121 protein-coding genes, 1 tRNA gene and 1 pseudogene (2 of these 123 cut by a window edge) are annotated in these 110,447 nt (G+C 65.4%); 87 read left to right on the forward strand and 36 right to left on the reverse strand.

What is annotated here, in order from left to right; genetic code table 11:
* A protein-coding gene (locus AAIO73_RS03815) for a TonB-dependent siderophore receptor (RefSeq protein WP_345876417.1) crosses the window boundary here: on the reverse strand, positions 1-171 show its beginning. Its footprint begins 1,989 nt before the window's first position; only the first 171 of its 2,160 coding nucleotides appear in the window; it begins with the start codon at positions 169-171; its stop codon lies beyond the left edge, outside the window.
* Positions 172-421: 250 nt separating this feature from the next.
* Between AAIO73_RS03815 and AAIO73_RS03820 the strand changes: the two genes are divergently transcribed.
* Positions 422-1,348, forward strand: coding sequence for a TonB-dependent receptor domain-containing protein (locus AAIO73_RS03820; RefSeq protein WP_345876418.1), 927 nt, complete (start codon positions 422-424; stop codon positions 1,346-1,348).
* 96 nt (positions 1,349-1,444) lie between these two features.
* Here the strand turns inward: AAIO73_RS03820 and AAIO73_RS03825 are convergent, their stop codons facing one another.
* Complete coding sequence (locus AAIO73_RS03825; protein ID WP_345876911.1) at positions 1,445-1,594, reverse strand: hypothetical protein; 150 nt, start codon at positions 1,592-1,594, stop codon at positions 1,445-1,447.
* Positions 1,595-1,622: 28 nt separating this feature from the next.
* Here AAIO73_RS03825 and AAIO73_RS03830 point away from each other — a divergent pair.
* Positions 1,623-2,090 (forward strand): annotated as a pseudogene (locus AAIO73_RS03830) (esterase-like activity of phytase family protein); the annotation flags it as partial.
* Positions 2,091-2,130: 40 nt separating this feature from the next.
* Here AAIO73_RS03830 and AAIO73_RS03835 read toward each other — a convergent pair.
* The 6 genes from AAIO73_RS03835 to AAIO73_RS03860 all read right to left on the reverse strand — a co-directional run bounded on the left by AAIO73_RS03835 (position 2,131) and on the right by AAIO73_RS03860 (position 9,290).
* Positions 2,131-2,766 carry a carbonic anhydrase gene (locus AAIO73_RS03835; protein ID WP_345876421.1) on the reverse strand — a complete coding sequence of 212 codons (636 nt, stop codon included), beginning with the start codon at positions 2,764-2,766 and terminating at the stop codon, positions 2,131-2,133.
* Positions 2,763-4,352, reverse strand: coding sequence for a SulP family inorganic anion transporter (locus AAIO73_RS03840; RefSeq protein ID WP_345876422.1), 1,590 nt, complete (start codon positions 4,350-4,352; stop codon positions 2,763-2,765). The genes AAIO73_RS03835 and AAIO73_RS03840 overlap by 4 nt, the downstream gene beginning before the upstream one ends.
* A gap of 126 nt (positions 4,353-4,478) precedes the next feature.
* The gene (locus tag AAIO73_RS03845; RefSeq protein ID WP_242115957.1) at positions 4,479-5,174 is read right to left on the reverse strand and encodes a carbonic anhydrase; all 696 of its coding nucleotides are present in this window, start codon (positions 5,172-5,174) and stop codon (positions 4,479-4,481) included.
* Between the two features lie 100 nt (positions 5,175-5,274).
* On the reverse strand, positions 5,275-6,618 hold the full coding sequence (locus AAIO73_RS03850) for an ATP-binding protein (RefSeq protein WP_345876425.1): 1,344 nt from the start codon (positions 6,616-6,618) through the stop codon (positions 5,275-5,277).
* Positions 6,619-6,622: 4 nt separating this feature from the next.
* On the reverse strand, positions 6,623-7,333 hold the full coding sequence (locus AAIO73_RS03855) for a response regulator (protein WP_345876427.1): 711 nt from the start codon (positions 7,331-7,333) through the stop codon (positions 6,623-6,625).
* Positions 7,334-7,517: 184 nt separating this feature from the next.
* Positions 7,518-9,290: a M14 family metallopeptidase gene (locus AAIO73_RS03860; protein WP_345876430.1), complete on the reverse strand. Its 1,773-nt coding sequence runs from the start codon at positions 9,288-9,290 to the stop codon at positions 7,518-7,520.
* 252 nt (positions 9,291-9,542) lie between these two features.
* On the opposite strand from AAIO73_RS03860, the gene AAIO73_RS03865 reads away from it, so the two are divergent.
* The 4 genes from AAIO73_RS03865 to AAIO73_RS03880 are packed head-to-tail and all read left to right on the forward strand — an operon-like array spanning position 9,543 to position 14,108.
* The gene (locus AAIO73_RS03865; protein ID WP_345876432.1) at positions 9,543-11,093 is read left to right on the forward strand and encodes an MFS transporter; all 1,551 of its coding nucleotides are present in this window, start codon (positions 9,543-9,545) and stop codon (positions 11,091-11,093) included.
* Positions 11,090-12,238 carry an HlyD family secretion protein gene (locus AAIO73_RS03870; protein WP_345876433.1) on the forward strand — a complete coding sequence of 383 codons (1,149 nt, stop codon included), beginning with the start codon at positions 11,090-11,092 and terminating at the stop codon, positions 12,236-12,238. The genes AAIO73_RS03865 and AAIO73_RS03870 overlap by 4 nt, the downstream gene beginning before the upstream one ends.
* Positions 12,235-13,602 carry an efflux transporter outer membrane subunit gene (locus AAIO73_RS03875; RefSeq protein WP_345876434.1) on the forward strand — a complete coding sequence of 456 codons (1,368 nt, stop codon included), beginning with the start codon at positions 12,235-12,237 and terminating at the stop codon, positions 13,600-13,602. Before AAIO73_RS03870 ends, AAIO73_RS03875 begins: the two co-directional genes overlap by 4 nt.
* Positions 13,599-14,108 carry a GNAT family N-acetyltransferase gene (locus tag AAIO73_RS03880; protein WP_345876435.1) on the forward strand — a complete coding sequence of 170 codons (510 nt, stop codon included), beginning with the start codon at positions 13,599-13,601 and terminating at the stop codon, positions 14,106-14,108. The genes AAIO73_RS03875 and AAIO73_RS03880 overlap by 4 nt, the downstream gene beginning before the upstream one ends.
* 77 nt (positions 14,109-14,185) lie before the next feature.
* On the opposite strand, the gene AAIO73_RS03885 is transcribed toward AAIO73_RS03880, so the two are convergent.
* Positions 14,186-14,857, reverse strand: coding sequence for a TetR/AcrR family transcriptional regulator (locus tag AAIO73_RS03885; RefSeq protein ID WP_345876436.1), 672 nt, complete (start codon positions 14,855-14,857; stop codon positions 14,186-14,188).
* Between the two features lie 106 nt (positions 14,858-14,963).
* Here AAIO73_RS03885 and AAIO73_RS03890 point away from each other — a divergent pair, with 106 nt between their 5' ends.
* The 5 genes from AAIO73_RS03890 to AAIO73_RS03910 all read left to right on the forward strand — a co-directional run bounded on the left by AAIO73_RS03890 (position 14,964) and on the right by AAIO73_RS03910 (position 21,496).
* Positions 14,964-16,166 carry an efflux RND transporter periplasmic adaptor subunit gene (locus AAIO73_RS03890; protein WP_345876437.1) on the forward strand — a complete coding sequence of 401 codons (1,203 nt, stop codon included), beginning with the start codon at positions 14,964-14,966 and terminating at the stop codon, positions 16,164-16,166.
* Positions 16,167-16,172: 6 nt separating this feature from the next.
* A complete protein-coding gene (locus AAIO73_RS03895; protein WP_345876438.1) occupies positions 16,173-19,382 on the forward strand; it encodes an efflux RND transporter permease subunit in 3,210 nt (1,069 codons plus the stop codon).
* 2 nt (positions 19,383-19,384) lie between these two features.
* Positions 19,385-20,848 (forward strand): efflux transporter outer membrane subunit, encoded by a 1,464-nt coding sequence (locus AAIO73_RS03900; protein ID WP_345876440.1) that lies wholly within the window; start codon positions 19,385-19,387, stop codon positions 20,846-20,848.
* Between the two features lie 62 nt (positions 20,849-20,910).
* The gene (locus AAIO73_RS03905; protein WP_242115969.1) at positions 20,911-21,174 is read left to right on the forward strand and encodes a hypothetical protein; all 264 of its coding nucleotides are present in this window, start codon (positions 20,911-20,913) and stop codon (positions 21,172-21,174) included.
* Between the two features lie 160 nt (positions 21,175-21,334).
* Positions 21,335-21,496, forward strand: a complete 162-nt coding sequence (locus AAIO73_RS03910) for a hypothetical protein (RefSeq protein WP_242115970.1) — start codon at positions 21,335-21,337, stop codon at positions 21,494-21,496.
* 280 nt (positions 21,497-21,776) lie between these two features.
* On the opposite strand, the gene AAIO73_RS03915 is transcribed toward AAIO73_RS03910, so the two are convergent.
* The 9 genes from AAIO73_RS03915 to cyoA all read right to left on the reverse strand — a co-directional run bounded on the left by AAIO73_RS03915 (position 21,777) and on the right by cyoA (position 30,485).
* Positions 21,777-22,142: a hypothetical protein gene (locus tag AAIO73_RS03915; RefSeq protein WP_345876443.1), complete on the reverse strand. Its 366-nt coding sequence runs from the start codon at positions 22,140-22,142 to the stop codon at positions 21,777-21,779.
* A gap of 10 nt (positions 22,143-22,152) precedes the next feature.
* A complete protein-coding gene (locus tag AAIO73_RS03920) occupies positions 22,153-23,652 on the reverse strand; it encodes a L,D-transpeptidase family protein (RefSeq protein WP_345876445.1) in 1,500 nt (499 codons plus the stop codon).
* Between the two features lie 118 nt (positions 23,653-23,770).
* On the reverse strand, positions 23,771-24,301 hold the full coding sequence (locus AAIO73_RS03925) for a response regulator transcription factor (RefSeq protein WP_345876446.1): 531 nt from the start codon (positions 24,299-24,301) through the stop codon (positions 23,771-23,773).
* Entirely contained in the window at positions 24,298-25,593 is a 1,296-nt protein-coding gene (locus tag AAIO73_RS03930) for an ATP-binding protein (protein WP_345876448.1), read from the reverse strand. Before AAIO73_RS03930 ends, AAIO73_RS03925 begins: the two co-directional genes overlap by 4 nt.
* 10 nt (positions 25,594-25,603) lie before the next feature.
* Positions 25,604-26,302 (reverse strand): SURF1 family protein, encoded by a 699-nt coding sequence (locus AAIO73_RS03935; RefSeq protein ID WP_345876449.1) that lies wholly within the window; start codon positions 26,300-26,302, stop codon positions 25,604-25,606.
* Entirely contained in the window at positions 26,299-26,688 is a 390-nt protein-coding gene (gene cyoD / locus AAIO73_RS03940) for a cytochrome o ubiquinol oxidase subunit IV (protein WP_345876450.1), read from the reverse strand. The genes AAIO73_RS03935 and cyoD overlap by 4 nt, the downstream gene beginning before the upstream one ends.
* On the reverse strand, positions 26,688-27,317 hold the full coding sequence (cyoC, locus tag AAIO73_RS03945; protein ID WP_345876452.1) for a cytochrome o ubiquinol oxidase subunit III: 630 nt from the start codon (positions 27,315-27,317) through the stop codon (positions 26,688-26,690). Before cyoC ends, cyoD begins: the two co-directional genes overlap by 1 nt.
* Positions 27,318-27,322: 5 nt before the next feature.
* A complete protein-coding gene (gene cyoB, locus AAIO73_RS03950; RefSeq protein WP_345876456.1) occupies positions 27,323-29,323 on the reverse strand; it encodes a cytochrome o ubiquinol oxidase subunit I in 2,001 nt (666 codons plus the stop codon).
* 10 nt (positions 29,324-29,333) lie between these two features.
* The gene (gene cyoA / locus AAIO73_RS03955; protein WP_345876457.1) at positions 29,334-30,485 is read right to left on the reverse strand and encodes a ubiquinol oxidase subunit II; all 1,152 of its coding nucleotides are present in this window, start codon (positions 30,483-30,485) and stop codon (positions 29,334-29,336) included.
* 132 nt (positions 30,486-30,617) lie between these two features.
* Here cyoA and AAIO73_RS03960 point away from each other — a divergent pair, with 132 nt between their 5' ends.
* The 4 genes from AAIO73_RS03960 to AAIO73_RS03975 are packed head-to-tail and all read left to right on the forward strand — an operon-like array spanning position 30,618 to position 34,676.
* Positions 30,618-31,958 (forward strand): MFS transporter, encoded by a 1,341-nt coding sequence (locus AAIO73_RS03960; RefSeq protein WP_345876458.1) that lies wholly within the window; start codon positions 30,618-30,620, stop codon positions 31,956-31,958.
* A gap of 5 nt (positions 31,959-31,963) precedes the next feature.
* Positions 31,964-33,190, forward strand: a complete 1,227-nt coding sequence (locus AAIO73_RS03965; RefSeq protein WP_345876460.1) for a chymotrypsin family serine protease — start codon at positions 31,964-31,966, stop codon at positions 33,188-33,190.
* A gap of 38 nt (positions 33,191-33,228) precedes the next feature.
* Entirely contained in the window at positions 33,229-33,942 is a 714-nt protein-coding gene (locus AAIO73_RS03970; protein ID WP_345876462.1) for an NUDIX hydrolase, read from the forward strand.
* Complete coding sequence (locus AAIO73_RS03975) at positions 33,939-34,676, forward strand: extensin-like domain-containing protein (protein ID WP_345876463.1); 738 nt, start codon at positions 33,939-33,941, stop codon at positions 34,674-34,676. The genes AAIO73_RS03970 and AAIO73_RS03975 overlap by 4 nt, the downstream gene beginning before the upstream one ends.
* Before the next feature lie 13 nt (positions 34,677-34,689).
* On the opposite strand, the gene AAIO73_RS03980 is transcribed toward AAIO73_RS03975, so the two are convergent.
* Positions 34,690-35,241 (reverse strand): hypothetical protein, encoded by a 552-nt coding sequence (locus tag AAIO73_RS03980; protein WP_242115984.1) that lies wholly within the window; start codon positions 35,239-35,241, stop codon positions 34,690-34,692.
* Positions 35,242-35,589: 348 nt separating this feature from the next.
* Between AAIO73_RS03980 and AAIO73_RS03985 the strand changes: the two genes are divergently transcribed.
* Positions 35,590-36,165 carry a CHAP domain-containing protein gene (locus AAIO73_RS03985; protein WP_526023760.1) on the forward strand — a complete coding sequence of 192 codons (576 nt, stop codon included), beginning with the start codon at positions 35,590-35,592 and terminating at the stop codon, positions 36,163-36,165.
* 14 nt (positions 36,166-36,179) lie between these two features.
* Here the strand turns inward: AAIO73_RS03985 and msrB are convergent, their stop codons facing one another.
* The gene (msrB, locus tag AAIO73_RS03990) at positions 36,180-36,665 is read right to left on the reverse strand and encodes a peptide-methionine (R)-S-oxide reductase MsrB (protein WP_345876467.1); all 486 of its coding nucleotides are present in this window, start codon (positions 36,663-36,665) and stop codon (positions 36,180-36,182) included.
* Between the two features lie 178 nt (positions 36,666-36,843).
* Between msrB and AAIO73_RS03995 the strand changes: the two genes are divergently transcribed.
* From AAIO73_RS03995 to AAIO73_RS04015, 5 genes are all read left to right on the forward strand, one after another.
* Complete coding sequence (locus tag AAIO73_RS03995; RefSeq protein ID WP_345876469.1) at positions 36,844-38,520, forward strand: DEAD/DEAH box helicase; 1,677 nt, start codon at positions 36,844-36,846, stop codon at positions 38,518-38,520.
* 507 nt (positions 38,521-39,027) lie between these two features.
* Complete coding sequence (gene rpsA / locus AAIO73_RS04000; protein ID WP_242115987.1) at positions 39,028-40,731, forward strand: 30S ribosomal protein S1; 1,704 nt, start codon at positions 39,028-39,030, stop codon at positions 40,729-40,731.
* A 165-nt stretch (positions 40,732-40,896) separates the two neighbouring features.
* On the forward strand, positions 40,897-41,175 hold the full coding sequence (locus AAIO73_RS04005) for an integration host factor subunit beta (RefSeq protein ID WP_242115988.1): 279 nt from the start codon (positions 40,897-40,899) through the stop codon (positions 41,173-41,175).
* 100 nt (positions 41,176-41,275) lie between these two features.
* Complete coding sequence (locus AAIO73_RS04010) at positions 41,276-42,214, forward strand: right-handed parallel beta-helix repeat-containing protein (RefSeq protein WP_345876473.1); 939 nt, start codon at positions 41,276-41,278, stop codon at positions 42,212-42,214.
* 50 nt (positions 42,215-42,264) lie between these two features.
* On the forward strand, positions 42,265-42,651 hold the full coding sequence (locus tag AAIO73_RS04015; protein ID WP_345876474.1) for a DUF6766 family protein: 387 nt from the start codon (positions 42,265-42,267) through the stop codon (positions 42,649-42,651).
* 12 nt (positions 42,652-42,663) lie between these two features.
* Here AAIO73_RS04015 and AAIO73_RS04020 read toward each other — a convergent pair whose 3' ends face one another.
* Complete coding sequence (locus AAIO73_RS04020) at positions 42,664-44,328, reverse strand: alkaline phosphatase family protein (protein WP_345876476.1); 1,665 nt, start codon at positions 44,326-44,328, stop codon at positions 42,664-42,666.
* Positions 44,329-44,380: 52 nt separating this feature from the next.
* Between AAIO73_RS04020 and AAIO73_RS04025 the strand changes: the two genes are divergently transcribed.
* The 4 genes from AAIO73_RS04025 (at position 44,381) to AAIO73_RS04040 (ending at position 49,684) form a co-directional block, all read left to right on the forward strand.
* Positions 44,381-46,399, forward strand: a complete 2,019-nt coding sequence (locus AAIO73_RS04025) for a protein-disulfide reductase DsbD family protein (RefSeq protein ID WP_526023761.1) — start codon at positions 44,381-44,383, stop codon at positions 46,397-46,399.
* Positions 46,400-46,477: 78 nt separating this feature from the next.
* Positions 46,478-47,959, forward strand: coding sequence for a circularly permuted type 2 ATP-grasp protein (locus AAIO73_RS04030; RefSeq protein WP_345876480.1), 1,482 nt, complete (start codon positions 46,478-46,480; stop codon positions 47,957-47,959).
* A 7-nt stretch (positions 47,960-47,966) separates the two neighbouring features.
* Positions 47,967-48,899: an alpha-E domain-containing protein gene (locus AAIO73_RS04035; protein ID WP_242116440.1), complete on the forward strand. Its 933-nt coding sequence runs from the start codon at positions 47,967-47,969 to the stop codon at positions 48,897-48,899.
* Entirely contained in the window at positions 48,899-49,684 is a 786-nt protein-coding gene (locus tag AAIO73_RS04040; RefSeq protein WP_345876482.1) for a transglutaminase family protein, read from the forward strand. The genes AAIO73_RS04035 and AAIO73_RS04040 overlap by 1 nt, the downstream gene beginning before the upstream one ends.
* A gap of 139 nt (positions 49,685-49,823) precedes the next feature.
* On the opposite strand, the gene pyk is transcribed toward AAIO73_RS04040, so the two are convergent.
* Entirely contained in the window at positions 49,824-51,290 is a 1,467-nt protein-coding gene (pyk, locus tag AAIO73_RS04045) for a pyruvate kinase (protein WP_345876484.1), read from the reverse strand.
* Between the two features lie 72 nt (positions 51,291-51,362).
* Between pyk and AAIO73_RS04050 the strand changes: the two genes are divergently transcribed.
* The 14 genes from AAIO73_RS04050 (at position 51,363) to pal (ending at position 60,866) form a co-directional block, all read left to right on the forward strand.
* Positions 51,363-51,731, forward strand: coding sequence for a DUF1244 domain-containing protein (locus AAIO73_RS04050; protein ID WP_345876487.1), 369 nt, complete (start codon positions 51,363-51,365; stop codon positions 51,729-51,731).
* A gap of 69 nt (positions 51,732-51,800) precedes the next feature.
* Complete coding sequence (locus AAIO73_RS04055; protein ID WP_110152188.1) at positions 51,801-52,037, forward strand: DUF2312 domain-containing protein; 237 nt, start codon at positions 51,801-51,803, stop codon at positions 52,035-52,037.
* Positions 52,038-52,060: 23 nt separating this feature from the next.
* Positions 52,061-52,594 (forward strand): DUF1003 domain-containing protein, encoded by a 534-nt coding sequence (locus AAIO73_RS04060; RefSeq protein ID WP_345876493.1) that lies wholly within the window; start codon positions 52,061-52,063, stop codon positions 52,592-52,594.
* Between the two features lie 27 nt (positions 52,595-52,621).
* Positions 52,622-53,365: a YebC/PmpR family DNA-binding transcriptional regulator gene (locus tag AAIO73_RS04065; protein WP_055763231.1), complete on the forward strand. Its 744-nt coding sequence runs from the start codon at positions 52,622-52,624 to the stop codon at positions 53,363-53,365.
* A 145-nt stretch (positions 53,366-53,510) separates the two neighbouring features.
* On the forward strand, positions 53,511-54,020 hold the full coding sequence (gene ruvC / locus AAIO73_RS04070; RefSeq protein ID WP_345876504.1) for a crossover junction endodeoxyribonuclease RuvC: 510 nt from the start codon (positions 53,511-53,513) through the stop codon (positions 54,018-54,020).
* 154 nt (positions 54,021-54,174) lie between these two features.
* Positions 54,175-54,777: a Holliday junction branch migration protein RuvA gene (ruvA, locus tag AAIO73_RS04075; RefSeq protein WP_345876505.1), complete on the forward strand. Its 603-nt coding sequence runs from the start codon at positions 54,175-54,177 to the stop codon at positions 54,775-54,777.
* 170 nt (positions 54,778-54,947) lie between these two features.
* On the forward strand, positions 54,948-55,967 hold the full coding sequence (gene ruvB / locus AAIO73_RS04080) for a Holliday junction branch migration DNA helicase RuvB (protein WP_345876508.1): 1,020 nt from the start codon (positions 54,948-54,950) through the stop codon (positions 55,965-55,967).
* Positions 55,968-55,976: 9 nt separating this feature from the next.
* A complete protein-coding gene (locus tag AAIO73_RS04085; protein ID WP_345876511.1) occupies positions 55,977-56,303 on the forward strand; it encodes a hypothetical protein in 327 nt (108 codons plus the stop codon).
* A 59-nt stretch (positions 56,304-56,362) separates the two neighbouring features.
* Positions 56,363-56,821: a tol-pal system-associated acyl-CoA thioesterase gene (gene ybgC, locus AAIO73_RS04090; RefSeq protein WP_345876513.1), complete on the forward strand. Its 459-nt coding sequence runs from the start codon at positions 56,363-56,365 to the stop codon at positions 56,819-56,821.
* Positions 56,821-57,510: a protein TolQ gene (tolQ, locus tag AAIO73_RS04095; RefSeq protein ID WP_431311895.1), complete on the forward strand. Its 690-nt coding sequence runs from the start codon at positions 56,821-56,823 to the stop codon at positions 57,508-57,510. Before ybgC ends, tolQ begins: the two co-directional genes overlap by 1 nt.
* Before the next feature lie 3 nt (positions 57,511-57,513).
* A complete protein-coding gene (tolR, locus tag AAIO73_RS04100) occupies positions 57,514-57,945 on the forward strand; it encodes a protein TolR (protein ID WP_242116003.1) in 432 nt (143 codons plus the stop codon).
* 4 nt (positions 57,946-57,949) lie between these two features.
* Complete coding sequence (gene tolA / locus AAIO73_RS04105) at positions 57,950-58,930, forward strand: cell envelope integrity protein TolA (protein WP_345876515.1); 981 nt, start codon at positions 57,950-57,952, stop codon at positions 58,928-58,930.
* Positions 58,931-58,943: 13 nt separating this feature from the next.
* On the forward strand, positions 58,944-60,266 hold the full coding sequence (gene tolB / locus AAIO73_RS04110) for a Tol-Pal system beta propeller repeat protein TolB (RefSeq protein ID WP_345876517.1): 1,323 nt from the start codon (positions 58,944-58,946) through the stop codon (positions 60,264-60,266).
* 72 nt (positions 60,267-60,338) lie between these two features.
* The gene (pal, locus tag AAIO73_RS04115; protein WP_056456290.1) at positions 60,339-60,866 is read left to right on the forward strand and encodes a peptidoglycan-associated lipoprotein Pal; all 528 of its coding nucleotides are present in this window, start codon (positions 60,339-60,341) and stop codon (positions 60,864-60,866) included.
* Positions 60,867-60,900: 34 nt separating this feature from the next.
* Here pal and AAIO73_RS04120 read toward each other — a convergent pair whose 3' ends face one another.
* Positions 60,901-61,362 (reverse strand): Lrp/AsnC family transcriptional regulator, encoded by a 462-nt coding sequence (locus AAIO73_RS04120; RefSeq protein WP_345876522.1) that lies wholly within the window; start codon positions 61,360-61,362, stop codon positions 60,901-60,903.
* A gap of 111 nt (positions 61,363-61,473) precedes the next feature.
* Between AAIO73_RS04120 and AAIO73_RS04125 the strand changes: the two genes are divergently transcribed.
* Positions 61,474-62,760, forward strand: a complete 1,287-nt coding sequence (locus AAIO73_RS04125; protein WP_345876524.1) for a S41 family peptidase — start codon at positions 61,474-61,476, stop codon at positions 62,758-62,760.
* Positions 62,761-62,823: 63 nt separating this feature from the next.
* On the opposite strand, the gene clpA is transcribed toward AAIO73_RS04125, so the two are convergent.
* Positions 62,824-65,136 (reverse strand): ATP-dependent Clp protease ATP-binding subunit ClpA, encoded by a 2,313-nt coding sequence (gene clpA, locus AAIO73_RS04130; protein WP_345876526.1) that lies wholly within the window; start codon positions 65,134-65,136, stop codon positions 62,824-62,826.
* A 112-nt stretch (positions 65,137-65,248) separates the two neighbouring features.
* On the reverse strand, positions 65,249-65,446 hold the full coding sequence (locus tag AAIO73_RS04135; RefSeq protein ID WP_345876527.1) for a DUF1192 domain-containing protein: 198 nt from the start codon (positions 65,444-65,446) through the stop codon (positions 65,249-65,251).
* Between the two features lie 82 nt (positions 65,447-65,528).
* Here AAIO73_RS04135 and AAIO73_RS04140 point away from each other — a divergent pair, with 82 nt between their 5' ends.
* The 4 genes from AAIO73_RS04140 (at position 65,529) to AAIO73_RS04155 (ending at position 68,968) form a co-directional block, all read left to right on the forward strand.
* The gene (locus tag AAIO73_RS04140) at positions 65,529-66,518 is read left to right on the forward strand and encodes an NAD(P)H-quinone oxidoreductase (RefSeq protein ID WP_526023769.1); all 990 of its coding nucleotides are present in this window, start codon (positions 65,529-65,531) and stop codon (positions 66,516-66,518) included.
* 130 nt (positions 66,519-66,648) lie between these two features.
* A complete protein-coding gene (locus tag AAIO73_RS04145; protein ID WP_345876893.1) occupies positions 66,649-67,311 on the forward strand; it encodes a DUF1013 domain-containing protein in 663 nt (220 codons plus the stop codon).
* A gap of 110 nt (positions 67,312-67,421) precedes the next feature.
* A complete protein-coding gene (locus tag AAIO73_RS04150) occupies positions 67,422-68,300 on the forward strand; it encodes a dienelactone hydrolase family protein (RefSeq protein ID WP_345876528.1) in 879 nt (292 codons plus the stop codon).
* 41 nt (positions 68,301-68,341) lie between these two features.
* Positions 68,342-68,968: a glutathione S-transferase family protein gene (locus AAIO73_RS04155; protein ID WP_345876529.1), complete on the forward strand. Its 627-nt coding sequence runs from the start codon at positions 68,342-68,344 to the stop codon at positions 68,966-68,968.
* A gap of 33 nt (positions 68,969-69,001) precedes the next feature.
* Here the strand turns inward: AAIO73_RS04155 and AAIO73_RS04160 are convergent, their stop codons facing one another.
* Complete coding sequence (locus AAIO73_RS04160; RefSeq protein WP_345876530.1) at positions 69,002-69,649, reverse strand: peptidylprolyl isomerase; 648 nt, start codon at positions 69,647-69,649, stop codon at positions 69,002-69,004.
* A 40-nt stretch (positions 69,650-69,689) separates the two neighbouring features.
* The gene (locus AAIO73_RS04165) at positions 69,690-70,148 is read right to left on the reverse strand and encodes a GFA family protein (RefSeq protein WP_345876531.1); all 459 of its coding nucleotides are present in this window, start codon (positions 70,146-70,148) and stop codon (positions 69,690-69,692) included.
* Positions 70,149-70,232: 84 nt separating this feature from the next.
* On the opposite strand from AAIO73_RS04165, the gene AAIO73_RS04170 reads away from it, so the two are divergent.
* From AAIO73_RS04170 to guaA, 35 genes are all read left to right on the forward strand, one after another.
* Positions 70,233-70,664 carry an MAPEG family protein gene (locus AAIO73_RS04170; RefSeq protein WP_345876532.1) on the forward strand — a complete coding sequence of 144 codons (432 nt, stop codon included), beginning with the start codon at positions 70,233-70,235 and terminating at the stop codon, positions 70,662-70,664.
* 63 nt (positions 70,665-70,727) lie between these two features.
* Entirely contained in the window at positions 70,728-71,000 is a 273-nt protein-coding gene (locus AAIO73_RS04175) for a hypothetical protein (protein ID WP_345876533.1), read from the forward strand.
* A 272-nt stretch (positions 71,001-71,272) separates the two neighbouring features.
* Positions 71,273-71,644: a 30S ribosomal protein S12 gene (gene rpsL / locus AAIO73_RS04180; RefSeq protein ID WP_055757399.1), complete on the forward strand. Its 372-nt coding sequence runs from the start codon at positions 71,273-71,275 to the stop codon at positions 71,642-71,644.
* A 97-nt stretch (positions 71,645-71,741) separates the two neighbouring features.
* A complete protein-coding gene (rpsG, locus tag AAIO73_RS04185; RefSeq protein WP_055763657.1) occupies positions 71,742-72,212 on the forward strand; it encodes a 30S ribosomal protein S7 in 471 nt (156 codons plus the stop codon).
* Between the two features lie 95 nt (positions 72,213-72,307).
* Complete coding sequence (fusA, locus tag AAIO73_RS04190) at positions 72,308-74,401, forward strand: elongation factor G (RefSeq protein WP_345876534.1); 2,094 nt, start codon at positions 72,308-72,310, stop codon at positions 74,399-74,401.
* 201 nt (positions 74,402-74,602) lie between these two features.
* Entirely contained in the window at positions 74,603-75,796 is a 1,194-nt protein-coding gene (gene tuf / locus AAIO73_RS04195; protein ID WP_345876535.1) for an elongation factor Tu, read from the forward strand.
* 153 nt (positions 75,797-75,949) lie between these two features.
* The gene (rpsJ, locus tag AAIO73_RS04200) at positions 75,950-76,258 is read left to right on the forward strand and encodes a 30S ribosomal protein S10 (protein WP_033921125.1); all 309 of its coding nucleotides are present in this window, start codon (positions 75,950-75,952) and stop codon (positions 76,256-76,258) included.
* Positions 76,259-76,582: 324 nt separating this feature from the next.
* Positions 76,583-77,308: a 50S ribosomal protein L3 gene (gene rplC, locus AAIO73_RS04205; RefSeq protein ID WP_345876536.1), complete on the forward strand. Its 726-nt coding sequence runs from the start codon at positions 76,583-76,585 to the stop codon at positions 77,306-77,308.
* A 2-nt stretch (positions 77,309-77,310) separates the two neighbouring features.
* Positions 77,311-77,937, forward strand: a complete 627-nt coding sequence (rplD, locus tag AAIO73_RS04210) for a 50S ribosomal protein L4 (protein ID WP_345876537.1) — start codon at positions 77,311-77,313, stop codon at positions 77,935-77,937.
* On the forward strand, positions 77,930-78,244 hold the full coding sequence (locus AAIO73_RS04215; protein ID WP_242116020.1) for a 50S ribosomal protein L23: 315 nt from the start codon (positions 77,930-77,932) through the stop codon (positions 78,242-78,244). The genes rplD and AAIO73_RS04215 overlap by 8 nt, the downstream gene beginning before the upstream one ends.
* Before the next feature lies 1 nt (position 78,245).
* Positions 78,246-79,094 carry a 50S ribosomal protein L2 gene (gene rplB / locus AAIO73_RS04220; protein ID WP_345876538.1) on the forward strand — a complete coding sequence of 283 codons (849 nt, stop codon included), beginning with the start codon at positions 78,246-78,248 and terminating at the stop codon, positions 79,092-79,094.
* 3 nt (positions 79,095-79,097) lie between these two features.
* The gene (gene rpsS, locus AAIO73_RS04225; protein WP_055996110.1) at positions 79,098-79,376 is read left to right on the forward strand and encodes a 30S ribosomal protein S19; all 279 of its coding nucleotides are present in this window, start codon (positions 79,098-79,100) and stop codon (positions 79,374-79,376) included.
* The gene (gene rplV / locus AAIO73_RS04230) at positions 79,376-79,753 is read left to right on the forward strand and encodes a 50S ribosomal protein L22 (RefSeq protein ID WP_242116022.1); all 378 of its coding nucleotides are present in this window, start codon (positions 79,376-79,378) and stop codon (positions 79,751-79,753) included. The genes rpsS and rplV overlap by 1 nt, the downstream gene beginning before the upstream one ends.
* Positions 79,753-80,463, forward strand: a complete 711-nt coding sequence (gene rpsC, locus AAIO73_RS04235; RefSeq protein ID WP_242192907.1) for a 30S ribosomal protein S3 — start codon at positions 79,753-79,755, stop codon at positions 80,461-80,463. The genes rplV and rpsC overlap by 1 nt, the downstream gene beginning before the upstream one ends.
* A gap of 12 nt (positions 80,464-80,475) precedes the next feature.
* The gene (gene rplP, locus AAIO73_RS04240; protein WP_055790394.1) at positions 80,476-80,907 is read left to right on the forward strand and encodes a 50S ribosomal protein L16; all 432 of its coding nucleotides are present in this window, start codon (positions 80,476-80,478) and stop codon (positions 80,905-80,907) included.
* A gap of 2 nt (positions 80,908-80,909) precedes the next feature.
* The gene (rpmC, locus tag AAIO73_RS04245; RefSeq protein ID WP_056456258.1) at positions 80,910-81,113 is read left to right on the forward strand and encodes a 50S ribosomal protein L29; all 204 of its coding nucleotides are present in this window, start codon (positions 80,910-80,912) and stop codon (positions 81,111-81,113) included.
* An 11-nt stretch (positions 81,114-81,124) separates the two neighbouring features.
* Positions 81,125-81,397, forward strand: a complete 273-nt coding sequence (rpsQ, locus tag AAIO73_RS04250; RefSeq protein WP_055763313.1) for a 30S ribosomal protein S17 — start codon at positions 81,125-81,127, stop codon at positions 81,395-81,397.
* A gap of 215 nt (positions 81,398-81,612) precedes the next feature.
* Positions 81,613-81,981, forward strand: a complete 369-nt coding sequence (gene rplN, locus AAIO73_RS04255; RefSeq protein ID WP_055790388.1) for a 50S ribosomal protein L14 — start codon at positions 81,613-81,615, stop codon at positions 81,979-81,981.
* Positions 81,981-82,295: a 50S ribosomal protein L24 gene (gene rplX, locus AAIO73_RS04260; protein ID WP_345876539.1), complete on the forward strand. Its 315-nt coding sequence runs from the start codon at positions 81,981-81,983 to the stop codon at positions 82,293-82,295. Before rplN ends, rplX begins: the two co-directional genes overlap by 1 nt.
* Positions 82,288-82,872, forward strand: coding sequence for a 50S ribosomal protein L5 (gene rplE / locus AAIO73_RS04265; protein WP_345876540.1), 585 nt, complete (start codon positions 82,288-82,290; stop codon positions 82,870-82,872). Before rplX ends, rplE begins: the two co-directional genes overlap by 8 nt.
* Before the next feature lie 59 nt (positions 82,873-82,931).
* A complete protein-coding gene (gene rpsN / locus AAIO73_RS04270; RefSeq protein ID WP_055756896.1) occupies positions 82,932-83,237 on the forward strand; it encodes a 30S ribosomal protein S14 in 306 nt (101 codons plus the stop codon).
* A gap of 11 nt (positions 83,238-83,248) precedes the next feature.
* Positions 83,249-83,644: a 30S ribosomal protein S8 gene (gene rpsH / locus AAIO73_RS04275; protein WP_033921102.1), complete on the forward strand. Its 396-nt coding sequence runs from the start codon at positions 83,249-83,251 to the stop codon at positions 83,642-83,644.
* Positions 83,644-84,177, forward strand: a complete 534-nt coding sequence (gene rplF / locus AAIO73_RS04280; RefSeq protein WP_345876541.1) for a 50S ribosomal protein L6 — start codon at positions 83,644-83,646, stop codon at positions 84,175-84,177. Before rpsH ends, rplF begins: the two co-directional genes overlap by 1 nt.
* Complete coding sequence (rplR, locus tag AAIO73_RS04285; RefSeq protein ID WP_056456253.1) at positions 84,177-84,533, forward strand: 50S ribosomal protein L18; 357 nt, start codon at positions 84,177-84,179, stop codon at positions 84,531-84,533. The genes rplF and rplR overlap by 1 nt, the downstream gene beginning before the upstream one ends.
* A gap of 3 nt (positions 84,534-84,536) precedes the next feature.
* Positions 84,537-85,250: a 30S ribosomal protein S5 gene (rpsE, locus tag AAIO73_RS04290; RefSeq protein WP_242116026.1), complete on the forward strand. Its 714-nt coding sequence runs from the start codon at positions 84,537-84,539 to the stop codon at positions 85,248-85,250.
* 6 nt (positions 85,251-85,256) lie between these two features.
* A complete protein-coding gene (rpmD, locus tag AAIO73_RS04295) occupies positions 85,257-85,433 on the forward strand; it encodes a 50S ribosomal protein L30 (RefSeq protein WP_055790366.1) in 177 nt (58 codons plus the stop codon).
* 98 nt (positions 85,434-85,531) lie between these two features.
* A complete protein-coding gene (gene rplO / locus AAIO73_RS04300; RefSeq protein WP_345876542.1) occupies positions 85,532-86,062 on the forward strand; it encodes a 50S ribosomal protein L15 in 531 nt (176 codons plus the stop codon).
* 235 nt (positions 86,063-86,297) lie between these two features.
* Entirely contained in the window at positions 86,298-87,665 is a 1,368-nt protein-coding gene (gene secY, locus AAIO73_RS04305) for a preprotein translocase subunit SecY (RefSeq protein ID WP_242116028.1), read from the forward strand.
* A gap of 25 nt (positions 87,666-87,690) precedes the next feature.
* Complete coding sequence (locus AAIO73_RS04310) at positions 87,691-88,335, forward strand: adenylate kinase (RefSeq protein ID WP_345876543.1); 645 nt, start codon at positions 87,691-87,693, stop codon at positions 88,333-88,335.
* A 352-nt stretch (positions 88,336-88,687) separates the two neighbouring features.
* On the forward strand, positions 88,688-89,056 hold the full coding sequence (rpsM, locus tag AAIO73_RS04315; protein ID WP_242116030.1) for a 30S ribosomal protein S13: 369 nt from the start codon (positions 88,688-88,690) through the stop codon (positions 89,054-89,056).
* Positions 89,057-89,167: 111 nt separating this feature from the next.
* Positions 89,168-89,557: a 30S ribosomal protein S11 gene (gene rpsK / locus AAIO73_RS04320; RefSeq protein ID WP_055763349.1), complete on the forward strand. Its 390-nt coding sequence runs from the start codon at positions 89,168-89,170 to the stop codon at positions 89,555-89,557.
* Between the two features lie 93 nt (positions 89,558-89,650).
* Positions 89,651-90,715: a DNA-directed RNA polymerase subunit alpha gene (locus tag AAIO73_RS04325; RefSeq protein WP_242116031.1), complete on the forward strand. Its 1,065-nt coding sequence runs from the start codon at positions 89,651-89,653 to the stop codon at positions 90,713-90,715.
* Between the two features lie 236 nt (positions 90,716-90,951).
* Complete coding sequence (gene rplQ, locus AAIO73_RS04330; protein ID WP_345876544.1) at positions 90,952-91,374, forward strand: 50S ribosomal protein L17; 423 nt, start codon at positions 90,952-90,954, stop codon at positions 91,372-91,374.
* Between the two features lie 167 nt (positions 91,375-91,541).
* Positions 91,542-93,665, forward strand: a complete 2,124-nt coding sequence (locus AAIO73_RS04335; protein WP_345876545.1) for a prolyl oligopeptidase family serine peptidase — start codon at positions 91,542-91,544, stop codon at positions 93,663-93,665.
* 83 nt (positions 93,666-93,748) lie between these two features.
* Positions 93,749-95,305, forward strand: coding sequence for a glutamine-hydrolyzing GMP synthase (gene guaA / locus AAIO73_RS04340; protein WP_345876546.1), 1,557 nt, complete (start codon positions 93,749-93,751; stop codon positions 95,303-95,305).
* Between the two features lie 158 nt (positions 95,306-95,463).
* Here guaA and epsC read toward each other — a convergent pair whose 3' ends face one another.
* The 3 genes from epsC to AAIO73_RS04355 form a co-directional block, all read right to left on the reverse strand.
* Positions 95,464-96,381, reverse strand: a complete 918-nt coding sequence (gene epsC, locus AAIO73_RS04345; RefSeq protein WP_345876547.1) for a serine O-acetyltransferase EpsC — start codon at positions 96,379-96,381, stop codon at positions 95,464-95,466.
* Positions 96,382-96,492: 111 nt separating this feature from the next.
* A complete protein-coding gene (locus AAIO73_RS04350) occupies positions 96,493-96,744 on the reverse strand; it encodes a hypothetical protein (RefSeq protein ID WP_345876548.1) in 252 nt (83 codons plus the stop codon).
* A 203-nt stretch (positions 96,745-96,947) separates the two neighbouring features.
* Positions 96,948-97,023: transfer RNA gene (locus tag AAIO73_RS04355), tRNA-Ala, on the reverse strand.
* A gap of 193 nt (positions 97,024-97,216) precedes the next feature.
* On the opposite strand from AAIO73_RS04355, the gene AAIO73_RS04360 reads away from it, so the two are divergent.
* Positions 97,217-98,524 (forward strand): DUF2171 domain-containing protein, encoded by a 1,308-nt coding sequence (locus AAIO73_RS04360; protein WP_345876549.1) that lies wholly within the window; start codon positions 97,217-97,219, stop codon positions 98,522-98,524.
* Positions 98,525-98,630: 106 nt separating this feature from the next.
* Positions 98,631-99,620, forward strand: a complete 990-nt coding sequence (locus AAIO73_RS04365; RefSeq protein ID WP_345876550.1) for an NADP-dependent oxidoreductase — start codon at positions 98,631-98,633, stop codon at positions 99,618-99,620.
* 112 nt (positions 99,621-99,732) lie between these two features.
* Here the strand turns inward: AAIO73_RS04365 and AAIO73_RS04370 are convergent, their stop codons facing one another.
* From AAIO73_RS04370 to ypfJ, 4 genes are read right to left on the reverse strand one after another with little or no spacing between them, the layout of a single operon-like run.
* Complete coding sequence (locus AAIO73_RS04370; RefSeq protein ID WP_242116039.1) at positions 99,733-99,912, reverse strand: hypothetical protein; 180 nt, start codon at positions 99,910-99,912, stop codon at positions 99,733-99,735.
* Positions 99,913-99,922: 10 nt separating this feature from the next.
* Positions 99,923-100,375 carry a YaiI/YqxD family protein gene (locus tag AAIO73_RS04375; protein WP_526023762.1) on the reverse strand — a complete coding sequence of 151 codons (453 nt, stop codon included), beginning with the start codon at positions 100,373-100,375 and terminating at the stop codon, positions 99,923-99,925.
* The gene (locus AAIO73_RS04380; protein ID WP_345876551.1) at positions 100,372-100,839 is read right to left on the reverse strand and encodes a GreA/GreB family elongation factor; all 468 of its coding nucleotides are present in this window, start codon (positions 100,837-100,839) and stop codon (positions 100,372-100,374) included. The genes AAIO73_RS04375 and AAIO73_RS04380 overlap by 4 nt, the downstream gene beginning before the upstream one ends.
* On the reverse strand, positions 100,839-101,708 hold the full coding sequence (gene ypfJ, locus AAIO73_RS04385) for a KPN_02809 family neutral zinc metallopeptidase (RefSeq protein WP_345876552.1): 870 nt from the start codon (positions 101,706-101,708) through the stop codon (positions 100,839-100,841). The genes AAIO73_RS04380 and ypfJ overlap by 1 nt, the downstream gene beginning before the upstream one ends.
* A 128-nt stretch (positions 101,709-101,836) precedes the next feature.
* Between ypfJ and AAIO73_RS04390 the strand changes: the two genes are divergently transcribed.
* Genes AAIO73_RS04390 through AAIO73_RS04400 form a run of 3 tightly spaced genes read left to right on the forward strand, consistent with a single transcriptional unit; the run spans position 101,837 to position 104,434 of the window.
* On the forward strand, positions 101,837-102,997 hold the full coding sequence (locus AAIO73_RS04390; protein WP_345876553.1) for a patatin-like phospholipase family protein: 1,161 nt from the start codon (positions 101,837-101,839) through the stop codon (positions 102,995-102,997).
* A 2-nt stretch (positions 102,998-102,999) separates the two neighbouring features.
* Entirely contained in the window at positions 103,000-103,785 is a 786-nt protein-coding gene (locus AAIO73_RS04395) for a 3-hydroxybutyrate dehydrogenase (protein WP_345876554.1), read from the forward strand.
* Between the two features lie 7 nt (positions 103,786-103,792).
* On the forward strand, positions 103,793-104,434 hold the full coding sequence (locus AAIO73_RS04400) for a DUF4893 domain-containing protein (protein ID WP_345876555.1): 642 nt from the start codon (positions 103,793-103,795) through the stop codon (positions 104,432-104,434).
* A gap of 170 nt (positions 104,435-104,604) precedes the next feature.
* Here AAIO73_RS04400 and AAIO73_RS04405 read toward each other — a convergent pair whose 3' ends face one another.
* A complete protein-coding gene (locus tag AAIO73_RS04405) occupies positions 104,605-105,069 on the reverse strand; it encodes a hypothetical protein (protein ID WP_345876556.1) in 465 nt (154 codons plus the stop codon).
* Positions 105,070-105,170: 101 nt separating this feature from the next.
* On the opposite strand from AAIO73_RS04405, the gene AAIO73_RS04410 reads away from it, so the two are divergent.
* Positions 105,171-107,312, forward strand: a complete 2,142-nt coding sequence (locus tag AAIO73_RS04410; RefSeq protein WP_345876895.1) for a M3 family metallopeptidase — start codon at positions 105,171-105,173, stop codon at positions 107,310-107,312.
* A gap of 136 nt (positions 107,313-107,448) precedes the next feature.
* Here AAIO73_RS04410 and AAIO73_RS04415 read toward each other — a convergent pair whose 3' ends face one another.
* Positions 107,449-108,009: a PRC-barrel domain containing protein gene (locus tag AAIO73_RS04415; RefSeq protein WP_345876896.1), complete on the reverse strand. Its 561-nt coding sequence runs from the start codon at positions 108,007-108,009 to the stop codon at positions 107,449-107,451.
* Between the two features lie 181 nt (positions 108,010-108,190).
* Here AAIO73_RS04415 and AAIO73_RS04420 point away from each other — a divergent pair, with 181 nt between their 5' ends.
* Positions 108,191-109,483 (forward strand): 3-methyl-2-oxobutanoate dehydrogenase (2-methylpropanoyl-transferring) subunit alpha, encoded by a 1,293-nt coding sequence (locus tag AAIO73_RS04420; protein WP_345876557.1) that lies wholly within the window; start codon positions 108,191-108,193, stop codon positions 109,481-109,483.
* A 10-nt stretch (positions 109,484-109,493) separates the two neighbouring features.
* On the forward strand, positions 109,494-110,447 hold the 5' portion of the coding sequence (locus AAIO73_RS04425; protein ID WP_345876897.1) for an alpha-ketoacid dehydrogenase subunit beta. The gene runs 51 nt beyond the window's last position; only the first 954 of its 1,005 coding nucleotides appear in the window; its start codon is at positions 109,494-109,496; its stop codon lies off the right edge, out of view.

The following is a 110,447-nucleotide window of genomic DNA, read 5'->3' on the forward strand; positions in this document are numbered from 1 at the left end:
CTGCGGCACCTCGATCAGCCGCGTCTTGGTCTTCGTGCCCGACGTCGCCTGGGTCTGTCCCGTCGCGGTCACGACGATATCCGTATCGCGCAGCGCGTCGCCATTGTCCTGCGCCGCCACCGGCGATGCTGCCGAGGACAGCATCAACCCAATACCCCAATATAACTTCATGGGTCTCCCGCCCCCTATGTTCGCCGTCCCCGACGGCGCGTTTCCCGAAAGATTTCGAAGGGCATCTAGTAACCACAGATAATGCGAGTCAATCGCATTTGATAAGTGGCTGGGATGGCTGGAAGTCTGATAAGGTCGCAGCCCTGCCGAATCGCGACGCGGCCGCGATGGCTTGCCAGCTACCTTGCGTCTGCTTCGCACCGGAAGCCGTCCTCCGCCGCCGAGCACACGATGATGGCTTCGGCGCAACATGAACAACTATTGCTACACCATCCCCGGTAGCAGCAACGAAGCCTATTGCACCTCGCAGACCCAGGCTCAGGTCCAGGCCGACAGCCGGACCCGGAGTTTCGCGCCACCCTATTCAGGGCGCATCAAGAAATATCGGGCACTTCTGCCCAATCTAGGCCTGGCGTGGCAGATGACGCTGACGCTCAGCCTGTTCACCAGCTACACCAAGGGGTTTTCCGCGCCGAGCACCGAAGTCTATGCGTATGACGACAAGGTCATTCGTCCGATCGGCGAAGAGGCGAAGCCGGAGCGGACCAACTCCTACGTTCTGGGTCTTCGCTACACCATGGGCATTGCGCAGGCGCAATTGGGCGGCTGGTTCATCCATTACGACAATCGCATCGTCAACGTGACCACCCCGGTCGAGGGCGGCGGGACGATCAGCGCCGCCCGTAACGTCGGCGCAGTCGACAGCAAGGGCATCGACGCTTCATTGTCAGTCAGCCCGGCTCGCTGGCTGTCGCTCTACGGCTTTACGTCCTATATGACCGCCACGCTGAAAGACGATGTGTTGAACGGCGCAACCGGCGCGGTGGCAATTGCGACTAGGGGCAAGTCGCTCGTCGATACACCCAACTGGCAATATGGCGGCCGGGCGCAGGTGAGCCTGCCCTTCGGCGTGATCGGTCTGTCGGCCAAGCATGTCGGCGATCGTTTCGTGACCGACGTCAACGACGTGAAGGTGGCGGGCTACACGCTGGTTGATCTGGACGCGCAGATCGGCATGCGCTGGATCGGGCTGGAGAAGACCTATGTTCAGTTCAACGTCGTGAACCTGTTCGATAAGGCCTATATTCGCAACCTCGGCAGCGCCACCAGCGACGGCGGCTTCTTCAACTTCGGCAATCCGCGTACGGTGACCGGAAGCGTGCATTTCCAGTTCTGACGTAACGGGCTGCGACGGCGGATGCGTCGTCGCAGCCAATCGCGGCATTGTCGGGCGTGGTGTACGAAAATGGCGGACATGCCGGGCTGCCTGTCATCAAATGATGGAGCGGGGCATGAAGCACAGGGCGATCCGGGGAATGGCGGCGATATCGGCGATCGGGTCTGCACCCGGGCCTTCCACGGCCGAACCGACCGCGTCGTCGACGCTGGAACTGATCGGCGCAACGGAAATTCCTTTCGGCACCCACTTTCAAGGGTACCCGATCGGCGGCCTGTCCGGACTCGACCGGCTTCCAGATGGCGATTTTATCGCCATTTTCGACGACAAGGGCGACGGGCGGCCGCCCCGCTTCTATCGGCTGGCGATCACGTTGAATCCCCCGCGGCATCGGGTGCGGGTCCGGATGAAGGGGCAGGTGATCCTGCGCGATGGGCAGGACGTGCCTTTCCCAATCGACCGCCCCGCGGTCGACCCTGAAGCTATTCGGCATGGGGCTGACGGCCATGGCTATTGGTCGTCGGAGGGGACGTGGAACGATGATCCCGCCCGGCGCGTCCAGCCCGCCATTTACGAAAGCGATGCAACGGGCCGCGTTCTGCGCAGCTTCTCGCTACCCGCCGCCTACCTCTATACCGACAACAAGACGCGCGGAGCAGTATCTAATGGCGTGCTGGAGGGGTTGGCGGCAGGACCGAATGGAACAGTGGACGCCATTAACGAGGTTCCCGCCTATGAGGACGGCGTGGCCGATGGGGGGGCGGGGTCGGGCAGGAGGGGTCCTAAACCAGAACCTTCTCCGGTGTCGGAACGGTGCCGAGCGGGGTGCTCGCGTCGATTTCCATCAACGGCTTCAGCAATCCGTCACGCAGGTCGTAGACCCAGCCGTGTAGTTCGAGCGGCTGGCCCGCGGCGAAGGCGCGCTGGACAATGTCGGTGCGGGCCAGCGCGACCAGCTGGTCGCGGACGTTGAGTTCGACCAGCCGATTGGCGCGCTGCTCGGCGGGGAGGGCGTCGAGTTCGTCGCGGTGGCTATCGATCACGTCGCGGGCGATCGCCAGCCAGTCGTGGACATGCCCCTGCACGCCGCCTTCCAACGCCGCCTGGATGCCGCCGCAGCCATAATGGCCGCACACGATGATGTGCCCGACCTTCAGCACCTCGACCGCGAACTGGACCACCGACATCAGATTCTGGTCGCCGGGATCGATCAGGTTGGCAATGTTGCGATGCATGAACATGCCACCCGGCTCGGTATTGGTGAGCTGGTCGGGGGCGACGCGGCTGTCCGAACAGCCGATCCACAGGAATTCGGGCTGCTGTCCGGCGATCTGCCGCGCGAAATAGTCGGGATTTTCCTCGAGCCGCTCGGCGGCCCATGCCTTGTTGGCAAGGAGCAGATGCTTGTATTCCCTCATGCGTAGGCGACCTCCTTGCGCGGCGCCTTGATCTGGGGCGCGGTCTTTTCGCCGATATCGCCGCGCACCAGCACGTTGATCCCGCGATACTGCGCATTCTTGATGAAGCCGTTGATGATGTCGATATTGTCGAGATCGACATAGTTGGTCGCCGACAGGTCGATCACCACCGTGCAATTGTCCGGCACCTTCTCCAGTTCCCTGGTCAGTTCGACCTTGTGGATGAAGTACAGGTTGCGCTTGGCGCGAACCATGCAGCTGGCGCCGGGGCCTTCGCCGTCCTGCACGAACGTCACCGCCGGGCGGAAATTGCGCGCGATCACAAATATGAAGCCGACGACCAGCCCGATCACGATACCCTTCAGAAGGTCGGTGAACAGGATGGCGAGGATCGTGACGACGAACGGCACGAACTGGGTCATGCCTTGTTTCCAGCGTTTGGTAAAAAGTTCTGGCTTGGTCAATTTATAGCCCGTCTGGATCAGCACCGCGGCGAGGGCCGATAGCGGGATCATGTTGAGCAGCATCGGCACCAGCAGGACGCTGAGCAGCAGCCACGTACCGTGCAGGATCGTCGACATTTTCGACGCGGCGTTCGCGTCCACATTCGCCGAGGACCGCACGATGACCGAGGTCACCGGCAGGCCGCCGATCAGCCCCGAGATGATGTTGCCGCTGCCCTGTGCCAGCAATTCGTGGTTCTTGTCGGTCACGCGGCGCTTGGGATCGAGTTCGTCGACCGCCTTCACCGACAGCAGCGATTCGAGGCTGGCGACGATCGCCAGCGTCACCGCCACCGTCCACACCGTCGCGTTGCCGATCTGCCCGAAATCGGGAAGGCTGAACAGCTTCACGAACCCGCCCAGACCATCGGCGATCGGCACGCTGACCAGATGGGTCGGCTTCACCTGAATGGCGGGAGCGACGACGCCCAGCAGCGCGTTGATCGCGACCGAGCCGACGACGACGACCAGCGGGCCGGGAACGAAGCGCAGCGGGCCGTCCTTGGGCTTGTTCTTGTCCCACCAGAACAGGAAGGCGATGCTGATCGCGGCGATGATCGTGGCGCCCCACACCACCTGTTCGCGCAGCACGAAGAGGATGGTGTTGAAGGTGTTGAGACCATCGCCTTGATTGAACTGGAAATCGCCCGCCGGATCGCCGTCATAGCCGATCGCGTGCGGCACCTGCTTAAGGATCAGGATCAGGCCGATCGCCGCCAGCATGCCGGTAATGACCGACGACGGCACGAATTCGCCGAGCACGCCCGAGCGCGAGAAGGACAGCAGGATCTGCATGCAGCCGGCAAGGAACACGGCGAGCAGGAATGCCTCGAAGCTCGGCAGCTTGGTGATCGCGTCGAGCACGATCACGGTCAGGCCGGCGGCGGGGCCGCTGACCGACAGCGGCGACTTGCTGAGCGAACCGACGACGATGCCGCCGACGATCCCGGCGATCAGCCCGGAAAAGAGCGGCGCGCCCGATGCCAGCGCGACGCCGAGACAGAGCGGCAGCGCGACGAGCGCGACGACGATCGAAGACGGCACGTCCTGGCGCAGATTGGCGAGTAGGGAGGGTTGCGACATGGCTGCAATGGCCTTGTTCTGAAACGAGGTGCGCCGAGCGTGCTTGGGGGAAGCACGCCCGGCGCGGTGCCCGGGATCGACGGAACGGGGGAGGGAAGGTTCGCCCCGCCGATCTTGCGGGAACGGCTATTCGGCGGCTTCTGCCGTCACGAAATCTGCGGCCAGGCGCTTGGCGGCGGGCAATGCCACCGGCAGCGGGCGATCCGGCTTGATCGGCACGAAGCGGCCAGTCGTGCCGTCGAGCGCGAGGATCGAGCCGGCATGGATGTCGACGAACCAGCCATGCAGCGTCAGATCGCCCTTGGCGATCCGCGACGCGACGGCCGGATGGGTGCGCAGGTGCGAAATCTGGACCACGACGTTTTCGAGGCTGGCGGCGCGGACCGCGGCGGCATCGTCGAGGTCGGGATAGCTGTGCTGGATCACCGAATGGGCGGCATGGCTGTGGCGCAGCCACGCGGCGACGCTGGGCAGTCCTTCGAGCGTCTCCGGCTTCATCAGTGCGCCCATCGCGCCGCAGCCCGAATGGCCCGACACGATGATGTCGGTCACGCCGAGGACCGCGACCGCATATTCGACGGTCGAGGTCGTCCCGCCATTCTGCTGCGTGAACGGCGGGACGATGTTGCCGGCGTTACGGATCACGAACACGTCGCCCGGCTTCGCCTGCAGGATATGTTCGGGGACGACGCGCGAGTCCGAACAGGAGATCATCAGCACCTTCGGGCTTTGACCATCGGTAGCGAGCTTCGAATAGAGGTCGGCATCGCTGCCGAACACGTCCTTTTCGAACCCGAAAACCCGGCCGATCACGTCGTTCACGCAGCGTCTCCCTCAAAACCTGTCGGCCAGTGCAACCCTGCCGCTTGGTGCAATGCTATAGCCGGCGGAATCTTGCTACGTTCGCCTGCGATGTAACGAATTATTGCTGGACCACGAATGGCGCGGGCAGGATGATTGCGGCGCACAGCCCGCCGCTCGCCCGGTTGCGCAGTTCCAGCCGACCCCCTTCGCCCTCCACCGCGCGCTGCACGATCGACAGGCCGAGGCCGAAACCGACCGTGTCCCGCTTGCGCGCGGTGTCGAGCCGGACAAAGGGTTCGAGCACGTCGCCCATCGATTCATCGGGAATGCCGGGGCCGTCATCCTCGACCCGGATCACGGTCGCGCCATCCTCCACGGCCAGCGTCAGGGTGACGCTGCCGCCATAATGGATCGCGTTTTCAACGAGGTTGATGACCGCACGGCGAAAGCCGGAACGACGCACCGCGCGTTCGAAATGGTCGGGGCCGATATAGGTCGCATCATGGCCATGGTCGGCGGCATCGTCGACGATACTAGCGCACAATACCGCCAGATCGACCAGCACGGCGCGTTCGGGTTCGCTCTCGCCGCCCAGAAAGGCGAGCAGCGAGGTGACCATCGCCTCCATTTCGGCGAGGTCGTTCTGCACCGTCTCGCGCACGTCGCGGTCGTAAATGGCGTCGGTGCGCAGCCGCAGCCGGGCAAGCGGCGTGCGCAGGTCGTGGCCGACCGCCGCCAGCGCGCGGGTACGCTCGTCGATCAGCCGGTGAATGCGCGCCTGCAAGCCGTTGAAGGCGACGACGAGGCGGCGGACCTCGCTCGGCCCCGCTTCCTCGACGATCGGCAGCGACGATCCGCCGCCGGGACCGAAGCGGTCGACCGCGTCGGCCAGTTGCCGCATCGGCCGCAGCGTGCGGCGGATCAGCAGCCCGCCGACCACCATCAGCGCGATCGCCGGGATCAGCGCGAGGAGGATGCGGCCGATGGCGAGGTCGAAAGCGCGCAGCGGTTCGAGCGTGCGGAAATAGAGCCAGCTGCCATCGTCGAGCCGCAGCGCGCCGCTGACCACCGATCGCCGCCCCTGTCCGATCAGCGTCAGATGCAGGCCGGTGGGGGCGAGGCTCGGCTCCCATGCCAGCACCTGCTGTTCCATCTCGCGCAGTTCGGTGCCGCTGGCGGGCAGTTCGGGCGCGGTCGCGCGCCACTGGACCGCATAGCGTTCGGTGGTTAGTTCCGCCGCCATGCCCGCCCGCTGGGTCACCGGGCGTTCCTCGACGATCCGCCGCGCGATCACCAAATGTTCGGCCAGCCGGCGGGCTTCGTCGTCACGCACCGAAAACTGGCTGGCGCGTTCGTAGAGCAGCACCGATACGCCGAATTCGATGACGATCGTCAGCAGCAGGATCGCGACGATACGCCCGATCAGGCCGAAGGGAAGGGCGGGGAGCCGCTTCGCCTCCACCGGGTCAGCGCCGCTCGACCGGCACGTTCAGCATATAGCCGACGCCGCGCACGGTAACGATCGGCGGGGTGCCGCCGGCGGTCGACAGCTTGCGGCGCAAACGGCTGATGAGCACGTCGATGCTGCGGTCGGACGAATCGCCCAGCCGGGTGCGCGACAATTCGATCAGCCGTTCGCGGGCGATCACCCGCTGCGCATGGTCGAGCAGCACGACCAGCAGGTCGAATTCGGCACCGGTCAGGTCGACCGCCGCGCCGGTGGGTGAGGTCAGTTCGCGGCGCGGCAGGTTGGCGGTCCAGCCTTCGAAGCTGTAGATGCCTTCCTCGCGTTGCGCCGCCTGTGCGTTCAATTCGCCCCGGCGCAGTACGGCGCGGACGCGGGCGATCAACTCGCGCGTGCCGAATGGTTTGGGCAGATAGTCGTCGGCGCCGAGTTCGAGGCCGATGACGCGGTCGACCTCGCTGCCCTTGGCCGAGACGAAGATGATCGGCACGGCGCTGCTCTGCCGGATCTGGCGGCACAGGTCGATGCCGCTGGTGCCCGGCAGCATGATGTCGAGCAGGATCAGGTCGACCGGCCCCTGTTCCAGCGCCAGCCACATTTCGGGCGCAGCCGAGCAGGTGCGGACATAATAGCCGTTTTCCTGCAGCGCGCGGGCGGTCAGCGTGCGGAGCGCGGGATCGTCCTCGACGACGATGATGGATGGGGCGGTCATGCGGGGTGGCTCGGGTTGGTCATGGCGTATTCGGTCCCGGCGGCAATCGATGAATCCGTTCGTCCGGCGTATCGAAGGACCGTTTGTGGCGGGTGCTTCGATACGGGCCTTCGACTACACTCAGTCCCTACTCAGCACGAACGGCATTTGAGAATACAGACTTAGGGGAAGGCTGCGACGCCGGTCAATTCGTCTCGCGGCCAATGGGATACAGCAGGTACCGTTCGTCATAATAAGGCGTGCGGGCATAGAACCATTGCAATCGCGCAGTGGCGTCCTTCGCGAAATCGGGATCGGCGGCGAGCTTCGCGTCGAATTCCGCCTTCAGCTTCGGGTCGCTTGCCAGCATCTTGTCGGCGAGCGGGGCGATGGCATAGCCTTCGATATATTCGGTGCGGGCCAGCATCGCCGGTGCCATGTTCCATGCCAGCACCCCGTCCTCGCTTTCGGGTTCGAGCAGGAAGGCGGCGAGCAGGCCGAGCGGCTGATCGGCGGGAACGCGGACCGAGCCGGGCGGCAAGGTCTCGCGACGGCGTTCGTGGACGATCTTTGCCTCGAGCGGGACATGGCCTTCGCTGGCCGGCTGCAGCTTCGGTTCGGTCGCGCGCGCCATGTCGAGGTCGAGCGTGCGGGGGGCGTCGATCGGCTCGACCTTGATCCCGTGCAGCTTCAGCAGGTCGATGACGTGCGGCAGGGTGGCGGGTACCCACCATGCTCTTGGCAAGGTGACGGTCTTGTCGGGCAGGCTGCCGAACACCGGCATCTTGAACGTTACCGGCTTGGACAGCCAGCGCAGTTCGTCACGACCCGAGGCGGGCGAGCGATAGCTGTCGTGCGCCAGCCCCAGAAAATCGACGCTGTAGAGCGGGGTCGGGTTCGGCTTCCATGTCATGGTCGCGGTCGCCGGGCGGTCGGCGCGGTCGGCGTCGATCGCCGCGCGCAGTGCCTGTGCCTGTTCGGCGGCGATGCGCAGCGATTCCTCGACGAACACATAAGTGCCGAGCACACGCTGGCGATAGGGTTTGAGCGAATGGGTCTCGACCAGCACGGTCGGGATGTGCGCGATGTCGCCATAGCCGGTCGAGAAACGCGGCGTGTCGACGTCCTGGCTCATGCCCTTTTCCGGCGCGCGATTGTCGAGCGTGCTGACATAATAGCCGGGGGTGTGGCCGCCACGTTTCAGTGCGGCGTCCATGGCCGGGCGCAGCCGCGTGTCGAGAAACCGGCCGATGGCTGCCGAGCGGGCGTAATAGCCCCGCCAACCCGAGAAGGCGTAGGTAACGTCGTAGCGGTGGTCGATGCCGTCGGTCACGTGCAGGTCGAGATACAGTACCGGGTCGAGCCGGCGGATCAGGCCGATCATCGCCTGTGCCTCCGGCGCATCGGCCTTCAGATAATCGCGGTTGAGGTTCAGATTCTGCGCGGTGGTGCGCCAGCCCATATCCTTCGGCCCGCGCTGGTTCGGGCGGTTATACGGGCCGGAGCGTTCGTGGCCGTCGACATTGTAGATGGGGACGAACACCAGATCGACCTTGTCGAGCAGCCTGTCTTTGCCGCGCAACACGATGTCGCGCAGCAGCATCAGCCCTGCGTCCTTGCCCTCGATCTCACCGGCATGGATGCCGGCCTGTACCAGCACGACCGGCTTGCCATCTTCACCCTTATGGGCGCGGACCGCGTAGAGGTCGCGCCCTTGCGGACTTTTGCCGAAGGTTTCGATGGTCAGTAGCGGGGACGCAGCGACCAGCCGGTCGATCCACGCGCGGGTTGCGGCATAGTCGGGGGTGGTGACGAAATCGCTCGCTTCAGCCGGGGTGATCCACGGGTCGTTCGGTTTGGCGATCAGCTTCTCGCTGGCGCCGTGCCACGGGCGGACCGGCGGCAGCGGCGCTTCGAGCGGGGTTTGGGCGGTGGCGGCGGAGGCGGATAGGGCGGCGGCGAGGATCAGGAAACGCATTGCACGATCGTAGCGGATGCGGGCAGGGAAGCCAGTCCTTCTCCTTCCTACCAAAGGGAAGGATGGGCAATCCATTCCCCAGCCGGAACGATCTGTTGCGTAACAAGTTGTTGCTCGGCAATATCCCTGTATGGAGCCACGGCGATCGCCCCGGCCTATGAGTTCAAGCCGCACGAACGGCCGTTCCTGCCCGGTTCGCCCGCCACGCCCGAGCACCCGTTCGCGCGTCGGGTCGGCTATTTCGCGATCGGCATGCTGCTGGGCGTCACCGGCGGGTTCAACAACGGGCTGCTGATTGCCAACCTGCCACAGATTCAGGGATCGCTGGGGCTTACCCCGGTCGAGGGTGGGTGGCTGACCGCGATCTATTCGATGACCAGCGTGTGCATGTCGATGCTGCTCATCAAGTTTCGTCAGCAATTCGGGTTGCAGCGCTTCACGCGCATCTTCCTGCTGGCCTTTCTGGTTCTGAACGTGTTGCAGGTGTTCGTCCACAGCTATGGCGTGCAGTTGATCGTACGCGGGGCGGCGGGCGTGGCGGGCAGCGCGCTGACGACGTTGTGTTTCCTCTACATCATGCAGGCGCTGCCCGCCGCCGCGCGTCTGTCGGGGATGATCATCGGCTTCGGTGCGTCGCAGGTCGCGTTGCCGTTGGCGCGGACGCTGTCGCCGCTGCTGCTGGCCGATGGGCGGATCGAGGCGCTGTTCCTGTTCGAACTGGGGCTGACGCTGATGTGCCTCGGCTCGGTGGCATTGCTGCGGCTGCCGCCGTCGGAGCGGACGCCGGCGTTCGAGCGGATCGACTTCCTGACCTTCGCACTGTTCGCGCCGGGCATCGCGCTGTTGTGCGCGGTGCTGGTGCAGGGGCGCATCCAGTGGTGGTCGACGCCGTGGCTGGGATACGCCACCGCCGCCGCCATCCCGCTGATCGGCGGCGCGCTGCTGATCGAGCATAACCGCGCCAATCCGCTGCTCAACACGCGCTGGATGCTGGGGCGCAACATCGTCCGGTTTGCGATCGTCGCGGCCAGTCTGCGTATCCTGTTGTCCGAACAGACGTTCGGCGCGGTCGGGCTGCTGACCGTGGTCGGGATGGGCAATGATCAGCTGGTAACGCTCAGCCTCGTCATGACGCTGGCGTCGATCGCGGGGCTGGTCGTCTGCCTCAAGACGCTGAACATGCAGGATTTGTACAAGCCGGTGGTGATCGCGGTCGCTATGATCGGCATCGGGGCGTGGATGGATTCAGATTCGACCAATCTTACCCGCCCGTCGAGCCTGTATGTCAGCCAGGCGATCGTCGCCTTTGCCGCGCTCTATTTCCTTGGACCGATGGTGATGATCGGCATCTTCCGCGCGCTGGCGCGGGGGCCGAGCCATATCATCAGCTTCTCCGCGATCTTCAGCATTTCGCAGACGATGGGCGGCCTTGCCGGCACCGCGCTGCTGGGATCCTTCCAGATTGTGCGCGAGAAATATCACGCGTTCGAACTGACCCAGAGCCTGACGGTCACCGATCCGCTGGTCGTGCAGCGTATCCAGCAACTGGGCGGCGCCTATGCCCGCGTGCTCGGCGACGCGACGCTGCGGCAGGCGTCGGGCACGGGGCTGCTGGGGCAACAGGTGACGCGGGAGGCGAACATCCTCGCCTATAACGATGTCTTTCTCGCCGTCGCGATCCTGTCGGCGGCGATGGTGGTGTGGCTCGGCGCGCTGTGGCTGCGCTTCCGCATGAAGGGCGTGAACCCGCTCGCCGCCGATCTGGCCGCCGTGCAACGCATGCGACAGCAGCAAATGTCATGACCTATACGCAACTTACCGAAGACGAGAAACAGCGGCTGACCGACCCGGTCGAGGTGCCGCGTGAACCGGCGCGGGCGCGCGGCTGGGCACCGCCGCGCGGGTCGCTGAAAGCCACGATCGGCTTCGTCGCGCTGCTGCTCGGGGGCATCGCGCTGGCGCTATACGCATGGGGGCTGTGGCCGTTCGGCAGCGCGATCCAGGCGACCGACAATGCCTATGTGCGCGGGCAGACGACGATCATCGCGCCGCAGGTCAATGGCTATGTCACGCAAGTGCTGGTCCGCGATTTCCAGGACGTGAAGGCGGGACAGGTGCTCGCGCGGATCGACGATCGCATCTATCGCCAGCGCGTCGATCAGGCGCGGGCCGGGCTGGCGGCGCAACAGGCGAACCTCGCCAATTCGCAGCAGAGCGAACGCTCGAGCGAAGCGAGTCTTGGCGGGCAGGCGGCGGCAGTCGTCAATGCGCAGGCACAGCTGGTGCGCGCGCAGGCAGATATGGCGCGCGTCAACGATCTGGTGCGCGAAGGATCGGTGTCGCTGCGCGAACGCGACCAGACGCTGGCAGCGCTGCGCGCGGCGCAGGCCGGGGTGTTGCAGGCGCAGGCGCAGCGTAGCGTCGCGCAGGAACAGGTGCGGACGGTAACGGTCGGGCGCGGCGGGCTGAACGCGGCGGTCGAGAATGCACGCGCGGCGGTGCGACTTGCCGAGATCGATTTGGCCAACACGATCATCCGCGCGCCGCAGGATGGACGGCTGGGGGAGGTCGGAGTGCGGCTGGGGCAATATGTCACGGCGGGGACGCAGATGATGTTCCTCGTGCCGCCGACCGTCTGGGTCACCGCCAATTTCAAGGAGGCGCAGACCGCGCGCATGGCGCCGGGGCAGCCGGCGACGATCCGGGTCGATGCGCTCGACCGGGCCGAATTGCGCGGGCGGGTGGAGCGCATTGCGCCTGCCGCCGCCAACGAGTTCGCGGTGATCCGGGCGGATAATGCCACGGGAAACTTCGTGAAGGTGGCGCAGCGTATTCCCGTGCGCATCGCCATCGATGCGCGCGACCCGCTATTCCAGCGACTGCGGCCGGGCATGTCGGTCGAGGCGCGGGTCGATACCCGTAGCGGCGTGTCGCCGGCGGCGCGATGAGGGGGCGGATCGCCTTGGCGGCGCTGGCGATGCTGGCCGCCTGTGCCCCGCCCGAACGGCCGCGCCCGGAAGCGGCGGCGGTCGCGCCGCCCGCGACGTGGCGCACGGCGTTGCCCGGTGTTGCACCGATTACCGCCAATTGGTGGCAGGCGTTCGGCGATCCCGAACTGACCCGGCTGGTCGAGGCGGCGTTGAACAACAACCCCGACATCGCCATCACCGCCGCGCGCGTAGCCGAGGCGCGCGGGCAGGAGCGGGTGGCACGCGCGGCGCGCTTCCCGACGCTCGACGCCGGGGTGGGGCTAATCGAGCAGCGCGCGCTGAACGCGTTCGGGTCGGCGACGACCGGCACGTCGCTGCAACCCGTGTTCCAGTCGGCGTACGAGATCGATTTGTTCGGACGGGTCGGGCAGACGATCGCGGCGGCGCGGCTGACGGGCGATGCCGCCGCCGCCGCCGCCGACAGCGCCCGGCTGGCGGTCGCCGCCGCCACCGCCAGCGGCTATGTGACGCTGCGCGGCCTCGACGCACGGATCGAGACGGTGCGGGCGACGATCGCGTCGCGTGGTGAGGCGTTGCGCATCGCCCGTTCGCGCGCGGAGGCGGGCTATACTTCGCAACTCGAACTGCGACAGGCCGAGGCCGAATATGCCGGCGTGACGCAGACCCTGCCGCAGCTAGAATTGCTGGCGCGGCGGCAGGAAAATGCGTTGGCGTTGCTGACCGGCACTCCGCCGCGGGCGATCGACCGCGGACGGGCATTGGACGCGCTGATGCCGCCACCGATCCCGGCGGGGCTGCCGTCCGACTTGTTGCGGCGACGCCCCGATATCGCCCAGGCCGAGGCGACACTGGCGGCGAGCGACGCGTCGCTCGCGGGGGCACGCGCGCAGTTTCTGCCGTCGCTGCGGCTGACCGGATCGACCGGGGAAGTGCTGTCGAGCGCGCTGCCCAATCCGGTCGGCATCTGGTCGATCGGGGCGAGCGTGCTGGCGCCACTGTTCCGTGGCGGGCAGTTGCGTGGGAATTACGATGCAGCCACCGCGCGAAGGGATCAGGCGGCGTTCGCCTATCAACGCAGCGTGCTGACCGCGTTTCGTGAGGTCGAGGATGCACTGGCGGCGGTCGACCGGCTGGCGGTACAGCGGCGCGCGCTGGAGGCGCAGCGCACCGCGACTGCCGAGGCGCTGCGCCATGCAACCAACCGCTACCGGGCCGGCTACAGCCCCTATCTGGAGCAACTCGATGCGCAGCGCGCATTGTTCAGCGCCGAATTGTCGCTCGAAGAGGTGCGCGCCGATCAGTTGACTGTGCTGGTCGCGCTGTATCAGGCGATGGGCGGCGGCTGGGGGACCGGCGCATGATCCGGGTTGCGACGATGGAGGACGTGCCGGCGCTGCACGCACTGGTCGAGTCGGCGTTTCGCGGCGAGTCGGCGCGGGCCGGGTGGACGCATGAGGCGGACCTGCTCGACGGGCAGCGCACCGACCGTGCGGCACTGGCTGAAGTGATGATCGACCCCGATCGCGCGATCCTGATGACCGACGATACGACCGGATGCGTCCAGGTATCGCACATCGCGCCGGACCAGGCCGCGCTCGGCCTGTTGGCGGTACGGCCGGACGTGCAGGCCGGCGGGCTGGGCCGGCGGCTGGTACTGGCGGCGGAGGATCATGCGGTCCGCGTCCATGGCGCCCGGACGATGGAGATGACGGTCATCGACATGCGTGTCGAACTGATCGCGTGGTATGTCCGGCAGGGCTATGTCGCGACTGGCGAGACCCGGCCGTTTCCGATGGACGATCCGCGCTTCGGCCTGCCGCGCCAGCCCCTGTCGTTCGTGGTGCTGGAACGCAGCTTGCCGCGATGACCCCCCAAACGACAAGCCCCGCCCGGGGGACCGGACGGGGCCTGCAACGGCAGCGCAAGGGAGTGCGCAACTTCGATTTAACCTGCTGCAACAAATCCGCAATGGTTCTTTTGGAGACCTGGGTACGCCGGACTGTCCAACAATTGGTCAACCCAGCGCTCGACCAGGGTCATCAGCCGCGAATAGGCGGTCGCGTCGTCGAAATCTGGGTCCGCAATCCGACGATGCATGATTCCCGCGCCGACCGTCAGGATCATTTCGGCAAGTTCGGCGCGCGACTCGGCCTGATCGGGACGGGGAGCAAGGCCGGTCAGCGACAGAATCAGCGCCTGCTTGACCCGACGGTTGATGTCGTGCGCGATCGCTTTGATCCGGTCGTTGCGCGCGGCCTCCGCGATGATTTCGGGCATCAACTGTCGCGACTCGATATCTCTGCCGCACTGCAAGAACATCCGCAGCCATGCGCGGATCGCATCGACATCGCCGGCCTTCACCGCTTGCGCAATTTCGGCCTCGTGCAGGAAGGTGGCGAGGTCACCCTCCACGATCGCGGCGACGATCGCCTCTTTATCGGCGAAATCGCGATAAATTTGTCCGACCTTGATACCCGAAACCGCCGCAATCTGCGCGACTCCGGTGCCGTGGAAACCATGTTCGGCGAACAATGTCCGCGCCACCGCAACCAGCTTTTCGCGCCGGGCCAACGCCTTGCTCGCCCGGCATGCCACTCCGCACTGCAACAAATTCACGTCCGATTCACCTGTAACCTCTTGCCACTTTCCGCCGGTCGGCGTAGGCGCCGCCAATGTGTGAGTGATCGATCACTCACGTTTAGCACATCCGTCGAGGACGTTCATGAAACATCGCATGGCCCCATTGGCACTGGCGCTCCTCCTTTCGGCCTGTGGCGGCGGCGGCGGCGAACAGCAACCGCAGCCGGGCGCGCCGCAGGGGCCGCCGCAGGTCGGGTTCGTGACCGTTCAGGCGCAGCCGGTGACGCTGACCACCCAGTTGCCCGGCCGCACCGCGCCCTATGAAACGTCGGATGTGCGACCGCAGGTCAACGGGCTGATCCTTGCCCGGCTGTTCCAGGAGGGCGATTACGTCCGGCAGGGCCAGCCGCTCTATCGCATCGACCCGTCGCCCTATCAGGCGGCGGTGGCGAGTGCGCGCGCTGCATTGTCGCGGGCACAGGCGTCGATCGCATCGACCCGCAACCTTGCCCGCCGCTATGGCGAACTGGTCAAGATCAACGCGATCGCGCGCCAGGAATATGAGAATGCGGTAACTGGCGCGCAGCAGGCCGAGGCGGACATCGCCGCGCAGCAGGCCGCGCTGCGGCAGGCGCAGATCGACCTGTCGCGCACGACGATCAAAGCACCGATCTCGGGCCGGATCGGACGGTCGGTCTATACCACCGGCGCGCTGGTGTCGGCGGCGCAGACCGAGGCGTTGACCACCATCCAGCGGCTCGACCCGATCTACGTCGATATCCAGCAGTCGAGCGCCGACCTCCTTAAGCTGCGCCAGCAGATCCTCGACGGCAACCTGTCGCGCGGCTCCGGCGCGGCGCGGGTCCGGCTGAAGCTGGAGGATGGCAGCACCTATCCGATCGAGGGGACGCTGAAGTTCACCGACGTGACCGTGGACCCGGCGACGGGAACGCAGGCGATCCGGGCGGTCTTCGCGAATCCGCGCGGGCTGTTGCTGCCGGGCATGTATGTCCGCGCCGAACTGGTCGAAGGGACCAAGGCGAACGGCATGCTGGTCCCGCAACGCGCGGTGACCCGCGATCCGAAGGGCAGCGCGACGGTGCTGGTCATCGGGGCCGACGGCAAGCTGGCGCCCCGCCCGCTGACGACCGACCGGACGATCGGCGATGCGTGGCTGGTGACCGGCGGCCTCCGGCCCGGCGACAAGGTCGTCGTCGAAGGCGCGCAGATGTTGCAGTCCGGCACCCCGGTGAAGGGTTACCAATGGAATCCGCAGACCGCCGGAGCGGCACCGCAGGGCGCCGCCCCCGGTGCCGCCGGCGGTCCGCAGGCACAGGCGAAGTAACCGCTGATGTCCCGCTATTTCATCGACCGGCCCATCTTCGCATGGGTCATCGCCGTCGTCATGATGCTGGCCGGCGCGATCGCGATCCGCAGCCTGCCGATCGCGCAGTTCCCCGAAATCGCGCCGCCTGCGGTCGCGATCACCGCCACCTATCCGGGGGCGGACGCGGAGACGCTGGAGCGCACGACGACCCAGATCATCGAACAGCAGCTGCGCGGCATCGACAATCTGCGCTATTTCTCGTCCTCCTCCTCCTCGGCGGGGACGGTGACGATCACGCTGACGTTCGAGCAGGGCACCGATCCCGACATCGCGCAGGTGCAGGTCCAGAACAAGCTGCAGGCGGCGACCCCGCTGTTGCCGCAGGAGGTCCAGCGGCAAGGGATTCAGGTCACCAAGTCCGCTGCCAGCTTCCTCGTCGTCGTCGGTCTGGTCTCGACCGACGGGTCGCACAGCAACAACGACCTGTCCGACATGGTCGTGTCGCAGTTTCAGGACCCGATCAGCCGCGTATCCGGCGTCGGCGAATTGCAAGTGTTCGGCGCGCAATATGCCATGCGCATCTGGGTCGATCCGCTGAAGCTCAACAGCTATCAGCTGACCATCGGCGACGTGACGGCGGCGGTCCAGGCGCAGAACGCACAGGTTTCCGCCGGACAGATCGGCGCACAGCCGGCGCCCAAGGAGCAGATGCTGAACGCCACGGTCAGCGTCCAGTCGCGCCTGCAAACGCCCGAGCAATTCGCCAATATCCGGTTGAAGACCAATGCCGACGGTGCGGTCGTCCGGCTGGGCGACGTCGCCCGGGTCGAGATCGGCGCCGAGAATTACGGCTTCGACGTGCAGTATAACGGCCGTCCGGCATCGGGCTTCGGCGTTCGGCTGGCGGCGGGTGCGAACGCGCTCGACACGGTCGAACTGGTCAAGGCGCGCGCGCAGGAAATCGGTCGCGGCCTGCCGGGCGACGTCAAAGTCATCTATCCGTACGACACGACGCCGTTCGTCCGCCTGTCGGTCGAACAGGTCATCCACACGCTGATCGAGGCGGTGGTGCTCGTCTTCCTTGTCATGTTCCTGTTCCTTCAGAACTGGCGGGCGACGATCATCCCGACCATCGCCGTCCCGGTGGTGCTGCTCGGCACCTTTGCCGTGATGGCGGTCGCGGGCTTCACCATCAACACGCTGACGCTGTTCGGCATGGTGCTGGCGATCGGCCTGCTGGTCGACGACGCGATCGTCGTGGTCGAGAACGTCGAACGCCTAATCCAGACCGAAGGGCTGAGCCCGAAGGAAGCCGCGCGCAAGTCGATGGACGAAATCACCGGCGCGCTGGTCGGTATCGGCCTGGTCCTGTCGGCGGTGTTCCTGCCGATGGCGTTCTTCGGCGGGTCGACCGGCGTCATCTATCGCCAGTTCTCGATCACGATCGTGTCGGCGATGGTGTTGTCGGTCGCGGTCGCGCTGATCCTGACGCCCGCATTGTGCGCCACGATCCTGAAACCGCATGATCCGCACAAGCATGAGCAGGGCAATGGCCTGCTCGCGCGCTTCTTCCGCTGGTTCAACGACCGGTTCGAACGCGGCCAGAACAAGTACGAAGGCGGCGTCCGACGCACCACGCGCAACTGGAAACGGTCGATGCTGGTCTATCTGCTGATCGTCGGCGGCATGGTGTTCGTGTTCACGCGTCTGCCCTCGGGCTTCCTGCCCGACGAGGATCAGGGGACGGTGCTGGCGCTGGTACAGGGTCCGGCGGGAGCGACCAGCGGTCGTACCGAAAAGGGCCTGAACCTGGTGCGCGACCATTTCCTGAAGCAGGAATCGGCCAATGTGGCCGGGGTCTTCACGATCAACGGGTTCAGCTTTGCGGGACAGGGGCAGAATGCCGGTCTGGTGTTCGTCAACCTGAAGCCGTGGGACGAACGCAGCGGTGCCGAAAACAAGGCGCAGTCGATCGTCGGTCGGGCGATGGGCGCGTTCGCGGGCTATAAGGACGGGCTGATCTTCGCGCTGGTGCCGCCAGCCGTGCAGGAACTGGGCAATGCGACCGGATTCGACGTGCAACTCGTCGATACCGGCGGCATCGGCCATGACCGGCTGCTCCAGGCACGCAACATGATGCTCGGCATGGCCGCGCAGGATGGGCGTGTCGCACAGGTGCGTCCGCTCAGCCTCGACGATGCGCCGCAGCTGAAGATCAATATCGACGAAGATAAGGCGCGCGCGCTGGGCCTAGACTTAGCCGACGTCAATTCGACGATCTCGACCGCATGGGGCGGCGGCTATATCAACGACTTCATCGACCGGGGGCGCGTGAAGCGCGTCTATATCCAGGCCGATACCCCCTATCGACTGAGCCCCGAAGATGTCGGCGACCTGTATGTGCGCAATGCCACCGGACAGATGGTGCCGTTCACCGCCTTCTCGACGCTCGAATGGGCAAATGCGCCGGTTCAGCTGACCCGATATAACGGGCAGTCGGCGATGCAGCTGCAAGGTTCGCCGGGGGCGGGGCTGAGCACCGGTGCGGCGATGACGGCGATGGAGGAAATCCATGCCAAGCTGCCGCCGGGCACCGCGCTCGAATGGACCGGCCTGTCGTTCGAGGAACGGTTGTCGGGCGGGCAGGCGCCGGCGCTGTACGGGCTGTCGCTGCTGATCGTGTTCCTGTGTCTCGCCGCACTGTATGAAAGCTGGTCGGTGCCGATCTCGGTCCTGCTCGTTGTGCCGCTCGGGATTCTCGGCGCGCTGCTGGCGGCATGGCTGACTGGTCTCAACAACGACATCTATCTGCAGGTCGGCCTGATCACCACGATCGGCGTGTCGGCGAAGAATGCGATCCTGATCGTGGAATTCGCCGAGGAGCGGATGGGGGACGGGATGAACGCGGTCGATGCTGCGGTGGAGGCTGCCCGGCTCCGTCTCCGCCCGATCCTGATGACGTCGCTCGCCTTCGTCTTCGGCGTGTTGCCGCTGGCATTGTCGACCGGTGCGGGTGCCGGCGGGCAGAATGCGATCGGCCGCGCAGTGGTCGGCGGCATGTTGTCGGCGACGATCCTCGCTATCTTCTTCGTGCCGATGTTCTTCGTCGTCGTACTGCGCCTGTTCGGCCATGGCGGCAGCGACAAGAACACCCCGTCCGCCAACCGGGACATCGAACCCGATGGCGGCAACCGGTCCTCCGACGGCGGCGAAGCTGCGCCGCAGGGGGCATGACCATGAGCAACCCGATGACGCTGCGTAGCCTGATCCTCCTCGCCGCCACGACGGCGCTGACGGGGTGCAACCTCGCCCCCAACAATATCCGGCCGGAGGGGGCGATCCCGCTGACGCTGCCGCAGGGTGGCGCCTATCCGCCGCTGGGCGCCGAACAGGCCGACGTGACTGCGATCGCCTATCGCGATTTCTTTACCGATCCGCGGTTGCAGGCGGTCATCGCGACAGCCCTGGAGAATAATCGCGATTACCGGGTGACGGCGGCCAATGTGCTGGTCGCTCGCGCGCAATATCGCGTGACCCGCGCCAGTCAGGTGCCGACCACCGCCGCCAATGGTGGCGTCACCTACACCAACAATCCGTTCGGTGCGCTGGGCGGGGCGGGGGGTGCCGGTGGACAGGCCGGCGGCGCGGGCGGGGTGCCGGCACAGACCGGCAATCTCGAAATCTATCAGGCGTCGGTCGGTTTCTCCGCCTTCGAACTCGACCTGTTCGGCCGCGTCCGCAACCTCAGCCAGGCGGCGCTTCAGGAATATTTCGCGACCGAGGAAGCACAGCGCGCCGCGCGCATCGCGCTGGTCGGCGAAGTAGCGACGGCGTGGCTGACCATGGCCGCCGATCAGGACCAGTTGCGCCTGTCGCGCGAGACGCTGGCGAGTTTCGGCCGCACGCTGGAGCTGACCCGGGCGCAGTTCCTCGTCGGTGTCATCTCCGAGCTAGAGGTGCAGCAGGCGGAAACCAGCTATCAGCAGGCGCGCAACGACATCGCCGCGCTGACCGCGCAGATCGCGCAGGATCAGAATGCGATCAACCTGCTGGCCGGCACGACGGTGCCGATCGAGCAATTGCCGTCCGAGTTGGGCGAGCGTGACGCGGTGCTGACCAACCTGCCGACCGGCGTGTCTTCCGCCGTTCTGTTGCGCCGGCCGGACGTGCTGCAGGCCGAACGCCGACTCTATGCCGCCAATGCCAATATCGGCGCGGCGCGGGCGGCATTGTTCCCGACCATCTCGCTCACCGCGACGCTGGGCACGATCAGCACGGCGCTGGGCGGCCTGTTCGGCGCGGGGACGCAGAACTTCTCGATCGCGCCCGCCGCCACCCTGCCGCTATTCGATGGGGGCCAGCGGCGCGGCAATGTCGAGGTCGCCCGCGCGCAGCAGCTTGCGGCGGTCGCGACCTATGAAGGCACGCTCCAGACCGCGTTCCGCGAGGTCGCCGATGCGCTGGCGACGCGCGGCACGATCGATGAGCAACTGGCCGCGCAGACGGCACGGGCGCAGTCGGCGGCGACCGCCGAGCGACTGTCCGACGCGCGGTATCGCGCCGGGGTGGATTCGTTCCTCAACACGTTGGATGCGCAGCGAACCAGCTATGCCGCGCGGCAGACGCTGGTCCAGACGCGCCTCGCCCGCGCGACGAACCTGGTGACGCTGTACCGGACGCTGGGGGGCGGACTGAACTAGCGGCCCTTGCATCGCATCGCGATCGGCATATGCTCTCCCTTATAACATATAGGAGAGGAACGATGAATCCGATCGAGCCGGGCGACGCAGCGGGCGAGAAGAGCATGGTCATCCTGCAAAGCCTGCTCTGCCTGTTGCGCGAAAAGAACCTGTTGTCGCGCGCCGATATCGAGGAACTGGCCGCTAAAGTTGCCAGCCGCGCCGCGGAGCATGAACGCGACCCGCTGCCCTGCCAGTCCGATGCGGTCGTTGCCGCCGCCAGCGAGATGAACCGGCTCGGCGCCTATATTGGCGGGCGCTATGGCGGGAAGCATCGTCGCATCTGACGCTGCGCCCGGCGGTGTAATCACCGCGTCAGATTTCGAAGCGACAGGCATCTCTCGCGGCCGCCATGCGTTTCACGCGGGTTCGGTTGCACCGGGCGAGTTAGAATGGGCGGCAAACGCCCCATGAGAGGTTGTCGTGTCTTTGATCGGACCGGACGAAATGTCCTATTTTGTACGCCGTGCGGAACAGCAGTTGGAACTGGCCCAGCAGGCCGACCATGAACAGGTCGTCCACGCCCATTACGAACTGGCGAACCTGTATCTCGACAAGGCCTATGCCGATGGCGTGACGGGGCCGGAGGTAGGTGCGGAAGCTGCTTGAAGTTGTACAAGCCGAGCGCCAGCGTTTGAATCCCGGCTTGCTTGAAGCGACGCGCTCGCCAGCTATTCGACGTCGCGCCGGACTTTATCGAAGCTTTTGCGAAAGCCGTTCGATCATCTGAAAACTTCCGGACCCCGGCGTAGGCCGAGGTCCGGTTGGCAGGGCTTGTTCGTACTTGCCGATGCCTCCCCGACCCGGTCCCGGCCTTAGTCGGAGCATGAGCGCGGCTTTTGCAGAGGTCCCGTTCAGACCCGGAACGACGTAGCTCTATACCAAGCGCTTACTGCTCCGCTTCGTTGGCCGGCGCCGCTTCTTCGGGCGCTTCCTCCGCCGCCTTCGCCTCGCCACGTGTCGAGCGCGACGTCATGCCGGTCGCAGAGGCGTCGTCCAACACCTGCTGGTCGGGTTCGATCGGGGGGGGTGGAGGAAGTTCCTCCGCCGGGGCGACCGCGCTTAGATTTTCCGTCACCGGCGGCGCGGCTTCGTAATTCTCCTCGGGCAGGGGCGTAGGCGGCGGTGCCTCCTCGTCGAATGCGCTATTTTCGATCGGGGCATCCTCCGGCTCGGAACCTGAGCATCCCGCCACGCCGGTCGCCAGCAACAGACCGCTGCCTGCCAGCAGCATCGCGCGCCATCCGCTCTTCATCTTCATCCCCTTATCGTGCCGCCAACTGGCTGGCCTCGGCGCGAGCGGCGATCTTGTTCGCCAGCACGCCGTCCCATTTATACGGATCCTCGCGGAAGCTCATCGTGCCGTTGGGCGTCGCGAACGCCGTCCAATAGAGCAGATAGACCTTCACCGGATCGGCGACCTTGGCCCGCACGGTCTTGCCCGAGGCGAGCGTCGCGTCGATCTGTTCCGCCGGCCATTCGGGGGTCGTCCGCAACAGCAGGCGCGCCAGATCCTCGGGCTTTTCGAGGCGAACGCAACCATGGCTGGCCAGCCGGTCGAAATTGGCGAAGCCCGACTGGGCCGGCGTGTCGTGCAGATAGACCGCGAACGGATTGTCGAAATCGAACTTGAACCGGCCGAGCGCGCTGCGCTCCGATGCCTGTTGCAGGCGCCGTCCGCCGCCCTCGGTCTCGATCACGCGGAAGCCGTTGCGCTTGAGATAGCCGGGATTGGCGCGTTCCTTCGGCCACAATTCCTTCTCGGCGATCGACGACGGCACATTCCATGGCGGATTGAGCACGATCGAATGGATCGTCGAGGTCAGCATCGGCGTCTCGTCACCCGGACGCCCGGTCACCGCCTTCATCGACGTCACCGGCTGGTCGCCGTCGAACACGGTCAGCACCGCCGCGGCGATATTCACCTGAATGCGGTTCTTTTCCAGTTCGGTCGGCAGCCAGCGCCACCGTTCCATATTCGCCTTGATCTGCTTGATCCGCTCGCCGACGGGCACGTTGAGCGAGGCGATGGTCTGCGCGCCGACCTGTCCGGCGGGGTTCAGGCCGTAGCGCCGCTGCGCGCGGCGGACCGCGTCGAGCAACGCCGTGTCGAACGTATCGCCGCTCGCCGACAATTCGGGATCCTCAAGCGCCAGCCGCTTGCGCAGCGCCGCGACCTGCGGCCCGCGACCGCCCGGGCGCAGTTCGGACCCGGCGGCGACGGTCGGCCAGCCACCATTCGCGGCAATCTTGCGATAGCGTGCCAGACCGGTGACCAGCGTATCATATCCGGCATAGGGCGGCGGCAGCGACGCGACCCATGCCGCCAGCCGGTCCTTCGCCACGGCGTCGCGGAACGACGGCAGCGGATCATAGGATTGCGGGCGCATCGCCCAATCCTTCTGGAAATCGGCGGTGTCGAGCCGTCCGGCGCGTACCGCATGGGCATGGTCGAGCGCGGCCTGCACCAGCGCCGGTCCGGTCAGCGCGCCCAGCAACGGCTCGCGGTCCTTCAGCCCCTGCGCGACCGCGTCGCGGGCCAGCAGGCGGGCGAGTTCGCTCTCCTGCGCGGCGGTCAGCGCCGGCAGCGGCAGGGGGGCGGGGATCGGCTGCACCATCGGCGTGGTCGACGGCATGGTCGGTACGACCGGCGGCGGCAGCACCTGCGCCGAAGCGGCGTTCGCGAGGGTCAGGCCCGCGCCGGCGAACAGGGCACACCGCAGCGTGCGGACGAAACAGAGACGGTGTTCGGTAATCGCTTTCATCCCAGACTCTTTTGGTACGACAGGCGTCCTATACGGATTCCAACCTGCCGCACGATGAACCGTTCCCCTTTGTCGCTCTGTTACCACAAGGCGCGACCGGTTTCGAACCCCTAAGCGATCAGGAAAGGTGCCGCTTGTCGAGTTTGCGGGCGAGGGTGCGCCGATGCATGCCCAGCCGCCGCGCGGCTTCGGAGATGTTGAAGCCGGTATCGGCCAGCGTCTGGTGGATATGCTCCCATTCCAGCGTTTTGATCGAGGTCGGCGCAGCGGTCAGGTCGGCCTGCGGATTGCCCTCGACCTTGGCGAAGGCGGCTTCGATTTCGTCGGTATTCGCGGGCTTGGTCAGATAGTTGGTGGCGCCGAGCTTGATCGCCTCGACCGCCGTCGCGATGCTGGCGAACCCGGTCAACACGACGATCCGCATCGCCGGATCGATCGCCGACAGCGCCGATACGCAGGCAAGGCCCGATGCGCCGCCCAGCCGCAGGTCGACCACCGCATATTCGGGTTCGAACCGCCGTGCGACATCGTCGAGCCGATCGGGGCCGGTAATAACCTCCACCGCATAGCCGCGCCGTTCGAACGAACGGCACAAGGTGCGGGCAAAGGTCGCATCATCCTCGACGATCAGCAGGCGACGGTCGGTCATTTGGTCTTCTCCAGCGCCAGCGACTCGATCGGCAGGAGCAGCGTCGTTTCCGCGCCGCCGCTGTCGCGGTTCACCGCCTCGATCGTTCCACCCAGCGGCCGCAGGACATTGGTCGCGAGATAGAGGCCGAGCCCGGCACCCTGCCGGTCCTTGCTGGTATTATAGGGTTTGCCAAGGCTGGAGAGAATGCGGTCGGCGAAACCATTGCCGTCGTCGCGCACCGTCAGCCGCAGCATCCCTCCGTCGCGCAGCGCGATCAGCGCGATGTCGCGTCCGCCCGCCTCCACCGCATTGTCGAGCAGGTTGGTCAGCGCCTGGGCCAGCGCGCGGTCGGCGACGATCGGCACGTCGGGTCCGAGGCGATCTTCGAACGCGGCTCGAGCGGGGTCGCTGCCGCGCCAACGGTCGAGCGTATCGGTCAGGAAGGTGCGCAGCGTGGTGCGGGTCGGCGCCTCGCCCTTCACCTCCCCGGCGGCGAACAGGATGCCCGACACGATCTCCTTGCACCGCGCGACTTCGGCCCGCATGTCGTCGACCTCGGCGGCGAAGCGCGGGTCGCGACGGACGGCAGGCTCGTTTTTCCAGTCACCGAGCAGCACCGAGATCGACGAGAGCGGCGTGCCGAGTTCGTGTGCGGCACCGCTGGCGAGCAGACCCATGCGGACGATATGTTCCTCCTCGACCGCGCGCTGATGCAGTTGCGCCACCTTGGTATCGCGGTCGCGTAGATTGGCGGCGATGCGCGTCACGAAGGCGACCAGCAGCGTCGCGGCGAGCACGAAATTGATCCAGTTGCCGAGTAGGAACGCGTCGGACAGGCTGCTGGCATAGAATTGCGGCAGTTGCAGCGGGCGATGGAATGGCCCCAATAAAGCGAAGGCGGCACTCGTGATCGCGACCAGCGCCCAGCTCGACCAGACTTTCAGCAGAATCGCGCCGATCACCACCTGCAACAGATAGAGCGACACGAACGGGTTGCGTGCTCCGCCCGATAGATAGAGTTGTGCGGTCAGCGCCGCCACGTCGAGGACCAGCGCGGCGAACAGCGGCAGGTTGGTGTCGCTCCATCGCGACCGGCGGGCCAGGGTGACGAGGTTGAGCAGCACCAGTGCCGCCAGCACGCTGGCCATCGGTACCAATGGCAGGCGGATGCCGAGCAGTCCATCGACGACGAGGATTGTCGCCAGCTGACCACCGACCGCCAGCCAGCGCAGCTGGACCAGCAACAGCATGTTGCGGCCGACCCCCTCCGCCGGAGGCGCATAGGGGGGCGGGGAGGTGGCAGGCTGCATCGGGCGCATGCTACGCCCGTTTGTTCGGCCGCGCGACAAACCATGTCATGCCGGCCAACAGCGCGGCGAGGCCGAACCAGGTGAGCGCGTAGACCAGGTGGTTGTTGCGGAAGCTGACCACCGTCAGCCCGCCGCGCGGCCATGCCTTGCCGGGCATCGCGGCAGCGTCGATGAAATAGGGGGCGACATCGGACAGGCTACGCTTGACGGCGATCGCAGCGACGTCACGCGAATACCAGCGGTCTTCGGTCGGGTCGTTGCTGCGCAGGAACCCGCCGCCCGGCTCGGACAGACGCAACAGCCCGCGAACGGTGACGGTGCCGGAGGGTGGCGGCACCTTGCCGCGTTGTTCGGGGGGCACGAAGCCGCGATTGACGAGGACGGTGAAGCGTCCGGTATCGAGCGGGGTCAGGACCCAGAAACCACCGCCGAGCGCCGTCGCGGCCTGGGTATAGCTGTCGGCGTCGGGGCGGTACTGGCCGGTGACCGCCACCGGCCGGTAGGCGTCGTTGGTCGTGATCGCGCGCCATGCCGATGGCGGCGGGGCGGGGACAGGGCGGGAGCGCAGCATCGTTTCGGTTCGCTGGATCAGGTCCAGCTTCCACGTCCGACGCTGCAACTGCCAAACCCCCAGCGCGAGGAGGCCGGCGATGACGCATCCGATCAGCGTTCCGATCAGGATGCGTTTCAAGGCCCCCGGCCGGGTCACATCGTGCTCATTTCCCCGGACATCTGCGGCATCATGTTCAGGTTCATATGGTACATGACCCATAGCGACCCCGACAGCACGATGACCACGAGGATGGCGGTGAAGATCAGCGCCATCAGCGTCCAGCCATTCTCCGACTTCGTATTCATGTGGAGGAAGTAGATCATATGCACGACGATCTGCACGATCGCGCAGACCATGACGATGCCGGCGGTGATCCGGCTATCGGCAAAGGCATTGGTCATGACGAGCGCGAAGGGGATCGCGGTCAGCACCACCGACAGCAGGAAGCCGATGACATATTCGCGGCGCGAGCCGTGCGCGGGCGCATCGCCATGGCCGCCATGGCCGTGCGCATGCGCGTCGTGATGTGCGTGGCCGGCCATTACAGCACTCCCAGCAGATAGACGAAGGTGAAGACGCCGATCCAGACGACGTCGAGGAAGTGCCAGAACAGCGACAGGCACATCAGGCGGCGCATGTTCGCAGCACCCAGACCGAACTTGGCGACCTGCACCATCAGCGTCACCAGCCAGACGATGCCGAAGGTGACGTGCAGACCGTGCGTGCCGACCAACGTGAAGAAGCTGGACAGAAACGCGCTACGCTGCGGTCCGGCGCCTTCGTGGATCAGATGGCTGAACTCGTAGAGTTCGATGCCGAGGAAGCACAGGCCGAATACGCCGGTGATGGCAAGCCAGCGCAGCGTCGCGCCCTTCTTGCCCTCTTCGGCGGCGATCATCGCGAAGCCGTAGGTGATCGACGAGAAGAGCAGCATCGCGGTGTTGAGCGCGACGAGCGGCAGGTCGAACAGCTCCTTGGCGTCCGGGCCACCCGCGGTGCTGCCGGAATAGACGCCATAGGAGGCGAAGAGCATGGCGAAGATGAGACAGTCGCTCATCAGATAGAGCCAGAAGCCGAGCATCGTGCTCGACCCGGCTTCATGCTCATGCTCCTCCGCCAGGTGGAAGGCGCGCTCGGACGCGCCTGCGGGGACTTGAACCGACGAACCCATAATCCTTACGCCCCCGCGGCCTGGAGGTCGGCGGTCCGCCGACGCTCCGTCTCGATGACTTCCTCGACCGGAATGTGGAAGTCGCGCTTGTAGTTGAAGGTGTGGAAGATCGCGACGCCGATCACCGCGACGAACGACAGCGCCGCCAGCCACCAGATGTACCAGACCATCGCCAGACCGAAGACGGTCGACACGCCCGCGATCACGATGCCGGCCCAGGTGTTGCTCGGCATATGGATCGGCTGGAAGCCCTCCGTCGGCCGGGCATATTTGTGGCTCTTCATGTCGTACCACGCGTCCATGTCGTGAACCACGGGGGTGAACGCGAAGTTATAGTCCGGCGGCGGCGACGAGGTCGCCCATTCGAGGCTGCGGCCGTCCCACGGATCACCGGTGACGTCGCGCAGCTTGTCGCGATTCAGGACGCTGACGGCGATCTGGATGAGGAAGGCGGCGATGCCGACCGCGATGATCGCGGCACCCACGGCGGCGATGACGAACCAGATCTGCAGGCTCGGATCGTCGAAGTGGCGCAGGCGCCGGGTGATGCCCATCAGGCCCAGCACATAAAGCGGGGTGAAGGCGACCCAGAAGCCGACGAACCAGCACCAGAAGCTGACCAGGCCCCAGGTGCGGTCGAGCTTGAAGCCGAACGCCTTGGGGAACCAGTAGTTGATGCCGGCGAAGGTGCCGAACACCACTGCGCCGATGATGACGTTGTGGAAGTGCGCCACGAGGAACAGCGAGTTGTGCAGCACGAAGTCGGCGGGCGGCACCGCGAGCAGCACGCCGGTCATGCCACCGATGGTGAAGGTCAGCATGAAGGCGATCGCCCACATCATCGGCAGTTCGTAGCGGATCCGGCCGCGATACATGGTGAACAGCCAGTTGAAGATCTTCGCACCCGTCGGGATCGAGATGATCATCGTTGTGATGCCAAAGAACGAGTTGACACTCGCCCCCGACCCCATGGTGAAGAAGTGGTGCAGCCACACCAGGTACGACAGGATGGTGATGACCAGCAGGGCGTAGACCATTGACGTATAGCCGAACAGCCGCTTGCTCGAGAAGGTCGACACGACTTCAGAGAACACGCCGAACACCGGCAGTACCAGGATGTAGACCTCCGGGTGGCCCCAGATCCAGATCATGTTCACATACATCATCGGGTTGCCGCCCAATGTGTTGGTGAAGAAGTTGGTGCCGACATAGCGGTCGAGCGACAGCATGGCGAGCACGGCGGTCAAGACCGGGAAGGCGGCGACGATCAGGATGTTGGTGACCAGCGCCGACCAGGTGAAGATCGGCATCTTCATCAGGCCCATGCCCGGCGCGCGCATCTTCACGATGGTCGCGATCAGGTTGACGCCCGACAACAAAGTACCGACGCCCGCCAGCTGAAGCGCCCAGATATAATAGTCGACGCCCACGTCCGGCGAGTAATCCAGCCCCGACAAGGGCGCGAACGCCAGCCAGCCGGTACGGGCGAATTCGCCGACGAACAGGCTGGCCATTACGATCACGACGCCTGACGCGGTCATCCAGAAGCTGAAATTGTTCAGGAACGGGAACGACACGTCGCGCGCACCGATCTGGAGCGGGACGATATAGTTCATCAGACCGGTGACGAACGGCATCGCCACGAAGAAGATCATGATGACGCCGTGGGCGGTGAACACCTGATCATAGTGATGGGCGTTCAGGAATCCTTCGTTCTGGCCGAAGGCGATCGCCTGCTGGCTGCGCATCATGATCGCATCGGCGAAGCCGCGCAGCAGCATGACGATGCCGAGGATCATATACATGATCCCGATCTTCTTGTGGTCGACCGTGGTGAACCACTCTTTCCAGAGATAGCCCCACAGTTTGAAGTAGGTCAGCGCCGCCAGCAGCGCAGCACCGCCGATGGCGACCGCGATGAAGGTCATGACGATGATCGGTTCGTGGATCGGGAAGCTTTCGATCGTCAGGCGACCGAAGATCAGCTTGGTAAGGGTATCGGACATGATCTGGTTCTCAGCCTAGCGCCGGGGCGCGGCGGCCCGGCAGCGCAGGCGTTGCGTTGCGGGTCATGTTGCGGTTGGCGTCACTTCCGGGATCGGTGGCGCCGGGGGCGGCCGACGATCCCTCCGGTGCGTCGCCGCTGCTGTGCGGGCTGACGCCATATTCGGACGGCGCCTTTTCGAGTGCGCCCTTGGTGCGTTCGCCTTGCTGGGGCAGGCGGCTGTTGACCGCCGAACCATGGCCGCCACCATGCTGCATGCTCTCGGTCATGCACGGCGTACCAGGCTTTACGCACATCTGGACGATGCGCGTGAACAGGCCCTGTTCGATCCCGCCAAAGCCCATCGGCGGCACCTTCTCGCTCGGCTTTTCGAGTTCGCGATAGCGCGCGGTGTCGAGCCGGTTCGGCATCGCCTTCACGCCGGCCACGAACCGGTCGAAGCCGGCGGTGTCGGTGCTGGTGGTCTTGAAGTTCATATAGGAGAAGCCGGCGCCGCTATAATGCGCTGACATGCCCTCGAACGTGCCCGGCTTGTTCAGCACCGCATGCAGCTTCGTCTCCATGCCGGGCATGGTGTAGATCATGCCGGCCATGGCGGGGACGTAGAAGGTGTTCATCACCGACGACGACGAGAGGCGGAAGCTGACCTGGCGATCGACCGGTAGGACCAGCCGATTGACGGTGGCGATGCCCTGTTCGGGATAGATGAAAAGCCATTTCCAGTCGAGCGAGACGACCTGGATCTCCAGCGGCTTTTGATTCTCCGGCACCGGCTTGCCCGACGAAATCTGCCCGATCGGCCGATAGGGGTCGAGCAAATGAGTGCTGATCCACGTCAGCGCGCCCAGCGCGATGACGATCAGCAGCGGGCCCGACCAGATGACCAGTTCGAGTGCGGTCGAATGGTCCCAGTTCGGTTTGTACGTCGCCTTCTCGTTGGACGCGCGGTATTTCCACGCGAACCAGACGGTCAGTGCCATCACCGGGATGATGATGAGCAGCATGAGGCCGACCGAGATCATCAGGACGTCGGCTTGCTGGCGCGCGACGTCGCCAGCGGGATTGAGCACGACCATGTCGCACCCGCCAACAAGCGGCAGGGCCGCGAGGGGCAGGAGCGAACGCAGTGGCCGGTGCCACGGAAGCGAGCGGGGCAGGATCATGCGCGCGACCTATGCCGACCGATGCTGCACTGCGATAGGACATTTTGTCCTATCCCCGCGTTTGGTGCATTGCGATAACGGGCGCACATTCAGTCTACCCGCGCGCCCATCCGCGCAACGTTTGGAGTCCCTATGGCCGAGGCCTTCGTCCATTCCCGCGAGATCGAGGCCGACGCCCGGGCGGTCAACACGTCCCCCAATGGCGAAGCGCAGATCAGCGTCCAGTCGGAAGAGATCGCGATCGGCGTCATCATCGGCCGTACGTCGGAATTCTTCGACTTCTTCGTCTATGCGATCGCGTCGGTGATCGTGTTTCCGCAGCTCGTCTTCCCCTATGTCGACCGGCTGACCGGCACACTTTATTCCTTCGCGCTGTTTCCGCTGGCGTTTTTCGCCCGTCCGCTGGGCACGCTGCTGTTCATGTGGATCGACAGGCGGCACGGGCGCGGGACGAAGCTGACCATCGCCCTGTTCCTGCTCGGCACCGCGACGGTGGCGATGGGCTTCCTGCCCAGCTACGCGCAGGCTGGAGTATGGTCGGCGATTCTGCTGGCGACGCTCCGTATCCTGCAGGGGATCGCGCTGGGCGGCGCGTGGGACGGCCTGGCCTCGTTGCTGGCGCTGAACGTGCCGCAGGACCGTCGCGGCTGGTATGCGATGATCCCCCAGCTCGGTGCGCCGCTCGGCCTGATGGTCGCCAGCGCCCTGTTTGCGTTCTTCACCGCCTATATGAGCTCGGAAGACTTTATCAGCTGGGGCTGGCGCTATCCGTTCTTCGTCGCGTTCGCGCTGAACGTCGTTGCGCTCTTCGCCCGGCTGCGCATCGTCGTAACGCCGGAATATACCGCGCTGTTCGAGAATCGCGAACTGAAGGCGTCACCGGTGCTGCCGACGGTGGCACGCGAATGGAAGACGATCGCGATCGGCGCGCTGGTGCCGCTCGCCAGCTTCGCGCTGTTCCACATGGTCACCGTGTTTCCGCTGTCGTGGATCCTGCTGTTCACCGAACAGGAGATTGCGCGATTCCTGTGGATCGAGACCGCCTGTGCGATCTTCTTCATCTTCGCGATCATCATCTCGGGCGTGCTCGCCGACCATGTCGGTCGCCGGACGCTGCTGGGCATTGGCGCGGTCGCGATTGCGCTGTTCTCTGGCCTTGCGCCGTTGCTGCTGAACGGCGGCGATGCCGGTGAAATTGCGTTCATGATTACCGGCTTCATCCTGCTCGGGCTGTCGTTCGGCCAGTCGTCGGGGACGGTGGCTGCGAACTTCGCCAAGGATTCGCGCTATACGGGTGCAGCACTCACGTCGGACCTCGCCTGGCTGTTCGGTGCGGGCTTCGCGCCGCTGGTCGCACTGGCGCTGGCCGACAAGCTGGGGCTGATCGCGTCGGGTCTGTACCTGTTGTCGGGTGCGGTCGGCACGCTGGCGGCGCTGGCGCTCAACAAGGAACTGGCGCGCCGGCTCGACTGAGCGACATGCTGCGCTGGCTGGTGGCGGCGCTTGCGTTGGTGGTGGGAAATCCCGCCGCGGCGCAGGACGCCGCCACCGTCGTTTCCGCCGAAGCGGCATTGGCGCAGGACGCCGACGAAGTTGCGCGGGTGCGGGGCATCGATCCGGCTGCGGCACTGGTTCTGCTGCGCAAGCAAATCGCCAGCGTTGCGGCGACCGAGTGGATTGAGGGGCGCTATCGCGACCGGCTGGCTGGCATCGCCATCGAGCCGGACGGCGCGGTATCGGTGCTGCTGACCGGCAACCGCCCGGTCGCCGATGCCCAAATCGGCGCAGGCGACCTGACCGTGCCGGTCCGTTTCCGCGTTGGGGCCCGGTCGACGCGGGTCGAGCTGCTCGACGCGCTGAACCGGCATCAGGCGGCCATTCGTGCTATGCTCACCCGCCCGCCGGCGATCGGCATCGATGCGCGACGGGGGGCATTGCTGATTCAGATCGGTGCTGGCGATGCCGGGGGCGACGTCGCTGCCCTGCGGCGGCGACTGGCCGACTTGACCGGCGTGCCGATCCGGCTCGCTACGACCGGGCGGCCCGATCTGGATCTCTCAGGCGAGGTGATCGGCGGATCGCGACTGATCGGACCCGATCCGGCCAATGGTCGGCGCTATTATTGCACGACCGGTTTCGTCGTGACCAATGGCGCACAGACGGGGATCGTCACCGCCGCTCATTGTCCCGATCAGCTTGACCATATCGCCCCCGACCGATCGGTAACGCCGACGACCTTTGTCGGGCAATGGGGCTGGGGGTTTCACGACGTACAGGTGAATGCGACATCCGACGCCATCCGCCCGCTATTCTACGCCGACGCGGCGCGGACGCAGATCCGCGCCGTCGACGGGCAGCGCAGCCGGGCAAGTACGCGCGTCGGCGATATCGTTTGCCATCGCGGCGAGAGTAGCGGCTATAGCTGTGCCGAGGTGATGATGACCGACTTCGCGCCATCGGGCGATCTGTGTGGTGGACCATGTCTGCCGACCTGGGTCGCGGTCTCCGGGCCGGGGTGCCGTGAGGGCGACAGTGGCGGGCCGGTGTTCCTAGGCGATACTGCGATCGGGCTGCTGAAGGGCGGCAGCTATCGACCTGATGGGACGTGCGTCTTCTATTATTACATGTCGCTCGACTTTCTGCCCGATGGCTGGCGGTTGCTGGTCGCGCCGCCGCCTGTTCCACTTTCCGCGTCGACGAACTGACTTCACATCGCGCGCGCCGCTCCCCAAGTCGGCGGGTGATGACCGCTGCTATTCCTGCCGCCACGCTAATCGTCCTGCGCGACCGGCCAAACGGTCCGCCGGAAATTTTGATGGTCGAACGTGCGGCGGCGATGGCGTTTGCCGGCGGAGCACTGGTGTTCCCCGGCGGGCGGATCGACGCCGGGGACTATGCGTTGGCATTGGCGATGGGCGACGATCATCTGGCTCCGCGGCTGGCGGCGATACGCGAGACGATCGAAGAGGCCGGAATCGCGATCGGGATCGACGGTGATGTCGAACCTATGCGGCGCGCACTGGCCGGTGGTGCTGCCCTGTCGGAACTAGGACCGGTCGATCCGACGCCGCTGGTCCCCTATGCCCGGTGGCGACCCGATCATGTGCCGGTGCGGGTATTCGATACGCATTTCTTCTTGGCCCGCCTGCCCGAAGCCGCAGCCGAGGCGCGGGTCGATGCGACCGAGAACAGCCGGGTGTTGTGGACGACGGCCGCGGACGCGCTGGCGGCGGCGGACCGTGGCGAAGCAACGTTGCTGTTCCCAACACGCCGCGTGCTGGAACGACTGGCCGAACACGGCGATAGCGATGCCGCCTTCGCGTCCGCAGCCCGCTGGCCGGTGCGGATGATCACGCCATGGGTCGAAGTGCGTCCTGACGGTGACTGGATCTGCATCCCCGACGATCTCGGCTATCCGCTTACTGCCGAACCGGCGTCGCGCGCGGTGCGCGGGTGAAGGCGCTGTCGGCGGGCATACGCCTTTTCGTCTGGCTTGCCATCCTCGCCGCAATCGCGTTCGCCCTATATGCCTTCGCGCGGAGCCGCCCGCAGGACGTGCCCTGGACCCCGCTCGAGCTGTCGCAGCCGATCGGCATGTTCACGCGCGGCAAGATCGGCGACCTGCGCGGCGATTTCGCTGGATGTCGGGCGCTGCTCGATGCCGCCGGAGTGCGCTATACGGCCCTGCCGCCACGCGAGGGGTCGGCACAATGCGGCTATGACGATGCGGTGCGGATGCGTGGCGGCGGATCGCGCACCATCGCGATTACCCCCGATGTCGGCGTGTCGTGCCGCGTCGCGACCGGCATGGCGCTATGGGAGTGGCAGGTCGTGCAGCCCGCCGCGCAGAAACATTTCGGGACGTCGGTTGCGCGTATCCAGAATTTCGGCAGCTATAATTGCCGTCGCCTTTATGGTCGCGACAGTGGGGCGTTCAGCGAGCATGCGACGGCGAACGCGCTGGATATCGCTGCCTTCGTCCTCGACGATGGTCGCCGGATCAGCGTCGTCGGCGACTGGACGGCGGGGCGGGGGCGTGACGACGCGGCGAAGGCGGCGTTCCTGCGCGAGGTGCGCGACGGGGCGTGCGGCGTGTTCTCGACGGTTTTGTCCCCCGATTACAACGCCGCGCACCGCGACCATTTTCACTTCGATCAGGCGGCGCGGGGTTTCGGCGGGGCATGTCGCTGACCCCGCCGACCGGTCAGTGCATCGGTGCGCCGGCTTCGACCTTTTCGACCCACGCCGGATAGAAGGCCGGTTGCCGCAGCGACCAGCCCGAGGCGGTTGCCGCGGCTTCGCTGAGCGACTGTAGCAGCTTGCGGCGCAATTCCGGGTGCAGATGCGGCAGTGCCGCCGAAGCGCAGAAGGCGGCGGGCAGCCAAGGTCGCGCCTCCGCCCCGACCAACCGTTCGTAGAGGAAGCGATAGGCGCCGAAGGTGGTCAGCCGCCCTTGTCCCAGATCGAAGGCGGTGACCATCAGCAGCGGGGTCATGAACGGCTCGGTCGCGTCGAGACCACTGTCTTCCGGGATGCAGGCGCGGATGTCGGGCAAGCGGTCGTAGATGCGTGCCTGGGCGCGGATGCTGGCGGCTTCCACCACGTCACGCGACCAGCGGCGCATCGCGTCGTCACGATCAAGGCCGATGTCGAGCGAGCGACGGATATAGCGCTGCGTCGCCGCCGAAAACGTCGCAAATTCCTTCATTTCGGCCAGCGTCATCGCTCCTTCGGCTGGTCTGCGTGCAATCGCCATCTTCAACTCCCCGCCCAAATAGCCAACGACCGGATGTTACGCGGAAACGGTTAACAGCTTGCTGAACGAACGTGGCGGAACCCGGTCGACGACACATCCGATCATGTCGGGTGCTGCATTGCAACATCAATGTCATGCGGTTCGTCGCATCGTCCGGGACCGGACGAAGTGCCGTTTCGTTGCCAGGTAGGGGACGCGAACGACCGACGGGAACGGTTCATCCGCCAGTCATCGCCGCGCAAACACGCTTCATCGGAATTGGTTCCCGATCGGCCGGGCATGGGGTTTTCGTGCGCGGAAAACCCTGCTTCATGCCGCCCAAGACATTCGTGGGGCCGTGGGGGTCAGATGAATTTTGGTGCTTTGGCAGCGCGTTTTGTGCTGGTGGTTTCGTGCGCTCTGGCGATGGTGGCTCCGGCACAGGCCCGGTTCTGGCAATGCGCCCCCTATGCCCGCGAAATTTCGGGCGTCGAGATTTTCGGCAATGCACATACCTGGTGGAGCCAGGCCGCCGGCAAGTATGAACGCGGCCATGCACCGAAGGAAGGTGCGGTCCTTTCGTTCGCCGCTACCTCGAAAATGCGTTTCGGCCATGTCGCGATGGTGTCGAAGGTCGTCAGCGACCGCGAAGTGCTGCTGACCCACGCCAACTGGTCGCAGCGCGGCGGGATCGAGCGCGACGTGCGCGCCATCGACGTATCGGCGGCGGGTGACTGGAGCGAGGTGAAGGTGTGGTTCGGTCCGCTGGGCGGGCTGGGCACCTCGGCCTATCCAACCAACGGCTTCATTTATTCGGGCCACGCGCCGGCCCCTGCCGAATTCGCCGCGCCGATGGAGATCGCCAAGGTCGATCCGCCGGCACCGGCCGGCGGCGCCAGCATCCAGCCCGCCCATGCCCGTCAGGTCGTCGCGCTCAACGACTGATCGCGGCTACCGGTTCAGGCGGGGCGGAAGGTCATCGCCACGCCGTTCATGCAATAGCGTTTGCCGGTCGGGCGCGGTCCGTCGTCGAACACATGGCCGAGATGTCCGCCACAACGCGCGCACAGCACTTCGGTCCGCGTCATCATCAGCGAGCGATCGGTCTTCGTGACCACCGCACCGTTCAGCGGCGCATAGAAGCTCGGCCAGCCGGTGCCGCTCTCGAACTTGGTCGTCGAGGAAAATAGAGGGCGGCCACAGCCGGCGCAGGCGAACATGCCCTTGCGCTTCTCGCCGTTGAGCGGGCTGCTATAGGGTCGCTCGGTCCCTTCCTGTCGCAATACATTATATTGCGGCGGGGTCAGCCGTGCCTTCCACTGCGCATCGGTCAGCTTGAACGGGAAATTCGGTGCGGCCTCGCTCGTCTCGGGCGCGCAGCCGATCAGGGCGGCGAGGCCCGACAATCCGGTCAGTTCCAACAGGCGGCGACGATCGATCGACATGGGTAATCCTTTCGTTCGACCGATGTGGGTTTGGGGGCGGCGGGCGACAACGGGCAGGTACGCCAGCCGACCAAGGACCATGAATTCGGTTCAAAACGGCGCGGCGTCGGTGCGGAACGCCAAGATAGGGCGACGCTTGGCCTTGCCGTAGCCGCAATTTGGGGCCATTTGGCGCATTATGCCTTTTTCGACGTTGCCCGAACCGCTATCCGCGGCGCTATCCGCGCGCGGCTATGAAGCCCCGACCGCCGTACAGGCGGCCGTCCTGACCCCCGAAGCCGAGGGGCGTGACCTGCTTGTCTCCGCCCAGACCGGATCGGGCAAGACCGTTGCCTTCGGTCTCGCTATGGCGCGCGACCTGCTCGACGCCGATGACAAGATGCCCCGTGCCGGCACCCCCCTAGCGCTGGCCATCGCTCCGACACGCGAACTGGCGTTGCAGGTCGCTCGTGAACTGTTGTGGCTGTACGGCCCGACCGGCGCGCGCATCGTATCGTGCGTCGGGGGCATGGACGCGGCTCGCGAGCGCCGCAACCTGAGCCACGGCGCGCATATCGTCGTCGGAACGCCGGGCCGTCTGCGCGACCATCTCGAACGCGGCGCGCTCGACCTGTCGGGGCTAAAGGTCGCGATCCTCGACGAAGCCGACGAGATGCTCGACATGGGTTTCCGCGAGGATCTCGAAGGGATTCTCGACGGTACACCGGCCGAGCGCCGCACGTTGTTGTTCTCGGCGACGCTCGCCAAGCCAATCGTGGCGCTCGCCAAGCGTTACCAGAAAGACGCGTATCGCATCGACACGCGCGAGGCCGAGCGGGGCCATGGCGACATCAGCTATCAGGCGATGACCGTCGCGCCGAACGATATCGAGAATGCGGTCGTCAACCTGCTGCGCCTGCACGAGCCGGACACGGCTTTCCTGTTCTGCGCTACGCGCGAGGCCGTCCGCCATCTTCACGCCAATCTGGTCGAGCGCGGGTTCGATGCAGTCGCTCTGTCGGGTGAGCATTCGCAGTCGGAGCGCAACCATGCGCTGCAAGCGTTGCGCGATCGCCGCGCCCGGGTCTGCGTCGCGACCGACGTTGCCGCGCGCGGCATCGATCTGCCGTCGCTGAGCCTTGTCGTCCATGTCGAACTGCCGCGCGATGCCGAGGCGCTGCAGCACCGGTCGGGCCGGACCGGCCGCGCGGGCAAGAAGGGTATCGCCGCGCTGATCGTGCCGTTCCAGCGCCGTCGCCGCGTCGAGGGGCTGCTGCGCGATGCGAAGATCAATGCCGAATGGATTGGCGTGCCGACCCCGGACGAAATTCATGCTGCTGACCGCGAGCGCCTGCTCACCAAGCTGGCCGAACCGGTCGAGTTCGAAGAGGCCGATGTCGAACTGGGCGCGCGCCTGCTCGCCGAAAAGACGCCGGAAGATATCGCCGCGCTGCTGGTCCGCGCCTATCGCGCCAAGCTGCCTGCGCCCGAGGAATTGTCCGCGGGTGGCGTGCCCGAGCGGCGCGAACGCCAGGAAGGGCCGCGTCCGGGCTTCGAGGACACAGTGTGGTTCCGCATGAACGTCGGTCGGCGCCACAATGCCGATCCGCGCTGGCTGCTGCCCTTGCTGTGTCGTCGCGGCCATATCACCAAGGGCGAGATCGGCGCGATCCGCATCGCCAACGACGAATCGGCGTTCGAGATACCGAAGGCGATCGCTGCCAAGTTCATCGCATCGGTCAAGCGGACGGCGACGCCCGACGATGATCTGATGTTCGAACAGATGGCGGGGCCACCGGCAGCACCGCAGCGTCGTACCAACGGCGCACCGCCGCGACACTCCGCCAAGCCGTATCGCGGGGGGCGGCGGGGCTAATCCAGTCGGCGTGAAGAGGATTGCACGCGATGGCGCGAAGGTAGATTCGCGCAAAGACGCGGAGGCGCAGAGAGGTGGCGGATCGGGAAGTCGGCGCTTTCCCGGCGAAGCCTTTCGGAGTCGCTGCAATGAGCAATGATGGCCGCTGGCTCGGCGGGCGATCGCCACAGGCGCCGTTCGTCCGCACCTCCGCGTCTCCCCGCGAAATCTGTCTCTTCCTCACGTCTTCGCACCTTCGCTTGAACCAACACTGCTTCTGCCCCAGGTAACGCGGTGACACCGTTGCGCCATGCGCCCAAAAGGCGTATGGCGCGCCGGTTCAACGAGCACAGACTCGCGTAGGCCGGATGCTCGCGCGTCCTTTCCGCACAGCCGGGGCAAGCCTTTCGTGACGACATGGTCGTGGAATGCCGCGTGTCGTATTCGGCGCGCGCGGCAATGCCGGTCAAAGACCGCCGGAGACAACCGGCCGGCCGGAAACAGATACGTTTAGGAACCAAGATTTATATGGCCAGCATGGCAAATCCCACCCGTGACGATTTCGCGTCGATGCTCGACGACATGTTCGGTGCTTCGGAGAGCTTCGAGGGCCGCGTGGTCATCGGCACCGTCACCGGGATCGAGAACGACCTCGCCGTCATCGACGTCGGTCTGAAGTCGGAAGGCCGCGTGCCGCTGCGCGAATTCGCCGCGCCGGGCCAGAAGGCCGATCTGAAGGTCGGTGACGAAGTCGAAGTCTATGTCGACCGCGTCGAGAATGCGAACGGCGAAGCGATGCTGAGCCGCGACCGCGCCCGTCGCGAAGCCGCGTGGGACAAGCTGGAAACCGAATTCGCCAAGACCGCGCGCGTCGAAGGCGTCATCTTCGGCCGGGTCAAGGGCGGCTTCACCGTCGACCTGTCGGGCGCCGTGGCGTTCCTGCCGGGTTCGCAGGTCGATATCCGTCCGGTGCGTGACGTCACCCCGCTGATGGACATTCCGCAGCCGTTCCAGATTCTGAAGATGGACCGCAAGCGCGGCAATATCGTCGTGTCGCGTCGCGCCGTGCTGGAAGAAACCCGCGCCGAGCAACGTTCGGGTCTGATCCAGTCGCTGGCCGAAGGCCAGGTGATCGACGGCGTCGTCAAGAACATCACCGACTACGGTGCGTTCGTGGATCTCGGCGGCATCGACGGCCTGCTGCACGTCACCGACCTGTCGTACAAGCGCGTCGGTCATCCTTCGGAAGTGCTGAACATCGGCGACACCGTCCGCGTCCAGATCATCCGCATCAACCGCGACACGCAGCGCATCTCGCTCGGCATGAAGCAGCTTGAGAGCGATCCGTGGGATGGTGCCGGTGCCAAGTATCCGGTCGGCGCGAAGCTGTCGGGCCGCGTCACGAACATCACCGAATATGGTGCGTTCGTCGAACTGGAGCCGGGCATCGAAGGTCTGGTCCACGTTTCGGAAATGAGCTGGACCAAGAAGAACGTCCATCCGGGCAAGATCGTCTCAACCAGCCAGGAAGTCGACGTGATCGTCCTCGAAGTCGATCAGGACAAGCGCCGCATCTCGCTGGGCCTCAAGCAGGCACAGGCCAATCCGTGGGAGAAGTTCGCGGAAGATCACCCCGTCGGTTCGACCGTCGAGGGCGAAGTCAAGAACGCGACCGAATTCGGCCTGTTCATCGGCCTGGACGGCGACGTCGACGGCATGGTCCACATGTCGGATATCGCGTGGGGCATTTCGGGCGAAGACGCGCTCAACCTGCACCGCAAGGGCGAGACGGTCCAGGCCGTCGTGCTCGCGATCGAGCCGGACAAGGAGCGTATCTCGCTCGGCATGAAGCAGCTCGAGCGTGGCGGCCCGGTCGCCGCGCAGGCGGGTGATCGCCTGAACAAGAACGCGATCGTGACTGTGACCGTCCTCGAAGTCCGCGATGCGGGCCTCGAAGTGCAGCAGGGCGACGATGGCGCGACCGGCTTCATCAAGCGCACCGATCTTGGCCGCGACCGCGACGAACAGCGTCCGGAGCGTTTCCAGGTCGGCCAGAAGTTCGACGCGATGGTCACCGGCTTCGATCGTTCGAAGAAGCCGACCTTCTCGATCAAGGCGATGCAGATCGCCGAAGAGAAGCAGGCCGTTGCGCAGTACGGTTCGTCGGACTCGGGTGCGTCGCTGGGCGACATCCTCGGCGAAGCGCTGAAGGCTCGCGGCGAGCAGAAGTAAGCTTCTCCTTCCTCTACCGGACGATTGACGGGGTGCTCCAAAGCGGAGCGCCCCGTTTTTCGTTCATTCGAAAGGCGGATTGTCGTTTCAAATAAATTCAGGTTAGGCGTAAGCCGCCAGACCAGACCCGGTTTCGGCCTAGATGCCTGGAATGCCGAGGGAAAGATGATCCGATCCGAACTGGTTCAGAAGATTGCGCAGGAAAACCCCACGCTGCCGCTGCGCGATGTCGAACGGATCGTATCGACGTTCTTCGACACCATTACCGAACGCCTGCGAAATGGCGGCCGGGTGGAACTGCGCGGCTTTGGCGCCTTCTCGACCCGTGCCCGCGATGCGCGCGTCGGACGCAATCCGCGCACCGGCGAAGCGGTCGAGGTCGACGCCAAGCGCGTTCCCTATTTCAAGCCCGGCAAAGAGATGCGGGCGCGGCTGAACGTCTGATCGGACGTATCGCGGCGGGACGGGGGCAGGGTGTACCCGACGCTTCCGTCGGCTGCGATCACGGCGCATAGCGGGGCGATCCCTACCGAGGCCCGCCCCCATGACCTGCCGCCGCTTCCTGCCCATCGTCCTGTTGCTCGGCGCAGCGCCACTGCCAGCGCAGCAGCGTGCCGCGCCGTTCGTCATCGAACAGACCGGCGAGAGCTATCCAACGGTCGACGCAGCGGTGAGCGCGGTGCGCGACGGGACGGCGACGATCCTGATCGCGCCCGGCACCTATCGCGACTGCACCGTTCAGAGCGGCGGCGACATCACCTTCCGCGCGCGGGTGCCCGGCACGGTGATCTTCGCCGGCGGCGCGTGCGAAGGCAAGGCGACCTTCGTCCTGCGCGGTCGCCGCTCGACGGTCGACGGCATCATCTTTCGCGGCATTCGCGTTCCCGACGGTAACGGCGCGGGCATCCGCACCGAGATCGGCGACCTGACCGTCACTAACTCCACCTTCCTCGACAGTCAGGAAGGGATATTGGGCGGCAATCCCGATGGGCAGCAGCGCATCACCATCGACCGCTCGACCTTTGCCGGACTGGGCCAGTGCGAAACGACCGACTGCTCCCATGCGGTCTATCTCAGCAACAATGGCATGATCGTCATCAGGCGCTCGCGCTTCGAACGCGGCACCGGTGGGCATTACGTCAAAATCCGCGCGCCGCGCATCGAGATCACCGATTCGAGCTTTGACGACAGTCGTGGCAATAAAACCAACTATATGATCGACCTGCCCGAAGGCGCGACCGGGGTGATCTCGCGCAATGCCTTCGTCCAGGGCAAGGCGAAGGAGAACTGGACAGGGTTCATCGTCGTCGGAGCGGAGAAGCGGACCTTCCCGGCCAGCGGCCTGCGCGTCGAGGGCAATGACGCGCGACTCGCACCGGGTGTCACAAAGAACCCGGCGTTCGTGGCCGACTATAGCGGCGACGGCGTCGCGGTCGGCCCGAACCGGCTGGGGCCGGGAATCCGGACGTTCGAGAAGCGGTGATCCTTTGCTAAAACCGTTCGTTTTCAGCCGCATGGCGAATGGAGATGGACATGCGCAAATATGCTTATGGCTGGATCACCGTTGCGTTCTTCCTGGTATCGATCATCGGGCACTGGGTGTTCGGTTGGTACGCCTTTGTCGATGCTGCGCGTGAACATGGGCAATCGCCCGACCTAAACGCCTATCTCGTCGAAATGGGACGCGATACGTTCGAGAACTGGCAGTCCGAATTTCTACAATTGCTATGGCAAGTCGTTGGTCTTGCCTATTTCCTCTACGCCGGATCGCCGGCGTCAAAGGAAAATGATGATCGGATGGAAGCGAAGATGGACCTGCTCCTCAAGCTGTCCGGCACCGATCAAGCGACGATCGACGAACTTGATCGCCGTTACTTGCGGGTTGATGGCCATGCGAAGCCGCATGGCCATGACGTCTGATCGGGGACGTGCTTATCGGCACGTCGTCCCATCACCCGGATCGAGGTCGAGGCAACGGCCGTCGATCTCGTTCTTCGGTACCGGGAGGCGGATGGTCGCGGCCAGCGTCGGCAGGATGTCGACCGTCTCGACGCCGAACGGCTCCTCGAACCCGCCCTGACCTTTGCGCCAGAACAGGATCGGCACGCGGCGGTCATAGTCCCAGAAGCTGCCATGCGTCGCGACGGCAGTGCCGGCGACCGGATGGGGCACGGTCAGCACGCGCGGCTTCATCGCCACCAGCAGATCGCCCGAGCGTGGCGGGTAGAAGGAGGCGCGCGCGCGTTCGATCAGCGACCACGTCTCCGGCGGGGTGTTCGGTACGGTCGTCGCGAGAATCTGCGCGCGGGTGAACACCGCCTGCGTCTGCGGATGGGCGGCGAACATCGCGATCGCCTCGCGCTCGACCGCCGCCTTTTGTGCGGCGGTCAGCTTGATGTCGTACCACACATCGCCGTTGACCCCGCCGTACAGCACCGGGCCGGCAATCTTCAGTTTCTCTCCGATCGCCTTGCCGATGCGGTCGACCGTGAATTCGCCGTCGAGCCGGACCGCATCGGGCACGGCATGGGCGGCCAGCCGTTCGCTGGCGTCGCTGCCGCCATGGTCGGCAGTCAGCACGACCTGATAATCGACGCCGGTCGCATCGAGCACGCGGAAAAATTCGCCAAGGCTTTGGTCGAGCGAGGTGAGTTGCAGGCACATCTCGCTGCCTTCGGTGCCATAGCCATGACCGACATAGTCGGTGGCCGATGCGCCGATCGAGATGATGTCGGTCTGCGGTCCCTGACCCAGCTTCATGTCCTGGATCAGCCCGGCGGCGAGCGCGAGGACGGCGGCGTCATATTCGGGCGAGCGGCGGAAATTGGCGACGTCGCCCGCGACGCGCTCGAACCGGCCGGTGCCGACCGTCTTGTCCCCGACCCGCACCGCGCGTGCCAGCGGCTGACAGAAGGTCGGCAGCGTCATTGCGGGCTGCGCGGTCGCGATGCGTTTGGCGACGGCGGCGTTGGCGCGGGCGACCACCGGCGGCATGGTGCGACCGGCATAGCTGACGAAGCCGTTCTTGCCGAACCACCAGAGTTCGTCGACCTTGTGCCCGCCCATCATCACCGCCGCGCGGTCCTTGCCCGCGACCGAGACGACGCGGGTGCGCGGGTCGGCGGCCTTCATCCGCTCGCCCAGCGTCGGCACCATCAGATGGGCGTCGGACACGGTATAGTCGTCGAAGGTCGAGCCGGGAACGCGCTCGTCCTCGGCGCAATAGACCTTGAAGCCGGGGCGGGTGTTGCTGCGCTGGTCGACCCAGTCGTTGGCGATGATGCCGGTGCGTGACGGGCGCGATCCGGTGAGGATCGTGGAATGGCCCGGGCAGGTCTCAGTCGCGGCATGGCTTTGATAGCCGGCCGGGAACACCGCGCCCTGCATCAGGCGTGCGAACCCGTCGGTGAAGCGGCCGCGATATTCGGCGAACAGATCGGCCGAGAATTGATCGACCGAGATCGCGACGATCAGCTTGGGCGGGGTCGCCGGATAGGTCGGCGGCACGGCATCGGCGGCGGGCGCCGGTGTCGCAGTCTGGGCGAAGGCTGGGGTGACGGTCGCCAGCAACAGCGCGGCAAGGGAAACGAGACGCATCGTGTACTCCGCGGACGGTGCATCCGTCCCGAATCTCCGCTACCCCGCGTCCATGACAGCGGCAAGAATAGTGTGGCTTCGAATCGCGTTGTTGTTCGTGCTGCTCGGCGCGGCGCTACCGGCTGCGGCGCAGACGCCCGGGCAGCGCCATGTACAGATGCGGATGATCGCCGAAAGCGATACCCCGGCACCGGGGACGGCCGTCGCGATCGCACTGGTGTCGGTGCCCGATGCCGGCTGGCACGGCTATTGGCGCAATCCCGGTGCGGTCGGAACGCAGCCGCGGCTAGACTGGGCGCTGCCGGTCGGGGCGAGCGTCGGCGAGCTACGCTATCCTGTGCCCGAACGGCTGACCGTCGCCGGGATCATGAACTATGTCTATGAGCGACCATGGACGCTGCTGACCGAGTTGCGCGTCCCGGCGGGGCTGGCTCCAGGCACGAAGTTGCCGGTGAGACTGGCGATCGACTATTTGGTCTGCACCCGCGAGATCTGCGTACCGGAAAAGGCGACGCTGGCCACCGACTTGACGATCGGCGACGGCGCGATCGATCCGGCCCGGCGATCGCAGTTCGACGGTTGGCGCCGTGCGCTGCCCAAGCCGATCGGATCGCCGGCCATCTTCCAGCCGGGCGAGCAATTCCGGTTGCGGGTACCGTTTCCGGCGGATGTCGCGATCGGCAACGCCTATTTCTTTCCGCTGACCGAGAACGCGGTCGATTACGACGCGCCCCAGACGATCCGGCGCGACGGTGATGCGATCGTGGTCGCGTCGAAAGGCAGCGGCAGTCCGGCGGTTCTGGAAGGCGTGTTGGCAACCGGCAGCGGCGAAGGCTTTCTGATCCGCGCCACGCCGGGCACTGTCGCCCCACCTGCCGAGCCGGCGCCGCTGCGCGCCGCGCTGATCGCCTTTGCCGGCGCGCTGCTGGGCGGCTTGCTGCTCAATATCATGCCGTGCGTCTTCCCGATCCTGAGCCTGAAGGCGTTAAGCCTCGCGCGATCGGGCGAGTCGGCCGCGCATGCCCGTGCCGAGGGCGTCGCCTATACCGCAGGCGCAGTGGCGATGTGCCTGTTGCTCGGCGGCGTGTTGCTCGCCATCCGCGCAGCGGGGGTGGCCGCCGGCTGGGCGTTCCAGTTGACCGATCCGCGCGTCGTGCTGTTGTTGCTGGTGCTGACCGGCGCGATCGCGCTGAACCTCGCCGGACTGTTCGAACTGCCAACGCCGCAGGTCGGTACGCGCGGCGGGCGAGGCGGGGCGTTCGCCACCGGCGCGCTGGCGGCGTTCGTCGCGACGCCCTGCACCGGGCCGTTCATGGGCGCGGCGCTGGGATCGGCGCTGGTCCTGCCGCCCGTCGCGGCGATGGCGGTCTTTGCCGGCCTCGGCTTCGGACTGGCGCTGCCCTTCCTGCTGCTCGGCTTCGTGCCCGCGCTGCGCCGCCGGTTGCCGCGACCGGGCGCGTGGATGGATATTTTCCGCAGGATCTTGTCGGTGCCGATGTTCCTGACCGCGTTGGCACTGGCTTGGATTTTAGGGCGGCAGGCGGGCGTCGACGGCATGGCGCTGGGGCTCGCCGCGCTGCTGCTCGCGGCGCTCGGCCTGTGGTGGACCGGACGGCGGCAGCTGCGCGGACGTGACCGGCCATGGTGGCCCGGTCTCGCGGCGCTGGTGCTGGCGATCGGCACGACCGCGCTGGTCGAGCGCGCTGCCCCCGCCGGCACGGCGCCGACCGGTATCGCCGGAGCCGAGCCGTTCAGCGAGGTGCGACTGGAGGCGTTGCGCGCCGAGGGCAAGCCGGTCTTCGCTTACTTCACCGCCGATTGGTGCCTGACCTGCAAGGTCAACGAACGCGCCGCGATCGAGACTCGGGCGGTGGCTGATGCGTTTGGGAGGGGGGGTGTAAAGATACTGGTCGGCGATTGGACCGATGGCGACCCGGTACTGGGCCGCTTTATCGAGGCGCATAATCGCGCCGGGGTGCCGCTGTACCTTTATTATGCCCCCGGCAGTCGCGACGCACGGGTGCTACCGCAAGTACTTACGCCCGCCACGCTGACCGATTTGGTTTCCTGACGTCCGAACCGGCTTGCCAGCGTCGTTTTCGCATCGCAGCATGCGGAGAAATATTCGGGTGGCGGCGTTGGAGGACGGATGGGGCAGGCGTTCGACGAAATCTGGGGACAGGGTGGGCCGGACAATCCGCGCGACGACCTTGCGGCACTGGCACGCTGGATGCGCGAGGTGCCGTCCCATGAGTTGAAACGGCGCCTGCAATCGGCGGAGGCGACCTTTCGCCAGCTGGGCATCACCTTCGCCGTCTATGGCGATAGCGAGGCTGCGGAACGGATCATCCCGTTCGACATCGTACCGCGGGTGTTCAAGGCCGATGAATGGGCGCGCCTGTCGAAGGGGCTGGTGCAGCGGACGCAGGCAATCAACGCGTTCCTCGACGATATCTATGGCGAGCGCCGCATCCTGAAGGCCGGGGTGCTGCCGCCCGACCTGATCTTTGGCAACAGCCAGTTCCGCCCCGAGATCGCCGGCATTCGCCCGCCGCATGGGGTGTGGGCGCATATTTGTGGCATCGATCTGGTGCGGACCGGCCCCGACGAATTCTTCGTGCTGGAGGATAATGCCCGTACCCCGTCGGGCGTGTCGTACATGCTGGAGAACCGCGAGGCGATGATCCGGCTGTGCCCCGAACTGTTCCGCAATTTCCGGGTGGCGGCGGTCGACAGCTATCCCGACCTGCTGCTGGAAACCATGCGGTCGGTCGCGCCGCCGGGAGCGGGGGCGCATCCGAACTGCGTCGTGCTGACGCCCGGCCATTTCAACTCGGCCTATTACGAACACAGCTTCCTTGCCGATTCGATGGGGATCGAACTCGTCGAGCCGGCCGACCTGGTGGTCGATGGCGATGTCGTATGGATGCAGACGATCGCCGGGCGGGTGCGGGTCGATGTGATTTATCGTCGAATCGACGACGACTTCATCGATCCGGTCGTGTTCCGTCCCGATTCACTGCTGGGCGTGCCCGGGCTGATCGCCGCCTATCGCGCGGGCAATGTCGCGCTGGTCAACGCGCCGGGCAACGGCATCGCCGATGACAAGGCGATCTACAGCTACATGCCCGAGATCGTGAAATTCTATTCGGAAAGCGAGCCGCTGCTTCCCAATGTCGAGACATGGCGCTGTCGCGAGCCCGACGCGCTGAAATATGTCCTCGACCATCTGGACGAAGTGGTGGTGAAGCTGGTCGACGGATCGGGCGGCTATGGCATGCTGGTCGGGCCGACCGCATCGAAAGCGGAAATCGAGGATTTCCGCCGCGCGCTGATCGCCGAGCCGCAGCGTTATATCGCGCAGCCGACGCTGGCGCTGTCGACGGTGCCGACGCTGACCGAGACAGGCCTGAGCCCCCGCCATGTCGATTTCCGCCCGTTCGTGCTGACCGGTGCGAACAAGGTGCAGGTGGTGCCGGGCGGTCTGACCCGCGTCGCGTTGAAGGAAGGATCGCTGGTCGTCAATTCCAGCCAGGGCGGCGGAACGAAGGACAGTTTCGTGCTGATGGACGATCGGCCGGCGCAGACGCAGACGATGGGCGGCATGACCCAGTCGCAGGGAGGGCGCTGAGATGGCGATGCTGTCGCGCACCGCCGCCTCGCTCTATTGGTTGGGCCGCTATGTCGAACGTGCCGATTTCCTCGCGCGACTGGTCGAGGCGACGGTGCGGCTTGATGCATTGTCGTCGCGCCCGGCAGGCGATGCGGCGTGGGCCAGCGCGCTGGCGGTCAGCTATACCGAGGACAGTTTCGCCGCGACTGGACAGGCGGTGGGGCAGGGATCGGTGGCGCGCTTCCTGACGTGCGACCGCAGCCATCCCGGATCGATCCTGTGGTGCCTCGACGCCGCGCGCAACAATGCGAAGGCGGTTCGAACCGCGCTGACCCGCGACGCATGGACCGCGATCAACCGCGCGTGGATCGTCTTCAACGCTCCGCGCGGCGAAGAGGGCGAGGATATCCTCAACCTCGTCGAGGCGATCAAAGCCGAAGCCCGCGGCTTCGAAGGCGCGGTGCAGCGCATGATGAAGAATGAGGCGACGTGGTTCGTGCAGCTTGGCGCGGCGATCGAGCGCGCCGACAACACCGCGCGGCTGATCGACGTCAAATATCACCTGTTGCTGCCCGAAGGGGAACGGATTGGCGGCGCGATCGACCGGGATCAATGGACCACCATCCTGCAGACGGTGTCGGCGGTCACCGCCTATCGCTGGTTGTACAGCGACGGGCTGAAGCCGGCGAGCGTCATCGAATTGCTGCTGTCGCGCGGCGAAGTGCCGCGCAGCCTCGCGGCGTGCGTCGACGAAACGGTCGAGATGCTGAACATGCTCGGCAAGCGCACCGGTTTCCAGGGGGAGGCCGACCGCATGGCCCGCGCACGTCTCGCCCGGATGCAGAAGACCCGCGCGCACGAGGTGATCGTCAGCGGGCTGCATGAATATCTGACCGCCTTCATCCGGGAGAATGCGATGCTCGACGCCGCGATCGCCCGCCAGTTCCGCTTCATCTGATGCGGCTGTCGGTCCAACATGAGACGCGGTATCGCTTCACCGAACCGCAGGCGCGTATCGTCCAGTTACTGCGCCTTTTCCCCGGCGACACCAGCCACCAGACGGTGGTCAACTGGCGGATTGATGTCGATTGCGATGCGCGGTTGCGTGAAAGCATCGACGGCTACGGCAATCTGACCCGAATGCTCTATGCCGAGGGGCCGGTGGAGACGCTGTGCCTGACCGTGACCGGCGAAGCGTTGCTGAGCGAGAGCGACGGGCCGATCGAGGCGACGGACGAACCGTTTCCACCCGAGCTGTTCCGGCGGGTGACGCCGCTGACCCGCGCCGACGATGCGATCGCCATGCTGGCGACCGGCAGCGACCTGGCGGCGATGACCGCGCTGGCGGCGGCGATCCATGGCCGCTCGTCACTTGACCGTCGACCGACACCGGCGATCCGCAGTGCGGTCGAGGCGGCAGCCGACGATCGGGTGTCGCCGCGCGACATGGCGCAAATCTTCGTCGCTGCTGCGCGGGCGCACGGCGTGCCGGCGCGCTATGTGTCGGGATACAGCCTGTCGGGCGATGATGAACGCCGGACGCTGGCCCCGCATGCCTGGGCGGAGGCGTATGTCGCGGGCGGCTGGTTCGCTTTCGATCCGGCGGTCGGTGGGCGTTCGGGCCTCGACCATATCCGCGTCGCGGTGGCGCTCGACGCGGCGGGTGCCGCGCCGATCGCCGGTGTGCGCATGGGCGCTGGCGAGGAAGTGCTCGACGTCGACGTCAGGGTAGAAGAGGCTTAATTCCTCCTCGATAAGGGGAGGGGGACCGCTCGCGAAAGCGAGTGGTGGAGGCGGTTGGCCAGCCACCCTGCGCTCGCGACGATCCCCCTCCACCAGCTTCGCTGGTCGCCCCTCCCCGTGGCAGGGAGGATTTCTCAGGTTACGCTTCGAAGCCCTTGTAGTTCTTCAGTTCGTCACCGACGATCTGCACGACATGCAGCACGTTGGTGGATCCCGGCGTCCCGAACGGCACGCCTGCGCAGACCACGACCCGGTCGCCGGCCTTGGCGATATTGTGGCGCAGGATCATGCGCTTCGCCTTGGCGACCATCTCCTCGAACGACGCGACGTCGCGGGTGTGAACCGCGTGGACGCCCCAGAGCAGCCCCAGCCGCCGTGCGGTGTCAATCTGCGGGGTCAGCACCATGATAGGCACCGGCGGCCGTTCGCGCGCGATGCGGCGGGCGGTCGAACCCGATTTGGTGAAGCACAGGATCGCCTTCGCATCGACCGTCGCGGCAATGTTCTTGGCCGCCTCGGCCAGCGCGTCGGCAGTGGTGGGATCGGGACGCAGCACAGTGAAATGGACGCGGTCGCCATGCGCCGGATCGCGTTCGACGGCGTGCGCGATGTCGTTCATCATCGTCACCGATTCGACCGGCCAACTGCCCGCCGCGCTCTCCGCCGACAGCATGATCGCATCGGCACCGTCATAGACGGCGGTCGCGACGTCCGACACCTCGGCGCGAGTCGGCGAGGGCGAGGTGATCATCGATTCGAGCATCTGCGTCGCGACGACCACCGGGCGGCCGAGGCGGCGGGCGGTCTCGACGATGCGCTTCTGCAGCGGCGGCACCGATTGCGGCGGCAGTTCGACGCCCAGGTCGCCACGCGCGACCATCACGCCGTCGCACTGCTCGACGATCTCCTCCAGCCGGGCGACTGCCGACGGCTTTTCGATCTTGGCGAGCAGCGCCGCCTTGCCCTCGATCAGCTTGCGCGCCTCCGCTAGATCCTCGGGGCGCTGCACGAACGACAACGCGATCCAGTCGACGCCCTGTTCGACCGCGAAGTGCAGGTCGGAAATGTCCTTGGGCGTCAGCGCGGCCATCGGCAGCACGACGTCGGGCACGTTCAGCCCCTTCGAATTGGACAGCGCGCCGCCGACCACGACCTCGGTCACGATCTTGTCGTCGTCATGGTCGAGCACCCGCAGCACCAGCTTGCCGTCGTCGAGGAGCAGGCGCGCGTCGCGGGCGATCGCGGCGAAGATTTCGGAATGCGGTAGTTCAACGCGGGTCGCATCGCCAGGCTCGCTCGAGCGGTCGAGCGTGAAGCGCTGTCCGGTCTCCAGCATCACCCGCCCCTCGGCGAAGCGACCGACGCGCAGCTTCGGCCCCTGAAGATCGGCGAGGATCGTGGTCGGGCGGCCATATTGGCGCTCCAGTCCGCGAATCGCCTCGATCACCGCGACCTTCGACTGCTGGTCGCCATGGCTCATATTGACCCGGAACGCGTCGGCGCCGGCCTCGAACAGCTTCGCGATCATTTCCGGCGTGTTGCTGGCGGGACCTAGCGTGGCGAGAACGCGGACCTTGCGCGAACGGGGGCTGATGGCCTTGGTCATAATCACTCTCCGGGCGTTGCGCGCCTGCCTCTAGTGCTTATTCGTAAACGATCAACCTTGGAGGCCGATGTGATGGCAACAATCGATTCAATTTCCGAGCAGGCACAGGCCGCCGCGTTCCGCCGGCTGGTCCGCCATCTGCAGCATCGCACCGATGCGCAGAATGTCGATCTGATGGGGCTGGCGGGTTTTTGTCGCAATTGCCTCGGCGACTGGCTGGGCGAAGCGGCGGGTGTGTCGAAGGACGAAGGGCGCGAGGCGGTGTACGGCATGCCCTATGCGCAGTGGAAGGCGGAGCATCAGCAACCGGCGACCCCCGATCAGATTGCGAAGATGGAGCAGAGCGTCGCGAAGAACCGCAGCGACGATGAGGCGCTGGACGAAGCGCTCGACGACAGTTTCCCGGCCAGCGACCCGCCGGCGATCACCGAACCGCGCTGATCGGTTGAGGCGGGCGCGCGGATCGGCTAGGCGCGCCCGTTCACCAATTTCGTCACATCCGAGGACTGCATGACCGACAATGTTTCGGCGGAACAACTCCGCCTGCTGATCGAGCGTATCGAGCGGCTGGAAGAAGAGAAGAAGGGCATCAGCGACGACATCAAGGACGTCTATGCCGAAGCCAAGTCGACCGGTTTCGACGTGAAGACGATGCGGACGATCATCCGCCTGCGCCGCATGGAAAAGCATCATCGCGACGAAGCCGACATGCTGCTCGAAACCTACAAGCAGGCACTCGGTATCTGACACCGGTCGAAGGAGACAGGGACATGGCCAGCGTCTTCCATATCGCGACGCGCCTGCTGAAAGGGCATGGCGATCCGCATGGCGAGGAAGAAGCGCATGTCCTGTCCGCGATCGAACGCGGCGCGCCGATCTCACGCGACGCGGCCGACGAATCGGACGCACGATCGACCTTCGGCGACCGGCTGGCGGACCGCGTCGCGGCGGTCGGCGGGTCGTGGGGGTTCATCATCGCCTTCACGGCGGTGCTGCTGGGCTGGATGCTGCTCAATTCCGACGTGCTGTCGCATTTCGGGCTGGCGTTCGATCCGTACCCCTACATCTTCCTGAACCTGATGCTGTCGACGCTGGCGGCGATCCAGGCGCCGGTCATTATGATGAGCCAGAACCGGCAATCGGAAAAGGACCGGCTGGCGGCGCGGCTCGACTATGAAACCAATTTGCGCGCGGAGATCGACATCCTCGCGCTGCACGCCAAGCTCGACAGCGATGTGATCGACCGGCTGGCGGCGCTGGAGGCGAAGATCGACGCGCTGGCGCAAAACGTCGCCCGGGCGTAGAGCGGGCGCAACCAATAAGAGGCACCGATGGCAGGCCATAGCAAATTCAAGAACATCATGCACCGCAAGGGTGCGCAGGATAAGAAGCGGTCGGGCATGTTTTCCAAGCTCAGCCGCGAAATCACCGTCGCGGCGAAGATGGGCCTGCCCGATCCCGACATGAACCCGCGCCTGCGCGCGGCGATCAATGCCGCCAAGGCGCAGTCGATGCCCAAGGACAATATCCAGCGCGCGGTCGACAAGGCGTCGAAGGGCGACATGGAGAATTACGAGGAAATTCGCTACGAGGGCTTTGGTCCCGCCGGGGTTTCGCTCATCATCGAGGCGCTGTCCGACAATCGCAACCGCACCGCGACCAACGTGCGCACCGCGGTGTCGAAGAACGGCGGTAATCTCGGTACCGCCGGATCGGTCAGCCATGGCTTCGACCGGGTCGGCCTGATCAACTATCCCGCCAAGGCGGGCGATGCCGAAAAGGTGTTCGAGGCGGCGCTGGAAGCCGGCGCCGAGGATGTGACGTCGAGCGAGGACGGCCACGAAATCTGGACCGCACAGGGCGACCTGCACGAAGTCGCCAAGGCGCTGGAGCCGGTGCTGGGCGAAGCCGAAGGCGCCAAGCTGGCATGGCGTCCGCAGACGATGGTGTCGGTCGGCGAAGACGATGCCGCGACGCTGTTCAAGCTGCTCGACGCGCTCGACGATGACGACGACGTCCAGACCGTGTGGGGCAATTACGAAGTGTCCGACGAGGTCATGGAGAAGCTGGGTTGACGACCCAAATCCTCCCCGCCTGCGGGGAGGGGGACCGCCGCGCAGCGGTGGTGGAGGGGGAGTGCCACGCAGCGCAGCGTTTGTGGACACCCCCCTCCACCAGCTTCGCTGGTCCCCCTCCCCGTGAACGGGGAGGAATTGGAACGTGCTGATCCTCGGTCTCGATCCCGGCCTCGGCACCACCGGCTGGGGCATCATCCGCGCCGACGGCAATCGCCTGTCGCACGTCGCCAACGGACAGATTCGCACCGACCCGTCGATGCAGCTTCCGCGCCGCCTCGCGCTGCTGTTCGGCGCGCTGGGTGAGGTGATCCGCACCGAACGTCCCGATGGCGCGGCGGTCGAGGAGGTGCTGGGCAACAGCAACGCGCAATCGACGCTGAAGCTGGGGCAGGCGCGCGGGGTCGTGTTGCTTTCCGCCTCGACCGCAGGGCTCGCGATTGGCGAGTATCATCCGAGCATCGTCAAGAAGGCGGTGGTCGGCACCGGCGGCGCGGACAAGAAGCAGATCCAGGCGATGGTCGGGCATCTGCTGCCCGGCGTGAAGTTGTCCGGTCCGGATGCGGCCGACGCGCTGGCGGTGGCGATCACCCATGCGCATCACCTTGCCAGCGCGCAGGCGCGGGCCAGACGGTCGACGGGGATCGGGGCGTGATCATGATCGATCGTCCCCCTCTGCGTACCCCGGCGAAGGCCGGGGTCCAGTTGGGTCACGCACGCGATAGTATGAACGGCCCGCAACTGGACCCCGGCCTTCGCCGGGGTACGGCGGGTGCGGGTAACCGTCATTTCCAACAAATGAGCGTTGCATGATCGCCCATCTCAAAGGCACGCTGTCCGTCTCCGGCATCGACCATGCGGTCATCGACGTGAACGGCGTCGGTTATCTGGTCGGCGCATCGTCGCGGACGTTGCAGGCGCTGGGGCCGGTCGGCGGCAGCGTCACCATCCATACCGAGATGCTGGTCGCCGAGGACTTCATCCGACTGGTCGGCTTCGCCACGGCGGACGAGCGCGACTGGTTCCGCCTGCTGACCGGCGTACAGGGCGTCGGTGCCCGCGTGGCGCTCGGCATATTGTCGACCCTGTCGCCCGAGGAAGTCCGCACCGCGATCGCGCGCGGCGACAAGGCCAGCATCGCCCGCGCCAACGGCGTCGGCCCGAAGCTCGCACAGCGTATCGCGATGGAATTGAAGGACAAGGTCGGCGGTATCGCCATCGGTCCGGGCGCGGTTGCCCCGGCAGCGGGCGGCGACGGGATCGAGGGCGATGCGGTGTCGGCGCTGCTCAACCTCGGCTTCCGGCCCGCCGAGGCGGCGACGGCGGTGGGCAAGGCGGCCGAAGAACTGGGTGCGGGAGCGAGTCTTGACGCGCTGGTCAGGCTGGCGCTGCGCAAAGCGTCGCGCACTTAATTCCTCCCCGGCACGGGGAGGGGGACCGCCGCGAAGCGGTGGTGGAGGGGGATCTCCCCGCCACGCAACGGCGCCGTATGCGGACACCCCCCTCCACCAGCTTCGCTGGTCCCCCTCCCCGTGCCGGGGAGGACTTTGACCCGCTCCACGCGAACGTCTAGGGAACAGTCGTGACCGACGACCGTATCACCACCCCGATCCGCCGCCCCGATGACGTCGACGCCGCGCTGCGACCCAAGGCGCTGGATGAGTTCGTCGGGCAGCAGGCAGCGCGCGAGAATCTGCGCGTGTTCATCGATGCCGCGCGCGGACGGGGCGATGTGCTCGACCATGTGCTGTTCTTCGGTCCGCCGGGTCTCGGCAAGACGACGCTGGCGCAGATCGTCGCGCGCGAAATGGGCGTCGGGTTCCGTGCCACCTCCGGCCCGGTCATCGCCAAGTCGGGTGATCTGGCGGCGCTGCTCACCAACCTCGAAGATGGCGATGTCCTGTTCATCGACGAAATCCACCGTCTCAATCCGGCGGTCGAGGAAGTGTTGTATCCGGCGATGGAGGACCGCGCGCTCGACCTGATGATCGGGGAGGGGCCATCGGCGCGCAGCGTCCGCATCGACTTGCCGCGCTTCACTCTGGTCGCCGCGACCACACGACAGGGGCTGTTGACCACGCCGTTGCGCGACCGCTTCGGCATCCCGGTCCGCCTGCAATTCTACACCGTCGACGAACTGACCCGCGTCGTCACCCGCGCCGCGGGCCTGCTGGGTCTGGGTATAGCCAAGGACGGCGCCACCGAAGTCGCCCGGCGCGCGCGCGGCACGCCGCGTATCGCCGGCCGCCTGCTGCGGCGCGTTCGTGACTTCGCCAATGTCGCTGGGGTCGAGGTCGTCGATGCGCGAACCGCCGATGCCGCACTCAACCGGCTGGAGGTGGACGCCAAGGGGCTGGACGCAATGGACCGACGCTACCTGACGATGATCGCCGACGTCTATCGCGGCGGGCCGGTCGGTGTGGAAACGCTTGCGGCGGGGCTCAGCGAACCGCGCGACACGATCGAGGAAGTGATCGAACCCTATCTGATCCAGATCGGCATGATCGCCCGCACCGCGCGGGGGCGCTGCCTGAACGCCGGTGGGTGGAAGCATCTCGGTTTCGAGCCGCCCGCCGGATCGCAGGACGGATTGTTCGACTGAGGAATGGCGATGAAGAAGACTTTGCTGACGTCGGCGGCACTAGGGCTGATGACCGCACCCGTTGCCGCTGCCCGAACGCCCTTGACGATCGGCGTGACGATGACCGGTGATGCCGCTGCGCAGGTGACGATCGAAGGCGCGCAGTTCATGCTACCCGACGAACAGGAGCGGATGTCGACGGCGCTAAAGGCATTGCCCGACAAGAATCGTCCGGTCACGATCGCCGTTCTCGGTCGGGTCGGCGCGCCGTATCGGGTAATCGGCGGAATCATGTACTTGGCCCAATCGGCCGGCTTCACGCAGATCACGGTCCTGAACGAACCGCCTGCCGATTGACGGTACGCAGCGGTCCGTCACCCCTTTCCCCGTCCGACGGCAATGGTTAAAGCGGACAAATGACCGACCCCGACCAGCCGGCCGGCGGCCGCTTTGTCGGCGGCACGCATCGCTTTCCCGTCCGCATCTATTTCGAGGACACCGACCTGTCGGGCGTCGTCTATCATGCGAACTACTTGCGCTATTTCGAACGGGCGCGCAGCGACATGCTGCGGATCGCCGGCATCGACCAGCGCGAAGCGCACGAAGCGGGCGAGGGCGCCTATGCGGTCCGGTCGATGCAGCTCGACTGGCGGGCGCCGGCACGACTGAACGACGCGCTGGTCGTGGTCAGCACCGTCGAGCGCGTCCGCGCGGCGGCGGTCGATATTCATCAGACAGTCATCCGCGACACGCTCTTACTGGCATCGGCTCGGGTCGAGGTCGCGTTCGTGGCCCCGAACGGCCGTCCGCGTCGTCAGCCGGCCGCATGGGTCGACACCTTCCAGAGCCTGGTCGCAACCGAAAAAGAGGCATGATGGACGTACTCGTGAACACCGACGCCGCGACCATGTCGCCGGTCGCGCTCTTCCTCGCCGCCGACTGGGTGGTGAAGGCGGTGATGCTGGGGCTGCTGGCGGCAAGCATCTGGACCTGGGCGATCATCATCGGCTTCCTCGTCCGCGCGAGGAAGGTGCGCCGCGACATCGACCGGTTCGAAACCGATTTCGAACAGGCCGAGGATATCGACGCCTTCCACCGGTTGCAGGGGACGCGCGACACCGCCATCGCCCGTGTCTTTTCGTCCGGCGTGCGCGAATGGCGCCGATCGACCGCGTCGAAACAGATCGACCGCGACGGCACCCGCGAACGCCTCGCCACTGCGATGGCGTCGAGTGTTGCGGACGAAAGCGAGACGCTGGCCGACCGGCTGAACGTGCTGGCGACGGTCGGGTCGGTCGCGCCGTTCGTCGGGCTGTTCGGCACGGTGTGGGGAATCATGCGGTCGTTCACCGCCATCGCTTCCGAACAGAATACGTCGCTCGCCGTCGTCGCGCCGGGCATTGCCGAGGCGTTGTTCGCGACCGCGATCGGCCTGTTCGCTGCCATTCCCGCCGTCATCGCGTATAACCGCTTCAGCCATAGCGTGAACCGGATCGAGGCGCGGCTGAATCGCTTCGCCGACGCCTTCCACGCCACCCTGTCGCGCCAGCTCGAAGGCGTCTGAGCGATGGGCATCAACCTGCCGTCCGCAAAGGGAAAAGGGCGTCGTGCGCCGATGGCGGAAATCAACGTCACGCCGCTGGTCGACGTGATGCTGGTGCTGCTCATCATCTTCATGGTCACCGCGCCGTTGATGACCGCCGGCGTGCCGGTGAACTTGCCCGATAGTCGCGCGAAGGCCGTCGAACAGACGCAGCAGCCGGTGACCCTGTCGATCGACGCCGATGGCCGGACCTATATCGACGATGCCGAGGTGTCGGCCGACAATCTGCCCGGCGAACTCGAAAAGATCGCGGCGGCGGGCGCCGGGGCGACCGAACCGCGCCAGGTGATGCTGCGCGCCGACCGCACGCTCGATTACGGGCGGGTCAACGGCGTGCTGGGCGAATTGAACCGCGCGGGTCTGAACCGGGTGTCGCTCATCAGCGTGGCGCAATAACGCGATGCAGAAGGCGGAGAAGATCGGGCTTGGCGTTGCGGTTGCGGGACATGCCGTCCTGTTCGGCCTGCTGTCGGTCGGCTTCCTCGCCACGCCGAACCCGGTGAAGTTGAAGAACGAGCCGATGGACGTCAGCTTCGCCGAAGACGTCGCCGCCGAACAGTCATCGCCGCAGCAGACCGAGGCACCAGCCGCCAGTCAGGCGCCCGACACCGGCGCGCCGGAAGACGCCGCCCCGCCCGAGGCGGTGGAAGAACCGGCACCCGAGCCGGAACCTGCACCCCCTGCGCCGGCACCGCGTCCGCAACCGGCGCCGCGTCCCGAACCGAAGCCCGCACCGAAGCCGGTCCCGGCACCCAAACCCGTGCCGAAGCCGGTTCCCAAGCCCGCGCCGAAACCGGCCCCCGCGCCCAAGCCACAGCCGAAGCCCGCGCCGGCGAAGCAACCTGCCCGCCCGACGCCAGCACCAGCGCGGCCCGCGCCTGCCGCAAAGGCACCGGCAAAACCGGCTCCGGCCAAGCCCGCGGCGACCAAGGGGCAGGGGACCAACGCGCAGGCGACCGCACCTCGCCCGCGTGGAGGACGGCTAGGCGACAATTTCCTGAAGGGCATCGCCGACACGCCCAAGCCGGGCAAGGCGGAAACGCCACGCGGCACAGCGGTCAGCGCGCAGTCGGTGGCCGGGCTCGCCAGCGCGATCCAGCGGCAGGTCCAGCCCTGCGCCAACAAGATTCCTAATCCCGGCCCCGGCGCGAACCAGATCCGATCGAAAATCCGCCTGCAAATGCGTGCCGACGGTACGCTCGCCGCGCGTCCGCAGTTGCGGGGGCAGACCGGTGTCGATGGCGAGAACGAACGCTATGCGCAGCGCGTGTCCGAACTGGCCATCGCCGCGCTGATCCAGTGTGCCCCTTATGAACTTCCGGCGGACCTGTACGAAGGCGGCTGGAAGGATATCATCATCAACTACAAACTGCCCGGCTGACCGGAGAGGATTTATGCGGAAACTGACTCTGGCTCTTGGTGCGGCGTTCGCAAGCGTGCTGGCCGCACCCGCCGCGTTCGCACAGGTCGAGGTGGATATCGAGGGCGGCATCTCGGAACCGCTGCCGATCGCGGTGCCGGTGATGCCAACGCCGCAAGTCGCCTCTACTCCGGCCGGATCGACCGATGCACTCGGGCGGCAACTGGCGGAGATCGTCGCGGGCGATTTGCGCAATTCGGGCCTGTTCAAGCCCGCCGGTCCGGCAGGGCTGCCCGCCGTCGCCATGGCGCAGGTGCAGGCACCTGATTATGCCGTGTGGAGCGGCGCGCAGGCGCTGGTGCAAGGCTATGTCCGCGCCGAGGCGAACGGGACGCTGACCATCGGCTGCTATCTCTACGATACGTTCGGCCGCACCGAACTGACGCGGCAGGGATTCAACGTGCCGCCCGCCGAATGGCGCCGTGCTGCCCACAAATGCGCCGATGCGGTTTATACCCGGCTGTCGGGCGAAGGGCCGTATTTCGACAGCCGCATCGTCTATGTCAGCGAGACCGGGCCGAAGGGCAAGCGGATCAAACGGCTGGCAATTATGGATCAGGATGGCGCCAACCACCGCTTCCTGACCAACGGCCAGTCGATCGTGCTGACGCCGCGCTTTGCGCCGAATCAGCAGTCGGTCGTGTATGTGAGCTATGTCAACGAACGACCGGCCATCTACATCCTCGACCTTGGCAGCGGGCGGCAGCGGTTGCTGGTGCAGAATGCGTCGCTGACCTTTGCGCCACGCTTCTCGCCCGATGGCCGCTATGTGCTGTTCTCGATGGCGCAGGCAGGTAACACCGACATCTACCGCGTGCCGGCGGCGGGGGGCAGCCCGCAACGGCTGACCAACGCGCCCGGCATCGATACCGGCGGGAGCTATTCGCCCGATGGGTCGAAGATCGTGTTCGAAAGCGACCGGTCGGGCACGCAGCAGCTCTATGTCATGAACGCCGACGGTTCGAACCAGCAGCGGATCAGCTTCGGCGGCGGGCGCTATGCCACGCCGGTATGGAGCCCGCGCGGCGACCTGATCGCTTTCACCCGGCAGGGCGGGGGATCGTTCCGCATCGGCATCATGTCGCCTTCGGGCGGCGGCGAGAAGTTGTTGAGCGATGCTTGGGGGGATGAGGGGCCGAGCTGGTCGCCCAATGGCCGCGTGCTGACCTTCTTCCGCAGCGCGCAGGGGTCGGGCAAAACGCAGGTCTGGTCGGTCGACCTGACCGGATCGAACATCCGCCGCATTCCGACCGCGCTCGACGGTTCGGACCCGGGTTGGGGGCCGATCCGGCCCTGACGGTTTCACCAACGGGGGCAAATCCGTTACAGGGGCATTGTAGCGGGTGCGACACGACCAAGGGAGGTTTTGATGACCAAGTTTTCGACCACGCTGATCGTCGGCGCGGCATTGCTGGCGACTGCCGGCTGCGCCAAAAAGCGCCCCGAGGTGTTGCCGCCGGCACCGGGCCAGACGGTCGATCCGAACGCCGGCACCGGCGGGACCGGGACAGGCACCGGCACCACCGGCGTCGTGCCGGGGTCGCGCGCCGATTTCCAGCAGTCGGTCGCCAGCGACACGATCAATTTCGGTCTCGACCAATATGATATCGATGCCTCGGCCCGCGCGGTGCTCGACAGCCAAGCACAGTGGCTGGCACGCTATCCCAATGTCCGCGTAACGATCGAGGGGCATTGCGACGAGCGCGGCACCCGCGAATACAACCTCGCCCTGGGCGACCGCCGCGCCAATGCGGCAGCCAGCTATCTGGCGACGCGTGGCATTTCGCCGTCGCGGATCACCACGATCAGCTATGGCAAGGAACGTCCGCTGGCGCTGGGCTCCGACGAAGGTGCCTGGGCGCAGAACCGTCGCGCGGTGACGGTCGTCCTGCAATAGGCCGGGCGGGCGGCGGTGCCCCCACCGCCGCCCCTCAGTCGAGTGGCCGGGCCGCCGACCATTTGCGCCGCTTCTTGACGAAGCGGGTTTCGTAACGGCGAATGACCGGATCGTCGGCCAGCATGGCGTCGGCGAAGCGATTATATTCGGCCATGTCCGCGACCACGACCATCAGGGTCAGGTCGAACGCCCCGGTGACTTCCAGAATCGCCTGTACCTGCGGCGTTGCGTCCAGCCGCCGGAGCAACGCATCGACATGCGGCAAGGCGTGGCGATCGAGCTGGATGTCGACCAGCGCCGACAGGAAGGGTCCGACCCGATCGGACACGATCGAGACATCGGCGACGATCGTCCCGTCCTCCCGCATCCGCCGCACCCGGCGGGTGATCGCGGACGGTGAGAGGGCGACGTCGCGCGCCAGATCCTCGGCAGTGCGCAGTGCGTCGCGTTGCAGCCAGTGCAGCAGTTCGCGATCGTAGCGATCCAGATCGCGCATTCCTGTCCATGTCCCTTGCGGCATTGCCGGTTTTCGGCGGTGGCTGCACGATGTTTGCCGAAATCGGGCAGGGGCGCCAAGCGATAACGCCGCTCGTCACCGGGAGGGAATATGCATCGCTGGATCGTCACTCTGTCATTGTCGCTCGCCATGCCGGGCATCGCCGTCGCGCAGGCGCCCGCCGACGACCCCGCCACGATCGTTGCCGCCACGCGGGCCGCGATCGCCGAGCGCTATGTCCTGCCCGATACGGCCGCGAAGCTTAGTGCGGCGCTTGCCGCGCCGGAGCGGTATCGCGGCCTGTCGGGTGACGCCTTGGCAGAGCGGATCGATGCCGACCTTCACACGGTCACCGCCGACAAGCATCTGGGCATCCGCTACGACCCGAAAATGGCGGCGATGCTGGGCAACCAGCCGCTGCCCGACGACGACGCCGCCATGCCCCCGGCCATGGCGCGGATGATCGCACGGCAGAATGGCGGGGTGCGGGCGATGGAGGTTCTGCCGGGCAATGTCCGCATGATCGCCTATGAGGGGTTCGCATGGGGCACGCCGGAGGCCGAGGCTGCGATCGTTGGCGCGATGCAGTTCCTGCGTGGTGGCGACGCGTACATCATCGATCTCCGCCGCAACGGTGGCGGATCGCCCGGCGCGGTCGCGGCACTGGCCAGCTATTTCGTGGCTGAGGGCACCCCGCTGATGCGCTTCGAGATGCGCGGTCGGCCGGGCGAGGCGACCACTGCGCCCCGGGCGCCGTTCAACCTGGCGGGCAAACCGCTCTATGTCCTGACCAGCGGCAATACCGCATCGGCGGCGGAAGAATTCGCGACCCATGTGTCGGCGCTGGGCTTCGGCACGCTGGTTGGCGAACGGACCGCCGGGGCGGGGTTTCGCAACGACCTGCTGCCGGTCGGCAAAAACTATGTGCTCAGCGTGTCGAGCGGCCGGGCAATCAGCCTGAAGACCGGCAGGGACTGGGAAGGGGTCGGCGTTACCCCGGCGATTGCGGTGTCATCCGACCGCGCGCTGGCGACCGCACAGGCGGCGGCGATGGCCCGGATCGCAACGACGGCCACGGCCGATGACAAGCGCGAGGCGGAGCGGCTGGCCGTCTTCTACCGCGCACTGGCGACCGGGGTGAAATCGGGGCGGGCGTTGGGGGATTATGCGGGAGTCTATGGCGACCGGAAACTTATTGTCGCCGGCGATCGCTTGATGTCCAGCCGGGGATCGCGGCCGGCATCCGCACTCGTTCCGGTCGAGGGGAATGTCATGGCGCCCGAGGGCGATCCGCTGTCGCGCTTCCGTTTCGTCGAACAGGGCGGGCGGATCGTGGCGCTGGAGGTAGAGCGGGGCGACGGGTCGGTCGAACGCGTCGCGCGCAACGCCGGACAATAAGCGCGCTTTTCTCGGCACAAACGAAAACCGCCCCGCAGATCGCTTTGCGGGGCGGCGTCGTCTTCAGGCTTCCGCCGTGGTCTTGCCGCGCTTGCGCGGCTTCTTCGGCGCAGCCGGGGTCATTTCGAAGGACAGGCTATTGTCCTTCAGCTTCACATTGACCTCGCCGCCATGGACCAGCTTGCCGAACAACAGTTCCTCGGCCAGCGGCTGCTTGATCTTGTCCTGGATCAAGCGGCCCATCGGACGCGCGCCGTACAGCTTGTCATAGCCCTTCTCGGTCAGCCACGTCTTTGCCGGCTCGTCGAGACGGATATGGACACCGCGATCGGCCAGCTGCAGTTCGAGCTGGAGGATGAACTTGTCCACCACCCGCGCGACCACTTCGGGCGGGAGATAGCCGAACGGGACGATCGCATCGAGGCGGTTGCGGAATTCGGGGGTGAAGAGCTTCTTCACCGCTTCCTCCTGCACGTCCTCGCGGTCGATCTGGCCGAAACCGATCGATTCCTTGGCCATGTCCGACGCGCCCGCATTGGTCGTCATGATGAGGATGACGTTGCGGAAATCGACGGTCTTGCCGTGGTGGTCGGTCAGCTTGCCGTTGTCCATCACCTGCAACAGGATGTTGAACAGGTCCGGATGTGCCTTTTCGATCTCGTCGAGCAGCAGGACGCAGTGCGGCTGCTGGTCGATCGCATCGGTCAGCAATCCGCCCTGGTCATAGCCGACATAGCCCGGCGGGGCACCGATCAGCCGGCTGACCGAATGGCGCTCCATATATTCGGACATGTCGAAGCGCTGGAGCGGAATGCCCATGATCTCCGACAACTGCCGCGCGACCTCGGTCTTGCCGACGCCGGTGGGGCCGGTGAACAGATAGTTGCCGATCGGCTTGTCGGGATCGCGCAGGCCCGCGCGCGACAGCTTGATCGCAGAGGACAGCGCCTTGATCGCGTCGTCCTGCCCGAACACCACCCGCTTCAGGTCGAGTTCGAGATTGGCGAGCACGCGGGTATCGTCGGTCGACACCGTCTTCGGCGGGATACGCGCCATCGTCGCGATGACCTGTTCGATCTCCTTAGCGGTGATCGTCTTCTTCCGCTTGGGCGCAGGCACCAGCATCTGCATCGCACCGACTTCGTCGATCACGTCGATCGCCTTGTCCGGGAGCTTGCGGTCGTTGATGTAGCGCGCCGACAGTTCCACCGCCGACTTGATCGAATCGGGGGTGTACTTGACCTTGTGGTGCTCCTCGAACGCACTGCGCAAGCCGGTGAGGATCTTGATCGTATCCTCGACGGTCGGTTCGTTCACGTCGATCTTCTGGAACCGGCGCAGCAGCGCGCGATCCTTTTCGAAGTGGTTGCGGAACTCCTTATAGGTCGTCGAGCCGATGCAGCGGATTTGCCCGCCCGACAGCGCGGGCTTGAGCAGGTTCGACGCGTCCATCGCCCCGCCGCTGGTCGCACCAGCGCCGATGACGGTATGGATTTCGTCGATGAACAGCACCGCGTGCGGCAGCTTTTCGAGTTCGGTCACGACCTGCTTCAGCCGTTCCTCGAAATCGCCGCGATAGCGGGTGCCGGCGAGCAGCGCGCCCATGTCGAGCAAATAGATGACCGCGGGCAACAGCACCTCGGGCACGTCGCCCTCGACGATCTTGCGCGCCAGCCCTTCGGCGATCGCGGTCTTGCCGACGCCCGGATCACCGACATAGAGCGGATTGTTCTTCGAGCGGCGGCACAGGATCTGCACCGTGCGGTCGACCTCGGCCGAACGCCCGATCAGCGGATCGACCTTGCCGGTCTTCGCCTTCTCGTTGAGATCGACGCAGAACTGCTTGAGCGCGCTCTCGCCCTTGCCCTTTTCGGCGGGCTTCGGCGTTTCCTTTTCCTCGGCACCCTTGGGGGGCGGGGTTTCGGTCGCGGTCGATCCGCCCTTGCCGACGCCGTGGCTGATGAAGCTGACCGCGTCGAGCCGGCTCATATCCTGCTGCTGCAGGAAATAGACGGCATAGGTCTCGCGCTCGCTGAACATCGCGACCAGGACATTGGCGCCGGTCACCTCGTCGCGGCCCGACGACTGGACGTGCAGGATCGCGCGCTGCACGACGCGCTGAAAGCTGCTGGTCGGCGACGGATCGGTCGCGGCATCCAGTTTGAACGTGTCGAGTTCGGTGTCGAGATAATGGGCGACAGTCGTCCGCAGCTCGTCGAGTTCGACGCCGCAGCCGGTCATCACCTTCGCCGCGTCCGGATCGTCGGTCAGCGCGAAGAGCAGATGTTCGAGCGTCGCATATTCATGCCGGCGCGAGGATGCGGCCTCGAGCGCCTTGTGCAGCGTGGATTCCAATGCGGATGCGAAGGATGGCATTCAATTCACTCCGGTCGGCCGGCGAGAACGCGCCGGCCCTGCGTCCCGGTCGCCCGGGTCTTCCACCATGTCGGTATGCCGCCGCCCGGCATCAAGCGGGGGGCGGAACATCTCATGACCGGAACAGCGCATCGGCGCTGGCCCGGTGGCTGCGCGCGGCGTCGATTCGCGCACGGCATCGCGCGATTTCGCCTTCCAGCGCGGCGATTCGCGCGGTCAGCTCGTCTTGTGACAACGGGTCGAGATCCTCGCGCAACAGCATGGCGAGCAGGTTGCCACGAACATGGTTAACATTTTCGTCGGGTTCCATTGCATGCAGCGTTGACCCTGTGGCCGACGATGTCAATAACGCCGCCGTGCAGGGGAAATACTATATGGACTTACCAGCGGCGATGCGTGCGATCGATCCGGCCGAACCCGGCGGTCCGGAGGTCCTGACGATCGTCGAACGTCCGACTCCGCAACCAGCGCCAGGCGAAGTGTTGATCCGTATCGCGGCCGCCGGGGTCAACCGGCCCGACGTCCTGCAACGCACCGGCGGCTATCCGCCGCCGCCCGGCGCATCGTCGATCCCCGGCCTCGAGATTGCCGGCGAGGTCGTGGCGCTGGGTGAGGGCGTCGAGCCGCACTGGCTGGGGCAGTCGGTCTGCGCGCTGCTGGCGGGCGGCGGCTATGCCGAATATGCTGCGGTCCCGGCCGGACAGTGCCTGCCCGTCCCCGAAACGCTGTCGATGGTCGAGGCGGCGGCGTTGCCGGAAACGCTGTTCACCGTGTGGACCAACCTGTTCGAACGCGGTTACGCGGCCGAGGGGGATACGGTGCTGATCCATGGCGGCACGAGCGGGATCGGCACGATGGCGATCCTGCTCGGGCGCGTCTTCGGCCTCGACGTCATCGTCACGGTCGGCAGCGATGCGAAGGCGCGGGCGGCGCTCGATCTCGGCGCGGCGCACGCCATCAACTATCGCACCGAGGATTTCGTCGAACGCGTCGCCGAGATCACCGGCGGCAAGGGCGTGAGCGTGGTGCTCGACATGGTCGGCGGCGACTATGTCCCGCGCAACATCAAATGCCTCGCCGAAGATGGTCGTCATGTATCGATCGCGGTGCAGGGCGGGGCGAGCGCCACCGTGCCGCTCTGGGATATTATGCGCCGCCGCCTGACGCTGACCGGGTCGACACTGCGTGCCCGCGACGCGGCGTTCAAGGAAATGGTCGCCGACGAACTGTCGCGCACCGTATGGCCGCATGTCGAGGCGGGGCGGCTGCGCCCGGTGATCGACAAGACCTTCCCGCTCGACCGTGCCGACGACGCGCATCGCCGGATGGAGGCGGGCGACCATGTCGGCAAGATCGTGCTGACCATCGCCGACGCGGCCTGAACCGCCGCAAACCGCCAAATCCCGCGACCGCTTGCCCTTTGCGGCAAGCGGTACTAAGTCCGTACCCAACGTGGCCGCCCGGTTTGGGCGGCCCTTTCTATTTCGGAGACCCGTCGTGGCCCAGCCGCTGATGCCGCACGCGACCGCTTCCTGGCTGGTCGACAACACCGCCTTGTCCTTTCCGCAGATCGCCGACTTCTGTGGTTTGCACGTCCTCGAGGTACAGGCGATCGCCGACGATACCGCCGCGACCAAGCTGACCGGCCGCGATCCGGTGCGCGCGCACGAACTGACGATGGAAGAGATCGAGAAGGGGCAGAAGAACCCCGATTATCGCCTCGTCATGATGAAGGGCCCGGAACAAGTCCGCCGGACCAAGGGCCCGCGCTATACCCCGGTCAGCAAGCGGCAGGACAAGCCCGACGGCATCGCCTGGATCATCCGCAACCATCCGGAAATCAGCGACGGCGCGATCGGCAAGCTGATCGGCACCACCCGCACGACGATCGCCGCGATCCGCGACCGTACCCATTGGAACATCGGCAACATCGTGCCGAAGGATCCGGTCACGCTCGGCCTGTGCTCGCAGCGCGAACTCGACGCACTTGTCGGAAAGGCGGCGAAGGCCGCCGGGATCGAGGCGCCGACCGACACCCGTCTGGAGGGCGATCGCGAGGCGCTGATCGAACAGCTTCGCAACGAACGGACCCAGGCGGCGCGCGACGCCGAACTGGCCGAGCGGGGCGAACTGCCCGAAGTGTCGACGTCGTTCTTCGATCCGTTCAAGCGCTGACGCGCACCCGAACCGTCTGGACGCCCCGGTCGCTCCCATCGAGCGGCCGGGCCGTTTGCGTATCGGGGTCGATCGGTTAGGCTGCTGGCGTCCACCGGGAGTGAGCAGCCATGTCCGACCTTCGTGCCCGCGCGATCGCGCTCTACGACGCCTTCACCCACGACCATCGTGACCGCCGCGCCTTCATGGCGGAAATGGTGGCGCTAGCCGGATCGGCCGCCGCCGCCGAGGCACTTATCGCGGGTATCGCGGCATCCCCTGCCGCGGCGCAACAGATCGCACCGGCAGACCCCCGGCTCGACACCGCCAAGCGCAGCGGCACCGAAGCGGGCAAACCGGCTACCGCCTATTTCGCTGCGCCCAAGGGCATGAAGCAGCCGTTGCCGGTCGTTTTGGTCATCCACGAAAATCGTGGGCTGAACGCGCATATCGAGGATGTCGCGCGCCGCGTCGCATTGGCCGGCTTCCGTGCCATCGCGCCTGATTTCCTCGCGCCGCAGGGTGGGACGCCCGCCGACGAGGATCGTGCCCGCGAACTGATCGGGACGATCGACTATGACCTCGCGCTGGCGCAGGCGAAGTCGTTCCTCGCCAAGGCGCGGGGCGAGCGGGGCGGTAGCCGTACCGGCGCGGTCGGGTTTTGCTGGGGCGGGGCGTTCGTCAACCGGCTGGCGGTGGCCGATCCGGCGCTGACCGCCGGGGTCAGCTATTACGGCCCGGCGCCCGATCCGGCGGAGGCGACCAAGGTTCGCGCCGCGCTGCTGCTGCAACTCGCCGAAAAGGATGCGCGGGTGAATGCGACCGCGCTGCCGTGGGGAGAGGCGCTGCGCAAGGCGGGCAAGGACGCGACGACCCATGTCTATCCGGGCGTTGACCATGCCTTCAACAACGATACCTCGGCGATGCGCTACGACGCGGCGGCGGCGAAGCTGGCATGGGAGCGGACGACCGCCTTCCTGCATCGCGAACTTGACGCGAAACGCGGCTAGGTTCCATCTTTGTTCCTGGCGAATCGCAGGGGAGATCGACCATGGCCGGCTTGACGCTGTACACCAACCCGATGTCGCGCGGACGGATCGCGCGGTGGATGCTGGAGGAAGTCGGCGCCGATTACTACGTCGAAATGCTCGGCTATGGCGGGACGATGAAGGATGACGCCTATCTGGCGATCAATCCGATGGGGAAGGTGCCGGCGATCGTCCATGACGGTCGCATCGTCACCGAATGTGCCGCGATCTGCGCCTATCTCGCCGACGCCTTTCCCGACGCCGGCCTTGCGCCGACCGCCGACGAGCGCGCCGATTATCATCGCTGGATGTTCTTCGCGGCCGGGCCGCTCGAACAGGCGATCACCAACCGTTCGCTGGGCGTGATGCCGACCGACGATCAGCAACGGATGGTCGGCTATGGCGATTACGACCGCGTCGTCGCGGTGCTGGAGTCAGCGGTGGCGGTGCATCCCTATATCGCCGGCGATCGCTTCACGGCGGCCGATGTCTATGTCGGATCGCATGTGATGTGGGGCACGCAGTTCGGGACGCTGCCGAAGCTCGACGCGTTCATGGCCTATATCGGACGGCTCGCCGATCGCCCGGCGCATGTGCGGGCGAGCGAACTGGACGATGCGGCGATGCCGGAGATGCAGGCGGGAGCGTGATTTCGCGCGACACGCCACCTGTTCGCCGACCTCTTATCGTTTGATATCGATCAGCCATGGCTTCGGTCCGCCGGTCGGTCTCGGCGTCCCGTCCAGGCGCCTTGCGCGCATGATGCGGACCGGGTCGAGGATCATCTGCCCCTTCATCGCGTCCGACCCGCCGCCGGTCGGCTTGGCGAGGATGCGCTTGACCGTCGCCATGCCGCCGACCACCCGGCCGAACGCGGCATAGCCGGGAAAGTCGCCCTTCGCGTCCATGCTCGGCATCGCGCCGACCAGCAGCACGAAATTGCCGCCCGCCGAATTGGGTTCGGGCCGCCGCGCCATCGAGATCGCGCCGTCGACGTGGCGAACGCCGGTCTTGTCGGTGCGCTCGTGCGGGAAGGGTGGCAGGATACGCCGCGCATCGGTGCGGATGCCGCCCTGCACGAAGCCGAGCGACGGTTCGGCCTTGCGTCGCGCCGACCGGTAGAAGACCGTACCGTCGAACCGCCCGTCATCGACATAGGCGAGGAAGTTCTTCGAGGTCGCCGGCGCGCGCTTCACGTCTAGCGCGACGATGATCGGCCCGGCCGAGGTGTCGAAGCGGACCCGGACATAGCCGGGCGTGGCGCGGGTGGCGGACTGGGCGGATGCCGGCGCGGCGAAGGCCAGCAGCAACAGGGCAAGCAGGATACGCATTGCCGCTACCTATCGCCCGGTGCCGTCCGGCGAAAGCGGGTCAGTCGGTTTGGGTCGCGGCATATTCCGCCAATAACGGACCGAACGCCTCTGACGGCGGAAATTGCGGATAGCGATGGCGGGCGGGCGTGGTCGCCCATGGCAGGGCCTCGTCGGTGCATGTCTCGACGAACGGGACGAACGGCGCGGGGTCGTCCAGCGCGCCGGCCCGGACGTTCGCAAACCCCGGATCGGGTTCGAACCGTGTGAACAGCCAGCTCTTGCAGGCGTCGCAATGATGATGACGGATATGTTCTCCGCGCAGCCCGCCAATCACCGTGTCGCCCTGCGTGACGGTCAGCGCCCCGCCCGGCACCGCGACGTCGAGCGAGAAGGCGCTGCCGCTCATCTGCTGGCACCCGCGACAGTGGCACGCCATGGTCATCATCGGCCGGGCGTCGATGCGGAAGCGCACCTGTCGGCAACGGCAACCGCCTTCGATCGGCAGGGCAGGGGGCATCGTCTTGCTCCGGGATGGATCGCTCCGCCCGCTGTACGCCGCGCGCCTGTTCGGGTAAATCGATCGCGCAGCATTGGGGGTGCGATGATGATGACGCGGGCGATCCTGTGGCCGACCTTTGCGCTGGTCGCGCTGATCTTCGTCGTCAGCATCACGCTGCTCCGCGCGCGGGTCGGGCATATGCGCCGACAGCCGCCGACCGCGCGCGACTTCGCCGATGGGGAAGCGAGCCGCGCCTATTTCCGGTCGGTCGAACGTCCCGCGGCCAACCTCACCAATCTGTTCGAACTGCCGGTGCTGTATTTCTCGCTGGTGCCGTTGCTGCTGATGACCGGGCTTGCCGGACTGGCGCAGGTGACGCTCGCTTGGATCTATGTCGCGCTGCGGGCGGGGCACAGCATCGCGCACATCGCCGGTCGGGTCCGGCTGCGATTCGCGCTGTTCCTCGCCTCGACCGGCATGCTCGCCGCGATGTGGATCGGCTTTGCGATCGATATCGGCTTCTCGGCGCGCTGACGGACGCAGCGGAACGGGCCGAGAGTTGTGACGTTGACCGGCGAACCCCATTCGGAGACTGCCATGACCCGCTTCGCCGCCGCTGCCGCTCTGCCCGTGCTCGCGTTCCTGGGGGCATGCGGCGGGCAGGAAATCACGACGACCAACGATGCGAACGTCGTGTCGAACGACGTCTATGCCAACGCGGCCTTCCGCAACGACGGCGAGGTCGGCAACGAGATGATCGCGATCAACCCGATGGAAACCGAAGCCAATTCGGTGACGACGGCGGGTGACGCGATGATGGGCAACACACCCGATGCGATGAACGCCACGATGGGCAACACCGCCAACTGACACGCGGGCCGGTACAGGATAGACGGGCGGTGCGAGGCATTCCTCGTGCCGCCCGTGTGCGTTGGCGCACCATTGACCGAAGGGGGGCGCGTCTATATAGGCCGCGCGTCCCGCTGGGTCGGCGTCGTAGCCGTCACCGGCCTGCATGTGGGTTCAAAGAGCTGAACATTGCTGGAGACATCGGCCCCGTGGCGATTCGCTCACGTGGCCTTTGCGCATTTCTGACAGGAACGGCTCCGGCAAAGTAACCGCAAGATAAGGTGAAGGGCTTCATGCCGACGATCAACCAGCTGGTCCGCAAGGGCCGCGAACCGCAGAAGGCCAAGTCGAAGGTCCCTGCGATGGACCAGAACCCGCAGAAGCGCGGTGTCTGCACCCGCGTCTACACGACGACCCCGAAGAAGCCGAACTCGGCGCTGCGCAAGGTGGCCAAGGTTCGCCTGACCAACCAGCGCGAAGTCATCAGCTACATTCCGGGTGAAGGCCACAACCTCCAGGAGCACTCGGTCGTGCTCATCCGCGGCGGTCGTGTGCGCGATCTTCCCGGCGTTCGCTACCACGTCCTGCGCGGCGTGCTCGATACGCAGGGTGTCAAGGATCGCCGCCAGTCGCGTTCGAAGTACGGCGCCAAGCGTCCGAAGTGATTTCGCGCCGCGCATGACCTGCGCGGCCTGAAGTCCACCTACCCCCAGTAAGCCCCGGACGGGTTCCGGAACCGGCTGAAGATTGAAGGAATATCTGATGGCTCGTCGTCGTCGTCCCGAAAAGCGGGAAATCCTGCCCGATCCCGTATACGGGGATGAGGTTCTGACCAAGTTCATGAATTCGGTGATGCTGGACGGCAAGAAGTCCGTCGCCGAAGGCATCGTCTATTCGGCATTCGAAACCGTTGAGAGCCGCGCGAAGCGCGACCCGCTGGGCGTGTTCCACGATGCGTTGAACAACGTGAAGCCGAACATCGAAGTCCGCAGCCGCCGCGTCGGCGGTGCGACCTACCAGGTCCCGGTCGAAGTCCGCTTCGAACGTGCCCAGGCGCTGGCGATCCGCTGGCTGATCGCTTCGGCCCGCAACCGCAGCGAGAACACCATGTCCGCACGCCTGTCGGGCGAGCTGATGGACGCTGCCAACAACCGCGGCAACGCGGTGAAGAAGCGCGAAGACACGCACCGCATGGCGGAAGCGAACCGCGCCTTCTCGCACTACCGCTGGTAAGCGCAGGCGGTGGCTTTTCACCGCTGACGCAACCGACTATATCGTGGGGAGCGGGCGTCATGCCTCGCTCCCCACATTGCTAAGGAAGCACGATCATGGCCCGCAGCCATCCGCTCGAACGGTATCGCAACATCGGCATCATGGCGCACATCGACGCCGGCAAGACGACCACCACCGAGCGTATTCTTTACTACACCGGCAAGTCCTACAAGATCGGCGAAGTGCATGAAGGCACCGCCACCATGGACTGGATGGAGCAGGAGCAGGAACGCGGCATCACCATCACCTCGGCGGCAACCACCTGCAAGTGGCGGGCCGAAGAGGGCAAGGGTGAAGAGCACCTGATCAACATCATCGACACGCCGGGCCACGTCGACTTCACCATCGAAGTCGAGCGTTCGCTGCGCGTGCTCGACGGCGCGGTCGCCTGTTTCGACGGCGTCGCCGGCGTGGAGCCGCAGTCGGAAACCGTGTGGCGTCAGGCCGACAAGTACGGCGTGCCGCGCATGTGCTTCGTCAACAAGCTCGACCGCACCGGCGCCGACTTCTATTTCTGCGTCGACTCGATCATCGAACGCCTCGGTGCCCGTCCGGCGGTCCTGTATCTCCCGATCGGCATCGAAGGCGGCTTCAAGGGCCTCGTCGACCTGGTCGAGAACCGCGCGATCATCTGGCTCGAAGAGTCGCTGGGCGCGAAGTTCGAATATCAGGACATTCCGGAAGACATGAAGGAAAAGGCTGCGAAGTATCGCAGCGACCTGATCGAAATGGCCGTCGAGCAGGACGACGACCTGATGGAAGCCTATCTCGAAGGCAATGAACCGTCGGTCGCCGACCTGAAGAAGCTGATCCGCAAGGGGACGCTGGCGATGAACTTCGTGCCGATCGTCTGCGGTTCGGCGTTCAAGAACAAGGGCGTGCAGCCGCTGCTCGACGCGGTCGTCGACTATCTGCCGTCGCCGCTGGACATTCCGGACGTGCAGGGCGTGAAGCTCGACGGCGAAACCCCGGATTCGCGTCCGGCGTCGGACACCGCGCCGCTGTCGCTGCTGGCGTTCAAGATCATGAACGATCCGTTCGTCGGCTCGCTGACCTTCGCCCGCATCTATTCGGGTACGCTGACCAAGGGCAGCTACCTGAACTCGGTGAAGGACAAAAAGGAAAAGATCGGCCGTATGCTCCTCATGCACGCGAACTCGCGTGAGGACATCGACGAGGCGCGTGCGGGCGACATCGTCGCCATCGCGGGCCTGAAGGAAACGACGACCGGCGACACGCTGTGCGACGCGTCCAACCCGATCATCCTCGAGCGCATGGAGTTCCCGGAACCCGTCATCGAGCTGTCGGTGGAGCCGAAGACCAAGGCCGACCAGGAAAAGATGGGCATCGCGCTCAACCGCCTGGCTGCCGAGGATCCCTCGTTCCGCGTGTCGACCGACCATGAATCGGGCCAGACGATCATCAAGGGCATGGGTGAACTTCACCTCGAAATCCTCGTCGATCGCATGAAGCGCGAGTTCAAGGTCGAGGCGAATGTCGGTGCGCCGCAGGTTGCGTATCGCGAATATCTCGCCAAGCCGGTCGAACTGACCTACACTCACAAGAAGCAGTCGGGTGGTTCGGGCCAGTTCGGCGAAGTCAAGGTCAAGGTCGTCCCCGGCGAGCGTGGCTCGGGCTACCAGTTCTTCGACGAGATCAAGGGCGGCAACATCCCGCGCGAATATATCCCGTCGGTGGAAAAGGGCATGCGCGAGACGGCACAGACCGGTTCGCTGATCGGCTTCCCGATCATCGACTTCGAAGTGCACCTGATCGACGGCAAATATCACGACGTCGACTCGTCGGCGCTGGCGTTCGAAATCTGCGCGCGTGGCGCGATGCGTGAAGCGGCCCAGAAGGCCGGCATCAAGCTGCTCGAGCCGATCATGAAGGTCGAGGTCGTGACCCCGGAAGACTATCTGGGCGATGTCATCGGCGACATGAACAGCCGTCGTGGCCAGATCCAGGGCACCGACAGCCGCGGCAACGCGCAGACCGTCGAAGCGATGGTCCCGCTTGCCAACATGTTCGGCTATGTGAACCAGCTGCGCTCGTTCACCCAGGGCCGCGCGCAATACTCGATGCAGTTCTCGCACTATGATGAAGTGCCGCAGAACGTTGCTGACGAGGTGAAGGCTAAGATGGCCTGAGGCGCACGGAGCTAAGCCCGCTTAGCTCCGAGACGCCGAGAGGCCGGCCGGCGGGGCGGTCCCACGACCGCCCCGACCGACGACGAATTTACTTCGTCGTCCTCTCCCCGGTTCGGGGGCTGGCATTACGAAACAACACCCGCTAAAGGGCCGCGTTCGCGTGGCCCCGGCGGCACCGAATTCGAATCAGAAGGTAGGAAAATGGCTAAGGCAAAATTCGAGCGGAACAAGCCGCACCTCAACATCGGCACCATCGGTCACGTCGACCACGGCAAGACCTCGCTGACCGCCGCGATCACGAAGGTGCTGGCGGACACGATGGGCGGCGTCGCCGTCGATTTCGCCAACATCGACAAGGCCCCGGAAGAGCGCGAGCGCGGCATCACCATCTCGACCGCGCACGTCGAGTATGAGACCGCCAACCGCCACTATGCGCACGTCGACTGCCCCGGCCACGCCGACTATGTGAAGAACATGATCACCGGCGCGGCGCAGATGGACGGCGCGATCCTGGTCGTGTCGGCCACCGACGGCCCGATGCCGCAGACCAAGGAGCACATCCTGCTCGCCAAGCAGGTCGGCGTTCCCACCATGGTCGTCTTCCTGAACAAGGTCGATCTGGTCGACGACGAGGAAATCCTCGAACTCGTCGAAATGGAAATCCGCGAAGAACTGTCGAAGCGTGAATTCGACGGCGACAACATTCCGATCATCCGCGGCTCGGCCACCTGCGCCCTGTCGGGTTCGGACCAGAAGCTGGGCCAGGAAGCCATCCTGGAACTGATGAAGGCGGTAGACGAATCGATCCCGCAGCCGGAACGTCCGCTGGACAAGCCGTTCATGATGCCGATCGAAGACGTGTTCTCGATCTCGGGTCGCGGCACCGTGGTCACCGGCCGCGTCGAAACCGGCGTTGTGAAGGTCGGCGAAGAAGTCGAAATCGTCGGCATCCACGAATCGGTCCGCAAGACCGTCGTCACCGGCGTCGAAATGTTCCGCAAGCTGCTCGACCAGGGCCAGGCCGGCGACAACATCGGCGCGCTGATCCGCGGCGTCGCCCGTGACGAAGTGGAGCGTGGTCAGGTTCTGGCGAAGCCGGGCTCGATCACCCCGCACACCGACTTCCAGTCGTCGGTGTACGTGCTGTCGAAGGACGAAGGTGGCCGTCACACGCCGTTCTTCGCCAACTATCGTCCGCAGTTCTACTTCCGCACCACGGACGTGACCGGCACCATCGAACTGCCGGAAGGCACCGAAATGGTCATGCCGGGCGACGAAGTCGCGCTGGGCGTGAAGCTGATCGCACCGATCGCGATGGACGTCGGCCAGCGCTTCACCATCCGGGAAGGCGGTCGTACCGTCGGCGCAGGGGTTGTCAGCGGCATCGACAAGTAATATAGCGACTCGAACAGGCGGCCGCCCCCGGCAACGGGGGCGGCCGTTTGCTATTTAATGAGGGCACCTCGCTTGTAGCTGGGGTATCCACTAAGCCATTCGTTGTTAATCAAGAGCCGTCCCAACGGCCCGCTCTTTCGCATCGGTAGGACCATGGACAACAATATCCGTATTCGCCTGAAGGCGTTCGACCATCGCGTGCTCGACCAGGCGGCCGGCGACATCGCCGACACCGCGCGTCGCACCGGCGCCCTGATCCGTGGACCCATTCCGCTGCCCACGCACATCGACAAGTTCACGGTCAACCGCGGCCCGCACATCGACAAGAAGTCGCGCGAGCAGTTCGAGACCCGCACCTACAAGCGTCTGCTCGACATCGTGCAGCCGACCCCGCAGACGGTCGATGCGCTCATGAAGCTCGACCTCGCGGCAGGGGTGGACGTAGAGATCAAGCTGGCGTAATAGCCGGCTTCCGCGACGTAGGTTGATTCCGCCCTGCGTCGCGCTTTCGCTTCCCGCCGGTTCGTTCTGGACAGCGGCGGTAGAGGCCGGGAAAGCAACCACAGGGATACCGAACGGCACGATGTCTGCGGACCTAGTGCCGTTGTCCGCGTCCCCGCTATCGTCGATGCAGCCCTTCGGTGGGGGAATATCGGCGATGTCTGGCCCTGGCGGGGGCGTGCAGATCGCAAGGGCTGGGGCTTCGGAGGCGGGTGACCGCGCACCGGGGCCTTTTTCGTTAGGCAAGCTCGTCGTCAAGACGAGCCTCTGTTGGAGGAGTTGGTCATGCGTACAGGTGTGATCGCGAAGAAAATGGGAATGACCCGGTTGTTCCAGGACGATGGGCGCCACGTGCCCGTCACCGTCCTGCAGCTGGAAGACGTGCAGGTCGTCGCCCGTCGTGAGAAGGATCGTGACGGGTACGTCGCGGTGCAGCTCGGTGCCGGCGTCGCCAAGGCGAAGAACGTCGCCAAGCCGCAGCGCGGCCATTTCGGCAAGGCCGAAGTGACCCCGAAGGCGCGCGTGGTCGAGTTCCGCGTGGCGGACGATGCGCTGCTGGACGTCGGTGCCACCATCGGTGCCGATCACTATGTCGCCGGCCAACTGGTCGACGTTTCGGGCCGTACGCAGGGCAAGGGCTTTGCGGGCGCCATGAAGCGTTGGGGCTTCGGTGGTCTGCGCGCCACGCACGGCGTGTCGGTGTCGCACCGTTCGCACGGTTCGACCGGTCAGCGTCAGGATCCGGGCAAGGTCTTCAAGAACAAGAAGATGGCCGGCCACATGGGTGATCGTAACCGCACGCAGCAGAATCTGCAGGTCGTGTCGACCGACGTCGAGCGCGGGCTGATCTTTATCAAGGGTTCGGTTCCCGGTCACAAGGGCACCTGGCTGACGGTCAAGGACGCGGTGAAGGTCGCGCGCCATGCCGACGCGCCGTACCCCGCTGGTCTGAAGAGCGCCAACAGCAACGACGCCGCCGCACCGGCAGCGACCGACGGCCAGGAGGGCTGATCATGAAGGTCAAGGTACAGACCCTCGACGCCGTCGAAAACGGCGATATCGAGCTGAACGACGAGGTGTTCGGCCTCGATCCGCGTGCGGACATCCTGCACCGGGTCGTGACCTGGCAGCTCGAAAAGCGTCGCGGCACTGCTCGCGGCACCCGCGAGCGCGCCGATGTTGCGCGTTCGGGCAAGAAGCTGGGTCGCCAGAAGGGCGGCGGTGTCGCTCGTCACGGCGATCGCCGCGCGCCTGTGTTCATCGGCGGCGGTAAGGCGCACGGCGCCCGCGTGCGCGACTTCAACCCGGGCCTGAACAAGAAGGTTCGCGCTCTGGGCCTGAAGATGGCGCTGTCGAGCCATGCCAAGGCGGGTTCGCTGGTCGTCCTCGACGGCCTGACCGTCGAGAACGGCAAGACCCAGGTCCTGCTTGGCAACCTGGCCAAGCTGGGCTTCGGCAAGACCTCGCTGGTCATCGACGGCGACGCGGTGGAAAACACCTTCGCGCTGGCCGCCCGCAACCTGCGTCAGGTCAATGTCCTGCCGGCCGGTGGCGCCAACGTCTATGACATCCTGAAGCACGACACGCTGGTGCTGACCCGCGCCGCCGTCGAAAAGCTGGAGGCCCGCTTCAATGGCTAAGCAGCAGCAGGCGATCGACATCCGTCATTACGACGTGGTGCTCGCTCCGCACATCACCGAAAAGTCGACGATGCTCTCCGAGCATAACGCCGTCGTCTTCAAGGTCGCGAACAAGGCGTCGAAGCCGGAGATCAAGGCAGCGGTCGAAGCGCTGTTCAACGTCACCGTCACCGGCGTGAACACGATCGTGACCAAGGGCAAGACCAAGAAGTGGAAGGGCGCACCCTACACTCGCTCGGACTTCAAGAAGGCGATCGTGACCCTGGCCGAAGGCCAGTCGATCGACATTACCGAGGGGGCCAAGTAACATGGCACTCAAGCAGTATAATCCGACCACGCCGTCGCATCGTGGCCTGGTCCTGATCGACCGTTCGGCCCTGTACAAGGGCCGTCCGGTCAAGTCGCTGACCGAAGGCAAGACCAAGTCGGGCGGCCGCAACAACAAGGGCCATGTGACCTCGCGCGGCATCGCCGGCGGTCACAAGCAGCGCTACCGCATCATCGACTTCAAGCGTCGGCTGTGGGATGTCGAAGGCACCGTCGAGCGGATCGAATATGATCCCAACCGCACCGCGTTCATCGCGCTCGTCAACTATGGCGAGACCGAGGGCAAGGCCAACGTCGCCTACATCATCGCGCCGCAGCGTCTGAACGTCGGCGACAAGGTGATCGCCGGCAAGAAGACCGACGTGAAGCCGGGCAACGCGATGGAACTGGGCCAGGTGCCGGTCGGCACGATCGTCCACAATGTCGAGATGAAGCCGGGCAAGGGCGGTCAGATCGCGCGTTCGGCCGGCACCTATGTGCAGGTCGTCGGTCGCGACAAGGGCATGGTCATCGTCCGCCTGAACTCGGGTGAGCAGCGCTACATCCACGCCGCCTGCATGGCGACGATCGGTGCGGTGTCGAACCCCGACAACCAGAACCAGAATCTGGGCAAGGCCGGTCGCAACCGCTGGCTGGGCAAGCGTCCGCTGACCCGCGGCGTTGCCAAGAACCCGGTCGACCACCCGCACGGCGGTGGTGAAGGCCGGACCTCGGGCGGCCGTCATCCGGTCACCCCGTGGGGCAAGCCGACCAAGGGCGCGCGCACGCGGCACAACAAGGCGACGGACAAGATGATCATCCGTAGCCGTCACGCGAAGAAGAAGGGCTAAGCGATGGCTCGTTCCGTATGGAAGGGTCCGTTCGTGGACCTCAATCTGCTGAAGAAGGCGGAAGTGGCGCAGGACGCCGGCACCCGTTCGGGTCCGATCAAGACCTGGTCGCGCCGTTCGACCATCCTGCCGCAGTTCGTCGGCCTGACGTTCAACGTCTATAACGGCCGCAAGTTCGTGCCGGTTTCGGTCAACGAGGACATGGTGGGCATGAAGCTCGGCGAATTCGCGCCGACCCGCTTCTTCCCCGGCCACGCCGCCGACAAGAAGGGCAAGCGCTGATGAGCAAGCAGGCAGCACCCCGCCGCGTTGGTGACAAGGAAGCTCTGGCAGTCGCGACGCAGGTTCGCGGCTCGGCCCAGAAGCTGAACCTCGTCGCAGCGCTGATCCGCAACAAGAATGCCGGCGATGCGATGAACATCCTGGCGTTCTCGAAGAAGGCGATGGCGGTCGATGTCCGCAAGTGCCTCGCTTCGGCGATCGCGAATGCGGAAAACAATCACAACCTCGACGTCGACGCGCTCGTCGTCAAGGAAGCCTCGGTCGGCAAGTCGATCACGATGAAGCGTTTCGCGACCCGCGGTCGCGGCAAGTCGACGCGCATCCTGAAGCCGTTCAGCCGCGTGCGCATCGTCGTGTCCGAGGTGGAGGAAGCGTAATGGGTCACAAGTCCAATCCCATCGGTCTGCGTCTGCAGATCAACCGCACCTGGGACAGCCGTTGGTATGCCGAAGGCGCCGACTATGGCCGTCTGCTGCTGGAGGATCTCAAGATCCGCCAGTACATCATGAAGACGCTGCCGCAGGCGGCGATCTCCAAGGTGGTGATCGAGCGTCCGGCCAAGCTGTGCCGCATCTCGATCTTCGCAGCCCGTCCGGGTGTGATTATCGGCAAGAAGGGCACCGACATCGAAAAGCTTCGCAAGAAGCTGGGTTCGATGACGTCGTCGGACGTGTCGCTGAACATCGTCGAAATCCGCAAGCCGGAAATCGACGCGAAGCTCGTCGCACAAGGCATCGCCGATCAGCTCGAGCGTCGTATCGCCTTCCGCCGCGCCATGAAGCGTGCGGTGCAGTCGGCGATGCGTCTGGGTGCCGACGGCATCCGCGTCGCTTGCGGCGGTCGTCTGGGCGGTGCGGAAATCGCCCGTTCGGAAGGCTATCGCGAAGGTCGCGTGCCGCTGCACACGCTGCGCGCGAACCTCGACTATGCCGAGGCCGAAGCGCACACCGCGTACGGCGTCTGCGGCGTCAAGGTCTGGATCTTCAAGGGTGAGATCCTCGGCCACGACCCGATGGCGCAGGACCGGCTGATGATGGAGGCCCAGACCTCCGGCGTGCGCCCCGCGCGCGACGATCACCGCCGCTAAGGATAATTTGAGATGCTGCAACCAAAGCGCACCAAGTTCCGCAAGGCCTTCAAGGGCCGCATCCATGGCGATGCCAAGGGCGGTACGTCGCTGAACTTCGGGTCGTACGGCCTGAAGGCGATGGAGCCGGAGCGGATCACCGCCCGCCAGATCGAAGCGGCTCGCCGCGCGATCACGCGTCACATCAAGCGCCAGGGCCGCTTGTGGATCCGGATTTTCCCGGATCTGCCGGTGTCGTCGAAGCCTGCCGAAGTCCGCATGGGCTCGGGCAAGGGTTCGCCCGAATTCTGGGTCGCCCGCGTCAAGCCGGGTCGCATCCTGTTCGAACTGGACGGCGTGCCCGGTCCGCTCGCCGCGGAAGCGTTCTCGCGCGCCGCGATGAAGCTGCCGATCGCGGTCAAGGTCGTTGCCCGTCTGGGCGACACCTCGCACCTGGAGGGTTGATAATGACGAAGGCAACCGATCTTCGCGCCAAGAGCGACGACCAGCTGGTCGAGGAACTGTCGAGCCTGAAGCGTGAGGCGTTCAACCTCCGTTTCCAGGCGGCGACCAGCCAGCTGGAAAAGCCGACCCGCGTGAAGGAAGTCCGTCGCGACATCGCGCGGATCAAGACGCTGCAGGGCGAGCGTTCGCGCTCGGCCGACAAGTAAGGACGAGAGACATGCCGAAGCGCGTGCTGACCGGGATGATCGTCTCGGACAAGACCGACAAGACGGTGGTGGTCAAGGTAGAGCGGAAGGTGAAGCACCCCCTCTACGGCAAGATCATCCGCCGTTCGAAGAAGTATCATGCCCATGATGAGGGCAATGAGTATCGCGAAGGCGAGACCGTGCGCATCGAAGAGACCGCGCCGATCTCGAAGCTGAAGACCTGGAAGGTGATCGAGCGGGTGAACACCCACGCGACGCCGGCGGAAGTCGCAGCCGAGGCGTAAGCCTTTGCAGGGGTGGGGCGCTTCGGCGTCGCCACCCCACGCAATTCCGGGGTCAGACCCGGATAGGACGAACATTCGCGGAGAGGCGCTTGCCTTTTCGCCATGGGGCGGTTAATGGGCCGCTCCCCCCGGCGCGGTATGCCCGCAGCCGGGGGTTCATTTTTAGCAGGCGGGGTCCGGTCGGAATCGGCCCCATAGGGTAAGGAATCGCATCCATGATTCAGATGCAATCCAATCTCGACGTCGCGGACAACAGCGGCGCGAAGCGGGTGCAGTGCATCAAGGTGCTTGGCGGGTCCAAGCGCCGCGTGGCGGGCGTCGGCGACGTCATCGTCGTCAGCATCAAGGAAGCCGCTCCGCGCGGCCGCGTGAAGAAGGGTGACGTGCATCGCGCCGTCATCGTTCGCACCGCCAAGGACATCCGTCGCACCGACGGTTCGGTGATCCGCTTCGACGGCAATGCCGCGGTGCTGGTCAACAAGAACGAGGAGCCGATCGGCACCCGTATCTTTGGCCCGGTGGTCCGCGAGCTGCGCTCGAAGGGCTTCATGAAGATCATCTCGCTCGCCCCTGAGGTGCTGTAATGGCTGCTGCCAAGATCAAGAAGGGCGACACCGTGATCGTCCTGTCGGGCAAGGACAAGGGCAAGACCGGTCAGGTCACCCAGTCGATGCCGAAGGACGGCAAGGTCGTCGTTGCCGGCGTGAACATCGCTGTGCGCCACAAGAAGCCGAACCAGGCCGACCCGCAGGGTGGTCTGGTGCGCTCGGAAGCGCCGCTGCACGTCAGCAAGGTTGCGCATGTCGTCGACGGCAAGCCGAGCCGCGTGCGCTTCGAAGTGCGTGACGGCAAGAAGGTCCGGGTCGCCGTGAAGGGCGGGGAGGTCATCAATGGCTGATAAGTACACGCCGCGCATGAAGTCGATCTATGACGATCGCATCGTGAAGGCGATGACCGAGAAGTTCGGTTACAAGAACGCGCTCGAAGTGCCGCGGATCGAAAAGATCGTCCTGAACATGGGCGTGGGCGAAGCGACGCAGGACAAGAAGAAGGTCGAGCAGGCCAGTTCCGAGATGGAGCTGATCGCGGGCCAGAAGCCTGTCGTCACCAAGGCGAAGAAGTCGATCGCGCAGTTCAAGCTGCGTGAAGGCATGGCGATCGGCTGCAAGGTCACGCTGCGCCGCGAGCGGATGTACGAATTCCTCGATCGCTTCATCACCATCGCGCTTCCTCGCGTCCGCGACTTTCGTGGTCTGAACCCGAAGTCGTTCGACGGCCGTGGCAATTATGCCTGCGGCATCAAGGAACAGATCGTGTTCCCCGAAATCAACTATGACCGCATCGACAAGGTGCGTGGCATGGATGTGATCGTGACCACCACCGCCAAGACCGACGACGAAGCTCGCGAGCTTCTGCGTCTCTTCGGTTTCCCCTTCCCGCAGGAAGCGGACGCCGAGGAAAAGAAGGCGGCCTAATCCGGCCCGCCCCCGGCAACGGGGGCGGCCGTTCGCTTTAACAAAGAGAGCTTAAGTCCATGGCGAAACTGAGTTCCGTGAACAAGAACGAGCGCCGTCGCGCGCTCGTCAAGAAGTTCGCGCCCAAATATGCGAAGCTGAAGGCGATCGCAGCCGACCAGTCGCTCGACGAAACCGAGCGTCTGATCGCGCGGCTGAAGATGGCCGAGATTCCCCGCAACGGGAATCCGACCCGCATCCGCAACCGTTGCGAGCTGACGGGTCGTCCCCGCGGCTATTATCGCAAGTTCCGTCTCGCCCGCGTCATGCTGCGTGAACTGGCCAATAAGGGCCTGATCCCCGGCGTCACGAAGTCGAGCTGGTAAGGAACACAGCAATGGCATTGACCGATCCCCTGGGTGACATGCTCACCCGCATCCGCAACGGCCAGCGCGCACGCAAGGACTCCGTCCTGACGCCTGCCAGCAAGTTGCGGGCCCGTGTCCTCGACGTGCTGCAGCGCGAGGGCTATATCCGTGGCTACAGCGAAGAGCAGATGGGCCCCGCGGCCGGCATCCGCATCGAGCTGAAGTATTTCGAAGGCCAGCCGGCGATCAAGCACGTCGCGCGCGTCTCGAAGCCCGGCCGCCGCGTCTATTCGGGCTCGCAGGAACTGCCGAAGGTCCGCAACGGCCTTGGCATCACCATCGTCTCGACGCCGCGTGGCGTTCTGTCCGACGCCGAAGCGCGCGAACAGAATGTCGGTGGCGAAGTCCTTGCGGAGGTCTTCTGATGAGCCGCATCGGTAAGAAGGCAGTCCCGGTTCCGGCCGGCGTGACCGCCAACATCGCAGGGCGCGAGCTGAGCGTTAAGGGTCCGAAGGGCACGCTGACGCTGCCGCTGGCCGACGACATCGCCTATGCCGTCGAAGGCGACACCATCTCGGTGCAGCCGGCGAACGACACGAAGCGCGCTCGCGCGTTCTGGGGCATGCAGCGTACGCTCGTGCAGAACCTGATCACCGGCGTGACCACCGGCTTCACCAAGAAGCTGCTGATCACCGGCGTCGGCTATCGCGCCGCGGCCCAGGGCAAAAACCTGAAGCTGCAGCTCGGCTACAGCCACGACGTCAACATCGACGTGCCGGAAGGCATTGAGATCAAGACGCCCGATCAGACCACGATTGAAATCAGCGGGATCGACAAGCAGAAGGTCGGTCAGATCGCTGCCGAGATCCGTCGTTGGCGTAAGCCCGAGCCGTACAAGGGCAAGGGCATCAAGTACGACGACGAGTTCATCTTCCGCAAGGAAGGGAAGAAGAAGTAATGACCAAGGGTCTCTCCCTCTTCGAGAAGCGCCGTCGGCGCAATCGCACCGCGCTGAAGGCGCGTTCGGGCGGCCGTGCGCGGCTGTCGATCCATCGTTCGGGCAAGCACATCTATGCCCAGGTCATCGACGACGCGGCGGGTCACACCGTTGCCGCCGCATCGACCCTGGAAAAGGACGTGCGTGGCACCTCGGGCGCGAACATCGATGCCGCCAAGGGCGTCGGTACCCGCGTTGCGGAAGCGGCGAAGGCTGCCGGCGTGACGCAGGTCGTGTTCGACCGTGGCGGCTTCCTGTTCCACGGCCGCGTCAAGGCGCTGGCCGAGGCCGCCCGCGAAGCCGGATTGGAGTTCTAAGACATGGCTGACGAAAACAATCAGGCCGAAGCGCCCGCCGTCGAAGCGACGGGTGGCGAGCAGCCGCAGGGCCGCGGGCCCCGTGGTGGCCGTGGTCGTGGCGGCCCCGGCGGCGACAACCGTGGCCGTGGCGGTCGTGACGGCAACCGTGGCCGTCGCGACGATCGTCGCGGTGCTGAGGATGGTGGCGAGGAGCTGATCGAAAAGCTCGTGCACATCAACCGCGTGTCGAAGACCGTGAAGGGCGGCAAGCGCTTCGGTTTCGCAGCGCTGGTCGTCGTCGGCGACGGCAAGGGCCGCGTCGGTTTCGGGCATGGCAAGGCGCGCGAAGTGCCGGAAGCCATTTCGAAGGCGACCGCCGCTGCCAAGAAGGCGATGGTCCGCGTTCCGCTGCGCGACGGTCGCACGCTGCACCATGACGGCAACGGCCACTTCGGTGCCGGCCGCGTGACGCTGCGTTCGGCTCCGGCCGGTACCGGCATCATCGCCGGCGGTCCGATGCGCGCCATCTTCGAATCGCTCGGCGTCGCCGATGTCGTGACGAAGTCGGTCGGCACGTCGAACCCGTACAACATGATCCGCGCAACCTTCGAGGCGCTGAACGACCAGTCGTCGCCGAAGGCGGTGGCCCAGCGTCGCGGCAAGAAGATCGCCGACCTGCTGGGTCGCGGTGGATCGCAGACCGCCGAGGCTGATGCCGCGGCGATCGTGGAGTAAGCGACGATGGCAACCGTCAAGATCACCCAGACCGGGTCGCCGATCCGCCGGACCAAGGATCAGCGCGCGACGCTGATCGGTCTCGGCCTCAACAAGATGCACAAGACCGTGGAACTGACCGACACCCCCGAGGTGCGCGGCATGATCCGCAAGGTGCAGCACATGGTCTCGGTCGAAGGCTGAGGCCTTCCACCTTTACCGGTGACAAAGATGGGGAAGGGGGCTAAGCGGCCCCCTTCCTCTTTTCTCAAGCGCGAACATAGCGAAAGCGAGTGCAACACATGAAACTCAACGAAATCCGCGACAACGAAGGCGCCCGCAAGAGCAAGATGCGCGTCGGACGCGGCATCGGCTCGGGCAAGGGCAAGACCGCCGGTCGCGGCCAGAAGGGCCAGAAGAGCCGTGAAGGCGTGTCGATCGCCGGGTTCGAGGGCGGTCAGATGCCGCTCCACATGCGGATCCCGAAGCGCGGCTTCAACAACATCTTCGCCAAGGATTATGCCGAAGTGAATCTCGGCGCGATCCAGAAGGCGGTCGACGCCGGCAAGATCGAAGCCGGCGCAACGCTCGACCATGCCGCGCTGAAGGCCGCCAACCTCGCCCGCGGCGGCAAGGATGGTGTGCGTCTGCTCGGCAAGGGCGAACTGACCGCCAAGCTGACCTTCACCGTCGCCGGTGCGTCGAAGTCGGCGATCGAAGCGGTCGAAAAGGCCGGTGGTTCGGTGTCAGTGATCGAAGTCGTGCCCGCGCACGAAAAGGCCGCTGCGAAGAAGGGCAAGACGCTCGCCGCCAAGAAGGCTGCGCACGCGTAATTTTGCGGACTGCCGTTCATCCTGAGTAGCGGCTGAGCGAAGTCGAAGCGGCGTATCGAAGGATCGCCCATGGTGGCGTACCTCGATACGGGCCTTCGACTTCGCTCAGTCCCTACTCGGTATGAACGGGCGGAGTGACTAGGTGTCGCTCCCCCTTAGACATCCCGGCAGCAACCCCTATATGGTCGCCCGGGGGGTGGGCTGACGGCCCGCCGGCATCATTCGGGACATATCCATGGCAGCCGCCTCAGACGGTCTTGCGACCAATCTCAATCTGTCGAAATTCGGCCAGGCGACCGAACTCAAGAAGCGCCTGTGGTTTACGCTCGGTGCGCTCATCGTGTTCCGCATGCTGAGCTATGTGCCGCTGCCGGGCATCGACCCGACGCAGCTCGGCCTGCTCGCCAATCAGACGCAGGGCGGCGTCCTCGACTTCTTCAACACCTTTTCGGGCGGTGCGCTGACGCGCATGTCAGTCGTCGCGCTGGGCGTCATGCCCTATATCACCGCGTCGATCGTCGTGCAGCTCGCCACCTCGCTCAGCCCGCAGCTCGCCGCCATCAAGAAGGAAGGTGAATCGGGCCGCAAGAAGCTGAACCAGTATACCCGTTACGGCACGGTCGCGCTGACCGCGATCCAGGGCTATACCATCGCGGTCGGTCTCGAAGCGTTCGGTGCGTCGGCCGGCGCGCAGGCGGTGATCGAACCGGGCATGACCTTCCGCATCGCCGCGGTCATCTCGCTGATCGGCGGCACCATGTTCCTGATGTGGCTGGGCGAGCAGATTACCAGCCGCGGTATCGGCAACGGCATCTCGCTCATCATCATGGCCGGTATCGTCGCGCATCTGCCGACGACGTTGCTGCAGCTGTTCGAAGGCAGCCGCTCGGGCACGATGAACCCGCTGACGCTGATCGGCATCATCGCCGCCGTCGCGGGCCTCGTCCTGTTCATCTGCTTCATGGAGCGCGCGCAGCGCCGCATCCTGATTCAGTATCCCAAGCGCCAAACCGCGCGCGGGGTACAGGCCGATCGCAGCCATCTGCCGCTCAAGATCAATACCGCGGGCGTGATCCCGCCGATCTTCGCCTCCTCGCTGCTGCTGATGCCGGTGACGATCACCCAGTTCGCCGGACAGGCGACGGCGGGCGAGAGCCGCTGGGGTGATTTCATCATCACGCTGAACCAGTATCTGGCGCATGGTCAGCCGCTTTACATGCTGCTGTACGGCGCAGGCATCGTGTTCTTCTCGTTCTTCTACACCGCGATCGTCTTCAATCCCGAAGAGACCGCCGACAATCTCAAGCGCTATGGCGGGTTCATTCCTGGCATTCGCCCGGGCAAGAATACCGAGAATTATTTCGACTATGTCCTGACCCGGATCACGGTGATCGGCGCAGCCTATTTGGTTATCATCTGCCTGTTGCCCGAATATCTGGTTTCGGCGCTGTCGATTCCCTTCTATCTCGGCGGAACGAGCCTGCTCATCGTGGTCAACGTCACGATGGACACGGTAACGCAGATCCAGTCGCACTTGCTGGCCCACCAGTATGGCGATCTCATCAAGAAGGCGAAGCTCAAGGGCGGACGCCTGCGCGGCTGAGCGCAACAGGACTAAAGGGGCAGCAATGGACATCATCCTTCTCGGACCGCCGGGAGCAGGCAAGGGCACGCAGGCAGCGCGCCTCGAATCGACCCACGGCATGGTCCAGCTGTCGACCGGCGACATGCTGCGCGCGGCGGTAAAGGCCGGCAGTCCGGTCGGTCTTCAGGCGAAGGCGGTGATGGACGCCGGCGAACTGGTGTCCGATGCGATCGTCTCCGCGCTGATCGGCGAACGGCTCGACCAGCTGGGCGATCAGGGCGCGATTTTCGACGGCTATCCGCGTACTGCCGCGCAGGCCGATGCGCTCGACCTGCTGCTCGAACATCGTGGTCGCAAGCTTACCCATGTCATCGAACTCGTCGTCGATGAAGATGCGCTGGTCGAACGGATCGTCGGTCGTTTCACCTGCGCGAATTGCGGGACCGGCTATCACGACCGCTTCAAGCAACCGGTCGTCGCCGGGGTCTGCGACGCCTGCGGCTCGACCGAGTTCAAGCGCCGGCCGGACGATAACGAAGCGACGGTGCGGACTCGCATGGTCGAATATCGGGCCAAGACCGCGCCGATCCTGCCGCTCTACGAATCGCGCGGGATCGTCCACCGCGTCGACGGCATGGCCGATATGGACGACGTGACCGCGCAGATCGGCGCTATTCTCGGCGCGTAAGGGCAGGGAAGGCCCGCTGCCTTTCCGCCTATACGCATTGGGCCTTCCAGCGCAGGCCCGGGCCTGGCCCGCTCGAAAGCGCATCACTGGCCGGAAAGGAAGGTCCGCCGGCGTTGGGGCGACGCGTTGCCGGGCAGGTGTCGGCCCGCTATCGCCCACGCCGCAACCGGAATTTGGTTCCCGGCGCCGGTTGACACTGCCCGAATCGGTCCTTATCAGCACAACACCCCGACATACCGGTTTACGGCGGCGCTTCCGCGCGTTCGCCGCGATCGTGCGTTATGGGGCGCAACGCTACGAGATGAGGGGCCGCTGCCATGCGGCGCCTCGTGGAGCTGGGAGAATTTAGTTCATGGCACGTATCGCGGGTGTTAATATCCCGACCAACAAGCGCGTCGTCATCGCGCTGCAGTATATCCACGGCATCGGCCCGGCCAAGGCCAAGGAACTTACCGATCAGCTCGGCATCACTGCCGAACGTCGCGTGCAGGACCTGAGCGACCAGGAAGTTCTGCAGATCCGCGAAGCGATCGACGCGAACCACACCGTGGAAGGCGACCTACGTCGCCAGACCGCGATGAACATCAAGCGTCTGATGGACCTCGCCTGCTATCGTGGCCTGCGTCACCGCAAGGGCCTGCCGGTCCGCGGTCAGCGCACGCACACCAATGCGCGCACCCGCAAGGGCAAGGCGAAGCCGATCGCGGGCAAGAAGAAGTAAGAAGCAGTCCGGGGGACTGTTTCTAACCTCTTCTCCGTCGGAGACAGGTAAGAGGCCGACCGCCTCCCGATCTCCGTACCACGCACGATATACAGGTCAGGATTACCAACAATGGCACGTGAACCGCAGCGCCTTCGCCGTCGCGAGCGCAAGAACATCACCGCCGGCGTCGCGCATGTGAACGCCAGCTTCAACAACACCATGATCACCATCACCGACGCGCAGGGCAACGCGATCTCGTGGTCGTCGGCCGGCATGATGGGCTTCAAGGGCTCGCGCAAGTCGACGCCGTATGCCGCGCAGGTTGCTGCCGAGGACGCCGGCCGCAAGGCTGCCGATCACGGCGTTCGCACGCTCGAAGTCGAAGTGAAGGGCCCGGGTTCGGGTCGTGAATCGGCGCTGCGCGCGCTCCAGGCGGTCGGTTTCCAGATCACGTCGATCCGCGACGTGACCTCGATCCCGCACAACGGCGTGCGTCCGTCGAAGCGCCGCCGCGTCTGATCCGTGCCTGCCGCCTCGCCGGGTTCGTCCGGCGGGGCCGTTCTTTCATGGCGCGGACCCGTCCTTTCCGCGCCGCCAAGCTAGGGGAAGCCCGTGTCCGTCAACGCTAAGAACTGGCAGGAACTCAAGAAGCCGAGCGGCCTCGAGAAGAAGCCGGGCGGCGATCCCAAGCGCCGTTCGACCTTCGTCGCGGAGCCGCTGGAGCGTGGGTTCGGCCTGACGCTCGGCAACGCGCTGCGTCGCGTGCTGCTGTCGTCGCTGCAGGGCGCCGCCGTTACCTCGATCAAGATCGAGAATGTCCTTCACGAATTCTCCAGCCTTGCCGGCGTCCGCGAGGACGTGACCGACATGGTACTGAACGTGAAGCAGATCGCGCTGAAAATGCAGGGCGAAGGCCCGAAGCGTCTCCAGCTGTCCGTCACCGGCCCGGCCGAAGTGAAGGCCGGCGACATCGCCGTCACCGGCGATATCGAGGTGATGAACCCCGATCTGGTCCTGTGCCACCTTGACGATGGTGCGACGCTCAACATGGAACTGACCGCGGATGTCGGTAAGGGCTATGTGCCTGCCGCCGGCAACCGTCCGGCCGATGCGCCGATCGGTCTGATCCCGGTCGACGCACTCTATTCGCCGGTCCGTCAGGTCAGCTACAAGGTCGAGAACACCCGCGTCGGGCAGGAACTCGATTACGACAAGCTGACGCTGACCGTCGAAACCGATGGCACCGTGACCCCAGAAGACGCGCTGGCCTATGCCGGTCGCATCCTTCAGGACCAGCTAGCGCTGTTCGTCCACTTCGATGACTCGGCCCTGCCGCGCGCGGCCGTCGTCGGCACGCAGGTGGCAGCACCGCAGAGCGAAGGTCAGGGCGATACCGCGCAGATCAACCGCTACCTGCTCAAGAAGGTCGACGAGCTCGAACTGTCGGTCCGCTCGGCCAACTGCCTCAAGAACGACAACATCATCTATATCGGCGATCTGGTCCAGAAGACCGAAGCCGAGATGCTGCGCACCCCGAATTTCGGCCGCAAGTCGCTGAACGAAATCAAGGAAGTGCTGTCGTCGATGGGCCTTCGCCTCGGTATGGACATCCCCGGATGGCCGCCCGAGAACATCGAAGAGATGGCGAAGAAGCTCGAACAGGAAATAATGGGGTGAGGCCGAGCCGCCCCGGAGTAGCGCAACCTAGTCCGGCGGCGGCGACAGCCCGGCCGGCGAGCTTTCAGCTCGTCCGACGACATGGGCTTGGCCCATGTCGGGCCACCCAAACGAACACGCGGCAAGTGTGAACTTCGTGAACTTTGCCGTGAACAGGCGAACCGGTGGCGGCCTCTAACAGCCACCTGCTCTGGGGATTCCGTGACACGGCCCCTTAACGAACGAAGGAACTACCCATGCGTCATCGCGTCGGCGGCCGTAAGCTGCAGCGTACCTCGGCCCATCGTGCGGCCCTGTTCCGCAACATGTCGGCCGCGCTCATCAAGCATGAGCAGATCACCACCACCGTCGCCAAGGCGAAGGAACTGCGTCCTTACGTCGAAAAGCTGGTCACGCTGGCGAAGAAGGGCGGCCTGTCGAACCGTCGTCTCGCGCACGCTCGTCTGCTCGACGATGCGCAGCTGACCAAGCTGTTCGACGTGCTGGCGACCCGCTATGCCGATCGTAACGGCGGCTATACCCGCATCATCAAGGCCGGCATCCGCGCGTCGGACGCCTCGCCGATGGCGATCATCGAATTCGTCGACCGCGACGTGTCGGCCAAGGGCCAGGATTCGGGTCCGGTGCTGACCGAAGAGGATTTCGACGAAGCCGCCTGATCGGCGTTTCGGTTTGAGAGACAGGGAAGGGCGGTCGTACCTCGGTACGGCCGCCCTTTTCCGTTGGGGCGGGTACGACGGTCTCGCGGGGTTGCGTGCGACGGCACAGCGCTTATCGTGGTCGGTAACACCGGATACCGGTCCGGCCGCCTGCCCATGGAGCAACGATGTACCGCCATGCCCTTGTCGCGATTGCCTGCCTGATGACCAGCACGACCGCCCTTGCCCAGAGCATCGCCTATCCCCAGACTCGCACCGTCGATCAGGTCGACGAACAGTTCGGGGTGAAGGTCGCCGATCCCTATCGCTGGCTCGAGAACGACGTCCGCAACGATCCCGAGGTGGCAGCGTGGGTCGCGGCGGAGAACAAGGTCACCGACGCCTATCTCGCGACGCTGCCCGGCCGGGACATCTTCAAGCAGCGCCTGACCAAGCTGTTCGACTATGAACGCTTCGGTGTGCCGGCGCGCGAGGGCGGCCGCTATTTCTACAGCCGCAACTCGGGGTTGCAGAACCAGTCGGTCCTCTATGTCCGCGACAGCCTGAACGGGCAGGGGCGGGTGCTGATCGATCCCAATGGCTGGTCGAAGGACGGCGCGACCGCGCTCGCCGAATGGGCGCCGTCGAAAGACGGCAAGCGGCTGCTCTATTCGATCCAGGACGGCGGCAGCGATTGGCGCAAGCTGCGCGTGCTCGACGTCGATACCGGCAAGACGCTCGACGACCAGATCGACTGGGTAAAGTACGGACTGACCGCGTCATGGGTGAAGGATGGATCGGGCTTCTATTATGCTCGCTTCCCGACCCCCGAAAAGGGGCAGGAATTCCAGAGCCAGAACCTCAACGCACAGGTCTATTTCCACAAGCTCGGCACGCCGCAGAGCGCTGACCGGCTCATCTACGAACGACCGGACCAGCCGCGCTATACCTTCTATCCGGGCATCACCGACGATGGCCGCTGGCTGGTCATTTCGACCAGCGGCCCCGGCGATCATACCGAGATCGCGGTGCTCGACCTCACCAAGCCGGACGACAAGCCGCGCACGATCGTCAACACCGACAATGTCGACTGGTCGACGATCGGGTCGAAGGACAGCACGCTGTACTTGACGACCACGCAGGGCGCACCGCGTCTGCGCGTCGTGACTCTCGACATGGAGGCTGCGAACCCGACGCCGAAGGAAGTGGTGGCCGAAGACAAGGCGGTGCTGAACGGCGCGTCGCTGGTCGGCGGCCGGATCATGGCTGCCTATCTGGTCGATGCGAAGACCGAGGTGAAGCGCTTCACGCTAGACGGGAAGCCCGACGGCAGCATCCAACTGCCGGGCATCGGCACGGTCGGCGGCGTCGGCGGTGAACTCGACAACAATGAAGGCTTCTTCGCCTTTTCGAGCTTTGCGACTCCGACCACCATCTACCGTTACGACGTCGCGACCCGCACGGTGACGCCATGGGCCACCCCGAAGGTGGCGTTCGATCCGGCGCAATATGACGTCCGCCAGCGCTTCTACGCGTCGAAGGACGGCACCAAGGTCCCGATGTTCATCGTCAAGCGCAAGGATGTGAAGGGCCCGGCGCCGACGCTCCTCTACGCCTATGGCGGGTTCAATGTGCCGATCCTGCCGGGCTTCTCGGCCGGACGCATTGCGTGGCTAGAACAGGGCGGGGTGCTCGCGGTTGCCAACATCCGCGGCGGCAGCGAATATGGCAAGGAATGGCATGATGGCGGCAAGCTGCTCAACAAGCAGAATGTGTTCGACGACTTCATCGGTGCGGGCGAAGACCTGATTGCACAGGGCGTGACGTCGAAGGGGCAGCTGGCGATCCAGGGTGGATCGAATGGCGGCCTGCTGGTCGGTGCGGTCGTCAACCAGCGTCCGGACCTGTTCGCCGCCGCCCTGCCGGCGGTGGGCGTCATGGACATGCTGCGCTTCGACCGCTTCACCGCCGGACGCTACTGGGTCGACGATTATGGTGTGCCCGCCAAGGAAGCCGATTTCCGCAATCTGCTCAGCTACTCGCCCTATCACAACGTGAAGGCGGGCGTGACTTATCCGGCGATCCTCGCCACCACCGCTGACACCGACGACCGCGTGGTGCCGGGCCACACCTTCAAATATACGGCAATGCTGCAGTCAAAGGAGCTGGGGCCGAAGCCGCATCTGGTCCGCATCGAAACCCGCGCCGGCCATGGATCGGGCAAGCCGACCGACAAGGTGATCGAGGAAACCGCCGATCTGTGGGCGTTCATCGCGAAATGGACCGGCATGCAGGTCAAGCCGATCAACTGACGCGTTCCGGTTCGCGCGGGCGGGGCCGCCCCGTCCGCGTGAACCGCTTTCCTCTTGTCCATGTCCCCGCTATCGGAACGCGCATGAACGAGACCCCCGACTCCATCCTGATCGTCGACTTCGGCAGCCAGGTGACGCAACTGATCGCGCGTCGCGTGCGCGAGGCCGGCGTCTATTCCGAAATCGCTCCGTTCCAGAAGGCCGAGGAAGCGTTCGCGCGGATGCAGCCCAAGGGGGTGATCCTGTCGGGCGGTCCCGCATCGGTGTGCGACGAAGGATCGCCGCGCGCACCACAGGCGATCTTCGATTCGGGCGTGCCGGTGTTCGGCATCTGCTACGGCCAGCAGGTCATGACCCAGCAACTCGGCGGCAATGTCGAGAAGGGGCATTCGGGTGAGTTCGGCGAAGCCTATATCGAAGTCGGCGACGACTGCGCGATGTTCGACGGGCTCTGGGCGAAGACCGACCGGCATCAGGTGTGGATGAGCCACGGCGACAAGGTCACCGCGCTCGCTCCCGGTTTCCGTACCGTCGCGACCAGCCCCGGCGCGCCCTATGCCGTCGTCGCCGATGACGATCGCCGCTATTATGGCGTGCAATTCCATCCGGAAGTCGTCCACACCCCCGATGGCGGCAAGCTGATCGCCAATTTCGCCCGCCACGTCTGCGGCCTTGCCGGCGACTGGACCATGGCCGAGTTCCGCCAGGCGAAGATTGCCGAGATCCGCGAGCAGGTCGGCGATGGCAAGGTCATTTGCGGCCTGTCGGGCGGGGTCGATTCGTCGGTCGCCGCGCTGCTGATCCACGAAGCGATCGGCGAGCAGCTGACCTGCGTGTTCGTCGACGGCGGCATCCTGCGCGCGGGCGAGGCCGAACAGGTCGTCAGCCTGTTCCGCGGCCACTACAACATCCCGCTGGTCCATGTGGATGCGCAGGACCTGTTCATGGACGGTCTGGCCGGCGTCACAGATCCGGAGGCCAAGCGCAAGTTCATCGGCAAGACCTTCATCGACGTGTTCGAGGCGGAGGCGAACAAGTTGGGCGGTGCGCAGTTCCTCGCCCAGGGCACGCTCTACCCCGACGTGATCGAGAGCGTCAGCTTCACCGGCGGTCCGTCGGTGACGATCAAGAGCCACCACAATGTCGGCGGCCTGCCCGAACGCATGAACATGGCGCTGGTCGAGCCGTTGCGCGAATTGTTCAAGGACGAGGTCCGCGCCCTGGGTCGCGAACTGGGCCTGCCCGATGTGTTCGTCGGCCGCCACCCGTTCCCCGGACCCGGCCTCGCCATCCGCATACCGGGCGAAGTGACCCGCGAGCGCTGCGATATCCTGCGTAAGGCCGACGCGATCTACCTCGAAGAAATTCGCGCTGCCGGTCTGTACGACACGATCTGGCAGGCGTTCGCGGTCCTGCTGCCGGTACGCAGCGTCGGGGTTATGGGCGACGGCCGCACCTATGACAACGTCCTCGCGTTGCGGGCGGTCACCTCGACCGACGGCATGACCGCGCAGGCGTTCCAGTTCCCCGGCGACTTCCTGCCGCGCGTTGCGACCCGGATCATCAACGAGGTGAAGGGCATCAACCGCGTCACCTACGACTATACGAGCAAGCCACCCGGCACGATCGAATGGGAATGACGCGGACTCAAATCGTCCGGGGGACGATTTGTGCCGTGTCATTCGGCCGGCGATAGCCGGTCGCTGCACAGAGAGACGATCGTCCGGGCGACGATCGGCCCCGGATCATTCGCGCCGCGCAGGCGGGGTGGCGACGCTAGGCCACTGACGTCCGGACGTTATCCGATTGCCACCGCCTCCGGCTGCATGAGGACGCTGTTCGCCGCCACGTCCTGCAACAGCCAGACATTGCCGCCGATCACGGCGCGGTCGCCGATCGTCACCCGGCCGAGGATCGTCGCCCCGGCATAGATGACGACATCGTCGCCGACGATCGGATGCCGCGCGATCCGCTCCGCGAACGGGCCGCTCTGGGTGCGCGGTTGCGAGCGATGGGGGGTGCGCGCGCCCAGCGTGACATGCTGGTACAACCGCACCCGCGCGCCGATGACGGCGGTCTCACCGATCACCACGCCGGTGCCGTGATCGATGAAGAAGCCCGGACCGATCGTGGCGCCCGGATGAATGTCGATTCCGGTGCGTTCATTTGCGATCTCCGACACGATCCGCGCGACGATCGGCACGCCGAGCGAGTCGAGTTCATGCGCCAGTCGGTGGTGCAGGATCGCGATCGCACCGGGATAGCAGATCAGGATTTCGTCGACGCTGCGCGCTGCCGGGTCGCCGCGAAAGATCGCCGCGACATCGGTATCGATCAACGCCCGCACCCGCGACAGCGTACCTGCGAACAAGCGCAGGATCTCCGCCGGACGATCGGGTGCGAAATCGATCGCCGACACGTCCTGCCAATAGGCGAATTCCGCGCGGATCGCTTCGTCCAGCAGGGCGAAGGCGGTATCCAGCCGATCGGCGACGAACCCGTCCTCCGCTGCCGCCTCGCCGGCAAACCCGCCGATCCGTCCCGGGAACAGCGCATGCGACAATAGCTCGACCGCCCGCTGCAGCGTCGGCCGCGACGGAAAGATCGCCGGTTGCTGTCTGCTCGGCTGCGCCCTTCGCCACGCCATGCGTGCGCTGGACAGGGCGCGGGTCGCGTGGTCGATGATATGGCGGCGGTCGTCGTCTGCTTGGGCCATGCGGATCGTTTCGAAACAAAAAGGGCCGGGCGACATGACGACGCCCGGCCGGAGGTTACGCTTAGGGAGCTACCAAAGCGTCACGGGCACCGCGCCGGGGCGCGGTGAAACTCAGAAGCTGTTGCCGGTCGCGTTCAGCGTCGGATCGACGGTCGATACGTTCAGCGTCGGATCGGTCGCGAGCGTGGTATCGTTCGACAACAGGGCTTCGTTGCCAAATGCGGCATCGTTCGTCAGCGGCTCGTCCACCGAGGTCAGGTTGCTTTCAAACGATGCGTTGGCGTCGCTGGTCGGCTCGTTGCCCGAACAGCCGGCCAGCCCGACCAGCGCGAAAGCCGCCAGCGGTGCGATGAATTTGGTCAAACCTGATCTCCCTTTTCGCCGCCCGGAAGCGACCGTTGCAGCGCCTGTTGTACGCGGCGGAACCGGGGAGACTATAATCCCATTACTTTAGTAGGGTAATGTTCGGCTATCATCGCAGCGCGCGCATGCGCACCGGATACTGGCCGGTACGGTCGGATCGATGATGCGGGTAATGGTGCCGGAGGATCAACGGCGGTTCGGGGTGGTGGAGCTGAGGGGAATCGAACCCCTGACCTCTGCAGTGCGATTGCAGCGCTCTCCCATCTGAGCTACAGCCCCGCCCCTCATCCGGCTAAGCCGGGGCCGCTCCCTTAGCTGGCCGTTTCGACCGATGCAACGGGTCTCGCGCACTGCCTCCAACAAATTGTCGGACGGCGACCGATCGTACCGAACGCGCTCTTCGTCGTGGCGTATAATTTGAGCCGGAACCAACCGCAGGGTCGGTGCTTGTTCGCGTACGACATGGCAGCCCGTGCTGCTGCGCCGCGATAACATGAACCATCTGCAGGAGATTTTCATGGGCTATGATCGCTATTCGGGACGTGACGATTCGTCGTCGTACGACCGGTCGGGAGACGAGGGACGCTGGCGGGACCGCGACGATCGGTCGCGTGGCAGCTATGGCGGATCGCAAAGCTATGGCGCGCGTGGCTACGGCTCGGGCCGATCGCAGGGTTATGGCGAGCAGAATTACGGTGGATCGTCGTCGCAGCGCGACGATCGTGACGAAAACCGCGGCCGCGACTATTACGGCGGTTCGTCGGGCGGCAGCCGTTCCTATGGCTCGACCTATGGCGCCGACCGCAACCGTGGCTATGGCAATCGCGACTTCGACCAGAACGATCGCGGCTCCAGCAACTACGGCTCGCAGACCGGTCGCTATCAAGGCAGCTATGCCAGTGACGGCCATCGCTTTGCCGATTATCGCGACAATGACGACAATCGCTTCGGCGGCAACGACCGGTATCGCGAACGCAATCGCGATGACGATCGTTATCGGGCCAGCCGTAGTCAGGACCGTGAAAATCTCGACTATGACGCCGACGATCGCGGCTTCCTGGCGCGGGCAGGCGACGAGGTTCGCTCGTGGTTTGGCGACGAGGACGCCGAACGCCGCCGCGAACGCGACCAGCGATATGACGAGCGTATGGCACGCTATGACGACCGGCACAGCGACCATGCATATCGTTCGTGGCGCGATACGCAGGTCAGCGCCTTCGACCGCGACTACGACGAATATCGGCAGGAAAACGCGACCCGTTTCCAGAACGAGTTCACTGCCTTCCGCACCGAGCGTCAAACTCAGCGTGACAGCCTGACCAAGGTGACCGAGCATATGGAAGTGCTGGGCTCCGATGGCGAACATGTCGGCACGGTCGACAAGGTCCGTGGCGATCGCATCATCCTGACCAAGAATGATGTGGACGCTGGCGGCCATCATCATTCGATCCCGTCGCGGTGGGTCGAATCGGTCGACGAAAAGGTGAAGCTGCGCAAGAGCGCGAGCGAAGCCAAGAAGGCGTGGCGGGACGAAGAAGAACAGCAAGCGATGTTCGGTAACCAGTCGTCGCAGCGGAACTACGGCAACGACCGGTTCGGCAGCGACCGCAACAACGAAACCGGTCGTACGCAGACCGGCAGCGCATCGACCGCGACGACTGGTCAGGCACTGGGGGCGGGGACGTCCACCAGCGCCGGTACCGGGATTGGCGGCACGACCACCAATATGTCGGGCGACAGCGAGACGAACCTGAATCGCAGCTTCCCCGGAACCTATTGATCGGTTCGCAGTGGCGACAGGCGGAGGGGGTCGGGAAACCGGCCCCCTTTGCTTTGTCCGGCACTGGCTGTAAGTTGCTTAAAGAAACGTATTTGGAGATTTGAGCATGGCAAAGGCGTGGCATTTGGTGCGGCGGCCGAACGGAATGCCTGTGGCGGAGGATTTCGCCTTGCGTGATCTACCGGCACGCGATCTGGCGGAGGGAGAGGTGCGCATCGCCAATCGCTGGCTGTCGGTCGACCCGTATATGCGGGGGCGGATGAACGATGTGAAAAGCTATGTGCCGCCCTTCGCGCTGGACGCGCCGATGGACGGCGGTGCCGTGGGCGAGGTGACCGAAAGTCGGGCAGCCGAACTGCCGGAGGGCACGCGTGTCCAGCATATGGCGGGATGGCGTGACGAGGCGATCGTCCCTGCCAAAGGCGTGCAGAAGTTGCCCGACCTTAATATTCCGGATCAGGCGTTTCTGGGTGCGCTCGGCATGCCGGGCATGACGGCGTGGTTCGGATTGCTGGCCGTTGCCGAGGCGAAGGCCGGCGACACGGTGTTCGTCTCGGCAGCGGCGGGTGCGGTCGGTTCGACCGTAGTCCAGATTGCCAAGGCGAAGGGCATGACGGTCATCGGTTCGGCCGGCGGCAGCGACAAGACGGCGTGGGTCCGTTCGCTGGGCGCCGATCACGTGATCGATTATAAGGGCGAGGTGCCGCTGGTGAAGGCACTGGGTGCTACCGCGCCGGACGGTATCGACGTCTATTTCGACAATGTCGGCGGCGATCATCTCGACGCGGCACTAGCGCATGCAAAGCAGGGCGCGCGCTTCGCGATCTGCGGAATGATCGATGGCTATAACGCGTCGCACCCGACCAGCCTGCGCTATCTGATGCGCGTCATCGCGGCGCGGATCCGTGTACAGGGCTTCATCGTCAGCGACTTTATCGGTCGGATCGGCGACTTCCATCAGGGCATGGGCGAAATCGTCGCCAGCGGTAATTTCCAGCGTGAGGAAACGGTGGTCGAGGGGCTCGAGGCGACGCCCGACGCGTTCCTAGGCCTGTTCAGCGGCAGGAACAAAGGCAAGATGCTGGTAAAGCTATAAGTCCTCCCCGGCACGGGGGAGGGGGACCGTCCGGATGCGCAACTGTTCCGTATGCGGCCAACCCCCTCCACCATGCTGTGCATGGTCCCCCTCCCCGCTAGGCGGGGAGGAACTAGTGCAGCTTGGCGATCTTAAGTCCATCTTCCTTCGCGCGCTGCTTGATGGATTCCTCGCTGCGCGTCAGTGCCTTGGCGAGCGCCTTCAACGCCATGCCCTTGCCGGCGAGTTGATGAAGCTTCTGGATTTCATCGGGCCGCCACGGCTGGCGGTGACGTTCGAATTTTTCGGCCATGACGTCTCTCCTATCGCCCCCGTGCCAAGCGGACCAGCGCAGTGTCGAGCGATTGCAGGAAGCGCGAGCGATCGGTCTTCGCAAATGGCGGCGATCCGCCCAGTTGCTCGCCGCCCGCGCGCAGATCGGCCATGATCGCCCGCGTCGCGATCGCGCCGCCGATCGACGCGCCGGTGAACGGCTTGCCGTTCGGCGCGATGACCGTCGCCCCCGCCTTTAGGCAGCGATCGGCGAGCAGGATGTCGGCGGTCACCACCACGCAATCCCTGTCGGCAGCCTCGGCGATCCAGTCGTCGGCGGCATCGAAGCCGTCCGACACCACGACCCGTTCGACCCATGGCACCAGCGGTACGCGCATATGGCTGTTGCTGACGATCGCCACGCCGACACCGTGCCGTTCGGCAACACGGTACACCTCGTCCTTTACCGGGCAGGCATCGGCATCGACGAGGATACGGATCATGGCTCGATCGGGCCGGTCTCGATCACCTCGATCGCATCGGCCCGCCCGCCGAAACCGGCCGTCTCGCCCGCCATCAAGCCGGTGAGCGCCACCGCGAGCGGCGCGGTGAACGGGATGCGGCCCGCCGCCGGATCGGCTTCGTCGCTGCCGACCAGTTCGATCGTCTTCACCTGCCCGTTCAGCCGATAGGTCACCCGTGACCCGAATGCGACCTCGTCCTCGGGGACCGGCGCGATCTCGGCGGTCGAATGCCGCGTCCGCCAATAGCGCAGGTCGCGCTTGATCGCGGTCGTCCGTTCGGCATCGTCCTTGACCGCGGCCAGTTCGGCCTCCAGTCGCGCGACCTGCCCGGCCATCGCCGCCAGCCCCCGCCGCGTGACCAGATTGGGCCCGGGCGGCAGCGGCAGTTCGAAGCGCGGTTCCTTATGTTCGTCATCGTCTTCCCGGCGGAACGCAACGCTCATCAGATCGCGCCCGAGAAGGTATCGCACTGCGCCGGATCGCCGGTTTCATAGCCGCGCTTCAGCCAATAGGCGCGCTGCGCAGAGGTTCCATGGGTGAAGGTTTCCGGTGAGGCTGCGCTCCCTTGCAACGTGTCGTCGCCGATTGCTTCGGCGGCGGTGAGGCCCTCCTGAAGATCGCCCGGCTCCATCCGGCCGCTCCGCTTGCCCCATACCCCGGCATAGCAGTCCGCCTGCAATTCGAGCCGGACCGACTGCGCATTGCCTTGCGCCTTGGGCAGCGTCTGCTGCGCACGGCTGACCGCTTCGGCCTGTCCGGTCAGGTTCTGGATATGATGGCCGACCTCGTGCGCCACGACATAGGCTTGGGCGAAGTCACCACGCGCGCCGAACTTCTGTGACAGTTCGCGGAAGAAGCTGGTGTCGAGATATACTCCGCGATCGGGCGGGCAATAGAAGGGTCCCATTGCCGACTGCGCAGCGCCGCAGCCCGATTGCGCACCACGCTGATAGAAGTTCAGCGTTGGGGCGGGGTAACGTTGCCCCTGCTGCTGGGAGATCTGGCCCCAGACCTGTTCGGTCGATGCCAGTACGCGACAGGCGAACAGTTCCTCGGCCGTGTCGCACGGGACGTTGCCCTGCGCCGATCCCTGTTGCGTCGTCGGTGCCTGACTGCCGCCGGTCAGCAATCCGCCACCGCCGGAAAACATCATGAAGGCGATGGCGATGACGGCGATGATACCGATTGTGCCGCAACCCAGCCCGCGTCCGAGCAACAGTGGCAGGAACCCCAACAGGTTCAGCCCACCGCCGCCGCCGCCCTGGCCAAGGTCCCGCACGTTGCTGGATGGATCGAGATCGTCGAGGCGCATGGGCGGCGGTCCGTTCGTTGAAGCTGCGTACTGAAATGCGCGAAACGCTGCCTGCGTTGCAACCGGTCTGCATGAATTCGGTTGTACGGGCGTTGAACCCGGTTCGTATAACGCGCAAAGTGTCCAGAATGGCCGAAGCCGATCCCCGCCTGCGCCGAGTATCCCCGCCCGGCCTGCCGCTCCCCGACTGCGTCGCGCTGGTGTTGCAGGGGGGCGGTGCGCTTGGCAGCTATCAGGCCGGGGTGATCGAACGGCTCGACGAAACCGGGATCGAGGTCGATTGGGTCGCGGGCATTTCGATCGGCGCGATCAACGCGGCGATCTTTGCCGGCAACCCGCCCGAATGCCGCGTCGCGCGGCTGCGTGCCTTCTGGCAACAGGCGGCAAGCGTGCTGCCATGGTTTCCGATCCTGCCCGACGACCGCGTGCGCGAATGGGTGCATGAATGGTCGGCCGGCGTGGTGCTCGCGACCGGCGTACCCGGCTTTTTCCGCCCGCGCGGCATGGCGCCGCAGTTCGCAGCACCGGGCACTGCCGCTGCACTCAGCTATTACGATACGACGCCGCTGCTCGAGACGCTCGACCGGCTGGTCGACTGGGACCGGGTCAATGACGGGCCGGTCCGGCTGTCGGTCGGCGCGGTCGATATCGAAAGCGGAAATTTCGTCTATTTCGACAGCGCGCGCGAACGCCTCGACGCGCGGCACGTCATGGCGTCCGGCGCGTTGCCGCCGGGCCTGCCGCCGGTCGAGATTGACGGGCGCTGGTATTGGGACGGTGGATTGGTGTCGAACACCCCGCTGACCCATATCCTCGACCATCAGCGCGATCCGATGCTGGTGTTCCAGGTCGATCTGTTCTCCGCCGAAGCGACCCTGCCGCGTACGATCGGCGACGTGGTGGCGCGCGAAAAGGAAATCCGCTTCTCCAGCCGTACGCGACAGGTCACCGCCGACCGGCTGCGCCTGCGGCAGGAACGCGAGTTGATCCGGCGCTTGGTCGCCAAGCTGCCGGTCGAACTGCGCGACGATGCCGATGTCCGCGCGCTGGAGGCGATGGCCGACGAACATCCCTTGAGCCTCGTCCACCTGATCTACCGCGCCAATCGCTGGGAGGGCGGGGCACGCGACTATGAATTTTCGGCACGCGCGATGGAGGAGCATTGGGCGGCGGGTCGCGCGGCGATCGCCGACACCCTCGCCAATGCCCGCGTCGTCGCCGAAAACATCCTCGATGGTCGGACCGCCGCGTTCGACCTGACCCCGCATCTCCATCAACGCCAAGGATAGCCATGTTCCTGAAAGGCAAGACTGCGATCGTCACCGGTTCCACCTCCGGCATCGGCCTCGCCTATGCCAAGGCATTCGCCGCCGAGGGTGCGACCGTCGTCATCAACGGCTTCGGCGACGAAGCGAAGATCGAGGCCGAACGCGCTGCGCTGGCCGAGGCGAGCGGTGCCGAGGCGCGCTACGACCCGGCCGACATGACCAAGCCCGACCAGATCGCGGCGATGGTTGACAAGGCGGCGGCAGAGTTCGGATCGGTCGACATCATCGTCAATAACGCCGGTATCCAGCATGTGGCGAAGATCGAGGATTTCCCGATCGACAAATGGGATGCGATCCTCGCGATCAACCTGTCGTCGGCCTTCCACATGATCCGTGCGGCGGTCCCGCATATGAAGAAGGGCGGCTGGGGCCGGATCATCAACACCGCATCGGCGCACAGCCTGGTCGCCAGTCCCAACAAATCGGCCTATGTCACCGCCAAGCACGGTCTGGCGGGGCTGACCAAGACGGTCGCGCTCGAAGTCGCAACCTTCGGCATCACCGCCAACTGCATCTCGCCCGGCTATGTCTGGACCCCGCTGGTCGAACAGCAGATCCCCGATACCATGGCGTCGCGTGGGCTCACGCGCGAGCAGGTGATGAACGACGTGCTGCTGGCGGCACAACCGACCAAGGAGTTCGTGACGTCCGAACAGGTCGCCAGCCTCGCGCTGTACCTGTGCCGCGACGAAGCCAAGGCGATTACCGGCGCGAACCTGTCGATCGACGGCGGCTGGACCGCGGCATGATCGTAGTATGAAGCGCAGCGCGTGCATCGCCGGCCTGATGCTCGGCCTGTCGACCGGCGGCTGTGGTGGTGGGGCAGGGATGGTGTCCGCCGGTTCTGCCCCGCCGCAGACACCGGCCGCCGCCGACGACTGGCGGCGCGTGGCGACGCCGGCCGATCGCGACCGGTTGCGGCGTTGGCGCGAGGCATGGCTGACCGCCTTGCCCCGTGCCCGCGCCACCGATCCGGCGGCGGTGGCGGAGCAGGGGGCGCTGTTCCAGCCCGACCTTGCCCTCGCCGGCGCGGCGCCCGCGGGGCGCTATCGCTGCCGCGTGTTCAAGCTGGGCGCGGCGGGCAGTGCGATGCGCGACTTCACCGCCTATCCCGCCTTCGACTGCCGCATCGCCGATGAAGGGCGGGTGCGCAGCTTCTACAAGGAGACGGGGTCGCAGCGGCCGGTCGGCCTGTTGTTCGCCGATGGCGACCGGACGGTCTTTCTCGGCACGTTGCTGCTCGGCGATGAACGCGCGCCGCTGCAATATGGGCAGGATCGCGATCGCGACATGGCCGGCGTGCTGGAACGGGTCGTCGAACGCCGCTGGCGGCTGGTGCTACCTTATCCGCGGTTCGAATCGTTGCTGGATGTGATCGAACTGGTGCCAGCGGATTAAACGCTTCGGCCTGTCGGGACGGGACCAAGTGTCGTCCGTTCGTCCTGAGTAGCCATTGGGCTTGTCGAAATGGCGTATCGAAGGACCGTTGGTGGCAGGTGCTTCGATACGGGTCTTCGACTTCGCTCAGCTCCTGCTCAGCACGAACGGTCCTGTCCTAGCGATAGGTACTAAGCCACCAGCGTCCGCCGCACCGTCTCGTAACAATCGTCGATATGCGAATTGCCGACCAGCTTCATCGCGCCGAAGCTGATCCCTGCCGCCGCGATCTGTCCGGCGAAGGGCACGAAGCGCAACAGCGACTTGCTGGCATAGCGCGCGCCAACCCGCCGGATCAGCATCGTCACCACCCGACGCGTGATCGACCGGCCGATGACGCCGTTGCCCAGATTGGCGGCGATCAGCAGCACCTGCTTCGCACGATCCGGTTCGAGCGCCTGCACCTGCTTTTCGCTCAGGCCGAAACGGCTGCTGATATCGGGCAGCAATTTCGTCAGGATGTTGGCATCGACGATCAGGTCGGCGCCCGGCACCGGCACCGCCGATGCGCCCGCCGATACCAGCGCGCGCTTGGTCACCAGCTTGCGCGCTTCGTCGCGGACGCGGTCGAGTTCGGCGATAGACGTGATGTGCATGATGGCCCCGTATCGTTTCGTTGCCGCATCAACGCCGTTCTTGCCAAGCGGCTCCCGATCTTTCAGTTTGCTGATATTCGATATTGAGGACGGACCTGTTGATGATCGTACGTCTCGGCGCGTTGCTTGCCACGACTGCTCTTGCCTTCCCGGCCCATGGTGCCGTCATGCCGCAAACCGCCAATACCAGCGCTGCCGCGATCGACGCCACGCCGCTCACCGCGAAATGGGGCGGCCCGTATCAGGGGGTACCGCCATGGGACAAGGTGACCCCGGCGATGTTCCCGGTCGCCTTCCCGGTGGCGATGGCGGAGATGCGCCGCGAAATCCATGCGATCCGCGACGACAAGCGGCCGGCGACGTTCAAGACGGTCATCGAACCGCTGCAACTTGCCGGGGACATGATGGACCGGGTCGGGTCGATGTGGGGTGTCTATACCAGCAACCTCGCGACCAAGGAGGTTCAGGCGATCGACCGCGAATGGTCGCCGAAGCTCTCGGCGTTCAACGACGAACTATTCCTCGACCCGAAGCTCTTCGCTCGGATCAAGGCGGCCTACGACACCCGCGCCAAACAGAATCTCGACCCGCAGCAATTGCGGTTGCTCGAGCGCACCTATCGCAGCTTCGTGCGGCGCGGCAGCCTGCTGACCGATGCGCAGCGTCAGCAGGTCAGCGGCCTCAATCAGCAACTCTCGGTCGCCTATAACGACTTCAGCCAGAAGGTGCTGGCCGATGAAGAGACGTGGATCGTCGTCGACGATGCGAGGCAACTGGCCGGGTTGCCCGACAGCTTTGTCGCATCGCTGAAGGCCGCCGCCGACGAACGCGGCCTCGCTGGCAAATGGGCGATCGTGAACACCCGCTCGTCGGTCGCGCCGGTGCTGACCTACGCAACCGACCGGGCCTTGCGGGAAAAGGTCTGGCGAGCCTTTACCATGCGCGGCGACAACGCCAACGCCAACGACACCAAGGCGACGATCGCCACCATCCTGAAATTGCGGCAGGAGCGGGCGAAGCTGCTCGGCTTCCGCAACCATGCCTATCTCCGCATGGACGACACCATGGCGGGCACCCCCGCCAATGCGAAGGCGTTGATGATGCGCGTCTGGCCCGCCGCCGTCGCACGCGTCCGCGAGGAAGTGACCGACATGCAAGCGCTGGCGGCAAAGGACGGCGCGAACATCACCATCGAACCGTGGGACTATCGCTTCTACGCCGAAAAGGTTCGCAAGGCGAAGTACGACCTCGATGAAAGCGAGGTGAAGCCGTATCTGCAACTCGACAATATCCTTGCCGGTGCCTTCTACGCGGCGGGCCGGTTGTACGACCTGAAGTTCACCGAAAATACCGGTCAGATCCCGGTGTTCGAAAAGAATGTCCGCACCTTCGTCGTAACCGACGCGCGCACGGGTAAGAATGTCGGCATCTTCTATTTCGATGCCTTTGCCCGCAGCGGCAAGCGGTCGGGGGCATGGGCTACGCGCTATCGCGGTCAGCAGAAGCTGGGCGGGGAGCGCAACGTGCTGGCGTCGAACAACAACAACTTCGTAAAGGGCGCGGCCGGACAGCCGACGCTCATCAGCCTCGACGATGCGTCAACGCTGTTCCACGAATTCGGCCATGCCATCCATTCGCTGTTGCAGGACGTGACCTATCCGGGCCTTGCCGGCACGCCGCGCGACTTCGTCGAATATCCCAGCCAGGTGAACGAGAACTGGCTGCTGACCCGCGACGTGCTCGACCGCTATGCCAAGCACTACCAGACCGGCCAGCCCATGCCGCAGGCGCTGGTCGACAAGATCGAGAAGTCGTCGACCTTCAACCAAGGCTTCGACACCGTCGAATATCTGTCCTCGGCCATTGTCGACATGGAGTTGCATGATCGCGAGACGCCGGTGACCGATGTCGCGGCGTTCGAACGCGATACGCTGGCCAAGCTCGGCATGCCGAAGGAGATAGTGATGCGGCACCGCCTGCCGCAGTTCAATCACCTGTTCGCTTCCGACGCCTATTCGGCGGGCTATTATTCCTATCTGTGGTCGGAAACGATGGACGCCGACACTTGGGCAGCGTTCGAGGCCACCGGCAATGTCTGGGACAAGGCGACGGCGGACCGGTTCCGCAAGACGCTGCTATCGACCGGCAACGAAACCGATCGGAAAGATGCCTATCGCGCCTTCCGCGGCCGCGACCCGGATGTGACCGCGCTGTTCAAGCGCCGCGGCTTCCCAACCAACTAAATCCTCCCCGCTCCGCGGGGAGGGGGACCATGCGCAGCATGGTGGAGGGGGCTGTCCACATACGGAACTGCTGCGTTGCGCGGTACGGCCCTCCACCGATCTTCGGACGATCCCCCACCCGGTACCGGGGCGTAGCTTACAGCGCCTCGGGCCACTGGTTCGGCTGGACCTTCGGCTTCCGTCGGATGGCATCGACGCCAAGCTCCGTCCGCACCCCATCCTTGCCGAATACCAACTCAGCGGGCGTGAGCACATGCAGCGTCTCACCCACGCCGCCGACACCGCCGGTAGTGACCACGACATAGGCGATAGCATTGTCGCCACAGCCCAGCATCGCATCCACGACGGTACCGACCGCCTCACCGCCCGGCCCGGTCAGCTTGGCGCCTACGACCCCGCCGGCCGGATATAGGGACGGTACCGGATGCCGCGCGCTCGCGTCCGCCGCTGCGCTGCTTCCCTTGTCGTACGTCGCCTGTCGCCCGAGCCAGCGCCAGATGCCGACGAGATTGACGATCGTCAAAAAAGCGTTCGACAGTACGAGATTCGTCTGCCCGCTGGTTAGTCCAACCGTCGTCCACGCGACCGACCCGACCGTGAAGACGACGAATCCCCAGCCGGTTACCCGTGCGCCCAAATTCGCGGCGGTCATCATCGCGGCGATCATCGTCGCCGCCGGGGCGATCCATCCCGCCATTTCCTCCACGAAATTCTCCTAGCTTTGTCAGCATGATACGGGCCAAGCGGCCCACGGTTCCGATGAAAGCGAACGGCCGGGCCTTCGCCCCTCTCGCCAAGCGCGTTGAAATTATATAACAAGGCGTTGAAACGAGTCTGCGCGACCGAAACCGGCGACGTGGAAGCGACATGGAGAGTGCATGACCGGCGACAGCCGCACCAATTTGCCGCGCCTCGCGCTGCATGTGCCCGAACCCAAATTCCGTCCCGGCGATGCGGTGGACTTCGCCGACGTCGCCGTGCCCGCTGCCGGGGCGCAGCCGCGCCCCGACACCACCGCCGCGCCCGACAGCTTCCACGACCTCGCCTATACGCTGGTCCGGGTGCTTGATGAGCAGGGGCAGGCGGTCGGCCCGTGGAACCCGCGCCTCGATCCGGAAGTGCTGCGGCGGATGTTGCGCCACATGGCAACGGTGCGTGCGTTCGACGAACGGATGTTCCGCGCGCAACGGCAGGGCAAGACCAGCTTCTATATGAAATGTACCGGGGAAGAGGCGATTGCGGTTGCCGGAACCATGGCACTCGACCGCGACGATATGACCTTCCCCAGTTATCGCCAACAGGGCATCTTGATCGCGCGCGATTACCCGATCGTCGAGATGATGAACCAGATCTACTCGAACCGGGGCGACAAGCTGCAGGGCAAGCAGTTGCCGATCATGTATTCGTCGAAGGATTTCGGGTTCTTCTCGATTTCCGGCAACCTGACGACGCAATATCCGCAGGCGGTCGGCTGGGCGATGGCGTCGGCGTCGAAGGGCGATACCCGGATCGCGGCGACATGGTGCGGCGAGGGTAGCACCGCCGAGGGCGACTTCCACTCCGCGCTGACCTTCGCCACCGTCTATCGCGCACCCGTCATCTTCAACGTCGTCAACAATCAATGGGCGATCAGCAGCTTTTCCGGCTTCGCGGGGGCGGAGGCGACGACCTTTGCCGCGCGTGCGATCGGCTACGGCATTGCCGGGTTGCGCGTCGACGGCAACGATGCGCTGGCGGTCTATGCGGCGACCGCATGGGCAGCGGAGCGGGCACGGACCAATGCCGGTCCCACGCTGATCGAGCATTTCACCTATCGTGCCGAGGGACACTCCACCTCCGACGATCCGTCGCAATATCGGTCGGCTGGCGAGCCGACGGCATGGCCGCTGGGCGACCCGGTCGCGCGATTGAAGGCCCATCTCATCGCGATCGGCGAGTGGGACGAAGACGCCCATGCCGCGATGGACCGCGAGGTCGCCGAGCGCGTCCGCGCCGCGCAGAAGGATGCGGAAGGCAACGGCATTCTCGGGCACGGTTTGCATCAGCCGCTCGACACGCTGTTCGACGGGGTGTTCGAGGACATGCCGTGGCACCTGCGCGAGCAACAGGCGCAGATGATGGCGGAAGAGGAAGCCTCCGGCCGGCCCTGGGCGCGTAAGGAGGGCCACTGACATGGCGCGGATGAACATGATCCAGGCGATCAATTCGGCCATGGACGTCATGATGGATCGTGATCCAAACGTGATCGTGATGGGCGAGGATGTCGGCTATTTCGGCGGCGTGTTCCGCGCAACCGCCGGGCTTCAGTCGAAATACGGCAAGACTCGCGTGTTCGACACGCCGATCACCGAATGCGGCATCATCGGCGTCGCGGTCGGCATGGGGGCCTATGGCCTGCGTCCGGTCCCCGAAATCCAGTTCGCCGATTACATCTACCCTGCGCTCGACCAGCTGGTCAGCGAGGCGGCACGGCTGCGCTATCGCTCGGCTGGCGACTTTACCGCGCCGATCACAGTCCGCTCGCCGTTCGGCGGCGGCATCTTCGGCGGGCAGACGCACAGCCAGTCGCCCGAAGGCATCTTCACCCATGTCAGCGGCATCAAGACGGTGATTCCGTCGACGCCCTATGATGCCAAGGGGCTGCTGATCGCCGCGATCGAGGACAATGACCCCGTTCTCTTCTTCGAACCCAAGCGCATTTATAACGGCCCGTTTGACGGCAATTGGGACAAGCCGGCGCAGAACTGGTCGAAACACGCTGGCGGCGAGGTGCCCGAGAACTATTACCGCATCGAACTGGGCAAGGCGAAGGTGGTGCGCGAGGGCGGCGACCTGACCATCCTCGCCTATGGCACGATGGTCCATGTCGCGCAGGCGACCGTTGAAGCGGCCGGCATCGATGCCGAGATCCTAGACCTGCGCACATTGGTCCCACTCGATATCGACGCGATCGAGGAGTCGGTGAGGAAGACCGGTCGCTGCATGATCGTCCACGAAGCGACGCGCACCGGCGGCTTCGGCGCCGAACTGTCGGCATTGGTGCAGGAACGCTGCTTCCACCATCTCGAAGCGCCGATCGAGCGCGTAACCGGCTTCGATACGCCGTATCCGCACAGCCTCGAATGGGCGTATTTC

Origin of the sequence: Sphingomonas epibiotica, assembly GCF_039615155.1 — a bacterium.
GTDB lineage: Bacteria > Pseudomonadota > Alphaproteobacteria > Sphingomonadales > Sphingomonadaceae > Sphingomonas.

Coding starts and splice junctions, on each gene's coding strand:
- AAIO73_RS03820 (WP_345876418.1), top strand. CDS start 422: ATGAACAACTATTGCTACACCATCCCCGGTAGCAGCAACGAAGCCTAT.
- AAIO73_RS03835 (WP_345876421.1), bottom strand. CDS start 2,766: ATGAGGGAATACAAGCATCTGCTCCTTGCCAACAAGGCATGGGCCGCC.
- AAIO73_RS03840 (WP_345876422.1), bottom strand. CDS start 4,352: ATGTCGCAACCCTCCCTACTCGCCAATCTGCGCCAGGACGTGCCGTCT.
- AAIO73_RS03855 (WP_345876427.1), bottom strand. CDS start 7,333: ATGACCGCCCCATCCATCATCGTCGTCGAGGACGATCCCGCGCTCCGC.
- AAIO73_RS03860 (WP_345876430.1), bottom strand. CDS start 9,290: ATGCGTTTCCTGATCCTCGCCGCCGCCCTATCCGCCTCCGCCGCCACC.
- AAIO73_RS03865 (WP_345876432.1), top strand. CDS start 9,543: ATGCTGCTGGGCGTCACCGGCGGGTTCAACAACGGGCTGCTGATTGCC.
- AAIO73_RS03870 (WP_345876433.1), top strand. CDS start 11,090: ATGACCTATACGCAACTTACCGAAGACGAGAAACAGCGGCTGACCGAC.
- AAIO73_RS03875 (WP_345876434.1), top strand. CDS start 12,235: ATGAGGGGGCGGATCGCCTTGGCGGCGCTGGCGATGCTGGCCGCCTGT.
- AAIO73_RS03880 (WP_345876435.1), top strand. CDS start 13,599: ATGATCCGGGTTGCGACGATGGAGGACGTGCCGGCGCTGCACGCACTG.
- AAIO73_RS03890 (WP_345876437.1), top strand. CDS start 14,964: ATGAAACATCGCATGGCCCCATTGGCACTGGCGCTCCTCCTTTCGGCC.
- AAIO73_RS03895 (WP_345876438.1), top strand. CDS start 16,173: ATGTCCCGCTATTTCATCGACCGGCCCATCTTCGCATGGGTCATCGCC.
- AAIO73_RS03900 (WP_345876440.1), top strand. CDS start 19,385: ATGAGCAACCCGATGACGCTGCGTAGCCTGATCCTCCTCGCCGCCACG.
- AAIO73_RS03905 (WP_242115969.1), top strand. CDS start 20,911: ATGAATCCGATCGAGCCGGGCGACGCAGCGGGCGAGAAGAGCATGGTC.
- AAIO73_RS03910 (WP_242115970.1), top strand. CDS start 21,335: ATGTCCTATTTTGTACGCCGTGCGGAACAGCAGTTGGAACTGGCCCAG.
- AAIO73_RS03915 (WP_345876443.1), bottom strand. CDS start 22,142: ATGAAGAGCGGATGGCGCGCGATGCTGCTGGCAGGCAGCGGTCTGTTG.
- AAIO73_RS03920 (WP_345876445.1), bottom strand. CDS start 23,652: ATGAAAGCGATTACCGAACACCGTCTCTGTTTCGTCCGCACGCTGCGG.
- AAIO73_RS03925 (WP_345876446.1), bottom strand. CDS start 24,301: ATGACCGACCGTCGCCTGCTGATCGTCGAGGATGATGCGACCTTTGCC.
- AAIO73_RS03930 (WP_345876448.1), bottom strand. CDS start 25,593: ATGCAGCCTGCCACCTCCCCGCCCCCCTATGCGCCTCCGGCGGAGGGG.
- cyoD (WP_345876450.1), bottom strand. CDS start 26,688: ATGGCCGGCCACGCACATCACGACGCGCATGCGCACGGCCATGGCGGC.
- cyoC (WP_345876452.1), bottom strand. CDS start 27,317: ATGGGTTCGTCGGTTCAAGTCCCCGCAGGCGCGTCCGAGCGCGCCTTC.
- cyoB (WP_345876456.1), bottom strand. CDS start 29,323: ATGTCCGATACCCTTACCAAGCTGATCTTCGGTCGCCTGACGATCGAA.
- cyoA (WP_345876457.1), bottom strand. CDS start 30,485: ATGATCCTGCCCCGCTCGCTTCCGTGGCACCGGCCACTGCGTTCGCTC.
- AAIO73_RS03960 (WP_345876458.1), top strand. CDS start 30,618: ATGGCCGAGGCCTTCGTCCATTCCCGCGAGATCGAGGCCGACGCCCGG.
- AAIO73_RS03965 (WP_345876460.1), top strand. CDS start 31,964: ATGCTGCGCTGGCTGGTGGCGGCGCTTGCGTTGGTGGTGGGAAATCCC.
- AAIO73_RS03970 (WP_345876462.1), top strand. CDS start 33,229: ATGACCGCTGCTATTCCTGCCGCCACGCTAATCGTCCTGCGCGACCGG.
- AAIO73_RS03980 (WP_242115984.1), bottom strand. CDS start 35,241: ATGGCGATTGCACGCAGACCAGCCGAAGGAGCGATGACGCTGGCCGAA.
- AAIO73_RS03985 (WP_526023760.1), top strand. CDS start 35,590: ATGAATTTTGGTGCTTTGGCAGCGCGTTTTGTGCTGGTGGTTTCGTGC.
- msrB (WP_345876467.1), bottom strand. CDS start 36,665: ATGTCGATCGATCGTCGCCGCCTGTTGGAACTGACCGGATTGTCGGGC.
- AAIO73_RS03995 (WP_345876469.1), top strand. CDS start 36,844: ATGCCTTTTTCGACGTTGCCCGAACCGCTATCCGCGGCGCTATCCGCG.
- rpsA (WP_242115987.1), top strand. CDS start 39,028: ATGGCCAGCATGGCAAATCCCACCCGTGACGATTTCGCGTCGATGCTC.
- AAIO73_RS04005 (WP_242115988.1), top strand. CDS start 40,897: ATGATCCGATCCGAACTGGTTCAGAAGATTGCGCAGGAAAACCCCACG.
- AAIO73_RS04010 (WP_345876473.1), top strand. CDS start 41,276: ATGACCTGCCGCCGCTTCCTGCCCATCGTCCTGTTGCTCGGCGCAGCG.
- AAIO73_RS04015 (WP_345876474.1), top strand. CDS start 42,265: ATGCGCAAATATGCTTATGGCTGGATCACCGTTGCGTTCTTCCTGGTA.
- AAIO73_RS04020 (WP_345876476.1), bottom strand. CDS start 44,328: ATGCGTCTCGTTTCCCTTGCCGCGCTGTTGCTGGCGACCGTCACCCCA.
- AAIO73_RS04025 (WP_526023761.1), top strand. CDS start 44,381: ATGACAGCGGCAAGAATAGTGTGGCTTCGAATCGCGTTGTTGTTCGTG.
- AAIO73_RS04030 (WP_345876480.1), top strand. CDS start 46,478: ATGGGGCAGGCGTTCGACGAAATCTGGGGACAGGGTGGGCCGGACAAT.
- AAIO73_RS04035 (WP_242116440.1), top strand. CDS start 47,967: ATGCTGTCGCGCACCGCCGCCTCGCTCTATTGGTTGGGCCGCTATGTC.
- AAIO73_RS04040 (WP_345876482.1), top strand. CDS start 48,899: ATGCGGCTGTCGGTCCAACATGAGACGCGGTATCGCTTCACCGAACCG.
- pyk (WP_345876484.1), bottom strand. CDS start 51,290: ATGACCAAGGCCATCAGCCCCCGTTCGCGCAAGGTCCGCGTTCTCGCC.
- AAIO73_RS04050 (WP_345876487.1), top strand. CDS start 51,363: ATGGCAACAATCGATTCAATTTCCGAGCAGGCACAGGCCGCCGCGTTC.
- AAIO73_RS04055 (WP_110152188.1), top strand. CDS start 51,801: ATGACCGACAATGTTTCGGCGGAACAACTCCGCCTGCTGATCGAGCGT.
- AAIO73_RS04060 (WP_345876493.1), top strand. CDS start 52,061: ATGGCCAGCGTCTTCCATATCGCGACGCGCCTGCTGAAAGGGCATGGC.
- AAIO73_RS04065 (WP_055763231.1), top strand. CDS start 52,622: ATGGCAGGCCATAGCAAATTCAAGAACATCATGCACCGCAAGGGTGCG.
- ruvA (WP_345876505.1), top strand. CDS start 54,175: ATGATCGCCCATCTCAAAGGCACGCTGTCCGTCTCCGGCATCGACCAT.
- AAIO73_RS04085 (WP_345876511.1), top strand. CDS start 55,977: ATGAAGAAGACTTTGCTGACGTCGGCGGCACTAGGGCTGATGACCGCA.
- ybgC (WP_345876513.1), top strand. CDS start 56,363: ATGACCGACCCCGACCAGCCGGCCGGCGGCCGCTTTGTCGGCGGCACG.
- tolQ (WP_431311895.1), top strand. CDS start 56,821: ATGGACGTACTCGTGAACACCGACGCCGCGACCATGTCGCCGGTCGCG.
- tolR (WP_242116003.1), top strand. CDS start 57,514: ATGGGCATCAACCTGCCGTCCGCAAAGGGAAAAGGGCGTCGTGCGCCG.
- tolA (WP_345876515.1), top strand. CDS start 57,950: ATGCAGAAGGCGGAGAAGATCGGGCTTGGCGTTGCGGTTGCGGGACAT.
- tolB (WP_345876517.1), top strand. CDS start 58,944: ATGCGGAAACTGACTCTGGCTCTTGGTGCGGCGTTCGCAAGCGTGCTG.
- pal (WP_056456290.1), top strand. CDS start 60,339: ATGACCAAGTTTTCGACCACGCTGATCGTCGGCGCGGCATTGCTGGCG.
- AAIO73_RS04120 (WP_345876522.1), bottom strand. CDS start 61,362: ATGCGCGATCTGGATCGCTACGATCGCGAACTGCTGCACTGGCTGCAA.
- AAIO73_RS04125 (WP_345876524.1), top strand. CDS start 61,474: ATGCATCGCTGGATCGTCACTCTGTCATTGTCGCTCGCCATGCCGGGC.
- clpA (WP_345876526.1), bottom strand. CDS start 65,136: ATGCCATCCTTCGCATCCGCATTGGAATCCACGCTGCACAAGGCGCTC.
- AAIO73_RS04135 (WP_345876527.1), bottom strand. CDS start 65,446: ATGGAACCCGACGAAAATGTTAACCATGTTCGTGGCAACCTGCTCGCC.
- AAIO73_RS04140 (WP_526023769.1), top strand. CDS start 65,529: ATGCGTGCGATCGATCCGGCCGAACCCGGCGGTCCGGAGGTCCTGACG.
- AAIO73_RS04145 (WP_345876893.1), top strand. CDS start 66,649: ATGCCGCACGCGACCGCTTCCTGGCTGGTCGACAACACCGCCTTGTCC.
- AAIO73_RS04150 (WP_345876528.1), top strand. CDS start 67,422: ATGTCCGACCTTCGTGCCCGCGCGATCGCGCTCTACGACGCCTTCACC.
- AAIO73_RS04155 (WP_345876529.1), top strand. CDS start 68,342: ATGGCCGGCTTGACGCTGTACACCAACCCGATGTCGCGCGGACGGATC.
- AAIO73_RS04160 (WP_345876530.1), bottom strand. CDS start 69,649: ATGCGTATCCTGCTTGCCCTGTTGCTGCTGGCCTTCGCCGCGCCGGCA.
- AAIO73_RS04165 (WP_345876531.1), bottom strand. CDS start 70,148: ATGCCCCCTGCCCTGCCGATCGAAGGCGGTTGCCGTTGCCGACAGGTG.
- AAIO73_RS04170 (WP_345876532.1), top strand. CDS start 70,233: ATGATGATGACGCGGGCGATCCTGTGGCCGACCTTTGCGCTGGTCGCG.
- AAIO73_RS04175 (WP_345876533.1), top strand. CDS start 70,728: ATGACCCGCTTCGCCGCCGCTGCCGCTCTGCCCGTGCTCGCGTTCCTG.
- rpsL (WP_055757399.1), top strand. CDS start 71,273: ATGCCGACGATCAACCAGCTGGTCCGCAAGGGCCGCGAACCGCAGAAG.
- rpsG (WP_055763657.1), top strand. CDS start 71,742: ATGGCTCGTCGTCGTCGTCCCGAAAAGCGGGAAATCCTGCCCGATCCC.
- fusA (WP_345876534.1), top strand. CDS start 72,308: ATGGCCCGCAGCCATCCGCTCGAACGGTATCGCAACATCGGCATCATG.
- tuf (WP_345876535.1), top strand. CDS start 74,603: ATGGCTAAGGCAAAATTCGAGCGGAACAAGCCGCACCTCAACATCGGC.
- rpsJ (WP_033921125.1), top strand. CDS start 75,950: ATGGACAACAATATCCGTATTCGCCTGAAGGCGTTCGACCATCGCGTG.
- rplC (WP_345876536.1), top strand. CDS start 76,583: ATGCGTACAGGTGTGATCGCGAAGAAAATGGGAATGACCCGGTTGTTC.
- rplD (WP_345876537.1), top strand. CDS start 77,311: ATGAAGGTCAAGGTACAGACCCTCGACGCCGTCGAAAACGGCGATATC.
- AAIO73_RS04215 (WP_242116020.1), top strand. CDS start 77,930: ATGGCTAAGCAGCAGCAGGCGATCGACATCCGTCATTACGACGTGGTG.
- rplB (WP_345876538.1), top strand. CDS start 78,246: ATGGCACTCAAGCAGTATAATCCGACCACGCCGTCGCATCGTGGCCTG.
- rpsS (WP_055996110.1), top strand. CDS start 79,098: ATGGCTCGTTCCGTATGGAAGGGTCCGTTCGTGGACCTCAATCTGCTG.
- rplV (WP_242116022.1), top strand. CDS start 79,376: ATGAGCAAGCAGGCAGCACCCCGCCGCGTTGGTGACAAGGAAGCTCTG.
- rpsC (WP_242192907.1), top strand. CDS start 79,753: ATGGGTCACAAGTCCAATCCCATCGGTCTGCGTCTGCAGATCAACCGC.
- rplP (WP_055790394.1), top strand. CDS start 80,476: ATGCTGCAACCAAAGCGCACCAAGTTCCGCAAGGCCTTCAAGGGCCGC.
- rpmC (WP_056456258.1), top strand. CDS start 80,910: ATGACGAAGGCAACCGATCTTCGCGCCAAGAGCGACGACCAGCTGGTC.
- rpsQ (WP_055763313.1), top strand. CDS start 81,125: ATGCCGAAGCGCGTGCTGACCGGGATGATCGTCTCGGACAAGACCGAC.
- rplN (WP_055790388.1), top strand. CDS start 81,613: ATGATTCAGATGCAATCCAATCTCGACGTCGCGGACAACAGCGGCGCG.
- rplX (WP_345876539.1), top strand. CDS start 81,981: ATGGCTGCTGCCAAGATCAAGAAGGGCGACACCGTGATCGTCCTGTCG.
- rplE (WP_345876540.1), top strand. CDS start 82,288: ATGGCTGATAAGTACACGCCGCGCATGAAGTCGATCTATGACGATCGC.
- rpsN (WP_055756896.1), top strand. CDS start 82,932: ATGGCGAAACTGAGTTCCGTGAACAAGAACGAGCGCCGTCGCGCGCTC.
- rpsH (WP_033921102.1), top strand. CDS start 83,249: ATGGCATTGACCGATCCCCTGGGTGACATGCTCACCCGCATCCGCAAC.
- rplF (WP_345876541.1), top strand. CDS start 83,644: ATGAGCCGCATCGGTAAGAAGGCAGTCCCGGTTCCGGCCGGCGTGACC.
- rplR (WP_056456253.1), top strand. CDS start 84,177: ATGACCAAGGGTCTCTCCCTCTTCGAGAAGCGCCGTCGGCGCAATCGC.
- rpsE (WP_242116026.1), top strand. CDS start 84,537: ATGGCTGACGAAAACAATCAGGCCGAAGCGCCCGCCGTCGAAGCGACG.
- rpmD (WP_055790366.1), top strand. CDS start 85,257: ATGGCAACCGTCAAGATCACCCAGACCGGGTCGCCGATCCGCCGGACC.
- rplO (WP_345876542.1), top strand. CDS start 85,532: ATGAAACTCAACGAAATCCGCGACAACGAAGGCGCCCGCAAGAGCAAG.
- secY (WP_242116028.1), top strand. CDS start 86,298: ATGGCAGCCGCCTCAGACGGTCTTGCGACCAATCTCAATCTGTCGAAA.
- AAIO73_RS04310 (WP_345876543.1), top strand. CDS start 87,691: ATGGACATCATCCTTCTCGGACCGCCGGGAGCAGGCAAGGGCACGCAG.
- rpsM (WP_242116030.1), top strand. CDS start 88,688: ATGGCACGTATCGCGGGTGTTAATATCCCGACCAACAAGCGCGTCGTC.
- rpsK (WP_055763349.1), top strand. CDS start 89,168: ATGGCACGTGAACCGCAGCGCCTTCGCCGTCGCGAGCGCAAGAACATC.
- rplQ (WP_345876544.1), top strand. CDS start 90,952: ATGCGTCATCGCGTCGGCGGCCGTAAGCTGCAGCGTACCTCGGCCCAT.
- AAIO73_RS04335 (WP_345876545.1), top strand. CDS start 91,542: ATGTACCGCCATGCCCTTGTCGCGATTGCCTGCCTGATGACCAGCACG.
- guaA (WP_345876546.1), top strand. CDS start 93,749: ATGAACGAGACCCCCGACTCCATCCTGATCGTCGACTTCGGCAGCCAG.
- epsC (WP_345876547.1), bottom strand. CDS start 96,381: ATGGCCCAAGCAGACGACGACCGCCGCCATATCATCGACCACGCGACC.
- AAIO73_RS04365 (WP_345876550.1), top strand. CDS start 98,631: ATGGCAAAGGCGTGGCATTTGGTGCGGCGGCCGAACGGAATGCCTGTG.
- AAIO73_RS04370 (WP_242116039.1), bottom strand. CDS start 99,912: ATGGCCGAAAAATTCGAACGTCACCGCCAGCCGTGGCGGCCCGATGAA.
- AAIO73_RS04375 (WP_526023762.1), bottom strand. CDS start 100,375: ATGATCCGTATCCTCGTCGATGCCGATGCCTGCCCGGTAAAGGACGAG.
- AAIO73_RS04380 (WP_345876551.1), bottom strand. CDS start 100,839: ATGAGCGTTGCGTTCCGCCGGGAAGACGATGACGAACATAAGGAACCG.
- ypfJ (WP_345876552.1), bottom strand. CDS start 101,708: ATGCGCCTCGACGATCTCGATCCATCCAGCAACGTGCGGGACCTTGGC.
- AAIO73_RS04390 (WP_345876553.1), top strand. CDS start 101,837: ATGGCCGAAGCCGATCCCCGCCTGCGCCGAGTATCCCCGCCCGGCCTG.
- AAIO73_RS04395 (WP_345876554.1), top strand. CDS start 103,000: ATGTTCCTGAAAGGCAAGACTGCGATCGTCACCGGTTCCACCTCCGGC.
- AAIO73_RS04400 (WP_345876555.1), top strand. CDS start 103,793: ATGAAGCGCAGCGCGTGCATCGCCGGCCTGATGCTCGGCCTGTCGACC.
- AAIO73_RS04405 (WP_345876556.1), bottom strand. CDS start 105,069: ATGCACATCACGTCTATCGCCGAACTCGACCGCGTCCGCGACGAAGCG.
- AAIO73_RS04410 (WP_345876895.1), top strand. CDS start 105,171: ATGATCGTACGTCTCGGCGCGTTGCTTGCCACGACTGCTCTTGCCTTC.
- AAIO73_RS04415 (WP_345876896.1), bottom strand. CDS start 108,009: ATGGCGGGATGGATCGCCCCGGCGGCGACGATGATCGCCGCGATGATG.
- AAIO73_RS04420 (WP_345876557.1), top strand. CDS start 108,191: ATGACCGGCGACAGCCGCACCAATTTGCCGCGCCTCGCGCTGCATGTG.